Origin of the sequence: Methylorubrum aminovorans (assembly GCF_022179725.1) — a bacterium.
GTDB lineage: Bacteria > Pseudomonadota > Alphaproteobacteria > Rhizobiales > Beijerinckiaceae > Methylobacterium > Methylobacterium aminovorans.
Map to the genome: position 1 here is coordinate 1 of NZ_BPRC01000016.1, position 114,450 is coordinate 114,450.

101 protein-coding genes and 1 tRNA gene are annotated in these 114,450 nt (G+C 67.1%); 43 read left to right on the plus strand and 59 right to left on the minus strand.

What is annotated here, in order from left to right; genetic code table 11:
- Positions 1–225: 225 nt before the first annotated feature.
- The gene (locus MFF24_RS18995) at positions 226–1,332 is read right to left on the minus strand and encodes an adenylate/guanylate cyclase domain-containing protein (protein ID WP_238226420.1); all 1,107 of its coding nucleotides are present in this window, start codon (positions 1,330–1,332) and stop codon (positions 226–228) included.
- 1,128 nt (positions 1,333–2,460) lie between these two features.
- Here MFF24_RS18995 and MFF24_RS19000 point away from each other — a divergent pair.
- Genes MFF24_RS19000 through MFF24_RS19010 form a run of 3 tightly spaced genes read left to right on the plus strand, consistent with a single transcriptional unit; the run spans position 2,461 to position 6,861 of the window.
- Positions 2,461–5,265 (plus strand): hypothetical protein, encoded by a 2,805-nt coding sequence (locus MFF24_RS19000; RefSeq protein ID WP_238226423.1) that lies wholly within the window; start codon positions 2,461–2,463, stop codon positions 5,263–5,265.
- Positions 5,237–5,704 carry a DNA-binding transcriptional response regulator gene (locus tag MFF24_RS19005; protein ID WP_238226425.1) on the plus strand — a complete coding sequence of 156 codons (468 nt, stop codon included), beginning with the start codon at positions 5,237–5,239 and terminating at the stop codon, positions 5,702–5,704. Before MFF24_RS19000 ends, MFF24_RS19005 begins: the two co-directional genes overlap by 29 nt.
- A complete protein-coding gene (locus tag MFF24_RS19010; protein WP_238226427.1) occupies positions 5,701–6,861 on the plus strand; it encodes a phosphorylase family protein in 1,161 nt (386 codons plus the stop codon). Before MFF24_RS19005 ends, MFF24_RS19010 begins: the two co-directional genes overlap by 4 nt.
- 187 nt (positions 6,862–7,048) lie before the next feature.
- On the opposite strand, the gene MFF24_RS19015 is transcribed toward MFF24_RS19010, so the two are convergent.
- Both MFF24_RS19015 and MFF24_RS19020 read right to left on the minus strand, forming a co-directional pair.
- Positions 7,049–7,939, minus strand: a complete 891-nt coding sequence (locus MFF24_RS19015) for a DUF3102 domain-containing protein (RefSeq protein WP_238226429.1) — start codon at positions 7,937–7,939, stop codon at positions 7,049–7,051.
- Positions 7,940–8,101: 162 nt separating this feature from the next.
- On the minus strand, positions 8,102–8,401 hold the full coding sequence (locus MFF24_RS19020) for a hypothetical protein (RefSeq protein WP_238226431.1): 300 nt from the start codon (positions 8,399–8,401) through the stop codon (positions 8,102–8,104).
- Between the two features lie 198 nt (positions 8,402–8,599).
- Between MFF24_RS19020 and MFF24_RS19025 the strand changes: the two genes are divergently transcribed.
- Positions 8,600–9,235 carry a glutathione S-transferase N-terminal domain-containing protein gene (locus MFF24_RS19025; RefSeq protein ID WP_238226433.1) on the plus strand — a complete coding sequence of 212 codons (636 nt, stop codon included), beginning with the start codon at positions 8,600–8,602 and terminating at the stop codon, positions 9,233–9,235.
- 1,010 nt (positions 9,236–10,245) lie between these two features.
- On the opposite strand, the gene tolB is transcribed toward MFF24_RS19025, so the two are convergent.
- The 8 genes from tolB to ruvB all read right to left on the minus strand — a co-directional run bounded on the left by tolB (position 10,246) and on the right by ruvB (position 18,179).
- Complete coding sequence (gene tolB, locus MFF24_RS19030) at positions 10,246–11,586, minus strand: Tol-Pal system beta propeller repeat protein TolB (RefSeq protein ID WP_238226435.1); 1,341 nt, start codon at positions 11,584–11,586, stop codon at positions 10,246–10,248.
- 74 nt (positions 11,587–11,660) lie between these two features.
- Complete coding sequence (gene tolA / locus MFF24_RS19035) at positions 11,661–13,043, minus strand: cell envelope integrity protein TolA (protein ID WP_238226437.1); 1,383 nt, start codon at positions 13,041–13,043, stop codon at positions 11,661–11,663.
- A gap of 15 nt (positions 13,044–13,058) precedes the next feature.
- On the minus strand, positions 13,059–13,508 hold the full coding sequence (locus MFF24_RS19040; RefSeq protein WP_012456993.1) for an ExbD/TolR family protein: 450 nt from the start codon (positions 13,506–13,508) through the stop codon (positions 13,059–13,061).
- Positions 13,509–13,552: 44 nt separating this feature from the next.
- The gene (tolQ, locus tag MFF24_RS19045) at positions 13,553–14,269 is read right to left on the minus strand and encodes a protein TolQ (RefSeq protein WP_108942626.1); all 717 of its coding nucleotides are present in this window, start codon (positions 14,267–14,269) and stop codon (positions 13,553–13,555) included.
- 299 nt (positions 14,270–14,568) lie between these two features.
- Entirely contained in the window at positions 14,569–15,000 is a 432-nt protein-coding gene (gene ybgC / locus MFF24_RS19050; protein ID WP_238226439.1) for a tol-pal system-associated acyl-CoA thioesterase, read from the minus strand.
- 133 nt (positions 15,001–15,133) lie between these two features.
- Positions 15,134–15,850, minus strand: a complete 717-nt coding sequence (locus MFF24_RS19055) for a DUF4142 domain-containing protein (RefSeq protein WP_238226441.1) — start codon at positions 15,848–15,850, stop codon at positions 15,134–15,136.
- Between the two features lie 240 nt (positions 15,851–16,090).
- Positions 16,091–17,116, minus strand: a complete 1,026-nt coding sequence (locus MFF24_RS19060) for a metallophosphoesterase (protein ID WP_238226443.1) — start codon at positions 17,114–17,116, stop codon at positions 16,091–16,093.
- On the minus strand, positions 17,109–18,179 hold the full coding sequence (gene ruvB, locus MFF24_RS19065) for a Holliday junction branch migration DNA helicase RuvB (protein ID WP_133088898.1): 1,071 nt from the start codon (positions 18,177–18,179) through the stop codon (positions 17,109–17,111). Before ruvB ends, MFF24_RS19060 begins: the two co-directional genes overlap by 8 nt.
- A gap of 182 nt (positions 18,180–18,361) precedes the next feature.
- On the opposite strand from ruvB, the gene MFF24_RS19070 reads away from it, so the two are divergent.
- Positions 18,362–20,155 carry a L,D-transpeptidase family protein gene (locus MFF24_RS19070; RefSeq protein ID WP_238226448.1) on the plus strand — a complete coding sequence of 598 codons (1,794 nt, stop codon included), beginning with the start codon at positions 18,362–18,364 and terminating at the stop codon, positions 20,153–20,155.
- Between the two features lie 162 nt (positions 20,156–20,317).
- Positions 20,318–20,845: a Dps family protein gene (locus tag MFF24_RS19075; protein WP_108942631.1), complete on the plus strand. Its 528-nt coding sequence runs from the start codon at positions 20,318–20,320 to the stop codon at positions 20,843–20,845.
- Between the two features lie 314 nt (positions 20,846–21,159).
- Here MFF24_RS19075 and MFF24_RS19080 read toward each other — a convergent pair whose 3' ends face one another.
- The gene (locus MFF24_RS19080; protein ID WP_238226451.1) at positions 21,160–23,862 is read right to left on the minus strand and encodes a bifunctional acetate--CoA ligase family protein/GNAT family N-acetyltransferase; all 2,703 of its coding nucleotides are present in this window, start codon (positions 23,860–23,862) and stop codon (positions 21,160–21,162) included.
- Positions 23,863–24,213: 351 nt separating this feature from the next.
- Here MFF24_RS19080 and MFF24_RS19085 point away from each other — a divergent pair, with 351 nt between their 5' ends.
- From MFF24_RS19085 to MFF24_RS19095, 3 genes are all read left to right on the plus strand, one after another.
- Positions 24,214–24,864 (plus strand): class II aldolase/adducin family protein, encoded by a 651-nt coding sequence (locus tag MFF24_RS19085; RefSeq protein ID WP_238226453.1) that lies wholly within the window; start codon positions 24,214–24,216, stop codon positions 24,862–24,864.
- Between the two features lie 725 nt (positions 24,865–25,589).
- A complete protein-coding gene (locus tag MFF24_RS19090; RefSeq protein WP_238226580.1) occupies positions 25,590–26,099 on the plus strand; it encodes a Ros/MucR family transcriptional regulator in 510 nt (169 codons plus the stop codon).
- Positions 26,100–26,297: 198 nt separating this feature from the next.
- Entirely contained in the window at positions 26,298–27,080 is a 783-nt protein-coding gene (locus MFF24_RS19095; protein ID WP_238226455.1) for a restriction endonuclease, read from the plus strand.
- 117 nt (positions 27,081–27,197) lie between these two features.
- Here the strand turns inward: MFF24_RS19095 and MFF24_RS19100 are convergent, their stop codons facing one another.
- On the minus strand, positions 27,198–28,490 hold the full coding sequence (locus MFF24_RS19100; RefSeq protein ID WP_238226457.1) for a PepSY-associated TM helix domain-containing protein: 1,293 nt from the start codon (positions 28,488–28,490) through the stop codon (positions 27,198–27,200).
- A gap of 447 nt (positions 28,491–28,937) precedes the next feature.
- Here MFF24_RS19100 and MFF24_RS19105 point away from each other — a divergent pair, with 447 nt between their 5' ends.
- Positions 28,938–31,118 (plus strand): transglycosylase domain-containing protein, encoded by a 2,181-nt coding sequence (locus tag MFF24_RS19105; RefSeq protein WP_238226459.1) that lies wholly within the window; start codon positions 28,938–28,940, stop codon positions 31,116–31,118.
- 286 nt (positions 31,119–31,404) lie between these two features.
- A complete protein-coding gene (locus MFF24_RS19110) occupies positions 31,405–32,472 on the plus strand; it encodes an adenylate/guanylate cyclase domain-containing protein (protein WP_166061153.1) in 1,068 nt (355 codons plus the stop codon).
- Between the two features lie 57 nt (positions 32,473–32,529).
- Here MFF24_RS19110 and MFF24_RS19115 read toward each other — a convergent pair whose 3' ends face one another.
- On the minus strand, positions 32,530–32,928 hold the full coding sequence (locus MFF24_RS19115) for an MAPEG family protein (protein WP_238226461.1): 399 nt from the start codon (positions 32,926–32,928) through the stop codon (positions 32,530–32,532).
- A gap of 301 nt (positions 32,929–33,229) precedes the next feature.
- On the opposite strand from MFF24_RS19115, the gene MFF24_RS19120 reads away from it, so the two are divergent.
- Positions 33,230–34,135 (plus strand): ParA family protein, encoded by a 906-nt coding sequence (locus MFF24_RS19120; RefSeq protein ID WP_166061155.1) that lies wholly within the window; start codon positions 33,230–33,232, stop codon positions 34,133–34,135.
- Positions 34,125–34,658 (plus strand): hypothetical protein, encoded by a 534-nt coding sequence (locus tag MFF24_RS19125; RefSeq protein WP_238226463.1) that lies wholly within the window; start codon positions 34,125–34,127, stop codon positions 34,656–34,658. The genes MFF24_RS19120 and MFF24_RS19125 overlap by 11 nt, the downstream gene beginning before the upstream one ends.
- A gap of 210 nt (positions 34,659–34,868) precedes the next feature.
- On the opposite strand, the gene MFF24_RS19130 is transcribed toward MFF24_RS19125, so the two are convergent.
- The 3 genes from MFF24_RS19130 to groES form a co-directional block, all read right to left on the minus strand.
- The gene (locus tag MFF24_RS19130; protein ID WP_238226466.1) at positions 34,869–35,147 is read right to left on the minus strand and encodes a hypothetical protein; all 279 of its coding nucleotides are present in this window, start codon (positions 35,145–35,147) and stop codon (positions 34,869–34,871) included.
- 223 nt (positions 35,148–35,370) lie between these two features.
- Positions 35,371–37,014, minus strand: coding sequence for a chaperonin GroEL (groL, locus tag MFF24_RS19135; RefSeq protein WP_108942640.1), 1,644 nt, complete (start codon positions 37,012–37,014; stop codon positions 35,371–35,373).
- 84 nt (positions 37,015–37,098) lie between these two features.
- Positions 37,099–37,389, minus strand: coding sequence for a co-chaperone GroES (gene groES / locus MFF24_RS19140; RefSeq protein ID WP_108943123.1), 291 nt, complete (start codon positions 37,387–37,389; stop codon positions 37,099–37,101).
- Between the two features lie 214 nt (positions 37,390–37,603).
- On the opposite strand from groES, the gene MFF24_RS19145 reads away from it, so the two are divergent.
- Positions 37,604–38,608: a magnesium transporter CorA family protein gene (locus MFF24_RS19145; protein WP_238226468.1), complete on the plus strand. Its 1,005-nt coding sequence runs from the start codon at positions 37,604–37,606 to the stop codon at positions 38,606–38,608.
- Positions 38,609–38,833: 225 nt separating this feature from the next.
- Here the strand turns inward: MFF24_RS19145 and MFF24_RS19150 are convergent, their stop codons facing one another.
- On the minus strand, positions 38,834–39,475 hold the full coding sequence (locus MFF24_RS19150) for a MarC family protein (RefSeq protein ID WP_238226470.1): 642 nt from the start codon (positions 39,473–39,475) through the stop codon (positions 38,834–38,836).
- 204 nt (positions 39,476–39,679) lie between these two features.
- On the opposite strand from MFF24_RS19150, the gene MFF24_RS19155 reads away from it, so the two are divergent.
- Together MFF24_RS19155 and glcE are read left to right on the plus strand one after the other, a co-directional pair.
- Positions 39,680–41,155 carry a lipopolysaccharide biosynthesis protein gene (locus MFF24_RS19155; protein ID WP_238226472.1) on the plus strand — a complete coding sequence of 492 codons (1,476 nt, stop codon included), beginning with the start codon at positions 39,680–39,682 and terminating at the stop codon, positions 41,153–41,155.
- A 99-nt stretch (positions 41,156–41,254) separates the two neighbouring features.
- Positions 41,255–42,445 carry a glycolate oxidase subunit GlcE gene (gene glcE / locus MFF24_RS19160; protein ID WP_238226474.1) on the plus strand — a complete coding sequence of 397 codons (1,191 nt, stop codon included), beginning with the start codon at positions 41,255–41,257 and terminating at the stop codon, positions 42,443–42,445.
- A 12-nt stretch (positions 42,446–42,457) separates the two neighbouring features.
- On the opposite strand, the gene MFF24_RS19165 is transcribed toward glcE, so the two are convergent.
- Positions 42,458–44,101, minus strand: coding sequence for an inorganic phosphate transporter (locus MFF24_RS19165; RefSeq protein ID WP_238226476.1), 1,644 nt, complete (start codon positions 44,099–44,101; stop codon positions 42,458–42,460).
- Positions 44,102–44,436: 335 nt separating this feature from the next.
- On the opposite strand from MFF24_RS19165, the gene MFF24_RS19170 reads away from it, so the two are divergent.
- The 4 genes from MFF24_RS19170 to glpD all read left to right on the plus strand — a co-directional run bounded on the left by MFF24_RS19170 (position 44,437) and on the right by glpD (position 46,747).
- On the plus strand, positions 44,437–44,646 hold the full coding sequence (locus MFF24_RS19170; RefSeq protein WP_238226478.1) for a hypothetical protein: 210 nt from the start codon (positions 44,437–44,439) through the stop codon (positions 44,644–44,646).
- 105 nt (positions 44,647–44,751) lie between these two features.
- The gene (locus MFF24_RS19175) at positions 44,752–44,937 is read left to right on the plus strand and encodes a hypothetical protein (RefSeq protein WP_108942647.1); all 186 of its coding nucleotides are present in this window, start codon (positions 44,752–44,754) and stop codon (positions 44,935–44,937) included.
- A gap of 8 nt (positions 44,938–44,945) precedes the next feature.
- A complete protein-coding gene (locus tag MFF24_RS19180; RefSeq protein ID WP_238226480.1) occupies positions 44,946–45,254 on the plus strand; it encodes a hypothetical protein in 309 nt (102 codons plus the stop codon).
- The gene (glpD, locus tag MFF24_RS19185; RefSeq protein ID WP_238226482.1) at positions 45,251–46,747 is read left to right on the plus strand and encodes a glycerol-3-phosphate dehydrogenase; all 1,497 of its coding nucleotides are present in this window, start codon (positions 45,251–45,253) and stop codon (positions 46,745–46,747) included. Before MFF24_RS19180 ends, glpD begins: the two co-directional genes overlap by 4 nt.
- A gap of 2 nt (positions 46,748–46,749) precedes the next feature.
- Here glpD and MFF24_RS19190 read toward each other — a convergent pair whose 3' ends face one another.
- The 3 genes from MFF24_RS19190 to MFF24_RS19200 form a co-directional block, all read right to left on the minus strand.
- Complete coding sequence (locus MFF24_RS19190; protein ID WP_238226484.1) at positions 46,750–48,183, minus strand: mannose-1-phosphate guanylyltransferase/mannose-6-phosphate isomerase; 1,434 nt, start codon at positions 48,181–48,183, stop codon at positions 46,750–46,752.
- A gap of 204 nt (positions 48,184–48,387) precedes the next feature.
- Positions 48,388–50,553: a methylmalonyl-CoA mutase gene (scpA, locus tag MFF24_RS19195; RefSeq protein ID WP_238226486.1), complete on the minus strand. Its 2,166-nt coding sequence runs from the start codon at positions 50,551–50,553 to the stop codon at positions 48,388–48,390.
- Positions 50,554–50,667: 114 nt separating this feature from the next.
- A complete protein-coding gene (locus MFF24_RS19200) occupies positions 50,668–51,180 on the minus strand; it encodes a hypothetical protein (protein WP_238226488.1) in 513 nt (170 codons plus the stop codon).
- A 131-nt stretch (positions 51,181–51,311) separates the two neighbouring features.
- Between MFF24_RS19200 and MFF24_RS19205 the strand changes: the two genes are divergently transcribed.
- A complete protein-coding gene (locus tag MFF24_RS19205; protein ID WP_238226489.1) occupies positions 51,312–52,235 on the plus strand; it encodes a DUF817 domain-containing protein in 924 nt (307 codons plus the stop codon).
- 8 nt (positions 52,236–52,243) lie between these two features.
- Here the strand turns inward: MFF24_RS19205 and MFF24_RS19210 are convergent, their stop codons facing one another.
- Positions 52,244–52,459 (minus strand): hypothetical protein, encoded by a 216-nt coding sequence (locus tag MFF24_RS19210; RefSeq protein ID WP_108942654.1) that lies wholly within the window; start codon positions 52,457–52,459, stop codon positions 52,244–52,246.
- A gap of 561 nt (positions 52,460–53,020) precedes the next feature.
- Between MFF24_RS19210 and MFF24_RS19215 the strand changes: the two genes are divergently transcribed.
- Together MFF24_RS19215 and MFF24_RS19220 are read left to right on the plus strand one after the other, a co-directional pair.
- Positions 53,021–54,169, plus strand: a complete 1,149-nt coding sequence (locus tag MFF24_RS19215) for a S1C family serine protease (protein WP_166061168.1) — start codon at positions 53,021–53,023, stop codon at positions 54,167–54,169.
- Between the two features lie 69 nt (positions 54,170–54,238).
- The gene (locus MFF24_RS19220) at positions 54,239–54,934 is read left to right on the plus strand and encodes a J domain-containing protein (RefSeq protein WP_108942655.1); all 696 of its coding nucleotides are present in this window, start codon (positions 54,239–54,241) and stop codon (positions 54,932–54,934) included.
- A 127-nt stretch (positions 54,935–55,061) separates the two neighbouring features.
- On the opposite strand, the gene MFF24_RS19225 is transcribed toward MFF24_RS19220, so the two are convergent.
- A complete protein-coding gene (locus MFF24_RS19225; RefSeq protein WP_238226491.1) occupies positions 55,062–56,546 on the minus strand; it encodes a D-alanyl-D-alanine carboxypeptidase in 1,485 nt (494 codons plus the stop codon).
- 447 nt (positions 56,547–56,993) lie between these two features.
- On the opposite strand from MFF24_RS19225, the gene clpS reads away from it, so the two are divergent.
- The 3 genes from clpS to MFF24_RS19240 all read left to right on the plus strand — a co-directional run bounded on the left by clpS (position 56,994) and on the right by MFF24_RS19240 (position 60,318).
- A complete protein-coding gene (clpS, locus tag MFF24_RS19230; RefSeq protein ID WP_238226582.1) occupies positions 56,994–57,389 on the plus strand; it encodes an ATP-dependent Clp protease adapter ClpS in 396 nt (131 codons plus the stop codon).
- Between the two features lie 22 nt (positions 57,390–57,411).
- Positions 57,412–59,910: an ATP-dependent Clp protease ATP-binding subunit ClpA gene (gene clpA, locus MFF24_RS19235; protein WP_108942657.1), complete on the plus strand. Its 2,499-nt coding sequence runs from the start codon at positions 57,412–57,414 to the stop codon at positions 59,908–59,910.
- 135 nt (positions 59,911–60,045) lie between these two features.
- Entirely contained in the window at positions 60,046–60,318 is a 273-nt protein-coding gene (locus MFF24_RS19240; RefSeq protein ID WP_133088872.1) for a hypothetical protein, read from the plus strand.
- A gap of 17 nt (positions 60,319–60,335) precedes the next feature.
- Here MFF24_RS19240 and hemA read toward each other — a convergent pair whose 3' ends face one another.
- From hemA to bchF, 14 genes are read right to left on the minus strand one after another with little or no spacing between them, the layout of a single operon-like run.
- A complete protein-coding gene (gene hemA, locus MFF24_RS19245; protein ID WP_238226493.1) occupies positions 60,336–61,553 on the minus strand; it encodes a 5-aminolevulinate synthase in 1,218 nt (405 codons plus the stop codon).
- 55 nt (positions 61,554–61,608) lie between these two features.
- Positions 61,609–62,418, minus strand: coding sequence for a putative photosynthetic complex assembly protein PuhE (gene puhE / locus MFF24_RS19250; RefSeq protein WP_238226496.1), 810 nt, complete (start codon positions 62,416–62,418; stop codon positions 61,609–61,611).
- Between the two features lies 1 nt (position 62,419).
- Positions 62,420–63,514 carry a magnesium-protoporphyrin IX monomethyl ester (oxidative) cyclase gene (acsF, locus tag MFF24_RS19255; RefSeq protein ID WP_238226498.1) on the minus strand — a complete coding sequence of 365 codons (1,095 nt, stop codon included), beginning with the start codon at positions 63,512–63,514 and terminating at the stop codon, positions 62,420–62,422.
- Positions 63,511–63,807, minus strand: a complete 297-nt coding sequence (locus MFF24_RS19260) for an O2-dependent cyclase accessory protein (RefSeq protein WP_238226584.1) — start codon at positions 63,805–63,807, stop codon at positions 63,511–63,513. Before MFF24_RS19260 ends, acsF begins: the two co-directional genes overlap by 4 nt.
- Positions 63,808–63,824: 17 nt before the next feature.
- On the minus strand, positions 63,825–64,295 hold the full coding sequence (gene puhC, locus MFF24_RS19265; protein ID WP_238226500.1) for a photosynthetic complex assembly protein PuhC: 471 nt from the start codon (positions 64,293–64,295) through the stop codon (positions 63,825–63,827).
- Positions 64,296–64,310: 15 nt separating this feature from the next.
- Positions 64,311–64,994: a photosynthetic complex putative assembly protein PuhB gene (puhB, locus tag MFF24_RS19270; RefSeq protein ID WP_238226502.1), complete on the minus strand. Its 684-nt coding sequence runs from the start codon at positions 64,992–64,994 to the stop codon at positions 64,311–64,313.
- Positions 64,995–65,005: 11 nt separating this feature from the next.
- Positions 65,006–65,779 carry a photosynthetic reaction center subunit H gene (gene puhA / locus MFF24_RS19275; protein WP_238226504.1) on the minus strand — a complete coding sequence of 258 codons (774 nt, stop codon included), beginning with the start codon at positions 65,777–65,779 and terminating at the stop codon, positions 65,006–65,008.
- A 13-nt stretch (positions 65,780–65,792) separates the two neighbouring features.
- Complete coding sequence (locus MFF24_RS19280; RefSeq protein ID WP_238226507.1) at positions 65,793–67,238, minus strand: BCD family MFS transporter; 1,446 nt, start codon at positions 67,236–67,238, stop codon at positions 65,793–65,795.
- Positions 67,235–67,966: a magnesium protoporphyrin IX methyltransferase gene (gene bchM / locus MFF24_RS19285; protein ID WP_238226508.1), complete on the minus strand. Its 732-nt coding sequence runs from the start codon at positions 67,964–67,966 to the stop codon at positions 67,235–67,237. The genes MFF24_RS19280 and bchM overlap by 4 nt, the downstream gene beginning before the upstream one ends.
- The gene (gene bchL / locus MFF24_RS19290; RefSeq protein ID WP_238226509.1) at positions 67,966–68,859 is read right to left on the minus strand and encodes a ferredoxin:protochlorophyllide reductase (ATP-dependent) iron-sulfur ATP-binding protein; all 894 of its coding nucleotides are present in this window, start codon (positions 68,857–68,859) and stop codon (positions 67,966–67,968) included. Before bchL ends, bchM begins: the two co-directional genes overlap by 1 nt.
- The gene (locus tag MFF24_RS19295) at positions 68,856–72,572 is read right to left on the minus strand and encodes a magnesium chelatase subunit H (protein ID WP_238226511.1); all 3,717 of its coding nucleotides are present in this window, start codon (positions 72,570–72,572) and stop codon (positions 68,856–68,858) included. Before MFF24_RS19295 ends, bchL begins: the two co-directional genes overlap by 4 nt.
- Positions 72,547–74,142 carry a ferredoxin:protochlorophyllide reductase (ATP-dependent) subunit B gene (gene bchB / locus MFF24_RS19300; RefSeq protein WP_238226512.1) on the minus strand — a complete coding sequence of 532 codons (1,596 nt, stop codon included), beginning with the start codon at positions 74,140–74,142 and terminating at the stop codon, positions 72,547–72,549. The genes MFF24_RS19295 and bchB overlap by 26 nt, the downstream gene beginning before the upstream one ends.
- A 5-nt stretch (positions 74,143–74,147) precedes the next feature.
- Positions 74,148–75,416, minus strand: coding sequence for a ferredoxin:protochlorophyllide reductase (ATP-dependent) subunit N (locus tag MFF24_RS19305; RefSeq protein WP_238226514.1), 1,269 nt, complete (start codon positions 75,414–75,416; stop codon positions 74,148–74,150).
- Positions 75,413–75,916, minus strand: a complete 504-nt coding sequence (bchF, locus tag MFF24_RS19310; RefSeq protein WP_238226516.1) for a 2-vinyl bacteriochlorophyllide hydratase — start codon at positions 75,914–75,916, stop codon at positions 75,413–75,415. The genes MFF24_RS19305 and bchF overlap by 4 nt, the downstream gene beginning before the upstream one ends.
- Before the next feature lie 262 nt (positions 75,917–76,178).
- Here bchF and MFF24_RS19315 point away from each other — a divergent pair, with 262 nt between their 5' ends.
- The 11 genes from MFF24_RS19315 (at position 76,179) to MFF24_RS19365 (ending at position 87,239) form a co-directional block, all read left to right on the plus strand.
- Positions 76,179–77,057, plus strand: a complete 879-nt coding sequence (locus tag MFF24_RS19315) for a cobalamin B12-binding domain-containing protein (protein WP_308445607.1) — start codon at positions 76,179–76,181, stop codon at positions 77,055–77,057.
- 45 nt (positions 77,058–77,102) lie between these two features.
- The gene (ppsR, locus tag MFF24_RS19320; protein WP_238226520.1) at positions 77,103–78,545 is read left to right on the plus strand and encodes a transcriptional regulator PpsR; all 1,443 of its coding nucleotides are present in this window, start codon (positions 77,103–77,105) and stop codon (positions 78,543–78,545) included.
- Between the two features lie 123 nt (positions 78,546–78,668).
- The gene (gene chlG, locus MFF24_RS19325) at positions 78,669–79,556 is read left to right on the plus strand and encodes a chlorophyll synthase ChlG (protein ID WP_238226522.1); all 888 of its coding nucleotides are present in this window, start codon (positions 78,669–78,671) and stop codon (positions 79,554–79,556) included.
- A complete protein-coding gene (locus MFF24_RS19330) occupies positions 79,553–80,920 on the plus strand; it encodes a BCD family MFS transporter (RefSeq protein WP_238226524.1) in 1,368 nt (455 codons plus the stop codon). Before chlG ends, MFF24_RS19330 begins: the two co-directional genes overlap by 4 nt.
- Before the next feature lie 4 nt (positions 80,921–80,924).
- Complete coding sequence (locus tag MFF24_RS19335; protein WP_238226526.1) at positions 80,925–82,118, plus strand: geranylgeranyl diphosphate reductase; 1,194 nt, start codon at positions 80,925–80,927, stop codon at positions 82,116–82,118.
- Positions 82,115–82,612, plus strand: a complete 498-nt coding sequence (locus MFF24_RS19340) for a TspO/MBR family protein (protein WP_238226528.1) — start codon at positions 82,115–82,117, stop codon at positions 82,610–82,612. The genes MFF24_RS19335 and MFF24_RS19340 overlap by 4 nt, the downstream gene beginning before the upstream one ends.
- Before the next feature lie 3 nt (positions 82,613–82,615).
- On the plus strand, positions 82,616–82,978 hold the full coding sequence (locus MFF24_RS19345) for a hypothetical protein (protein ID WP_238226530.1): 363 nt from the start codon (positions 82,616–82,618) through the stop codon (positions 82,976–82,978).
- A 42-nt stretch (positions 82,979–83,020) separates the two neighbouring features.
- Positions 83,021–84,616 carry a c-type cytochrome gene (locus tag MFF24_RS19350; RefSeq protein ID WP_238226531.1) on the plus strand — a complete coding sequence of 532 codons (1,596 nt, stop codon included), beginning with the start codon at positions 83,021–83,023 and terminating at the stop codon, positions 84,614–84,616.
- Positions 84,617–84,731: 115 nt separating this feature from the next.
- Positions 84,732–85,724 carry a phosphogluconate dehydrogenase (NAD(+)-dependent, decarboxylating) gene (gnd, locus tag MFF24_RS19355; protein ID WP_238226533.1) on the plus strand — a complete coding sequence of 331 codons (993 nt, stop codon included), beginning with the start codon at positions 84,732–84,734 and terminating at the stop codon, positions 85,722–85,724.
- A complete protein-coding gene (gene pgl / locus MFF24_RS19360) occupies positions 85,721–86,452 on the plus strand; it encodes a 6-phosphogluconolactonase (RefSeq protein WP_238226535.1) in 732 nt (243 codons plus the stop codon). Before gnd ends, pgl begins: the two co-directional genes overlap by 4 nt.
- Positions 86,453–86,678: 226 nt before the next feature.
- Entirely contained in the window at positions 86,679–87,239 is a 561-nt protein-coding gene (locus MFF24_RS19365) for a hypothetical protein (RefSeq protein WP_238226537.1), read from the plus strand.
- A gap of 453 nt (positions 87,240–87,692) precedes the next feature.
- On the opposite strand, the gene MFF24_RS19370 is transcribed toward MFF24_RS19365, so the two are convergent.
- Positions 87,693–89,465 carry a glucan ABC transporter ATP-binding protein/ permease gene (locus tag MFF24_RS19370; protein ID WP_238226539.1) on the minus strand — a complete coding sequence of 591 codons (1,773 nt, stop codon included), beginning with the start codon at positions 89,463–89,465 and terminating at the stop codon, positions 87,693–87,695.
- Between the two features lie 269 nt (positions 89,466–89,734).
- On the opposite strand from MFF24_RS19370, the gene MFF24_RS19375 reads away from it, so the two are divergent.
- Entirely contained in the window at positions 89,735–90,508 is a 774-nt protein-coding gene (locus MFF24_RS19375) for a motility protein A (protein WP_108942683.1), read from the plus strand.
- Positions 90,509–90,522: 14 nt separating this feature from the next.
- Positions 90,523–91,356, plus strand: coding sequence for an OmpA/MotB family protein (locus MFF24_RS19380; RefSeq protein ID WP_133088847.1), 834 nt, complete (start codon positions 90,523–90,525; stop codon positions 91,354–91,356).
- An 18-nt stretch (positions 91,357–91,374) separates the two neighbouring features.
- Here the strand turns inward: MFF24_RS19380 and MFF24_RS19385 are convergent, their stop codons facing one another.
- Together MFF24_RS19385 and MFF24_RS19390 are read right to left on the minus strand one after the other, a co-directional pair.
- Positions 91,375–91,881: a CAP domain-containing protein gene (locus MFF24_RS19385; protein ID WP_108942685.1), complete on the minus strand. Its 507-nt coding sequence runs from the start codon at positions 91,879–91,881 to the stop codon at positions 91,375–91,377.
- Positions 91,882–91,994: 113 nt separating this feature from the next.
- Positions 91,995–94,736 (minus strand): DUF3772 domain-containing protein, encoded by a 2,742-nt coding sequence (locus MFF24_RS19390; RefSeq protein WP_238226541.1) that lies wholly within the window; start codon positions 94,734–94,736, stop codon positions 91,995–91,997.
- A gap of 742 nt (positions 94,737–95,478) precedes the next feature.
- On the opposite strand from MFF24_RS19390, the gene MFF24_RS19395 reads away from it, so the two are divergent.
- Positions 95,479–96,027, plus strand: a complete 549-nt coding sequence (locus tag MFF24_RS19395) for an HNH endonuclease (RefSeq protein WP_012457067.1) — start codon at positions 95,479–95,481, stop codon at positions 96,025–96,027.
- A gap of 58 nt (positions 96,028–96,085) precedes the next feature.
- Here MFF24_RS19395 and MFF24_RS19400 read toward each other — a convergent pair whose 3' ends face one another.
- The 11 genes from MFF24_RS19400 to MFF24_RS19450 form a co-directional block, all read right to left on the minus strand.
- Positions 96,086–96,343 (minus strand): hypothetical protein, encoded by a 258-nt coding sequence (locus MFF24_RS19400; RefSeq protein WP_166061196.1) that lies wholly within the window; start codon positions 96,341–96,343, stop codon positions 96,086–96,088.
- Between the two features lie 25 nt (positions 96,344–96,368).
- Entirely contained in the window at positions 96,369–97,295 is a 927-nt protein-coding gene (locus MFF24_RS19405; RefSeq protein WP_238226543.1) for an outer membrane protein, read from the minus strand.
- A gap of 294 nt (positions 97,296–97,589) precedes the next feature.
- Entirely contained in the window at positions 97,590–98,453 is an 864-nt protein-coding gene (locus tag MFF24_RS19410; protein ID WP_238226546.1) for an outer membrane protein, read from the minus strand.
- A 176-nt stretch (positions 98,454–98,629) separates the two neighbouring features.
- Positions 98,630–99,496: an outer membrane protein gene (locus tag MFF24_RS19415; RefSeq protein WP_238226548.1), complete on the minus strand. Its 867-nt coding sequence runs from the start codon at positions 99,494–99,496 to the stop codon at positions 98,630–98,632.
- 386 nt (positions 99,497–99,882) lie between these two features.
- On the minus strand, positions 99,883–101,223 hold the full coding sequence (gene glmM, locus MFF24_RS19420; RefSeq protein WP_238226550.1) for a phosphoglucosamine mutase: 1,341 nt from the start codon (positions 101,221–101,223) through the stop codon (positions 99,883–99,885).
- Positions 101,224–101,371: 148 nt separating this feature from the next.
- Positions 101,372–102,121, minus strand: a complete 750-nt coding sequence (locus MFF24_RS19425) for a sulfite exporter TauE/SafE family protein (RefSeq protein WP_108942691.1) — start codon at positions 102,119–102,121, stop codon at positions 101,372–101,374.
- A 104-nt stretch (positions 102,122–102,225) separates the two neighbouring features.
- A complete protein-coding gene (gene ftsH / locus MFF24_RS19430; RefSeq protein ID WP_108942692.1) occupies positions 102,226–104,154 on the minus strand; it encodes an ATP-dependent zinc metalloprotease FtsH in 1,929 nt (642 codons plus the stop codon).
- A 137-nt stretch (positions 104,155–104,291) separates the two neighbouring features.
- Positions 104,292–105,323 carry a tRNA lysidine(34) synthetase TilS gene (gene tilS, locus MFF24_RS19435; RefSeq protein ID WP_238226551.1) on the minus strand — a complete coding sequence of 344 codons (1,032 nt, stop codon included), beginning with the start codon at positions 105,321–105,323 and terminating at the stop codon, positions 104,292–104,294.
- Between the two features lie 55 nt (positions 105,324–105,378).
- Positions 105,379–106,404, minus strand: coding sequence for a tol-pal system protein YbgF (gene ybgF / locus MFF24_RS19440; protein ID WP_238226553.1), 1,026 nt, complete (start codon positions 106,402–106,404; stop codon positions 105,379–105,381).
- A gap of 140 nt (positions 106,405–106,544) precedes the next feature.
- Positions 106,545–107,057, minus strand: coding sequence for a peptidoglycan-associated lipoprotein Pal (gene pal / locus MFF24_RS19445; RefSeq protein ID WP_108942695.1), 513 nt, complete (start codon positions 107,055–107,057; stop codon positions 106,545–106,547).
- 355 nt (positions 107,058–107,412) lie between these two features.
- The gene (locus tag MFF24_RS19450; RefSeq protein WP_238226554.1) at positions 107,413–107,772 is read right to left on the minus strand and encodes an Hpt domain-containing protein; all 360 of its coding nucleotides are present in this window, start codon (positions 107,770–107,772) and stop codon (positions 107,413–107,415) included.
- A gap of 104 nt (positions 107,773–107,876) precedes the next feature.
- Between MFF24_RS19450 and MFF24_RS19455 the strand changes: the two genes are divergently transcribed.
- Entirely contained in the window at positions 107,877–108,272 is a 396-nt protein-coding gene (locus tag MFF24_RS19455; protein WP_238226556.1) for a response regulator, read from the plus strand.
- 20 nt (positions 108,273–108,292) lie between these two features.
- On the opposite strand, the gene MFF24_RS19460 is transcribed toward MFF24_RS19455, so the two are convergent.
- Complete coding sequence (locus tag MFF24_RS19460) at positions 108,293–109,309, minus strand: WcbI family polysaccharide biosynthesis putative acetyltransferase (RefSeq protein ID WP_238226558.1); 1,017 nt, start codon at positions 109,307–109,309, stop codon at positions 108,293–108,295.
- 48 nt (positions 109,310–109,357) lie between these two features.
- On the opposite strand from MFF24_RS19460, the gene MFF24_RS19465 reads away from it, so the two are divergent.
- Positions 109,358–110,416, plus strand: a complete 1,059-nt coding sequence (locus MFF24_RS19465; RefSeq protein WP_238226560.1) for a GSCFA domain-containing protein — start codon at positions 109,358–109,360, stop codon at positions 110,414–110,416.
- Between the two features lie 47 nt (positions 110,417–110,463).
- Here MFF24_RS19465 and hemC read toward each other — a convergent pair whose 3' ends face one another.
- Positions 110,464–111,393 (minus strand): hydroxymethylbilane synthase, encoded by a 930-nt coding sequence (hemC, locus tag MFF24_RS19470; protein WP_238226563.1) that lies wholly within the window; start codon positions 111,391–111,393, stop codon positions 110,464–110,466.
- Between the two features lie 222 nt (positions 111,394–111,615).
- Between hemC and MFF24_RS19475 the strand changes: the two genes are divergently transcribed.
- Positions 111,616–111,691 (plus strand) — tRNA-Lys (locus MFF24_RS19475).
- A 57-nt stretch (positions 111,692–111,748) separates the two neighbouring features.
- On the opposite strand, the gene MFF24_RS19480 is transcribed toward MFF24_RS19475, so the two are convergent.
- The 5 genes from MFF24_RS19480 to MFF24_RS19500 all read right to left on the minus strand — a co-directional run bounded on the left by MFF24_RS19480 (position 111,749) and on the right by MFF24_RS19500 (position 114,434).
- The gene (locus MFF24_RS19480; protein WP_238226565.1) at positions 111,749–112,957 is read right to left on the minus strand and encodes a site-specific integrase; all 1,209 of its coding nucleotides are present in this window, start codon (positions 112,955–112,957) and stop codon (positions 111,749–111,751) included.
- Positions 112,957–113,217 carry a hypothetical protein gene (locus MFF24_RS19485; RefSeq protein ID WP_238226567.1) on the minus strand — a complete coding sequence of 87 codons (261 nt, stop codon included), beginning with the start codon at positions 113,215–113,217 and terminating at the stop codon, positions 112,957–112,959. The genes MFF24_RS19480 and MFF24_RS19485 overlap by 1 nt, the downstream gene beginning before the upstream one ends.
- A 97-nt stretch (positions 113,218–113,314) precedes the next feature.
- On the minus strand, positions 113,315–113,590 hold the full coding sequence (locus MFF24_RS19490; protein ID WP_238226568.1) for a hypothetical protein: 276 nt from the start codon (positions 113,588–113,590) through the stop codon (positions 113,315–113,317).
- On the minus strand, positions 113,587–114,015 hold the full coding sequence (locus MFF24_RS19495) for a hypothetical protein (protein ID WP_238226570.1): 429 nt from the start codon (positions 114,013–114,015) through the stop codon (positions 113,587–113,589). Before MFF24_RS19495 ends, MFF24_RS19490 begins: the two co-directional genes overlap by 4 nt.
- Entirely contained in the window at positions 114,012–114,434 is a 423-nt protein-coding gene (locus MFF24_RS19500) for a hypothetical protein (RefSeq protein WP_238226572.1), read from the minus strand. The genes MFF24_RS19495 and MFF24_RS19500 overlap by 4 nt, the downstream gene beginning before the upstream one ends.
- Positions 114,435–114,450: the final 16 nt, after the last annotated feature.

Consider the following 114,450-nt stretch of genomic DNA (forward strand, 5'->3'; position numbering starts at 1 on the left):
GATCAACGGCTCCAACTCACCCCACTGTGCGTCTGACAGCATCACGTCTCCTCATTCGAAACCGAGAAAACGCCAAAATTCGCAATCCGTTCAGGCGACGACAGGCCCTAGAAGCGGACGCTCCTCATACGCCCATGTCAGGCGAAGCGAAGATCATCAGGGCATCTCTACAGCAGTCGTTTGTCGGCCGCCGGTCTAGGGATCGTTCTGGGTGTCTAAGAGTATCTAGCCTGCGCGCGCTACCAGACCCAGCACCGCCGACACGCACTCGGCTTCGGTTTCCGCAGAACTGTTGGATTGTTCGGCTGTCTTCCGCACGCGCTGCTCCGCGAGCGCGTGTACAACCATCGCTTCGCTACGACCGCGCAGGCAATGCGGGCCGAGCGCCTCGGCTTCGATCCCATCGGGCAGTGCTGGCAGCCGTGCAAGGACCGCGTCTGAGATGAGCACCGGTTTTCCGGTTTCGCGACAGAGCCCTTCAAGTCGGGCGGTCGCGTTCATGACGTCGCCGAAATACGCGATCTTGTGGCGGTCGACGCCAACTTCCGCAGTCACGACGCTGCCCCCATGCAGGGCGGCCCGCAGTTCGGGCACGAAGCCGAATTGGCTGACCCACGTCTCCCGATTGCTGCGGAGCGTCTCCCGGATCGCGAAGATGCAGGCGACGCACCGGAACTTCTCGACGCCTCTCGCGAACGGCCAGGAGATGATAACCTGATCGCCCACGTAGTCGTCGACCTGGCCGCGATGCCGGCGAACCGGTTCGGCGATGACCGAGAAAACGGCCTTCAGCAGTTCCTGGGCGGCAAGGTCGCCGTGCCGTTCCGCGTAAGTCGTCGAACCGATCAGATCGAGGAACAGAAAGACGCGCTCTTCGCTGACCGGCCGATGGTAGCGGCCGACGATGAGGCTTGCAAACGTCTCGCTTCCGATGAGGTCGCGGACTCGCAGGGCGGACACCAAGAGAGCTGAGACGACCAGCGCGTAGGGGATGGTGGAAATCTTGGGCGTAACCGCTTCCAGGAAGGACTTGTCCGTGAGGCCGAGCGTCCAGACGACCGAGCCGGTGAGCGCCAAGCCCAAGAGGATCACCAGGAGCAGGCTGGCTTCGGCGGCAGCAAGGTAGGCTAGTGTCGGCAGACGCCGGAGACGCTTGCCGTATCCGGAGAAGAAGACGCCGCGTTCGTACGCGATGGTCAGCAGGCCGATGCAGGTGCCGTAGAAGATGCCGACCGGGCTCGGTCCGCCGTTCAGGAGATAGCCATGCAACGCGCCGAACAGGGCGCTGATGCCGGCGATGGTGATCCAGAAGCCTGCCCTGCCGTACGGCATCGTCTTCTCCGATGAGGCGGGTCACCCAGCAAAGGATGCCCGATCACGGCATCAGCGTGGTCGGCTATTCCTGCCAGGATCGGCGGCACCGGTCTCGTGCGTTTAGGCACCAGGGTCTGCATTGGGTTGGAAGCTGCCCCCGGAAGACAGCTTCGCCGTTTCTTATCTCCGGCCTTCAGCCGTCGGAGGACGTGGATAAAGTCGGTATGGATCTCACCGAGGCCATTTGCCCTGGCATATGAGCGGCGCTCGTCAGGAGGCTCAATCCGAGTGCTGTGACGATTAGAGCAGCAGAAACGGAAGCGATGTGAAGCGACATAGTTGCACCTGTGGAGCTAGGCGCGGTCTCTGACCATCAGGGGCCGTGACGAGGATCAAACCAGAATATGGGTCGGCGGCCCCAAGCCTAAGGTGCGGATCAGCACCCTTCCCTATCGAGCCCTTCTGCTGCGTGTTATCGGCAGGCCAACGCATCCAAGCACAAACGCTGTAAAGCGACCTGAGGCGACGAATGAGGCGCTGCACTGATTCCGGCTGCGCTTCGTACCATCGATCGCACATGGCAAAGGCAGAGATCCGCCCTGGCACTATTTCAAGATCGGGGTGGCAACGGTCGATCCTGTGCTGGTCACCGCCTCACAAAGGACATTGATCGGCCGCTTCAATCTTAAGGGTTCTTCAAACCTTATGGTTGTGCTCGACGCAGGCAACGAATAGTGCAGACGCCCGACTGTTATACCAGCGCCAGTTTGGAGCGCGAGCTCCACATTGAAACAACGAAGTTCGAGTTTCGCGTGCCGTTCTACACAGCGAAAATGGCTATGTCGCCGCTTGGGCCTGAGCGCTACGTACCGCTCAACGTTCGTTGAGAGAGACGTGACAGTCCCATATCAACTTGACCCTCATATTCGGGGGGGTCATTCTGATTGCATGCACACTCCGAAACGAGCGTTCCAAGCCAAACGTATCAGGGCGTACCGCAGCCTGGTTCGATTGACGCACCCGCGATCCAGAAACGTTTTCAGGGGCATCCTTACATCACATAAGGAGGCTTCTTCGCCTCGTGCACACGTCGAAAGTATCAGAAGTGAAGTTGACGCTTCCGATTTGGCAGTTGCGACTGAGATCATGATTGGGGCGAACGGACTATATCCTGCTGACTATGTGCCTCAAGACTATCAGTCTCTTCAGAATATACACTGGTTGTCAACAATAAATACTGAAAAAGAAGTAGCTTTTGTCTGTGGCCATCTTAATGGCTGGAAAGACAAGAGCTTGAAAATCCTCCATGAAATGAAGATGCTTACGACTTTAGAATCGATAGCGCCTCTTCAACAGCTGAACCTTATTAAGAGTTTCTGGAAAAATTGGGGAATATCGGACTTCCTCAACAGAAAGCTCGTATATTATATGAATCTTGCGGAGGTTGATAAGGAAATTGTTTCTGAGTATCACGCTTTTACGAAAATATTGCGCCTAGAAGATGCCCCGGAGCCGTATTTTTCGGCAATGGAATTGATGAGCGAGCGCTATCCATATTTTCAAAGCATAAGAACATGGGTAAGTATTCTTGCAAAATATAAGACCAACGATTTTCGGCAGCACAACGCTTTACATAATGCGCTGCCGGTGCCTTTAAGCACGCGAGATATCGCATCATTTCTACGCAAATCTCATTCAATGTCGCTAACTGATGAGTTGTGCGCCATAAAGATCGTGATTTCTCTTGCGGATGAATGGCCAGAAATAGTTCATTTGATTGAGAGTTTGTTGGACGCGGACTTATTGGCTGAGATTCAAAGGCTCGAAAGCTCAGATTACTCACACACACAATTAACAGATGGATTTCCGGATGAGGACCCGGCATTTTTGATATATCGCAGAGCGCTAGCTTTTCTCGAGCAGTCTTCTCTCGTCAAACACAGGTTTGCAATTGACGTCAATATTGGATGGCGCTTGCTACCCAGCCGTTACGGTTTATTGCCAGTAAAAAGATTAAAGCCCGATCAGCGTCACGCTCTACGTTCCAATTTGCTTACTGAAGAGCCGGTTGGTTTTGACGTTCAGATGTGGCCTGAAGACGGCAGAATTCGTCTCTTCACGAGAACGATAATATTTCTCAACTTTATCGCTGAGTATCCTGCGCACGCCTCGTTTAATGAAGACGAGATTAGGTTCATATTTGAAAATACGACATCGCTCCAGTTTCTAATGACCGAGTCTGAACTTGATCGCATTTACAGTATTGCGACCGACGAAGGAAAGATAATCATATCAACGCTTGCTCTAGCAATCTATAAGCAGAAAGAGCATGACGACGATATCGACTTCAAATTTCGCTACACCCTGCAGGAGACTATTTTAGCTGATTTCAATGGCAGCGTTATCGAGTTCATCCAATGGCTTTCCAACAAGACGCCGAATATCGCGAAATTTTTAGTTAACACACTCGATCGACAGACGATACAAAAGCTTTATATGATTGTTGAGTCGGCTGAACAAGCAGACTCAATTCGTCAGGATATGTTGCGTCATCTAGGGGAGCAGTTGTATTCACTCGAATACCTGATAGAGGCCGATAGAATTTGGGCCCACAATCAGGTTTCAAAACTCAAAACCGAAATAGATGACAGCCGTGTATACGTTGATAGCAACGCGATAAAAAAGTGGATACGCGAAAACCCGAACGCCTATCTCAAAGAATATCGAAGGTTAGTTGAGCACTCAATCGAATCATTGACGCGTGCTGCAATTATTATATCGGACAGCTCGATATCGGTTGTCCACGCTGAAGTGTCGGTAATCGCTTCTTTCGACTACATCTTAGCTAAGGCAACCGAAACAGTTTTCGTGCAATTTTGTACAAACCATCTTTTCGGAATAGACTCCTATCTTGGGCGGCGAATCCGGCATAATACTTTGCATGGGATGATGTTGAACGGTGTTGACTCACTTGTAGATAGCTATCCAGCATTATATTCAGATGCGGCGTACATGGAAATACATAGTGTTTGGTTGGCCTCTTACAAGAAGACGATTGACCGCCTCCGTCTCGATTTATTGCAGTTTCATAGCGATACGAAGAAATACGGCTTGTTCAAGTCCAGTTTCGATTTGAAAAGTCAGTCAGCTCTCAACGGCATCGTAGAGTTGAGGAAGTCTATTGCATTTTCAGGAATATTGGACAATTTCGAAGATGCGATACTGAAATTTTGCTGGGATCAATTTGAGCCCCAACTGAAGCAGGTTCAAAGATTCATCTCAAACGACGTCCGATCGGCCGAAATCGCGAAAATCGATGGCATTCTCGGAAGCGACGGCTCTCCGGAAGCCCGCAAATTCGTTGCCGCACTCCGCGAGAGTGTACACGACCGCTTCGTGACTCTTGCAAGCTGGTTTCAAGTACCGGAGGATCGAACATTTTCTGCTTCAGTTCGACAGATTAGCGATCTTATCACCTTGGAGTGCGAGCAATCATTGGGACGATCATTGCAGCCAGTCGATTGGACTGGTGAACATATAGAGCTCACAATCAAAGGGTCGTCTGTCCATAGACTGTACGATTGTCTTTACGTTTTGATCCATAATGCATATAAATACGGAAAGAAGTCTAGTAGAGTTCGCGCCGATCTTTCTCAGCTGAGCGATTTGCTCAATGTGCAGTTGAGTATAACGATTACGTCTGATTTTGCTAGTTCCAGCGACAGAGAAGTGCAAATAAAAAGAATATCTGAACTTGTAGATTATTCAACAAATATATCATCCGCTATGGTCAAGGAAGGTTATTCGGGTATCAGAAAGCTTCTTTATCTTACATCAAGTGGGCAGCTTCAGCATACTGTTGCCTATAGGCATGATGAGGCGACTCTTTCAATCGGCTTCAAGACCGTAGTTGAGATCGAAGATGTCCAAACGGAAAATTCTACTTGTTGAAGACGAGGAACATAAAATCAATGACTTGTCGAGGAGGATATCTGCATCGACGCTATCTAATGCAGAGCTTACAGTTGCCAAGAGCGTACGAGATGCCATCCGTGACGTAATGCAATTCAAGTATGATATAGTTATTTTGGATATGGCACTCCCAACATTTACAAAGGAAAAGAAAAGTGGGGAAACCGGAGGGCTCGCTCAAGCGTCAGGTGGGATCGAAGTAATACGCATGATGCAGAAAATAAAGCAAGCTGCAAGCATAATCATTGTTACTCAATATCCTGACATATTTATTTCTGGTCAGTTGATTAAGCTGAAGAAAATCAAAGACACTCTGCGACAAAGATATGAAGTTGATGTTGCTGGTGTCGTGCTGTACTCATACGAGTCGCAAGAGTGGATGAGTTCGTTCGACAACCTCTTGGAGAAATCGCAATGAGGGTGCTCGTCTTTGAAGATAGAGACGACAAGTTTGGTACTATCGAGCAAGGATTGATTAGTATCGGCGTTGATCCACGGAGTATCAGACGGGCGAAAAGCCTGGCATCTGGAGTTCGCGAGCTCCGATCCAAGTTCGATTTATATATTATCGACCTATGGTTACCAATGGTCGATAACGGTGAGGACGTTGATGTTACAAGAGAGGTCGTAGCTCTCCTTGATCAGGGCCGCGATTTGCAGTCACCTGTTGTTGCTATAACGTCCTTTGCTGCTGAGGCTGAGAAACATTCTTCATTTTTGGCTAGCAAGGGCGTCCATATATACGATTTTAATAGTGCGGATATTTGGCAGCAAGCTCTCAGTGTCTTTCTTCAACAAGCCAATGATAGGCATCGCTATGATTTTATTATATTCACAGCTCTCGATGAAGAAAGAAAAGCCTTTGCGCATGTTGAAGGTGTGGAGACCAAGAGCGTCACACGCGCAGGGATGAGTTTTTGGGATTTCGAATTGAATGGAAAAAAAGGTTCTATTGTGCTTTTCCCGCGTATGGGATTGGTCAGCGCGTCAATTTGCACTGCTAGAGTATTGGAGAATTACGCCCCTAAGATAGTTTGTATGTCAGGTATTTGCGCTGGCGTAGGTAAGGAGACTTTTCTGGGCCAATTGTTGATAACAGAGCTATGCTGGGAATACCAGTCCGGCAAATGGTTTGATGATTTTTTTTCAGCCGAGCCTTACCAGATTGAGATTGCAGAGTCGCTTAGAACTCATTTCGCTCAGTACATCGAAGACACAAACTTGCCGAGGCGGTTAGAGGCAGGCTTTGAGCATGGATCGCGGCCAGGCAGAGTACACCAGCCGAGACTTGCCATGTTCGCCAGTGGTTCGGCTGTAATTGCAAGTGAGAAACGTTTAAATCATGTGCGGGAGCAGCAGCGCAAGGTTTCTGGTATTGATATGGAAATTTATGGATTTCATCGTGCTGCCCGTATGTGCAATGATAAGCTTATCGTATTCAGTGCCAAGTCCGTGGTCGATAAAGCAGATGAGCAAAAAGACGACAATCTTCATGCTTATGGCTGCTTTACATCAGCAAAATTCTGCTTGGAGATGATAAATAATCTGTTTGCAAGCGGGTTTGCAAATGAATGACGAGCGGTCTGCTGCTACCTGTTATATCGCTGCTAGGCAGCCATCGCCGCTCTACAGTGAGTCACTTGGGTGGTACACAGATACTCAGCACGACGCTCTAAGTGCCTGATGTAGTCAATGATATCAGTGACTTAGTATGTCGGAGGACGATTCCGTCCCTTAGCACCGATCCCCCTCGGGCCGCGCGCTACAATTCAAGCTGCAGCTGACGCGGAGGTAACGGTCGAGGGTTGTCCTCAGTTGCTCCATGGATTGGAGTCGTAGTTGCGCGACTAGCATGTGAGCACCGTTCGTCATCCACGGCTGCCTGAACGGCAGCGCGAAGGCATAGAGTAAAGGTGTCCGGGTCCAACCGATCCAGCAAGGCGAGGGCATCGTGTCGGGTGCCGGGAGTCAACTCGCCGGCAACACGTGCGAACAAGGGTTCTGTGTTTTCCGCCTGAGGTCGATCAGGCTGCGCGTCGCAAACGGGAGAGCCGCCACGTTCCAATCCGTCCGACTCGGTTTCGACGGCGGGAACACTCGCAGCGGCAATCGCAGCTTCACGATCACGCCGTGGTGCTGGCTGATCCTCGTTATCTCGAGCATCGCGCTTCGGACACGCTGCGGTGATGCGCTGCCTAATTTCGGTCGGCGTCATCGTCTCACCACGATCGATGGCGGCAACGATGTTTTCGCGAACTTGCGCTGGCACTGAAGGCGCGGTCAGCGCGTAGAGACCATCCCGCGTCAAACGCGTCAGGCTGACGCGTCCGGGGCGACTATCGACGAACTCTGCAGCTCTCATGAACCTCTGCACGGTGCGAGGTTGCATCCCAAGTTGGGAGTGAGCCCAAGGAAGAAAACGCCCGTGGTCAATGCGATCGCGCATTCTCAAAAGCGTGCGGCCGATCTCAATGAACGCGGTCTTCGCCGCCACCGTTTGGATGCGAATCTGCTCAGCCGCTGCGCGTGCTTCGTTGGCGACGTCCTCCGGCAAATCACCGTAATTGAAGGTTTCTGCGGCTTCGAAGGCATGCCCGAAGTCCGAGTGTGCCTCATACGCAGGAGCGGAGCGAGATAGGATCTGAGTGAGCATGTCTTTGGGCCTCGTGGCCCTTTATCTGGTTGTTTCTGGCTTTCCCACAAGATCTCGCGGAGTCTGAAAGTTCCGAGGCTGGACGATTATTTCGTCTTTTCGCGAAACTGTACACGAATACTACACGTCCGGTATACATTGCGTGCGATCTTTAGGCGTAACTCATTGTTGCGCCTTGCTTTTTAGGCGCTTGACGCACTTGCTGTAATATTGCGGCCATTTCGGTCCCTGGGCCGCCTTCTCGGTGGCCGAGAGCGCGCGCCATTCGGCACCGCACTTCTTCTGCCGCTCGCGCGCGGCGGATTGGGCCACGCTCGGCTCCTTCGCCGTCTGCTCCTTCGCCGTCTGCTCCTTCGTCGTCTCCTTGGCGCTCGGCGCGCTCCACGCCTCCCTGGCCATCGCGGTCTGAGCCAGGAGGAGCGGCGCAACCAACGCGGCGGCGGCGAGGAGACGAGAGAGCATCAGGCAACTCCGGTGAGACGGATTCGGCAGCGTCGCCGTAGGCCACATCACAGCCGCATCGGCGGCCAAAGAGCAAGCTCTCTCTGCAACTTGCGCACGATTGCAGACAAGCTTGGCCCTCGGCTTGAGCCTTCGGGCCGTTCCGCGCTACCTCCATAGCTGAGGATGGGCGCGGGCCCGCTTTCCCGGGATGCCAGCATGGCGGTCACGACGGCGCAGCCGATCGATCTCTACACCTGGAGCACGCCGAACGGGTGGAAGATCCCGATCATGCTCGAAGAGTGCGGGCTGCCCTACCGCGTCGTTCCGGTGAATATCGGCAAGGGCGAGCAGATGGCGCCCGACTTCCTGGCGATCTCGCCCAACAACAAGATCCCGGCCATCGTCGATCCGGACGGCCCCGGCGGCGCGCCGATCTCGGTGTTCGAGTCGGGCGCGATCCTGCAATATCTCGGGCGCAAGACCGGCTGCCTCTATCCGAGCGACGAGCGCGCCCGCACGGCGGTGGACGAGTGGCTGTTCTGGCAGGTCGGCGGGCTTGGCCCGATGCTGGGTCAGGCCCACCATTTCCGCATCTACGCGCAGGACAAGATCCCCTACGCCATCGAGCGGTTCACGGAGGAGGCCAAGCGCCTCTACGGTGTCCTCGACCGGCGGCTCGCGGCGCATGAATATCTCGCCGACACGTACTCGATCGCCGACATTGCCGCTCTGACCTGGGCCAAGTTTCACGGCAAGCAGGGTATCGAACTCGACGGACACCCGAACGTGCGGCGCTGGCTCGAGACGCTCCTCGCCCGTCCGGCGGTGCAGCGCGGCCTCGCCGCGATCTGATCCGACTTTGCCGGGACCGGGACGGGGCCTGCTGCGGGCCGGCGCGCTGCCGGGGGACAAGGTGCCGACCCGCGCGCCTGCCCCGGGGCCGGGGGATCAGCAGCGACGACGAGCCTCTCTGTTTTTCCTGACAAATGATGCTGCTTTGTGTCGGGCCCCTGCCCTACCGTTGCTCGGGGCATCAGCGAGATCCGCCTCTAGGAGGCGCCTCGACGCGCTGCAGTTTCGGCAGGGCCTGTCTCTTGCCGGGTGCGCTGGGGACTTTTGCTGCCGCCCGACGTAAGCCGTTGCCGGCGAACGATTTTGCCGTTCAAGCATTCGTGCGGGCAAAAAACAGTCGGCTTGGCAGCAGATTTCCGCTTGACGACCTCCCAATACGGACGCAGTCTCTCTGCGTGCTTCGCATTCGCAAGCACATCGGCCAAGAAACCGCTGGTCCGCGCACGGTTTGTTGGCGAAAGCTGGAGGAGACAGGGATGACTCCACCGCAGCGTCAAGCCGCAACGATAGCCTGAGAACCCGTTCGGTCTCGGACTTAGCGGCCCGCCACGAACACCGGACGGAAGCGGATCCCCAGGGGCGCAGAAGCGGCCTATACGGCGCGACTTCGAACACGCATCAGCCCCACCTTTGGACCGCTTCCGCCGCGGTTTCTACTGCAAGCGGGAAGACTTTCACCGTGCCGGCCGTCGGGGCCCGCGCGGATTTCGCCATGGGTGACAGGGCGATCGCGCTGGCGAAGAGGGGTCGGAGCCTACCGACCGACCCGTTGCGGCTTTCACGACGCTTCTCATGCTGCAGCCGCTGCCGCGAAGTACGCCGCGACGCTTCCCCCGAGCGATCGACACCACGGGATCACCGTTCAGGCGTGCTTCGAGGCCGAGCTTGCGCCCGACACCTCAACATGAGCGGGGCGAACCTTCCGAACCAGCCCGATCAAAAGAGGCCTCAGCGGACGCGCATTCGTGGTCGCCGGCGTCATTCGTCGAGGTCGGTCGCGGCGGGTCGGATTACTTCCCTGACAGAAGCGGCGACCAGGTCGGGTCCGAGGCGAAGGATGGGGTCGGCACCGGCTGCTCCACCTTGCCGGTGATGTCGACCATGTAGAGCTTGCCGCCGCCCTGCCCGCCCGGATCGCGGAAGAACATCACGTACTGGCCGTTCGGCGCGAAGGTCGGGCTCTCGTTGTGGAAGCCCTCCGTCAGCACCCGCTCGCCCGAGCCGTCGGGCTTCATCACGCAGATGGCAAAGCCGCCCTTGCGCTGCCGGGTGAAGGCGATGAGGTCGCCGCGGGGCGACCAGGCCGGCTGCGAGGCCGAGCCCTCGCCGAACGAGAGACGGCGCGGGTTCGAGCCGTCGGCGCCCATCACGTAGATCTGCTGCGAGCCGCCGCGGTCGGATTCGAACACGATCTGGCTGCCGTCGGGCGAATAGCTCGGCGAGGTATCGATCGCGAGCCCTTGGGTCACCGGCGTCTGGGCCTTGGAGGCGAGATCGACGGTGACGATGTCGGCGTTGCCGCCCTGCTGCACGCTCATCACGAGGCGGCGCCCGTCCGGCGAGAAGCGCGGGCTCGCGCTCATGGAGGCGAAGTTGCCCACCGTCTGGCGCTTGCCGGTTTCCAGGTCGATCATCTGCACCTTCGGCTGCTGGCCCGGCGCCTGGGTCATGAAGGCGATCTCCTGTCCCGCGGGCGAGTAGCGCGGGGCCACCACCGAAACGTCGCCGCCGCCGGTCAGCGCGCGAACGTTGGCGCCGTCCTGATCCATCACCATCAGGCGCTTGCGGCGGTTCTCCTTCGGACCGGATTCATCGACATAGGCGACGCGGCTGTCGAACCAGGGCCCGAGGCCGGTGACCTTGGTATAGACCGCGTCCGATACGAGGTGGCCGGTGCGGCGGGCGTTGGCAACGTCGGTGCCGTATTGCTGGCCCGTGATCTGCTGCCCCGAGGCCACGTCCCACAGGCGGAAGGCGACGGTGAGCCGGCCCGAGGCGTCGCGCCCGACCCGGCCGGTCACCAGCGCCTGCACGCCCGCGCCCTTCCAGGCCTCAAAATTCGGCGCCGCGTCGAAGCTCGGATTCTCGGGGAAGCGCCCCTTCTCCAGCGGCGTGAAGTAGCCGGAGCGGCGCAGGTTGTTGGTGATGACGCTGGCCACCAGCGTGCCGAGGCTGGCATCGCCCGCGAAGTCGGCGATCGCGATCGGCATCGGCTGGAAGGCGCCGCTGCCGATGCGGAGCTGGAGCTGCGCCTGAGCCGGCGTCGCGGCGGGGAGCGCCAGGGCGAGGACGCCGAGCGCGGCCGCGAGCGCCGGCAGGAGGGTGCGCCGGGTGAAGGCTGTTCCAGGCATGGGACAAGTCCAGGTCGTTCAGGGAGTGCGGAAGGGGAAGGCCGCGATGACGCGGTGTGATCGGCGCAGGCGGATCACACGGGCGAGAACTCGAACTCGGCGTTGATGGCCTTCCAGTCGTTGTAATACGGCGCGTACTGGGTCGGGATCTTGTAGGGGGCGCAACGCCGCACCGCCCGGAGGGCCGCCTGGGCGATCGACTGATCGACCGAGTTGTTTCCGGCGCGCATCACCCGCGGCTCGGCCGTTAGCGAACCGTCCGGGTTGAGGCGGATGTCGAGCATCGGCAGCACCACGCCCTGCGTCGCGCCCGGAGGCGCCGAGTAGCACCGCTCGATCTGCTGCTGCAGCATGCCGACCAGGGCGTCGCGCAACGAGGGCGAGAGCTTTTGCGCGGTGCCGGTCGACGTGCCGAGCGAAGCCGTACGCTGCACTTCGCGGCCGGTGGAGCCGGTCGAATGCGAGGCCGTGCGGGTATGGGTCTCGCGGCTGTCGCCGGTGCTGGTCCTGTTGGCGAGTTCGGCCTGCTGGCGCGCCTTGGCCTCGGCATCCGCCTTCGCTTTGGCCTCAGCCATCGCCTTCGCCTTGGCTTTCGCGGCGGCCTCGGCTTTAGCTTTCGCCTCGGCTTCCGCCTTGGCCTTGGCCTCGGCGACCTGCTTGCGATGCTCGCCCTCCGCCGCGGCTTTCGCCGCCGCTTCAGCCTTCGCTTCGGCTTCCGCCTTGGCCTGCGCCTCTGCCTCCGCCTTGGCCTTGGCGTCCGCTTTCGCCTTAGCCTCCGCGCGCGCCTTGGCCTTCGCCTCGGCGGCCTTCTCCGCAGCCTTGGCGGCGGCCTCGGCCTCGGCCTCCGCCTGCTCACGCTCGACCAGCTTCTGCAGTTCCTCGCGCTTCTCGGCCTCCGCCTTCGCGGCGGCGGCCTTGGCTTCAGCTGCCTTCGCTGCCTCGGCCTTGGCCGCGGAATCCGCTTTCGCCTTGGCTTCGGCCTTGGCCTTTGCCTCGGCCGCTTTCGCCGCAGCGGCCTTCTCCGCCTCGGCTTTCGCAGCTTCCGCCTTCGCGGCGGCGGCCTCGGCCTCTTCCTTCACCGGGTCGGCGGTGTCGGCGCGCAGCGGCATCGCATCGACGGCCGCGAGCTTGGTCTCGGCGGTGCGGGTGGGCGCGGCCGGCGCATCCGTTTTCGCGTTCTCGGGCTCGCGCTCCTCGATCTTTTCGGAGACACGGTCGGCCCGGTTTGGATTCTTCTCCGGCTTCTCCGCATTGCGCTCGCCGCGGGTCATCTCCGAGAATTGCTGCTCGGTCAGCACCTCGACCGGCACGCCCTCCTGGGCGTCGGGCAATGCCGGGGCGGCAACCGCGAACAGCGCGAGGCCCAGCACGGCCGCATGCGCCCCGGCGGAGATCCAGACGCCCGGCTCACGGTTCCTGAGAGACTCTGGGAGAGAATTGGGCCAGCGCAGAGCCACGTGTGTCTCGCTCCGCTAATTCGATTCCGGCTCGGTGACGAGGGCGACCTTCTTGAAGCCGCCGCCGGTCACGATCGCCATCACCTGGGCCACGCGCCCGTAATCGACGCGTTTGTCGCCGCGCACGAACACGCGCTCCTCGGTGCCGGTCTTGGCCGTCTGCATGAGCTGGGGCACGATGTCGTCGTCCTTCAGCTCGACCTCGCCGAGATAGACCTCGCCGGTGCGGCGGATCGACAGCGTGATCGGCTTGACGTCGGAGTTGAGCGGGCTCGCCTTGGATTGCGGCAGGTCGAGGGGAACGCCCACCGTCATCATCGGGGCGGCCACCATGAACACGATGAGGAGCACCAGCACGACGTCGATGAACGGCGTCATGTTGATCTCGTTGATGGCGCCGTGCCCGCGCCGTCCGCGGCGGCGGCGCTTGCCGCCGCCCTGCGCCGCGCCGTGCGTCATGCCCATCGAACTTTGCCCATGATCTCGGCTCCCGCTTCAGCAACGACCAATCAGGCGGCGACCGAGAGGCGCTCGTCGATCTGGCGCGATAGGATAGCCGAGAACTCGTCGGCGAACCCTTCGAGCCGCGACTGCGACTTGGCGACGGAGGCCTGAAGCTTGTTGTAGGCGAGCACCGCGGGAATCGCCGCGAACAGGCCGATGGCGGTGGCGAACAGTGCTTCCGCGATGCCCGGTGCGACGACGGCGAGCGAGGTGTTCTTCGAGGCCGCGATCGAGGTGAAGGCGGTCATGATGCCCCAGACCGTGCCGAACAGGCCGATATACGGGCCGGCCGAGCCGATCGAGGCGAGGAATAGCAGGCGCGAGTCGAGCCGTTCGACCTCGCGCTGAATCGTGACGTCGAGCACCTTGTCGATGCGCTGCGATAGCGAGTGAATCTGCCGGCCCGAGCCCTCGAAGGAGCGCTTCCACTCCCGCATGGCGGCGACGAACAGGGCGCCGAGCCCGGTCGGCTGACGGTCGTTGAAGGAGCGGTAGAGCTCTTCCAGCGAGCGGCCGGACCAGAACGCCTCCTCGAAGGCATCCATCTCGGCTTCCACGCGGCGGAACAGCAGCGTTTTGTCGACGATGATCGACCAGCACCAGACCGAGGCGCCGAGCAGGCCCACCATCACGATCTTCACGACGAAGTGGGCCTGCCAGAACAGGCCGAACAGGCTCATGTCTGCGACGGGCGCGGCCTGCATGGCATCGGCTGGGGTCATCGAACGATCCTCGCGTCGTCAGGGCCGCGCTGGGGCGCACCGGACTGCCGACTGATCCTTTGAGCGATGAGACCTGAGATCACTCGCGAATCTGTCGAAAGTAAGGGTCGGAGGCATCGCCGGCCCAACCCGTGCTGCGGCGCGGTGCGACCCTTCCCGAACACGAGTCTAAGCCCGCGACAGGGTTAAGAAACCGTTGCCAGGAGCCGCTGCCCAACGTTCGCGTAACGACCGAGCCCTGCCGCGGCACGGATCACGAGACCCGAACCGGTGGCATCGTCCAAGGCAGCTGCTCGCTATCAGGCCGAAGCCGAGACTGGCGGTGTCAGCGCCCGGCGCAAGGTATCCGGCAGGCGGATCGCCCGCCCGCTTCGGACGCAGGCCACGACGACTTCGGCGCGCACCAGCACGTCCTCGCCCCGGCGCACTTCCTGGGCGAGATGCATGGAGGCGCCGCGCAATTCGCTCGACCGCGTGTGGACCTCGATCAGGTCGTCCATGCGGGCGGGCTTGAGGAAGTCGAGGGTCATCTTCCGTACGACGAAGACGAGGCCCGTCCCGTCCGCGTGCAGGTCCGACTGGTCGCCCGCGAGACCGCGCAGCAACTCGGTGCGCCCGCGCTCCATGAAGCGCAGATAGCTCGCGTGGTAGACGAAGCCCGAGAAATCGGTGTCCTCGTAATAGACGCGCAGCGGGAGGCGGTGCGCGTCAGCGCCTGTCGTCGGATCCATGGGCATCCGGATATGGAGAGGGTGCCAGTTCTTACCGGCTCCCGCCCGAGGTGGCGAGGGGTGGACGATCCCTGAAACGGCGAGGGCCGCCCCTCTGGAGGGCGGCCCTGCCGGTGTAACCTGTTCGGATCGATCAGCCGCCGATGCGGCCGGCGAGCGTCGCGGAATGGGCGTGCTCGTCGGCGATGTAGGGCAGCGCTTGGTTGGCGAAGGTGCGGCCGGCGGCGCTGTCGCCGTTGCGGGCGTAGCTGCTGTAGAGCGCCAGCGTGCGTGCGTCCGAACGGGCCTGCCCGTTGATGTAGGTGCGGTCAAACTCGCGGGCGGAGCGAGTCGAGCGCAGGCGTTCGAGGCGCTGCTGGCCGTTCGGGCTGAGGGCGACGCGGCGGCCGGGTTCGCCGGGGCTGTTGTCGATCAGGCCGACGCCGCCGAGCACACCGCCGACGATGCCGGTGCCGATGTTGGCGGCCAGCGTCACCGGGGCGAGCACGACGCCGATCGGGTTGTCGAGGCGAGTCGGGATGCCTTGGCTGTCGGAAACGATGCGGCCCGATGCGGTGAGCGAGGTGCCCTCAGGCAGCAGCGCCTTGGTGGTGGCCTCACGCTCGACCAGCACGCGGTTGGCGTAGTTGCGCACCCGCGGGTTGCGAGAACGTTCGAGGGCGATGCGGCTCGCCTCGATGCTCGCCGCGTCCGAGCGCAGGGCCTCGGCGCGGAACTCCCGCGTGTCGGTCGCGGCAGCGCCGATCGGCGCATCGGCACCGATCCGCAGCGGCAGGGCATCCTGGGCAAAAGCAGGCGTGGCGAGGGCGGCGACGGACAGGCCGAGGGCGGCCAAGACGGTCGACTTCATGGCGGATGCTTCCTTGAAGCTCGTGCTGGGAGTGTCGTTGGGGCCGGCGCTCCTCAAGGAGCGGGGTCGCGGCCTCAACTTGTGCGGTGCATGCATGTTCCGGCAGCGCACCATCCTGTGATCACAGGTCCCAGGCTGCGACGTTTGAGCCTCCCGTCGAGGGAATGGGGTTGAAAAACCACTGGCGAAACAACGCCGAGCGGCTGCTTCTGCAGCCGAAACACCAACGGCGTGGACTTGTTAAGCGGGGTGTTTTCCTGCTTCGCCCTTCGGGCCGATATGCTTCGAATGCAAATCTCGAGCGGCCAGCTTCCGGTCGTCGCCGAGATCGATCACGACGATCTCGGGCGGGATCCCGAAGCGCACCGGGGCGATGCTCATGCCGAGGCCGCCCGAGACGATCAGATCCGCCTGCTCGCGGACGTGGCCGTAAGCGAAGCGGTTCTTGTAGCGAGAGGGCACCACCGGCGCGTAGCCGAACACGCGCACCTGCCCGCCATGGGTGTGGCCCGAGAGCGTGAGGGCGATCCGCGGCGGCACCTGCGGGAAGATGTCGGGCTCGTGCGCCAGCAGGATCGCGGGCGCGCCCTCTGGGATCTGGGCGAGCGTCCCCGGCAGGTCATCGACGCCGATCCGGGAATGGCCGCGCTTCTTTCGGCTCGGCAGAAAGGCGAGCTGGTCGCCGAGGCCTGCGAGCCAGACCTCGTGCCCTCGCACCGAGAGCGGCACCGCCTCGTTCTGAAGCACGCGGATGCCGTTGCGCCGCAGGGCCTCGCCCGCGATCGTCGGCCCGCTGCCGCGCGCCTGGGCCGAGCGGTCCTCCCACCAGTCGTGATTGCCGAGAATCGCGTAGGCACCGAGCGGCGCTTTCAGCCGTCCCAGGACCGGCCCCCACTCGGCGGCATCGACGTACCGGGTCACGAGGTTCATGCCGGACACGTAATCGCCGAGCAGCACCGTCACGTCGCCGCTCAGGGCGTTCGCGGCGGTGACGATCCCCTCGATGCGTCCGGCGGACATCCACGGCTCGCAGGCATGGATGTCGGACAGCGCGACGATCCGCAGGCTCAGGCCCTCCGGCCAGGGGCCGAGCGGCCGGAGCCGGTAGCGGGTGACGGTGAGGCGCATCGGCTCGATGCCGACGGCGTAGGCGCCCGTGCCGGCGCCGGTCAGCGCCGTCGCGCCGAGGCCGATCAGCACCGTGCGGCGGGTGACGGAGACGGGCGACATCTTGCGCGAGGTCGTGCGATCGACCGCCTCAGGCATCCGGGTCGTCGCTGCCGCCGAACAGGCCGAACTGGGTGCTCGGATCGCGCCGGGGCTCGGCGAAGCCCATGTGCCGGAAGGCGTGCGGCGTCAGGACCCGGCCGCGCGGGGTGCGCTGCACGAAGCCCTTCTGGATCAGGTAGGGCTCGATGATGTCCTCGATCGCGTCACGCGGCTCGGAGAGCGCGGCGGCGATGGTCTCGATCCCGACCGGGCCGCCGCCGAACGAGGCGGCGATCAGGGTGAGATACTTGCGGTCCATCACGTCGAGGCCGACGGGATCGACGTCGAGCATCTGCAGCGCCCGGTCGGCGATGGCGCGGCTCACCGTCTGCGCGTCCTCGACGATGGCGAAGTCGCGCACCCGTCGCAGAAGGCGACCGGCGATGCGCGGCGTGCCGCGGGCCCGCTTGGCGATCTCGTTGGCGCCCTCCTCCGACATGCCGAGGCCGAGCACCCGCGCGCCGCGCCGGACGATGAGTTCGAGCTCGTCGATCTCGTAGAATTCGAGCCGGATCGGGATGCCGAAGCGGTCGCGCAAGGGCGTAGTGAGGAGACCCGCGCGGGTGGTGGCGCCGACGAGGGTGAATTTCGGCAGCTCGATCTTCACCGAGCGGGCGGCCGGCCCTTCGCCGATGATGAGGTCGAGCTGATAATCCTCCATCGCCGGGTAGAGGATCTCCTCCACCGCCGGGTTGAGGCGGTGGATCTCGTCGATGAACAGGACGTCGCGCTCCTCCAGATTGGTGAGCTGCGCGGCCAAGTCGCCTGCCTTGGCGATGACCGGACCGGAGGTCGAGCGGAAGTTCACCCCGAGTTCGCGGGCGACGATCTGGGCGAGCGTCGTCTTGCCCAGGCCCGGCGGGCCGACGAAGAGGACGTGGTCGAGGGCCTGGCCGGTCTTCTTGGCCGCCTCGATGAAGATGTTCATGTTGGCGCGCGCCGCCCGCTGGCCGATGAACTCGCCGAGGCTCAAGGGGCGGATCGACTGATCGACGTCGTCCGCCCTGCGCTCGGGGTTCAACAGGGTCTTGCCGGGCTTCGAGGGTCTGTCTTCGCTCACGGGGGTCTCGCGGGGCGGCGTCTGTCCTCGCGTTTTGCACATCCCGCGCGCCGGGGCCACCGCGGTTGATCGGCTCCGGAGAGCGGGGGCGACGTGCCGCGGCACACGCCACGCGGGAGGGTGTCAGCGAGTTGGTAACCAACACCGCCGATGATCGCCGCGTGCTCCCGTCGAGAACCGCGATGCCGAACGTTTCCCTCGCCCCGCGCGGGCCCCGCCGTGCCCGGCTCCTGGGCGGGACCGGCGCGGCGTTGGCCCTTCTGCTCTCCGCCCCGCTCCGGGCCGAGCCGACCCCCGCGCCCGAACCGCAGCCCGATTCTCGCATCAACCTGCGGATCGAGCCGAAGGCCGAGAAGGCGGCCGAGCCGAAGCGCGAACTGAGGGCCGATCCCAAGGCGGAGCCGCGCGCGGAGAAGGCGGAGAAGGCGGACGCCAAACCCGACCCCAAAGCCGATCCGAAGCTGGAGCGCCCGACCGCCGATACGGTGGCCGTTCCGACCGAGGCGCCATCGGCGAAGAAGGCCTCGCGCGAATTGCCGCCGGTCGTCTACGCCCGCGTCTCCGAGGATCCGCTGCCGACCTACACGGCGCAGACCTTCATGGACACGATGCGCGCCGCCGAGCGCTATCAGGTCTATGCAGAGGCCGGCGGCTGGAAGACCCTGCCCGCCGACTTCGCCCCGAAGCCCGGCGACAGCCACCTGGCCATTCCCTCGCTTCGCCATCACCTGACGCTGACCGGCGACCTCCCCGCCGACGCGCCGCCTTCCGACCGCTTCGATCCGCCGCTGGTGGCCGCCGTGAAGGCGTTCCAGGCCCGGCACGGCCTGCCGGATGCCGGCATCCTCGGCCGCCTGACGCTGAACGCCCTCAACGTGCCGGCCGATGTGCGCCAGCGGCAGCTGCGCGCCTCGGCGCAGCGGCTCATGGGCTCGAATTTCGGCTTCGGCGAGCGCTACGTCACCGTGAACATCCCCTCCGCCACCGTCGAGGCGGTGGAGAACGGCACCGTCACACGCCGCTTCGTCGCGGTGGTCGGCTCGCCCGACAAGCAGACGCCCGCGGTCGAGACCCGCATCACCGACGTCAATCTCAACCCGACCTGGACCGTGCCCGTCTCGGTGATCCGGAACGAGATCATCCCGACGATGCGCAAGAACCCTGGCTATCTCGCCAAGAACCGCATCCGCATTCTCGGGCCCGGCGGCGTGGAGGTCGATCCGGCCACGATCGATTGGAACACGCAGAAGGCCGTGAACTACACGCTGCGCCAGGATTCCGGCCTCGACAACTCGCTCGGGCAGATCCGCATCGACATGCCGAACCGGCACGCGATCTACATGCACGACACCCCCTCGAAGTCGCTGTTCGCGGGATCGGTCCGCTTCCACTCGCACGGCTGCGTTCGCGTGGGTCAAGTGAAGGAGTTCGCTGCTTGGCTGCTCCAGGGCACCGAGGGGCCGAACGGCGCCGGTTCGACCTGGGGGCCGATCGAGATCGAGACCGCCATCGCCGGCGGCGAGCGGCGCGACGTCAAGCTCGTGAAGCCGACGCCGGTCGCCTTCGTCTATCTCACCGGCTACGCGACCCCGGACGGCCGCGTGCATTTCCGCGACGACATCTACGGCCTCGACACGCCGCCGGCCCCGGCGGCCGCAACGCCTCCGGCACAGGACGTCACCACCACGGGCGCCATCACGCCGCGCGCACCGCTGCCACGCTCGCCGGCCGCGAGCGTAGCGCCGGCTCCGCCACCGGCCGCAGTACAGGGCCTGTCCGCCAAGCCGGCCTCCGCCAAGCCCGCTCCGTCGAGGCCGGCGGCGGCCAGGGACGTTCCCACGGCTCCCGCGCCCGCCACGCTGCCGCCGGCCACCGCCCAGCAGAAGCCGCAGGCCCGCAGAACCGCGCCGCCGGTGCGCAGTCCGGACGGCGAACCGGCCCTCCTGCCGCCCGGCCTCGTCGGCGGGCGCGGTTGAAGCGGATGCAATGGAGGGCGCTTCGCCCTTTCGGCATCCCATCCACAGCAGCGCAGGCATGCGGGGCGGAACAAAGCCTCCCGCTTCCTCATTCTGCCGATCGAGTGCCGGCGCGGTTGTCGCCGGCTGAAATTCGGTTGCAGAATGTCAGGAACACCCCCCATGGCCAAGGCTAAGCTGCGCGTCGCCAGCGATCGGCTCAACACCCCGACCGACCTCGATCCGAACGACGTCAAGAAGATCTCCGAGGGGCTGACCGTCCTCCTGTCGGACCTCTTCGCCCTGTACATCAAGACCAAGAATTTCCACTGGCACGTCAGCGGACCGAACTTCCGCGACTACCACCTGCTGCTGGACGAGCAGTCCGAGCAGATCTTCAGCATCATCGACGCGGTGGGTGAGCGCGCCCGCAAGATCGGCGGCACCACCCTGCGCTCGCTCGGCCAAGCCGACCAGATGAAGCGCGTGCCCGACAACAACGCGGATTACGTGAGCCCGCTCGAGATGCTCAAGGAGCTGCGCGACGACAACAAGGCGCTGACCGCCAACATGCGCGAGCTGCACGCCGTCACCGACGAGGCCAATGACGTCTCGACCACGAGCCTTCTTGAGGAGTGGATCGACCAGTCGGAGGAGCGCACGTGGTTCCTGTACGAGTCGACCCGCGAGGCGACCGAGAGCGGCCACTGATCCATCGTCCGGCGTTTGATACGGTTTCCGCTTCATTCAAGCGGGGATCGGATCAGCAAGCCTGCGCGGTGCTTCAGTCAAGCCAAATCCGCCATCCCGAAGGGATCAACCGGATTTGATACGATTGCCGGTATGCCGCCGGCCCGCGAGGGCCGGCGGCTTTTTTCGATGGGAGCAGAGTCGGCGCGTTGCGGTTTTGGTGGCTCCCGGTCGATCGGTTCGGGCTTCGCTCCACTCCGACATCGCTTCGCTGACGCTCGCGTCGGCAGGAAAAGAACCGAAGCGGTCACACCGAGGGGCCGGAGAGGCCTCGGCTATCCCCCGACCTTCAAGATCGCCGTCACCAAACTCGGATCGTCCGGCATCGGCCTCTCCTCGAAGCCGAGGTGGCGGCAGACCGCGCGCATCGCACGGTTCTCGGCGAGCACGCTCCCCTCGACGCAGCCGATGCCTTCGGCCCGTGCCCAGTCGATCATCATCCGCATCAGCGCAACGCCGAGGCCGGTCCCCTTGATGTCGGAGCGCACGAGGATGGCGAATTCGCCGGTATCGTGATTGGCATTGGCGTGCAGGCGCACCGCGCCGAGCATCCGCCGACCCTCCTCCGCCGCCTCGTCGATGGCGACGAAGGCGATCGCGCGGGAATAGTCGAGCTGCGTCAGCCGCGCGAGGAAGACGTGGCTGAAGTCGCGCACCGGGGCGAAGAAGCGCAGGCGCACGTCCTCCGGGTCCACCTGCGCGAAGAAGCTGCGGAACATGTCCTCGTCGTCGGGCCGCACCGGCCGGACATGCACAGACCGCTCCCCGACGGTCAGCCGTCGCTCCCAGTCGGACGGATAGGGGCGGATCGCGAACCGCGGATGCCAGTTGCCGCGGCGGCGCTCCGAGGGGGGCGGCTCCGGCGCGATGCGCACGCGCGCATCGAGGGCAACGGCGCCGTCGGCATCCGCGAGCAAGGGGTTGATGTCGAGCTCGCGCACCGCCGGCAGGTCGGCGGCGAGCTGGGCGAGCTTCACCAGCAGCAGCGCGATGGCCTGTAGGTCAGCCGCCGGGACGTCGCGATAGGCTTCGAGCCGCCGGGCGACGCGGGTGCGGCCGATCAGCTCGCTCGCGAGCGCGAGGTCGAGGGGCGGCAGCGCGAGCGCGCGGTCGTCGATCACCTCCACCGCCGTGCCGCCGCGGCCGAACACGACCACGGGGCCGAAGACCGGATCTTCGGCCAGACCCGCGATCAACTCCCGTCCCTGCGGTCGCCGCATCATCGGCTGCACGGCGAAACCCGCCACCCGGGCGTCGGGCCGCAATTCCCGGACCCGCGCGATCATCGCGTGTGCCGCCTCGCGCACATCGGCTTCCGAGGTAAGGCCGAGGCGCACGCCACCGACCTCCGACTTGTGCACCACGTCCGGCGAGACGAGCTTGAGCACCACCGTGCTGCCGCCGGCGATCAGCGGCCACGCGGCCGCCGCGGCCCCGTCGGGATCGGGGGCGAGCGTCACCGGCACCGAGACGATCCGGTAGGCGGTCAGCAACTCGGTCACCGCGTGCGGGTCGAGCCAGGTGCGACCCTCGGCCAGAGCTCCCTCCACGATCCGGCGCGCGGCGGCGACGTCCGGCGAGAAGTCGCGCGGCAGGGCGTCCGGCGTGCGCATCAGGTCGTTCTGGGCCTCGCGGTAGCGCACGAGATGCAGGAAACCCTCGACCGCGTCGGCATCGGTGGCGAAGAGCGGGATATTGGCGTCGGCGTAGATCGACCGGATCGCCTCGTCCTCGCCGATCGACACGGCGAAGACCGGCTTGCGGCGCCCGGCCTTGCGGGCCTTGGAGACTGTTCCGGCCACGGTCTGTGCCACATCGCGGCTGCCCGCCCGCGCGGTCGGCACATGGACCGCGACGATGGCGTCGCTGTCGCGGCCCGCCAGCAGCGGTTCGAGGGCGCGGACGTAATCCTCCGGCACTGCGTCGATGCCGAGATCGAGGGGGTTCGCGTGCCGTCCGTGCCGCACGGATGCGAGGGATTCGAGCGTCGCCTCCGCCGGCGTCGCCAGCGTGCCGCCGCGATCGGTGAGATGATCGGCGGCGAGCGCCCCGATGCCGCGCCCGTTGGAGACGATCATCAGCCGGTTGCCAGGGAAAGGCCGCTGGCGCCCCAAGGTCTCCACGGCGGAGAACATGGCGTCGAGGCCGTCCACGGCGAGCAGTCCCGCCCGGCGGAAAGCGGCCTCGTAGACGGCGCCGGGTCGGGCGAGCGCACCCGTATGGGTCTCCGGCTGGCGGCCCGGCGCCTCGTGGCGGCCGGTGCGCAGCACCACCACCGGCTTGGCACGGGCCGCCGCCCGCGCGGCCGTCAGGAATTTCCGCGCATCCGCGACATGGTGCAGGGACAGGATGATCGCACGGGTGTGATAGTCCTCGGCGAAGTAATCGAGGCAGTCGGCGATATCGACATCGGCCGAGCGCCCCAGCGTCATCACCGCCGAGAAGCCGACGCCGTGCCGCCAGCCCCACTCGGCGATGGCCGAGGCGACGGTGCCGGATTGCGAGATGAGGGCGAGGTCCCCTGGCTTCGGCGGCCGTGCGAGCAAACTCGCGTTCAGGCCGCGCTCGGGCACGCTCAGTCCGATGCTGTCGGGGCCGATCAGCCGCAGGCCGTGCTGCCGCGCCGCCGCCTGGGCCGCGCCGACGGGAGCCGCTTCGCCGTGGCCGAGATGGGCTGACAGGATCACCGCCGCGGCGGCGCCGATCCGGCCGGCCTCCTCGACGATCGCCGGCACCGCGTCCGGGGGCGTCGCGACCATGACGAGATCGGGCGGCTCGGGCATGTCGGCGAGGCGGGGGCTGCACGGCAGCCCGTCGACGCTGGCCTCGCGCGGATGGACGGGAACGATCTCGCCGGTGAACCCGCCGGCGCGCAGGCCGTCGATGATCGCCCGGCCGACGGAGCCGGGCCGGTCGCCCGCCCCCACCACGGCGATGCGGCGCGGCGCGAGCAGAGCCTCGAATCGATAGGTGCTCATGGGCCGCCTATAGCATCCCGAGGCGAAAGACCGAGTGTCAAACGGTTGATAACGGACTCAACCGGCCTTGCGGGCAGCCGTCGGCGATGAATCGCGCGCGGCGAGAGTACAAAGATCGCGGACTGCTCGAACACCATCGGCCAGTGCTCGCACTCGGCGAGCAGGCGGGCGGCGGCGAACGTCGGGTGCTGCATTCGGGCGACCTTTGGAGGGTGATCCATCCCTGTTTCGCCGGCTGGCTCCTGGGACTAGTGTCGCGTCGCGGTCTGCCCTGACCTGTTGTTCCAACCGCGCCAGACCGAGCCCATTCGGGGCTTTCGTCAGGTTCGCTTTTGATCCGAGGAGTTGTCCGTGCCGTCTTTCGCGACCCGCCAAGCGATGGTCGAGGCGATGCGCCGGATGCTCGATCTCGGCCTCAGTCAGGGGACCTCGGGCAATCTCTCGGTTCGATCCGGTGCGGGCATGCTCGTCACCCCGTCCGGGATTCCCGCCGAGCAGCTCAGTCCCGACGACCTTGTCGAGATGGATTTCGACGGGCGCTGGAACCATCCGCTCGCCCCCTCCTCCGAATGGCGGTTCCATCGCGACCTCCTCGCGGCGCGGCCCGAAATCGGCGCTGTGGTCCATGCGCATCCACCCTACGCCACAGGCTTTGCGATCTGCGGTCGTGAGATCCCGGCGGTGCATTACATGATCGCCATGGCAGGCGGACCGACGATCCGGTGCGCCCCCTACGCGCCCTACGGCACGCAACCACTTTCGGACTTTGCCCTCGAAGCCCTCGAAGGCCGCAGTGCCTGTCTGCTCGCCAATCACGGAATGATTGCCACCGGGCCCAACCTGTCGAAGGCCATGTGGCTTGCCGTCGAAGTCGAGGCCCTGTGCCGCCAATATGCCATCGCGCTGCAGGTCGGCACGCCCCTGATCCTGTCCGATGCCGAAATCGCGGAGACGGTGGAGCGTTTCCGCTCCTACGGCCCCCGAGAGAAAACGAGCCACTGAGATAGGCCGGCGCCATTGGCCGGCCGTGGTCCGGCTGCATGCAATGGTAGCGCTGATGATTATCGTTCTAATCTGTTGAACGACAAAAGGCTCGATTGCTTCACCGACGATCTAAGATCAGGCATCTGAGGGGGAGACGATTCCCCCTTTGCTTCGGCGGCGTACGGAGCGAGACGCAGTAATGGAGATGGTATAGAAGTATAATTTCGAATCATAGACAGTTGTGAAATACAGTTCTGCCCACGCTCAAGTTTTTTGCTAATCGTTCTCATGGCGCTGGAATTCAAAGAAAATACAGATACATAGCGATTTTTGCTCGCCGCAGGTGAGGTTCCGAACCTGCCGTTTCGGAGAACCTTGAGCCGAAATTCTTTTCGCTCCGAGATTGCCGACGGCATTGCAATGCAGCTATCGCGGGAGAGATGGCTTGCCCAATTCTTCCGGCCAATCTGCGCACTTTTCCTGTCTTGAAATGCCGAGTTGCATCAGATTTTGCGACGGTATTGTGGAGTTTTCAATACGACTTTTGGCGAAACTCGGCATTTAGCCTGGACAAAAGTTCAATTGATTCTCGCAAGTTCGTGAAATCCGTCTTGCGGCGGAACCGATCAAAGGTTAAGTCCTGCGTCATTCAGCGCAGTCGCTCCGTGCTCCGCAATGATCGCGTCGTCCCTGCGGCGCGTCTTGGTGACGGTGGCTTGCACATATCGGAAGGGATATTGATGATGTCGCTTGAGGAAGAATCCGCTGGCGATTACGTGACCCTGGCTGTCGATATCGTCTCAGCCTATGTGGGGAACAACTCGCTGGCCGTTGGTGAATTGCCCGGACTGATCACTTCGGTTCACGGTGCTCTTGCGCAATTGTCGGGCAAGGCTGCCGAGCCTGAGCAACCAGCCTTGACGCCAGCCGTGCCAATCCGCCGCTCGATCCAGCAAGATTTCCTCATCTGTCTTGAGGATGGAAAGAAATTCAAGTCACTCAAGCGGCATCTGCGGACGCGCTACAATCTCTCGCCCGACGAGTATCGCGCGCGATGGAACCTGCCCGACGACTACCCGATGGTCGCCCCGAGCTACGCCGCCACCCGTTCGGAGCTCGCCAGGACCATGGGGCTCGGCCAGCAGCGTCGGAAGTGGCCTGCGAAGGCTGCGCCCGAGGCTGCCCCGGAGCCGGCTCAGGACGTCTCCGCGCCGCGCCGCCGCGGCCGTGCCCGTGCGGAAGATGCCGCCTGAGCGCAGCCGTGACAGGAGCGGGATCGCGACGGCGATTAAGCGGTCGCGTCCGATCGCGGCGGCTTATCCACACGCGATGCGCCGTCCCCTCCTCGAAGATCCTCGAACGCGGTGGCGACGTTAGAAGTCAGGCAACGCGTTGAGCGGAACAGTTCCCGCGGAAACCGGGCCGGGGCTCGGCCTCTCGCGGGAACTGTGATGTCCGGCCGGTCGCCCACTGCCACGCGCCTGTTCTGGACGGTCGTCCTCGGAGGATGTGCCGTGCTCCGCTACGGGGCGCCCGCTTTCGCCGCCACGGCGGCGGCCTGTTTCGCGATCCTGCTTCATCGCCTCGATCGCCCGCGCCGGTTCCGCTCGCTCGTGCGCCGCATCGCCCGGCGTCACGCCGCGACGCTGGCGCTGAGACGCCGGCAGGAATGTTTCGTCGATGCCTACGGCAACACCATCGAGGATGGGTGGCTGCGCGAGCGCGCCTACTTCGTAGAGCGCACCGTTCTCCCGATCATCGAGGAGCGCGGTTTCGCCGATTACGTCGAGCCGCATTTCGACGCGATGGAGGCGATCGTGGAGCGAGTCGCCTGCGCGCACCCGCTGCCCGACGAGATCGACACGCCGGAGGACGGGGTCGCCTATGAGCGATACTGCGCCGAACGTCTCGGCGAGGCGGGCTGGGACGCCCGGCCGACTGGGGCGAGCGGCGATCAGGGTTGTGATGTCATCGCCGAGAAGGCGGGCGTGCGCCTCGTCGTGCAGTGCAAGCGCTACACCCGTCCGGTCGGCAACGCGGCGGTTCAGGAGGTTGCGGCGGCGGCCCTGCACTGGTCCGGCGACATGGCGGCGGTCGTCTCGAATGCCGGCTTCACGCCCGCCGCCCGCAAGCTCGCCGGCACGACCGGCGTCATACTCCTGCACCACGACGACCTCTCGACGCTGGCGCCGACCCGCCGGGCCGGCCGCCGCGTGATGACGGCGGGACGCTGAGGCGAGAGCGTCGTCCCGAAAAATGGCAGCCGGCTTTCGGGAAAAGACGATGCAAAAACAATCATCTCGGGCCTTGTCCCGAACGGTGGTCGCCATTCGGAACAAGGCCCGAAAAGGTTACTCCGCCGGCACCGGCCGGCCGGAGGGCGGCGCCACGGCCTTGCGGCGCACGGAGAGCCGCGCGGCGCGCTTGCGCCACCAGATCACCACGCCGGTCACCGAGAGCATCGCCACGACGAGCCCCATCAGCGAGATCATGATGCGCCCCGGAAGGCCGAGGATGCGGCCGGAATGGACCGGGAACTGCGCCTGCACGAAAATGTCCGCGGCGGTGCCGACCCAGGGCTGGCGGTCGCCGATCACCCGGCCATCCGCCCCGTCGAAGTAGATCGCCGCCGGCCCGACGCCCGCGGCGCCGTGATCGTCGCCGGGCTCGAAGTAGCGCGCGGTGTAGAAGCCCTGCATCGGCGTGTACGCCAGCGCGCCGACGGGTTCCTTCCAGCCACGGCGCTGGCCTTCGGCCTGCGCCGCCTCCAGAACCTGAGCGTAACTCACCCCCGGCTCGATCGGTTTGAGGGCTGAGACGAAGGGGCGGGTGTTCGACGGATCAGGTGTCACCTGCGAGACGCTCGACATCAGCGGCAGGAACACTTCCCGGTAAAGGTTGAGCGAGAACGCCGTAAAGGCGAGCAGGAACAGCAGCGCGAAGGTCCAGAGGCTGAAGGCGCGGTGCAGGTCGAAGCTCACCCGGTAGGCGCTGCCCGACGTCTTCACCTTCCAGGCCGGCTTCCAGCGCGACCACCAGCCCCGGCCGAGCTGCCGCTCGACGGACGCGGGACGCGCCGGGTTGGCGGGCTTGCGCACCGGCAGCGTCAGGTAGAAGCCGACGAAGGAATCGAGGGTCCACACCACGGCGACGATGCCGAGAAGCCAGATGCCCCAGCGTTCCTCGCCCCACATCTCCGGCAGGTGCAGGGAGAAGTGCAGCTTGTACAGGAACGAGATCAGGGTCTCGCGGGTGATCGGCCAGACCTGCCCCCATTCCCGGCGGCCGAGTTCGGCCCCCGTCACCGGGTCGAGGAAGACCTGATTGTAGCCGAGCGCGTAAAGCTTGTTCGTCGCGGCATCGACCCGTGGCGCCACGAACAGCGACAGCGACTCGCCGGGCTCGGCCGCCAGCGGGACATAGCCGACGCTGGCATGCGGCTCGCGGGCCTCGAATTGGCGCACGAGATCGAGGGCGGGGATCGCCGCACCGCGGCTCTCGACCGTGTGGAGATGCGGGTTGAGCCAGTCGTCGAGTTCGTGATCCCAGGAGATCACCGCGCCCGTGAGCCCTGCCACGAGCAGGAAGGCGGCGATCGTCAGACCCGCCCACCGGTGCAGCAGAACGAAAACGGAGCGCGCCATCAAACCCTCGAGCCTGGATCAGGGACGGCTCCGTGCCGTCTGAGAAGAAAGGCTTCCGGTCCCTCGACGAGCCCGTCCCGGTCCGGTTCAGTCCAGCTCTTCGCCCAGGCGCTGCACGACAAGCGCTGCGAGAGCGGGACCGTCGATAACGGCAGTCGCGCCGCGGCGCCAGTCCCCGGCGGCCCTTAAGGATCGCGCGCGAGAGGATCACGCGTGAAGATCCGGTGAAGGTGGGCGGCGTGCATTCCGGGTGGTTTAACAACCCTTAAACCCGCCGCATTTACGCTCTCTGACGCAAGGGGCGGACCGCCGTGCCGCAGGGCCGGCCGGCACGTTCGACGGGATCGATCCGGCGGACTACGGACGCGCGGATTCCGAGCAGGGGAGCACAGTCGCGGCAGGCTCAAGATCCCGTGCGGGATCGGCAGCCGCAGACGCATGGAACGCATGGCGCAGTCTCGCGGACGCAAACCACGCAGCGAACCCACTTTCGATATCCCGGAAGGGAGCGATCCGGGCCGCCTCGACGTGCGCCTGTCGCGCAACGACCGGTCTGCGGGCGGACAGCGCGCCTCGACCGGACGCGCGGCCCCGGCACCGAAGGCGCGTGTGCGCAAGGCGTCCGGCGGCGGTGGCCGGCGCCCGCCGCGGCGGCGCTCCTGGCTCGGTCGGCTGGTCTATGCCGGTTTCGTGCTCGGCATCTGGGCGGCGATCGGTCTCGCCGGCCTCATCGCCTACCACGCCTCGCAACTGCCGCCGATCGATCAGCTCGCCGTGCCGAAGCGTCCGCCCAATATCGCGATCCTGGCCAGCGACGGCAGCCTGTTCGCCAATCGCGGCGAGACCGGCGGCCGCGTCGTTTCGATCAAGGAATTGCCGCCCTACCTGCCCCGCGCCTTCGTCGCGATCGAGGACCGGCGTTTCTACGACCATTTCGGCATCGATCCCGTGGGCATCGCCCGCGCGATCACGCAGAACCTGACCCGGCGCGGGGTGGCGCAGGGCGGCTCGACCCTGACCCAGCAGCTCGCCAAGAACCTGTTCCTGACGCCCGAGCGCTCCGCCTCGCGAAAGATCCAGGAGGCGATCCTGGCCCTGTGGCTTGAGCACAAATACACCAAGGACGAGATCCTCGAACTCTACCTGAATCGGGTCTACTTCGGCGCCGGCGCCTACGGCGTCGAGGCGGCGGCCCAGCGCTATTTCGGCAAGCCCGCCAAGAACGTGACGCTGGCCGAGGCCGCCATGCTCGGCGGCCTGGTCCAGGCGCCCTCGCGGCTCGCGCCCAATCGCAACCTGAAGGCGGCGCAGGCTCGCGCCGCCCAGGTGCTCGCGGCCATGGAGGAGCTGGGATTTGCCAAGAGCGCCGACGCGAAGGTGGCGCTGGCCCAGCCGGCGCGCCCGGCCTCGACTCGCGGCGGCGGTTCGCCGAACTACGTCGCCGACCTCGTGATGGACGTGCTCGACGACTTCCTGCCGAAGTTCGACGAGGACATCGTCGTCGCCACCACCGTCGATGCGAGCATGCAGACGGCGGGCGAGAAGGCGCTCACCGACGAACTGAACGCCAAGGGCACCCGCTACAACGTCGCCCAGGGCGCGCTCGTCTCGATGCGTCCGGACGGAGCGATCCGCGCGCTCGTCGGCGGGCGCGACTACGCGCAGAGCCAGTTCAACCGGGCCACCACCGCCCGGCGCCAGCCGGGCTCGGCCTTCAAGCCCTTCGTCTACCTCGCCGCGGTCGAGCGCGGTCTGACCCCGGACACGGTCCGCGACGACGCTCCCGTGCGCATCGGCAACTGGGCGCCGGAGAACTACTCCCACAACTATCGCGGCCCGGTTTCCTTGCGCGAGGCGCTGGCGCTCTCGCTCAACACGGTGGCGGTGAAGCTCGGACAGGAGGTCGGCCCGAAGGCGGTGGTGCAGACGGCGCAGCGGCTGGGTATCTCCTCGCCGCTACAAGCCAACGGCTCGATCGCGCTCGGCACCTCCGAGGTGACGCCGCTCGAACTGGTGGGCGCCTACTGCGCGTTTGCCAACGGCGGCACCGGCGTGATCCCTTACGTCATCGCCAGCATCAAGAGCGCCAACGGCAAGGTGCTGTACAAGCGCGGCGAGGGCGGACTCGGCCGCGTCATCGACCCGAACGCCGTCGGCATGATGAATGCCATGATGCACGACGTCTTCACCATGGGCACGGCGAAGAAGGCCGACATTCCCGGCTGGGAGCTGGCCGGCAAGACCGGCACCAGCCAGGAATTCCGGGACGCTTGGTTCGTCGGCTACTCCGCCACCCTGGTGACGGGCGTTTGGCTCGGCAACGACGATGGCGAGCCGACCAAGCGGGCCTCCGGCGGCAGCCTGCCGGTGGAGATCTGGAAGGCCTACATGACCACGGCGCTCAAGGGCGAGAAGCCGGTCGGCCTGCCGGGCATGAACCGCTGGCGCGCGCCGAGGCCCGAGGCGGCGCCCGAGCGCGAGTCCGGCCCCGGCGGCCTGATCGGCGCGCTGCTCGGCGAACCGGAGCAGACCGCCTCCGCCCTCCCCCCACGGCCGGTCGGTCGCGAGCGGGGCCCGAGCCGGGACGACCGCAACTTCCTCGAGAAGCTGTTCGGGGTCGGCGAGTAGGCTCGGCTCACATCGCCTGACGGTGAGGATAATTCCTCCCACCGGGTCGTCCTCGGCAAAATTTCTGACCGGGCCCGGACCCTGCATGCGGCCGTGCGCCACATTCGCGCCACGTTGCAGGCATGAGCCTTCGACAGCCTGGACAGAGTCAGGGTTTCTCCTGAACCTCCTGATCGGCGACGGAAGGAGCCCCCGTGTCGACCCGCCTGCCCGACCGTTGCACGCATGGCCCCGAGGCCGCCGCGCACGAGTCGGGCTCCTCCGACGGCCGCCGGAGCCCGAACTGATGCTGCCGCACCATCGCTGGTTCTGGCTCCTCATCCTCCTCGCCTCGGGCGGGGCGGGGCTGCTCTACAACGTCATCTTCGCCGGCGGCGCCTCGCCGCTGGCCGGCTTCACCTACGGCCTCTGCGTCGGCATCTCGGCGCTGGCCTTCGACCGGGGCGTGCTGCTCGCCGGCGTCCAGTCGCGCATCCGCCGCCTGCCCGCAGGCCTCTACGTCGTGGCGGCGGAACTCTCCTACGTGGCGATGATCATCGTCGGCAATGCGCTCGGCGGCTTCGTCGTCTGGCTGCTTGGCCTCACCGGTGACAGCTTGAGCGAGGCGGTGCGCACGACGCCGCGGGTGCTGGCCTACGCGCTCGCCGTCTCGGCGCTGCTCGTCTTCGTGATCCGCATGCGCGACCTGATCGGCGGCGAGGTCTTCATCAACTTCCTCGTCGGGCGCTATCACCGCCCGGTGGAGGAGGAGCGGATCTTCCTGTTCCTCGACGTCGTCGGCTCCACCGCCTTCGCCGAGACCCATGGCGACTTGCGGGCGCAGGAATATCTCAGCGCCGTCTTCGCCACCCTCGCCGAGCCGGTGCGGCGGTTCTACGGTTCGACGGACGATTACATCGGCGACCTCGCCATGATCACCTGGCCGATGGAGCGCGGCCTGAAGGATGCGCGCTGCGTGGAGTGCCTGTTCGCGGTGCGCGAGCGGATCGAGGCCGAGGCGGAGGCGTGGGAGGCGCGCTTCGGCACAGTCCCGCGGCTGCGGGCGGGCCTGCATGGCGGCCGAGTCATCACGGCGGAAGTGGGCGTGGATCGGCACAAGATCGCCTATTTCGGCGATGCCGTGAACGTGGTCGCCCGCGTCGAGGCCCTGTGCCGGCCGCTCGGCGTCGACACGCTGATTTCCGAGGATCTGCTGAAGCGGCTGCCGCGGCTGCCCGAAGGCGTCGTCGTCAGACCGCTCGGCACGCATTCCCTGCGCGGGCGCGGACAACCCCTCTCCGTCGCGACCCTCGAACGCGCCGGGTCGGCGCCGCTCTCGAAGGAGACGGCGCCGCGGATCGCCGCCGCGCCGTAGGGCATCGTCCCGAAAGCCAGCAACGCCTCTTCGTAACGATGCCCCGGCGCCGATCGATCAGCCGGCGCGCAGGAGCAGCAGAAGCGCGGCGACCGTCATGACGGCGACCGTCGCGAGGATGCCGCCGCCGCGGCAGGCGAATTGGCGCGGCGAGTTCGTCGGTGCGAACATGCCGATCGGGTGCAGGATGCGCGCGATCACCAGCACGATCAGCAGGCCCCGGACCCAGGCAGGAGAACCGCCGCCCGCCTCGTAGAGCGCGATCAGCAGCAGCGTCAGCGGCACGTATTCCTGGAAGTTGCCGTGCGAGCGGATGCGGCGCTGGAGGGCATCCTGACCGCCATCGCCGAGCAGGACGTTGCCGCTGACACGGCCGCCGATCACCCAGGCGGATAGGCCGGCATAGATCAGGCCCAGGATCGCGGCATAGAAGGCCGTGGTGGTCGGAAAGATCACAGTGCAGAACCTCGGATTGGAAGTGCGGCCCGCCGGGCGGCGGATGTCGTTGGCGCTTCGCAAAATAGGATGATGCGCGCCGCGTTCCGCCCGCACCCACGATCACGATGGCGTATCCTTGCCGCGAGGGTCGCGCATCGGCCCCCGGCGGGCGACCGTTGATCGGCGAATGGCAGGATAACATTCAGCACTCTGCCGAAAGCCGTTGCCGGTCACGGCAACGCTCGATGCGCTAGATTGTGGTTGAACGGCTCGCCTTCCGGGTTGAGCGGATCCTGACACGGGGATCGTTTGTGAGGGGATGTCGGTGGGCGGCAAGCTGATCGCGGTGGCGAACATGAAGGGCGGGGTCGGCAAGACCACCACCGTGGTCATGCTTGCCGAGGCGCTGGCGGCCGACGGGGCGCGGGTGCTGGTGGTCGATCTCGATCCGCAGGCAAGCGTCTCGGTCTGCCTCGCGGGCGACAGGCTGCTCGGCGAGATGATCGTCCGCGGGCGCACGCTGGAGGCCTATCTCGCCCTCAAGCTCATCACCCGCCATAAGCCGGACCTTTCCGCCCGGATCCAGCCCGGCGTCAGCCTGACCGTTCACAAGAACGCGCCGCTCTCGCTCTCGCTTTTGCCGTCCGGCCCGCATCTGCGGCTCGTCGAGCGGGAAATCCTCTACGAATTGACCGAGCGGAAATTCTCGATGCACGCCATCGACGAGCGGCTGTGGACGGTCTTCCAGGAAGATTTCGTGCCGCTGGCCGCGCGCTACGACTACATCTTCTTCGATTGCGCGCCGGGCATCTCTCCCATGACCGAGGTGGCGGTGCGGGCTGCCGACCTCGTGCTCGTCACCTCGATTCCCGACTTTCTCTCGACCTACGGTCTCAACGCCTTCGTCGAGACGATCTGGCGGCGCTCCGGCCGGCAGGCGAGCCATATCGCCCCGCGGAGCGAGCCGCACGTGCTCGTCACCCGCTTCCAGGCTCAGGTGCGCCAGCATCAGCGGACCCTGGCCCGGCTCCAGACCGAGGCGGGCTCCGAGGATGCCGGCTTCCGCCTGCTCGAAACCCGCATCCCGCAGGCGGCGGCGCTCGCCGACGCGCTGGTGCCGGCCGACGGCGCGCCGCCGACCTTCTCCGCCAAGTATGGCGCCCATGTCTCCAACGTGCTGATTCCGCTCGTCGCGGAAGTGAAGGAACTCCTCCATGGCCCTTGATGTCGATGGCTACGCCGTGTTGCAGGCGATGGCCTCCGCGCCGGAAGCCTTTCCCGACATCCGCACCGAAATCCCCAAGGTCGCCCGCACCCTGGTCGTGAAGCAGCTCAAGGCGCGGAGCTTGCGCGTGGCGTCGCTGCGCATGATCCGCGAGATCCTGGGCAGTGAGAGCTTCGCCCTGATCGCCGACGGTATGTCCGAGCCGGAGGTGAAGGGGCTCGTGACCCGCCTCGACCCCCACCACCCCTCGCTGAAGACCGCGACGCCGGGTTGGCACCGCCACCGCCTCGCCGCCCTGGCCGCGGGCGACGCTCCGTTCCGCAAGGGCGAGATCCGGCCCGAGGATGCGGTGACCAAGGCCCGTACCGTCGAGGCGCCCCCGGAACGCGCGCTGGCCAGCCGCCCCTTCGCCGCGGTGTGGGATGGCAAGGACCACGACGCGCCGACCGTGAAGGAAGGCCGGGAGAAGAAGGATAAGGACAAGGATCGGAAGGAGCGGAAGGGCAAAAAGAAGAAGGGCTGAATCAACCTTCGTCCCGTTCGGCTTCACGCCGGGTCCTGGGCTTTCCTGATATCGGTTCGACAGGTGGGACATCGTCTGCCGCCCCTGCAAGCGGTGGCGAAGCGATCCGGTGGCGCGACCTTTGCGGCACTACGGCACCCTGGATCGCTTCGACTCCGCCGCGCGATGACGGAGGCGGGCAATACCCCACGCGGGCAAACCGAATCGATGTTACGGCTCGTCGCTGAACAGGACGGCGAAGCGCGCTTCGAGGGCGGCGAGCCGGCCCTGGCCCTCCAGCACGGCGACCCGGTGCTGGCGGGTCACGTCGAGGAGACCATCGGCCATTTCGGCCTCACCGCACAGGCGGGCCCGATCGGAGATCTGCGAGAGCTGATCGGCCATCAGGCCATCGATCCGTATCCCCTCCGCCAGCGCCTGAATCAGACCCAGCATTTCCTCGCGGATGTGCGCGTGCGGTGTCGAGGAGGTGGGGATACGGTCCGTCACGGTGCTCGCGAAAATCAGGCCGACAACGTCAGAGGGCTGCCGAGACGAAGCTGCCGAGACCTGGCCGCTGCGGCCACTGCATAGGATAGACTCGGCGTGCTTTTCCTGCGGGGCCGTCGCTTTGCCCCAGCGGTTGCATTCGAGTCTGCCCGGGGTCTGCCAACGAAGAAGGGGCCGCCTTTCGGCGACCCCTTCCTCCATTCTTCGATGGTGGACGTGGACCTTAGAAGTCCATGCCGCCCATGCCGCCGCCGCCCGGCATCGCCGGGGCGCCGCTGTCCTTCTTCGGCGCGTCGGCGACCATGGCTTCCGTGGTCACCAGCAGGCCGGCCACCGAAGCGGCGTCCTGAAGGGCGGTGCGCACGACCTTGGCCGGGTCGACGATGCCGGCCTGGATCATGTCGACGTACTCTTCGGTCTGCGCGTTGAAGCCGAAGGTCTCGGAGCCGGTGTTGTCGGTGATCTTGCCGACGACGATCGAACCCTCGACGCCCGCGTTCTGGGCGATCTGGCGCAGCGGGGCCTCGAGCGCCTTGAGCACGATCTTGATGCCGGCCTGGACGTCCGGGATGTCGGACTTCAGCTCGGCGACCGCCTTCTTGGCGCGCAGCAGAGCCGTGCCGCCGCCGGGGACGATGCCCTCTTCCACCGCAGCGCGGGTGGCGTTGAGCGCGTCGTCCACGCGATCCTTCTTCTCCTTGACCTCGACCTCGGTCGCGCCGCCGACGCGGATCACCGCGACGCCGCCCGCGAGCTTGGCCAGACGCTCCTGGAGCTTCTCACGGTCGTAGTCCGAGGTGGTCTCCTCGATCTGCGCCTTGATCTGCCCGACGCGGGCCTCGATGTCGGCCTTCTCGCCGAGACCGTCGATGATCGTGGTGTTCTCCTTCTCGATGCGGACGCGCTTGGCGCGGCCGAGCATCGGCAGGGCGACGTTCTCGAGCTTGATGCCGAGATCCTCGGAGATGGTCTGGCCCTTGGTGAGGATCGCGATGTCCTCGAGCATCGCCTTGCGGCGATCACCGAAGCCCGGAGCCTTCACGGCCGCGACCTTCAGGCCGCCGCGCAGCTTGTTCACGACGAGCGTGGCGAGCGCCTCGCCCTCGATGTCCTCGGCAATGATGAGCAGCGGCTTGCCGGTCTGCACCACGGCCTCAAGGACCGGGAGCATCGGCTGGAGCGAGGAGAGCTTCTTCTCGTGGATGAGGATGTAGGGGTCCTCGAGCTCGGCGACCATCTTCTCCGCGTTCGTGACGAAGTATGGGGAGAGGTAGCCGCGGTCGAACTGCATGCCCTCGACGACGTCGAGCTCGGTCTCGGCGGTCTTGGCCTCCTCGACGGTGATGACGCCCTCGTTGCCCACCTTCTGCATGGCGTGGGCGATCATCTCGCCGATCTCCTTGTCGCCATTGGCGGAGATCGTGCCGACCTGAGCGACCTCCTCCGAGGAGGCGACCTTCTTGGCGCGGGCGGTGATGTCCTTCACCGCGGCGGCCGTGGCGAGGTCGATGCCGCGCTTCAGGTCCATCGGGTTGATGCCGGCGGCGACGTACTTAGCGCCCTCGCGGACAATGGCCTGGGCCAGCACGGTCGCGGTGGTGGTGCCGTCACCGGCGATGTCGTTGGTCTTCGAGGCCACTTCGCGCACCATCTGGGCGCCCATGTTCTCGAAGCGGTCGGAGAGCTCGATCTCCTTGGCGACCGTCACACCGTCCTTGGTGATCCGGGGCGCGCCGAAGCTCTTCTCGATGACGACGTTGCGGCCCTTGGGGCCGAGGGTGACCTTGACGGCATCCGCGAGGATGTCGACGCCGCGCAGCATCTTGTCGCGAGCGTCGGCGGAGAAACGAACGTCTTTCGCTGCCATGTGAGTACCTGCCTCAGATGAGAGTGTCGGAATGCCCTGAAGCCAGCGAGAGCGGCCTCGAAGGGCGATGAAGTGGGCGTGGCCTTAGACGGCGACGACGCCCATGATGTCGGATTCCTTCATGATGAGGAGATCCTGGCCGTCGATCTTGACCTCGGTGCCGGACCACTTGCCGAACAGCACGCGGTCACCGACCTTCACGTCAAGGGCGTTGACGCGGCCCTGGTCATCACGGGCACCCGGGCCGACGGCGACGATCTCGCCCTCCTGCGGCTTCTCCTTGGCGGTATCCGGAATGATGATGCCGCCCTTCGTCTTCTCTTCGCTCTCGATGCGACGGACGACGACGCGGTCGTGCAGCGGACGGAACTTCATGAGCTGCCCTCTTGCTTCGAATTGGCGATTGGTCTTCATGCGGCCGGAAGCGACCGCGCTCCACCTGATTGTTAGCACTCGAAACAGGTGAGTGCTAACGACGGTCGCGAGATAGGCTCGGGCCGTTTTCGAGTCAAGGCGCAGCTTCTTCCCGGCTGCGGCGTTTCCGCACGAATTTCTCGTGCATCCCGCACGACACGGACGATTCTTCCCGATGATGAGCCTGCACGGAGCGACCGGTGCCGTCGAACACGGCGGCGCGGACGGCGGCGCAAGCCTGCCCGACCATGCGCTCTGGATCGACTTGAACGACCCGACCGCGGAAGAGGCGGCACGGGTCGAGAAGAAGACCGGCATCCGCATTCCGTCGCGCGCCGCGCTCAGCGAGGTGGAATCGTCGAGCCGCCTGCGGCGCAACCGGGACGGCCTCTCGCTCTCGACGCCGATGGTGACGTTCGACCGCTCGGATTTCAGCCTGAAGCCGCTCGGCTTCCTGCTCACCGCCGATCACCTCGTCACCGTACGCTTCCACGAAATGCGGGCCTTCGCGGCGGTGCGCAAACGTGTGGATGACGGGGACGGCGACGGTACCACCAGCACGCGGATGTTCCTGCTCGTGGTCGAGGAACTGGTCGATAATCTCGCCGACCTTCTGGAGGAGATGTCGGGCGATCTCGACAGCCTCTCCACCCGCATCTTCGACTTCGATAGCGGCGCACGGCCAGGCGCGCGGAAGGGCGACACCACGGCCCCGAAGCGCCGCGACCTCGCGCTGCGCCGCCTGCTCCGCTCGGTCGGGCGCCACGGCAAGTCGCTGGCCAAGGTCCGCGCCAGCCTGCTCGGGCTCGCGCGGATCATCGCCTTCACCAAGGGCGAGTGCCAGCAGCTCCTCGGCGAGGACGAGCTGCCCCGCTTCGACACGCTGGCGGGCGATATCGCTTCGATCGACGAGTTCGAGACGCGGCTCTCCGAGACCGTCCAATTCCTGCTCGATGCGACCCTCGGGCTCATCAACATCGAGCAGAACAACGCCTTCCGCGTCCTCACCGTCGTATCGGTGGTCGGCGTGCCGCCGACTCTCGTCGCCTCCATGTACGGCATGAACTTCAAGCATATGCCGGAACTCGATTGGGCCTACGGCTACCCTTACGGCCTTGCCCTGATCGCGATCTCGGCGGTCGTCCCGCTGCTCTACTTTAAGGCGAAGGGCTGGCTTTAGAGTGCCTCACAAAACTCCCGATCACCGGCCGTTCTCGCTCTGAAGACAGCGCAGCGGGAGTGTGAGAGACACATAGCGCCGCGTGGCGAGGCGCGCGCGTTTCGGGGGCATTCCGCGCCTCATACCAAATCCGATTGATCCCCTTGGGATGGAGGATTTGGCCCTCGCTCGAGCGCCGCGCGGGCTGGCTGATCCGCTCCACGCTCTGATCAAGCGGAGACCGGTTCAGTGGCTGAGGCCGGGGAAGAGGTTCCGCAGGCTCGTCACGATCATCTCCATCGCGACGGCGGCGAGGATCATGCCCATCAGGCGGCGCGTGATCGCGGTTGCGGTTGCGGAGAGGTGGCGGCCCAGCCACGGGGCGGAGAGCAGCGCGACTGTCAGGAGAGCGAGGAAGGCGCCGACGCCGATCGCGAGTTCCGGCCATTTGTCCTTTGCTTCGGCGGCGTGGCCGTAGACGATGAGCGTGGCGATCGTTCCCGGACCTACGAGCAGTGGAATCGTCAGCGGATAGATTGCGACGCTCTCCGCATCGGCCGTGTCCTTCTTCTCCTTGGGTGTGCGGCCGTGCGTCTGGCTCGATGAACCCTGCAGCATCGAGAGCGCGATCGTCAGGACGATGAGTCCGCCCGCCAGACGGAAGTCGTCGACGCTGAGACCGAAGGCATCCAGGACAGCCTGTCCGCCCATGATCGAGATGAGGCACCCGATCGTGGTCCCAAGAGCGGCGGTGGCGGCCACTCGCCGCCGGACGGCGTCGGAGGCGCCCTCGGTGAGGGAGAGGAACACAGGCACGTTCGCGATCGGGTTCATGATGGCGAACAGGGCGGAGAACACCTTCGTGACGAAGGGCAGGTCGATCGACATCGCGAGCCTTGAGTTCGAGCGCCACGGGCTCATAGCACGGCTCGAAGCTCGTCTCGGCCCGCGACGGCGAGCCGGGACGCGGACCCGTACTGCAACGGCGGTGACGCGGCCGCCCCACAATTCAGGCTTTGTTGGCGGCTAGCTGCGAGTCTCGCCTGTGAACGACACTTGGCTCCAGGCTGAGCGAGCACCGCACCCCGTCCCATGGCCGTCATCGCCGCCTTCATCCTCAATGCCGGGCTGAACTTCGTCCTCGGCATCGCCATCGCCCGGATGCTGGGACCGGCGGATTTCGGCCGCTTCGCCCTGGCGACGGCCGGAGCGGTGGTGCTCAACACGCTCCTGTTCGAGTGGCTGCGGCTCTCGGCGACGCGGTTCTACTCGGCGCGGGTGCGCGAGACCGAGCCGTGGATCCGCCGGGGGCTCGATCGGGCCTACGGGGCCATCGCTCTGGCGTTGTTCGCCGCTGCCGCGCTCTGCGCCGGGCTCGGGATCGCCGTCGATCCGACCCCTGAAGGCCGGCTGGTGATGACCGCCGGCACCATGGTCGCGGCGATCGGCATCGGTTTGTTCGACTACCACGCGGCCCTCGCCCGCGCCCGCTTCATCGGCGGCGCCTATCTCCGGCTCGTGGTGTGGAAGAACGTCCTCGCCTTCATCCTGATGGCCGGTACAGCCTGGCTGTTTCCCCAACCGATCTGGGTGCTGATCGCGGGCGGCGCGAGCCAGTTCCTCGCGGTGCTGCCGATGCGCAAGATTCTCGGCGACAAGCTTCTCGGTGACGGGCTCCTCGGACACGCACCCGCATCGCCCCACGGCCAGATGCGACGGACCCTGCGCCTGTTCGCCGCCTACGGCCTGCCCCTGATCGCGGCCAACGCCGTCTACCAGATCATGCCCTTCCTCAACCGGGCCGCCATCGCCGGAACAGCGGGATTCGCCGAGGCGGGCTACTTCGCGCTCGCCGCCGATCTCGGCTCGCGGGCCTTCTCGACGCTCGGGGCGGCCCTCGACCTGCTCCTGTTCCAGATCGCCGTGCAGGCCGAGGAGCATCACGGCCGCGAGGCCGCCGAGACCCAGGTCTCACGCAACATCGCCATCGTGGTGGCGCTGCTCCTTCCCTGCGCGGCGGGCTACTGGGCGGTGACCCCGGCACTCCAGGCGTTGATCGTGCCGGAGGAGTTCCGCGGGCCGTTCGCGGATTACACCGACCTGCTGATCCCGGGCCTGTTCTGCCTCTCGATCATAAATTTCGCCCTCAATCCGATTTTCCAGATCCGGCGCCGGACGAGCCCGGTCGTCGCCGCCGCCCTGGTCGGGTTGGCCGTCAACGGTGTCGGCCTCCTCCTGCTGCCGCGGTGGATCGGACCGCAGGGCGTTGCCGTCGCGCAAACCCTAGGGCTTGTCGCGGCGGTCGTCGTGCTCGGCCTGCGGGCCCTGACGGGAAACGAACGCCTGCCTCTGCCGGGACGCGACCTCGCCCTGACCGTGGGCGCCTGCCTCGCCATGGTTCTGGCGGTGCTGCCGTTCCGCAGCCTGGAGCCGACGCTGGCCCTGCCGACCTGTATCGGCGCCGGGGTCTTGGTCTACGGCGCGCTGGTCTGGTTCCTCGACATCGCGGGGCTGCGCACGGTGGTGCGGGAGCGCTTTCCGAAACGGCTTCCCGCGCCCGTTCGTTGAGGCGGGCACCAAGGCCGGCTTGCCAGGCTCATCCAATCGGGGTTTGAGTCCGGACGCGCTTTTAAAAACGCCCAAAAGAAATCCCACGGGACGGAAACGATGACCTCATACGCGCCGGCCAGCGAGCAGGAGGCGGCCGCCATTGTCGCGCAGGCGGCCGGCCGCTCGGAACCGCTGCGGCTCATCGGGGGCGGCACCAAGGCGGCGTTCGGACGTCCGCCCCAGGACGAGGCGACGCTTTCCGCGACCGGGCTCACCGGCATCACCCTCTACGAACCGGCCGAGATGGTGGTCGCTGCCCGGGCCGGCACGCCGCTCGCCGAGGTGGAGGCCCTGCTGGCCGAGCGCGGCCAGATGTTGCCCTTCGAGCCGATGGATCACCGCCCGCTCCTCGGCTCCACCGGCGAGCCGACCTTCGGCGCGGTGGCGGCAGCCAACAATTCCGGGCCGCGGCGCATCAATGCGGGCGCGGCCCGCGACAGCCTGATCGGCGTGCGCTTCGTCAACGGACGTGGCCAGCCGATCAAGTCCGGGGGGCGGGTGATGAAGAACGTCACCGGCCTCGACCTCGTGAAGCTGATGGCCGGCTCCTGGGGCACCCTCGGCCTGCTGACCGAGGTCACCTTCAAGGTGCTGCCGGTGCAGGAGCAGGTCACGACCCTGGTCCTGCCAAGCCTCGACGACGCGACGGCGGTCGAAGCGCTCGCCGCCGCCCTCGGCTCGCCGTTCGAGCTCACGGGTGCCGCCCATCTGCCCGGCGGTGTCGGCGGCGGCGAGGCGCGCACCCTGATGCGCGTCGAGGGGTTTTCGAAGTCGGTGGATTATCGCCTCGGCGAGCTGCGCCGGCTGCTACGCCGCTACGGCGCGGCGCATACCGTCGCGGACGAGGCCAGCACCGCGCTCTGGCGTGCCGTGCGCGATGCGACGCCGCTGGCCGAGCCGCGGGAGGCCGCGATCTGGCGGATCTCCACCGCGCCGACCCGCGGACCGGCGGTCACCGCCGCGATCGGGGCCGAGCGCGCCGCGCGCTGGTTCTACGATTGGGGCGGCGGCCTGATCTGGCTCGCCACCGATCCTGCGGACGATGCCGGTGCCGCCGTGATCCGCGCCGCCGTGAAGGCGGCCGGGAGCGGCCACGCGACGCTGGTGCGCGCATCCGAGACCCTACGCGCGGCGGTCCCCGTTTTCGAGCCGCTGCCCGAGCCGCTGATGCGGATCACCGCCGGCATCAAGGCCGCGCACGATCCGGCCGGCATCTTCAATCCCGGCCGGATGTATGCCGGCGTCTGACCGAACGCCGCGTCAGAACACGAATCGCAACCCGGCGTAGAGGAGCCCGGCCAGGGTGATCGCCGCCGGGAGGGTGAGCAGCCACGCGATGGCGAGGTTGCGCACCGTGGCCCATTGCAGGCCGGACCCGTTGGCCGCCATGGTGCCGGCCACGCCGCTCGACAGGATGTGGGTGGTCGAGACCGGCAGGCCGTAGGCCTCGGCGAGGCCGATGGTGCCCGCCGCGGTGATCTCGGCGGAAGCACCCTGGGCATAGGTCAGGTGCTTCTTGCCGATGCGGCTGCCGACGGTGACGACGATGCGCTTCCAGCCGACCATCGTGCCGAGGCCGAGCGCCAAGGCGACCGACAACTTCACCCAGGTCGGGATGTAGCGCGTGCCGTCGTTGAGGCTCGTCTCGTAGGTCTTCAGCGTCTCCGCCTCGTCAGCGACGAACAGGCCCTCGCGCTTCTTCAGGCTGTGGATGGCGTCGGAGGCGAGATACATGTCGTTGCGCAGGTTCGGCGTCGCCTCCGCCGGCACGTGTCGGAGCGCTCCGTACGCCTTCACCTGCGTGGCGATGTCGTTCGAAAGGGCGGCGAGCGCCGCGTAAACCTCGGGCCGATCGAGATCCTTCTTGCCCGCGGCTTCGGTGATCTGCGCCCGCGCCTCGGCCGGGCTCGGCAGCGGGGCCTGCTCCGCCCGCTTCTGAAAGACCGTCCGGGCGCGCTCGGAGACCTGAACGAAGGCGGGCGTCGATGCTTCCGACATCGTCCGGTTGAGCGCGTAGGCCGTGGGCGCGGCGCCGATCAGGATCAGCATGATCAGGCCCATGCCCTTCTGCCCGTCATTGCCGCCATGGGCGAAAGAGACGCCGCCGCAGGTCAGGATCAGCAGGGCGCGGATCCAGAGCGGGGGCGGCGCGTCGGCCTCGGGCTCCCGGTAGAGGGCGCGGTTGCGGATCAGAAAGCGCATCGCCAGCAGCAGCAGGGCCGCCATGACGAAGCCGACGACCGGGCTGAACAGCAGGGCGCGCAGCACGCTCCACGCCTGATCCCACTGCACCCCGGACGTGTCCGACCCCTCGGGAGCGAGGAGCTGGTTGGCGAGGCCGACGCCGAGGACCGAGCCGATCAGCGCGTGCGAGGAGGAATTCGGCAGGCCGAGCGCCCAGGTGCCCAGGTTCCAGATGATGGCCGCGATGAGCAGCGCGAAGATCATCGCGTAGCCCGCGCTCGAACCCGCCTTGAGCACCAGTTCGACGGGGAGCAGCGTCACCACGCTGTAGGCGACGGCGCCGGTTGAGACGACGACACCGAGGAAGTTCAGCACACCCGAATAGACCACCGCGACGGCGGGGGGCAGGCTGTGCGTGTAGATCACCGTCGCGACCGCGTTGGCGGTGTCGTGAAACCCGTTCACGAACTCGAAGCCGAGTGCGATGAGCAGCGCGAGGCCGAGCAGCGCGAAGGCGCCGATCGCCAGCGGCGGCTGGCCGGCCGCCTGCATGTCGGTGATCAGGTTGAACAGCGCGTAGCCGATGCCGCCGACGAGCACGAGAAAGAACAGGCCGATACCCGCCGGATGCGTGCGCCCGCCGAGATTGGGACCGCGGGCGGATGGTCCGGCGCGCTCGGCGGCCGAACCGTCGCTCGCCAGGCTGAGAGCGTCTGACATCTGAACCTCGGAGAACTTCGACGGCTGCGATCGGTAGAAATCGGCATCGAGACAGGCCGATCCTCGCCCACCGGCCCGTTGCCTCGGAGGGGCAAGGCAGCACCTGCCACCGCACCAGACCCACCACCGAGCTTACAAATGTTAGTGAGCTGTGCGGTTCCGTGAATTTTTGATGACACCTGCAGACGGCCGCGTCTGATCAATGTCTCGAAGCTTTGAATTGTCGTCTCTCATTCCCTGTCAGAATTGGCTCGAAGATAAATTGGCGCTCGTTCTGGCCACCGTGACGCGGAGCGGACGCGACGCGCAGGCCGGATCGTCGTAGAAGGTCCGCCATGTTGACGCTCGCGCTCTCGCTGGCCCTGCTTGTCGTGCTGGTCCTCATCATCGTCCGGCGGCGGAACCTCACCATCCTGATGAGTGTCGGCAGCCTGATCGCCGCGCTGCTCGCCATGCTCTGGCTTCAGGATCTCGGGCTCCTGCCCGGCTCGCAGGGTCCGCTGACCCATACCCGGCCGCAGACCGTGGACGACCTGCGCCGTTGATGAGGCATCGATGCGAGGCTTGGCCAGGGAACTCTCCCCGCCTTCACGCGTCTGCCGCGAGGAGCCCGGCTTTTCCGCCGTGACCCGACGGATTGGAGCCCGCCCTTGCGCAACCTTCTCCTGCTGTTGATCCTGATCGCCGGCGGTTTCGTCCTGACGGCGATGTACGTCGCGCCGAAGCAGCCAGAGCTGCGCGGCTGGTACCAGACCAATGCCTGCCCACATCTCGACCAAATCAGCCCGAAGATCTGTGAGCCGATCCGTGCCGCGAGGGGCACGGACGCGATCTGAGGCCTCGCTTGCGCCGGGCCTTCGATTGGATCTTCCGCGATCGGCGCACCGGCGCGGTCGTGATCGGCCAATGGCCGAATGCGCCCCTGTGGATCTTCGCTGCGGCCTCGGCCCTGGAATGGCTGCTTGAGGCGGTGATGCCCGGCCTGCCGGCTCCGGTCTTCGCGGGACTTCGGGTCGTCGCGCTTCTGAGCCTCACCGTCTGGGCGATCGATGAGATTGCCCGCGGGGTCAATCCGTGGCGGCGCTGCCTCGGGGCCGCCGTGCTCATCGGGGTCGTGGTCAGCCTCGGCTTCGGTGGTCTGGGCCGCTCGTGAGCGACCCTTTCGATCTCCTCGTTATCGGCGGCGGCATCAACGGCGTCGGCATCGCCCGCGACGCCGCCGGGCGCGGGCTTCGCGTCCTGCTGTGCGAGCGGGGCGACTTGGCAGAGCACACCTCGTCCGCCTCGACCAAGCTGATCCATGGCGGCCTGCGCTACCTCGAGCAGTACGAGTTCCGGCTCGTGCGCGAGGCGTTGGCCGAGCGCGAGCGCCTGATGCGGCTCGCCCCGCACATCATCTGGCCGCTGCGTTTCGTCCTGCCGCACGATGCCGGCTTGCGCCCGGTCTGGATGCTGCGGGTCGGGCTGTTCCTCTACGACCACCTCGCCCGCCTCAGAGCGCTGCCGCGCTCTCAGGCGCTGCGCCTCGGCCGCGACGGCGTCGGTGCGCCGCTCCAGAAGCGGCTGACGCGGGGCTTCGCCTATTCCGATTGCTGGGTCGAGGACAGCCGCCTCGTCGTGCTGAACGCGGTCGACGCCGCCGAGCACGGCGCGGAGATCCGCACTCGCACCACCGTGGAATCCGCCCGGCGCGAGGCTGGCGCCTGGACCGTCACCCTCTACGATGCCGAACGGCGGCAGCGGGAGAGCGTGCGGGCCCGCATCGTCGTCAACGCCGCCGGTCCGTGGGTCGGCGAGACCCTGCTGCGCACGCTCGCGCTCGAGGCCCGGCCGAAGGTGCGGCTCGTCAAGGGCAGCCACATCGTGGTGCGGCGGCTCTACGCTGGCGATCAGGCCTACATCCTGCAACAGCCCGACCGGCGCATCGTCTTCGCCATCCCCTACGAGCGCGACTTCACCCTGATCGGCACCACCGACGTGGCGCACGAGGGTGAGCCCGGCCCGGTTCGCATCTCGGCCGAGGAGACGCGCTATCTCTGCGCCTGCATCAATCGCTCGTTCGAGCGGTCGATCGGCCCGGACGACGTGGTCTGGAGTTTTTCGGGGCTCCGGCCGCTCTACGACGATGCCGCCGCGAACGCCTCGGCGGTGACCCGCGACTACGTGCTGGATCTCGACCATGAGGGGCCGCCGGTGCTCTCCGTGTTCGGGGGCAAGATCACCACCTACCGGCGGCTCGCCGAGCACGCGCTGGAGAAGCTGAAGCCGCACCTGCCGGGCATGAAGCCTGTCTGGACCGGCGCCGCGCCGCTGCCCGGCGGCGATATGCCCGGCGCGGATTTCGAAGCGTTTGCGAGTACGCTCGCAGCCGAGTACCCGTTCCTGCCCGAGGCGACGGTCCGGCGGCTCGGCCGCGCCTACGGTACCCGCGCCGCCCTGCTGCTCGGCGATGCGCGCGCCCCGTCCGATCTCGGCGAGATCTTCGGCGGCGATCTCAGCGCCCGCGAGGTCGACTACCTGGTGCGGCACGAATGGGCGCGCGCGTCCGACGACATCCTCTGGCGCCGCTCGAAGCTCGGCCTGCACATGGATCGGGAGGGGGTCGCGCGGCTCGGGCGCTACCTCGCCGCCGCGTCCGGTTGCTGATCTCAGCGGCCGTAGACGTCCTCAAGGCGGATGATGTCGTCCTCGCCCGTATAGGAGCCGACCTGCACCTCGATCAGTTCGAGCGGAATTTTTCCGGGATTGGTCAGGCGGTGCATCGAGCCGATCGGCAGGTAGACCGCCTCGTTCTCGTGGACGAGGATGATTGAATCGTTGAGCGTCACCTCGGCGGTGCCCTTCACCACCACCCAATGCTCGGCCCGGTGGAAGTGCTTCTGCAGCGAGAGCCGGCCGCCCGGCGTCACCATGATCCGCTTCACCTGAAAGCGCTCGCCGATGTCGATGCGCTGGTACCAGCCCCAGGGACGATAGATCCGGCGATGGGCGTCCGCCTCCGGATGCGCCTTCTCGCGCAGGACCGTGACGAGATCCTTGACCTTGCCCGACTGGGTCTTGGATGCGACCAGCACCGCATCGGGGGTCGCGACCACCACCACGTCGTCGAGCCCGACCACGGTGGTGAGCCCGTCCCCCTCGCTATGGACGAGGCTGCCTGTCGTCTCCACCAGCTCGACGCGCCCGCGTACGGCATTTCCCTGCGGGTCGCGCTCCAGCACCTGCCAGACGGCGTCCCAGGTGCCGACATCCGACCACGCGAAGGAGACCGCGAGCACGCCCGCGCGGGTGGTGCGCTCCATGACTGCGTAGTCGATCGAGGTTTTCGGCGCCCGCGCGAAGGACTCGGCCTGGAGCCGCACGAAGTCGAGATCGGTGGCGGCATTGGCGAGCGCGCCGCGGGCGGCCTCCAGCACCTGCGGCGCGTACGCCTCCAGCTCGGTGATCATCACGTCGGCACGGAACAGGAAGTAGCCCGAGTTCCACAGGGCACCCTCCCCGATCAGGCGCTCGGCGCCGGCCGCGTCGGGTTTCTCGACGAAGCGCTCGACCCGGAAGAGGCCCGGCGCGTCTGTAAGTGCGCCGCCGGTGCGGATGTAGCCGTACTCGGTCGCGGGCCGGGTCGGGGTGATGCCGAGCGTCATGATCTGGCCGAGCCGGGCGCCGCGGGCGGCTTCCTGCGCGGCCTGCGCGAAGGCAGCGGCGTCCTCGATCACGTGATCGGCAGCCATCACCAGAACCACCGTCTCCGGCCCGCGCTGCGCACCGTGGAGCGCGGCCACCGCCACGGCGGCCGCGGAATCGCGCCGCTCGGGTTCGAGCAGGATGTCGGCGGCGACCCCACTCTGCGCGAGCTGCTCGGCGACGATGAAGCGGGACTCGGCGGACGCGATCACCGTCGGTTTGGCGAACACGTGCCCGTCGGCAACGCGGCGAACGGTCGCCTGGAAGGTCGAGGTTGCGGGATCGACGAGCGGCGTGAACTGCTTCGGCATGCTCTCGCGCGAGGCCGGCCATAGCCGCGTGCCCGAGCCGCCGCACAGGATTACGGGCAGGATTGTTTCGTGGTCCGCCTCGGCCATGGCTCAGCCCCGTTGCGTATCAAGAGGCGCCAGCCGGTCAGAACAGTCCGGGAGCGGCAGGCGCGAAAGTAAGCTCCGTCCTCTTAGCCGATCTACCCGCAGGACACCACGAGGCGGGCCGACATGCCTGCGATTCAGGTAAATCCGGCGAAGGCCGATTGAGGAACGGCGGAGGCAGGTGCCTCCGCCTGGGGTTGGGAAGGGCTATTCAGCCGCCTGCCGCTCGCCGTAGCCGAGGCGCCCGTTGAGTTCGCCGAGAAGCTTTACCGCCGCTTCCGCGATCACGGTGCCCGGCGGGAAGATCGCCGAGGCGCCAGCGGCGTAGAGCGCATCGTAATCGCCCGGCGGGATCACGCCGCCGACTACGATCATCACGTCGTCGCGGCCCTCCTGCTTCAGCGCGGCCTTCAGTTCCGGCACCAGCGTCAGGTGGCCCGCCGCCAGCGAGGAGACGCCGACGATGTGCACGTCGTTCTCCACAGCCTGACGTGCCGCCTCGTCCGGCGTGGCGAAGAGCGGCCCGATATCGACGTCGAAGCCGAGGTCGGCGAACGCCGAGGCGATCACCTTCTGGCCGCGGTCGTGCCCGTCCTGGCCCATCTTGGCGACCAGGATGCGCGGGCGGCGCCCGTCATTCTCTTCGAAGGCCTCGACGAGGCCGCGGACCTTCTCCACCACCGGCGACATGCCGCCCACCTCTCGCTTGTAGACGCCCGAGATCGAGCGGATCTCCGCGCGGTGTCGGCCCCAAGCCTTCTCCAGCGCCTCCGAGATCTCGCCGACCGTGGCCTTGGCCCGCGCCGCGTTCACCGCCAGTTCGAGCAGGTTGCCTTCGCCGTCCGCGGCCTTCGTCAGCGCCGCCAGCGCCGCATCGACCTCGGCTTGATTGCGCTCGGCGCGCAGGCGCTTGAGCTTGTCGATCTGCTTGGCGCGCACGTCGGCGTTGTCGACCCGCAAGAGATCGATCTTCATCTCGTCGTCGGGCTTGTACTTGTTGATGCCGACGATCGTCTGGCGCCCGGAATCGATTCGCGCCTGAGCACGCGCCGCCGCCTCCTCAATACGCAGCTTCGGGATGCCGGCCTCGATGGCCTTTGCCATGCCGCCGAGCGCCTCGACCTCACGGATATGCTCCCAGGCCCGCGCGGCGATGTCGTGGGTCAGGCGCTCGACATAGTAGGAGCCGCCCCACGGATCGATGATCCGCGTCGTGCCGCTCTCCTGCTGCAGGAAGAGCTGCGTGTTGCGGGCGATGCGGGCCGAGAAGTCGGTCGGCAGCGCCAGCGCCTCGTCGAGCGCGTTGGTGTGGAGCGACTGTGTGCCGCCTTGGGTCGCCGCCATCGCCTCGATGCAGGTGCGGGTGACGTTGTTGAACACGTCCTGCGCCGTCAGCGACCAGCCACTGGTCTGCGAGTGGGTGCGCAGGGGAAGCGACTTGTCGCTCTTCGGCTCGAACTCCTTGACGAGCTTGGCCCAGATCAGGCGCGCGGCCCGCATCTTGGCGATCTCCATGAAGAAGTTCATCCCGATCGCCCAGAAGAACGACAGGCGCGGCGCGAACTGGTCGATGGTGAGGCCTGCCGCGAGGCCAGCCTTGATGTACTCGACGCCGTCAGCGAGCGTGTAGGCGAGCTCCAGATCCTGCGTCGCCCCGGCCTCCTGCATGTGGTAGCCGGAGATCGAGATCGAATTGAACTTCGGCATGTTCTTCGAGGTGTAACCGAAGATGTCCGAGATGATCCGCATCGATCCCTTGGGGGGATAGATGTAGGTGTTGCGGACCATGAACTCTTTCAGAATGTCGTTCTGGATCGTGCCGGCAAGCTTCTCGGGCGGCACGCCCTGCTCCTCGGCCGCGACGATGTAGAGGGCGAGCACGGGCAGCACCGCGCCGTTCATCGTCATCGACACCGTCATCTCGTCGAGTGGGATGCCGGAGAACAGGGTGCGCATGTCGTAGATCGAGTCGATCGCGACACCCGCCATGCCGACATCGCCCGAGACGCGCGGGTGATCCGAATCGTAGCCGCGGTGGGTGGCGAGATCGAAGGCGACCGAGAGGCCCTTCTGGCCGGCCGCAAGGTTGCGCCGGTAGAAGGCGTTCGAATCCTCCGCCGTGGAGAATCCGGCATATTGCCGGATCGTCCAGGGCTGGGTGACATACATCGCCGGATAAGGACCGCGCAGGTAGGGCGGCAGGCCGGGAAACGAGTCGATGCCCTCGCAGCCCTCGCGATCCTCAGGACCGTAGAACCCCTTCACCGGAATGCCCTCGGGCGTCATCCACGGCTCGGAGGCCGGCGGAGGCGGCGCCTTGAAGCCGTCGGCCGCGAAGGCCACTGAGGTGAAATCGGGGATCCGGGAGATCATGACGCGGGTTTCCTGGCCTCAGCCTCGGAGTCCGAAGCTGTCGTGGTTTCTTGAAGATTTTTTTGAGCATTATAGGCGTGCCGTCAAAGGCGGCTACTGTCAAAAAGGCTGGCGTCAGCGGCTCCGCTTCCGCGCGTTCGCCCTCCCCGCCGTCGCCGTGGCGTAACGTCCCCTGGCATCCCAGCGGACGCTCGGGGCCGCACCGGAGGGGGCGGCGAGCCAGGATCGCCGTTGAGCGATCAGGTGCTTCAGGCGCCGCGCTCGCGCCTCCTTTCGTCCGCACTCGCAGGGCCAATCGCAGTCGAAGCTGTGCGGACCGCCCTCACCGCTGAACAAGCTGAGCAGCGCCAGCACGATCCCGACCAAGCCGATGATGCCGATGACCAGCGTCGGCCATGCCAGCCCGAGGCCGACGGCCAAGGCGATCGCGGCCTTTCCGGCCAGCGTCCCGACGAGCTTCAGCTTGACCAGCGCGCCGAAGGTCGCCGCCGCTCCGGCCGTGCCGCGCAGCGCCCGCAGAATCCGTCGGCGGACCCGCTTTCGTCCCGCGAGTCCTTCCAGTCGGCGCAGTTCGCGCTCCATGCGGTGGCGCGCCCGCGCACGATCCTCCACGGTTTCCGCCTGCACGCCCCCTCCCCCTTACTTCTTACGCCGAATGTGCTTCGACGCGCCGATGAACGTCAAACCGACGCTTTCCTCCGATCCGCTCGGCACGCGATTCGGGCAATGAACGGGGCTGAGCGGGTAGGATGCGTTTCGTGCGAAGGAAGACACCGAGCGCGGCGCGCAATTGGCCGTTCCTGGCCGGCTTCGTCGAGACCGAGCGTCGGCTCGGCGCTCGGGCGCAGGCGCATGGACACTTCGCCGCCTTCGCCTACGAATTTCTGAGATTCGGAGTGAAGCAGGGCTGGGCCTGCCTGTTCGGCGGCCTGATCTGCGTGCTGCTGATCGGCACGCACTTGTTCTACCCGGCCTCCGCACCGCTCTCGCGCTACGACTTCCTCACCGTCGCGGCCGTGCTGATCCAGGTGGCGCTTCTGGCGCTCGGCATGGAGACTTGGGAGGAGGCCAAGGTCATTGCGCTCTATCACATCGTCGGGACGGCGATGGAGATCTTCAAGACCAGCGTCGGTTCGTGGATCTATCCGGAGGCGAGCTGGCTCCGGATCATGGGCGTGCCGCTGTTCACCGGCTTCATGTATGCCAGCATCGGCTCCTACATCGCCCGTGTCTGGCGCCTGTTCGACTTCCGCTTCACGCGGCACCCACCGTTGATGTTCACGCTGCCGCTGGCCGGCGCGATCTACGTCAACTTCTTCAGCCACCACTACATGGCGGATTTACGCGCGCTGCTGTTCATTGCAACCGGTCTGCTGTTCGGCGCCACGATCGTGCATTTCAAGGTCTGGCACGTGCATCGTCAGATGCCGCTGCTGCTCGGCTTCGTCCTCGTGTCGCTCTTCATCTGGTTCGCCGAGAATATCGGCACGGCGAGCCGTGTCTGGCTCTACCCGAACCAGGCGGCCGGCTGGTCGCCAGTCTCGGCGGCCAAGCTCGGCTCGTGGTTCCTGCTGATGATCGTGTCCTACGTACTGGTCACGCTGGTGAACCGGCCGGAGCCTTGCTCCGAGGCGGAACCCGCGCGGCCCGCCGATCCGGCGCAACCGCGACCCGCGCGCTGAGGCGGCGATCAGTTGACGTAGGTGCGGATCCAGTTCGGGGAGAGGATCTCGCCCTCTTCCGTGATGATCCAGGGCTGCTTCGAGGGATCGCCCAGGGCACCCTTGGCGGCGGCGAGCGCCTCGCGCAGGGTGCCGTAGCGCTCGGGCTGAGCCAGCGGAGAGGAGGCCGGCAGCGTGCGCCAGATGGTGAGGTCGGCAGGACGTTCGAGAGCTTCGGTTTCCATCTCTGGTTCTTCCTGTGCGAACCGTATCCGTCCGTTAAAGGACGCCGCGACGACTGAGACCGTCGGGACGGTGTGTTCAAAGTTTCAAGGGCGATCGGAGCATCTCTTGGGCGGCTTTGCGATCAATTCGAGTGCTCGACGGCCAATCGGTCACCGTTTCGTCGCAGTTCCTCACCTGACCTTTGCCTCGGTTTTGCCAAGAATTAGTCCAGGCCCGCCCACGGACGCCTTCATCAGTAAGAAGACACTGCGTACGAAACAGTATGCAATTGGTTACTCTCGAGTGTGAGGCTTGGCCGTGCGGTGTCGCACCCAGCCTGCCTGTGCGGGAAAGCGGGGATTTGTTGACTGGAGGCCACACCGGACACAGCTAAGTCTCATTTCTCGAGGTTCCGCGATCGCCGTCGCCATCGACTGCATATCCGGGAGTGTGGTCGAGCGAGTCTGAACGCTGCCCGTACCGCCGAAGCGGGGCGCGCGGTGGATCGACCGCGCGGGCCGGTCGAGGCAAAGGCTTGGGCCATGCTCGGGCGGGATCGCGGTCAAGGGTTGGGGTTGTCGGTGCCGGATCGTTTCTTGCGAATCGCCTTGGGCGTGACTCTGGGGCTGCTGATCGCCTTCGTGGCGCAGCCCTACATCCTCGCCTTCCTCTACTCGGCGGACGCGCCGCGCTCGGTGACCGCGCGCGGTGACCTATCGGCGGCGGAGAAGACGACGGTCGATCTCTTCGCCCGCGCCGCGCCCTCCGTCGTCCACGTCTTCGCCCAGGCGGCGGCGCAAGGGCGTGCGCTGATGGAGCCGGATGACGAGTTCGGCCAGGGAGAGCAGCAGCAGCAAGGCTCCGGCACGCAGACCGGCACGGGCTTCGTCTGGGACGCCGCCGGCCATGTCGTGACCAACAACCACGTGGTCGAGGCCGCGACCAAGGGCGGCGGCTCGATTTCCGTACGGCTCGCCTCCGGCGAGGTGGTGGGCGCGCGGGTCGTCGGCACCGCACCGAGCTACGATCTCGCCGTGCTCCAGCTCGGCCGCGTGGCCAAGATGCCCCCACCGCTCGCTGTGGGAACGTCGGCCGACCTCAAGGTCGGGCAATCCGCCTTCGCCATCGGCAACCCGTTCGGCCTCGACCACACCCTGACGACCGGCGTCATCAGCGCGCTCCAACGTCGCCTGCCGACGCAGGAGGGCCGTGAATTGTCCGGCGTGATCCAGACCGATGCGGCGATCAATCCCGGCAATTCCGGTGGACCCTTGCTCGACTCCGCGGGCCGTCTCATCGGCGTCAACACCGCGATCTTCTCGCCCTCCGGGGCCAGCGCCGGCATCGGCTTCGCGGTGCCGGTCGATGTGGTGAACCGGGTGGTGCCCGACCTGATCAAGAACGGCCGTGTGCGCAATCCCGGCATCGGCATTATCGCCGGCCAGGAGGCGACAGCCGCTCGCCTCGGTATTGATGGCGTTGTGGTGCTGCGGGTGCTCCCCGGCTCGCCGGCGGCGCAGGCGGGCTTGCGCGGTGTCGATCCCCGCAGCGGCACCATCGGCGACGTCATCGTCGGCGCCAACGGTCGCCCCGTCCACCGCCTGTCGGACCTCACCGCCGTCGTCGAGGAGGCGGGGCTCGACCGCCCGGTCACGCTGCTGGTGGAGCGCGACGGCCGGGTGCGGACCGTTCGGCTGAACACGGCGGATGTGGCGCAGACGCGGCTATGATGAGGGGCACCAAGCCCCTGCATCGGATGAGCGCTTTACCCGCGGGCCGAACCGGCCGATGAGCGAGGCATGCTCCTCGCCCTCGGCCTTCTGGCGCTCATCGGATTCTGGTGGCTCGGCCGCCGCAACGGGCGCCTGCCCTTCGGCCTGACGCCCCGGCTGCTCGCCGGCTACACCCTGCTGGCCGCGGCCTTCGTGCTGTCGCTGCGCGGCAGCTTCGTCCTCGCACTCCTGCTTGGCGCGGGCGGAATCTGGCTGACGGAGGGCGAGGCTGGCGTCATCCGTCGGGTCCGCGCGTGGCGTGGCTATCGCGAGCCGCAGCCGGTGCGCTCCGCCTCGCTCGAACTTGAGTTCGCCTTCGACGGCGCGCCGCTGGACGGGACCCTGTTCGTCGGCCCCTTCGCCGGGCGCCGCCTCTCGGCGGTGCCGACGGAGGCGCTGATCGAGCTGACGATCCTTTTGCGCCCGCACGATCCCGAGGGCACGCGCCTGCTAGAGGCGTATCTCGACCGCCGGCAGTCCGGCTGGCGTGTAGACGCTGATAGCGACCGAGACTCGCGGCCGGGCGGCCCGGCGAAGCCAGGGACGATGACGGAGGAGGAGGCCTATCAGGTCTTGGGGCTTGAGCGCGGGGCGTCCCTGGAGGAGGTCCGCGCGACTCATCGGGCGCTGATGAAGCGGCTGCATCCCGACCAGGGCGGCAGCGTCGAGCGGGCGGCGCGCGTGAACGCGGCGCGTGACAGGCTGGTGAACCGACATCGCTAAAACTCCACGCGCGTTGTCAGGGTCGATATGACGAGGAGAATCCGGCCACCTTGCTGCGGCTCTTGTCCTCGGGCGACCGCCGGCCGAACGCGCCGGCCGCCGCACCGAGGAGGCGTGTTGGATCCGATCAGCTCCGGGTGGCGAAGCAGTTGAAGCCGTTCTTCTTCAGCGCGGCGCAGGCATCCTGCGCGGTGCTCTGCTCGGAGAAGCCCGAGAAGCGGGCGCGGTAGAGTGTGGTGCCGCCGTGCGTCACGCGCACGGTGTAGGGGGCGGCCTTGGACAGCATGCCGGTCCGGCTGCGGGCGTCGGCGAGGATCGACTTCGCCTTGTCCTCATCGTCCATGGCGCCGAGCTGGATCACCCAGGGGCTCGGCGTGACGGGCTTGGCGCTGTCGCCGCGGGCGTCCTTCGGCGGGCCCTCGGCGCGGGAGGCGACGCCCTCCACGGCGGGCAGGCGGGCGGTGGTCTTGCCGCCGGCGCTCGGGAACGGCGCTTGGCTCGCCGGCCCGGCATAGGCCTGGGCGGCGTTCGGCAGCGCCTGGAGGCCGGCGCGGCGCGAACCCGGCGTCGTCGTGGACGGACGGATGTCAAGGGGCGCGGTGCTGGTGGAACTCGTGGTCTCGATGCCGTCGTCGTCCGCCGAGGCGAGGACGGTACGGGTGCGGGACTCGGCCTCGGCGACGACCGCCGGGCGGCCGCGCTCGGCCACCTCGACGACGGGCGCCGTCTGGCGGGCGCCGGCATAGGCACGGGGCAGGTTGGCGCGCACGAGATCCGCCATGATCCGGTCGCGGCTCGCGCCCGACTTGCCGCCGAGCACGATCGCCACAATCTGGCGGTCGCCGAGCTTGGCCGCGGTCATCAGGTTGAAGCCGGAATCGCGGGTGTAGCCGGTCTTGATGCCGTCCACGCCCTCGACGGTACCGAGCAGGCGGTTGTGGTTGCCGATGACCCGACCGCGGAAGGCGAAGGAGCGGGTCTGGAAGTAGCGATACTGGCGCGGGAAACGATCCTGAATGGCGCGGGCCAGGATGGAGAGGTCGTGCGCCGTGGTGATCTGATCCGGGTCTGGCAGGCCCGAGGCGTTGGCGAAGTTGGTGCGGCTCATGCCGAGCGCCTTGGCCTTGCGGGTCATCATGTCGGCAAATCGCGGCTCGGAGCCGGCGATGTTCTCGCCGATGGCGCAGGCCACGTCATTGGCCGACTTGGTCACCAGCGCCTTGATCGCCTCCTCGACCGTGATGGTCGAGCCGGGGCGCAGGCCGAGCTTCGACGGCGCCTGGGCGGCGGCTTTGGCCGAGATGGAGAGCGGCGAATCGAGGTCGTAGCGGCCCCGCTCCATCTGCTCGAAGAGCATGTAGAGGGTCATCACCTTGGTGATCGAGGCCGGGTGGCGCAGCGCGTCCTCGTTGACCGCGTGGAGCGTCCGGCCCGACTTTACGTCGACGACCATGGCTGCGTAGGGCGGGTTGTAGCCGCTCACCGCCTTGCGGGCGTGGCCCCGGCGCTTGGCCTCCGCGGGATCGGCCACCGCGACGAGAAAACTCGTCGCCAGGAGCAGCACGGCGACAGCGCGGGACCCCGTGGTGGGCCGGCCTTCTACGCGACGCATCTCGAAACCTTCGCCTCGACAGTCGGGCATTCCGGCCCGGCTGGCACCCTTCACGGACACCGCCACCGGGTCCGCAATCTCTGCCGAGGACGGTAGGATGAACGCGGTTACGCGGCCGTTAATGCGACCGCATCCAAGTTCGAGATCGCCCTTTTGCCACAGGGGTTAAGCCAATCTTGACGGGGCAGCGGCGCCCGCCCCGTGCCAATGATTTAGCTCCTCGCGATCGGGCACCGGCGACCGCTGCGGCGCGTTTCACGCGCGTGTGCGGGAACGCGGGTGCGAGCGGCGTCGAAGGAGAGGCCGGAGGATATGGCGCGGCCGGACAGTTTCACGCACCTCTCTGGCGCAGTCGCCGATCGGCCTATAGATTGCCTGGTGAGCACCGCGCCCCTCCACCGGGATGCCGGTGCCGAAGGCTGCCAGACCAAGGTCGCTTCGATTCAGATGTCTTCTAAGCTGATCCAGAACGAAGTGCAGGAGGCGGGTCGGGGACGGGTGCCGGTGCGTGCGGCTTCGACCCCGCGCAACTCGGGCGACGATGATCGTTCGGGCACCGCGATCATCACCCGGACCAAGCCGCGCGCGAAGCGACCGAGCCTGTACCGCGTGCTGCTGCTCAACGACGACTACACGCCGATGGAATTTGTCGTGCACGTCGTGGAGCGCTTCTTCAACAAGAGCCACGAAGACGCCTACCAGATCATGATGCACGTCCACCACAATGGCGTGGGGGAGTGTGGCGTGTTCACCTACGAAGTTGCGGAAACGAAAGTGACGCAGGTGATGGATTTCGCCCGCAAGCACCAACATCCGCTTCAGTGCGTTATGGAAAAGAAATAGGCATCCAGCGAAGGCCAGAGCATTGCCAAGCTTCTCACGCAGCCTCGAGCAAGCCCTCCACCGCGCCCTGGCCCTGGCCGGAGAGCGCCGCCACGAATACGCGACTCTCGAACATCTCCTGCTCGCGCTCGTCGATGACCAGGATGCCGCCGCCGTGATGCGGGCCTGCAACGTCGAGATCGACGTGCTGCGCCGCAATCTCGTCGAGTATGTCGACACCGAACTCTCGAACCTGACGGGCGACGGGCGCCAGGACGCCAAGCCGACCGCCGGCTTCCAGCGCGTCATCCAGCGCGCGGTGATCCACGTCCAGTCCTCGGGCCGCGAGGAGGTGACCGGCGCCAACGTGCTCGTGGCGATCTTCGCCGAGCGCGAGAGCCACGCCGCCTACTTCCTGCAAGAGCAGGACATGACCCGCTACGACGCGGTGAACTACATCAGCCACGGCATCGCCAAGCGCCCAGGGGCCTCCGAGGCCAAGCCCGTGCGCGGTGCCGAGGAGGAGAGTGCCTCCGAGCGTCCCGGCGGCGAGGACAACGAGGCGCGGCCCAAGAAGAAGGGCGACGCGCTGGAGGCCTACTGCGTCAACCTCAACAAGAAGGCGCGCGACGGCAAGATCGATCCGCTGATCGGTCGCCATTCCGAGGTCGAGCGCACGATTCAGGTGCTCTGCCGCCGACAGAAGAATAACCCGCTGCTGGTGGGCGACCCCGGCGTCGGCAAGACGGCGATCGCCGAGGGCCTTGCGCGCAAGATCATCCAGCACGAGGTGCCGGAGGTTCTGGCTGATGCCACCGTGTTCTCCCTCGACATGGGCACGCTGCTCGCCGGCACCCGCTACCGCGGCGACTTCGAGGAGCGCCTCAAGCAGGTGATGAAGGAGATCGAGGCGCACCCGAACGCCATCATGTTCATCGACGAGATCCACACCGTGATCGGTGCGGGCGCCACCTCGGGCGGTGCGATGGATGCCTCGAACCTGTTGAAGCCGGCGCTCGCCTCCGGCTCGCTGCGCTGCATCGGCTCGACCACCTACAAGGAGTACCGCCAGTACTTCGAGAAGGACCGCGCCCTGGTGCGCCGCTTCCAGAAGATCGACGTCAACGAGCCGTCGATCCCGGACACGATCGAGATCCTCAAGGGCCTGAAGCCGTATTTCGAGGAATTCCACAAGCTGAAATACACGACCGACGCCGTGAAGGCGGCGGTGGAACTGTCGGCCCGCTACATCAACGACCGCAAGCTGCCGGATAAGGCGATCGACGTCATCGATGAGACCGGCGCCTCGCAGATGCTGGTGCCGGAGGCGCGCCGCAAGCGCACCATCGGCGTCAAGGAGATCGAGACCACCATCGCCACGATGGCGCGGATCCCGCCCAAAACCGTGTCGAAGGACGACGCGGTGGTGCTCAAGAACCTGACCGAGAACCTGAAGCGGGTCGTCTACGGCCAGACCAACGCTATCGAGGCGCTGACCTCGGCGATCAAGCTGGCGCGTGCGGGCCTGCGCGATCCCGACAAGCCGATCGGCTCCTACCTGTTCGCCGGCCCGACCGGCGTCGGCAAGACCGAAGCCGCCAAGCAACTCGCGGCCTCGCTCGGCGTCGAGATGCTGCGGTTCGACATGTCGGAATACATGGAGCGCCACACGGTCTCGCGGCTGATCGGTGCACCGCCCGGCTATGTCGGCTTCGACCAGGGCGGCCTCTTGACCGACGGAATCGATCAGCACCCGCACTGCGTGTTGCTGCTCGACGAGATCGAGAAGGCGCATCCGGACCTGTTCAACATCCTTCTGCAGGTGATGGACCACGGCAAGCTGACCGATCACAACGGCAAGCAGGTCGATTTCCGCAACGTCATCATCATCATGACGTCGAATGCGGGTGCCTCGGATCTGGCGAAGTCGGCCTACGGCTTCACTCAGTCGAAGCGCACGGGTGACGACGTGGAGGCGATCAATCGGCTGTTCGCGCCGGAATTCCGCAACCGCCTTGATGCGATCATCTCGTTCGGCCACCTGCCGAAGGAAGTCGTGGCCAAGGTCGTCGACAAGTTCGTGCTCCAGCTCGAAGCGCAGCTTGCCGACCGCAACGTCACGATCGAACTCTCGGACGAGGCCCGCGACTGGCTCGTGGAGAACGGTTACGACGACGCGATGGGTGCCCGCCCCATGGCTCGCCTGATCCAGTCCACGATCAAGACGCCGCTCGCTGACGAGGTGCTGTTCGGCCGCCTCAAGGACGGTGGCGCCGTCAAGGTCGTGCTGAAGAAGCCCGAGGGCGAGGACGGCAAGGGCGAGACCGCAAAGGGCAAGGGCGAACTCGGCTTCGAGTTCCCTGCCGGGCCGGTCACGCCGAAGCCGGAAACGGACGTCGCCAACGCGGCCAAGCGCAAGCGCTCAAAGCCGCGCTCGGCCCCGCGGAAGAAGACGACCAAGCGCGACGGTGGACCGTCCGGAGGCGGTTCTTCCGGCGGCGGCTCCGTCCGTACCGTACCGAAAGTGCCGCTCAAGGTCTGAGGGCACAGGGTCGCTCACGCGCAACCGTGAGCGATCTTCGAGGCCGGCGCGGGTTGCGTTCCTGCGCCGGCTCCCGGATATGGGCGGCGCCGTTCTCTGTCAGAGAGAGCGACTTCGGCCAGCAATGGGGGTCACATGACGAGCGACGCGCAGGAGGGGCCCCTCACGCCTGTCGCGCCACAGCCGGCTCCGGCGCGGCCGAATCCGCTGACGTCGCGCGAGAGACGCCGCCGCCGCCGCAAGGCCCGTCACCGCGGCGAGGAGATCCTCGGCTGGATTCTGGTGCCGGTGATCCTGTTCGGCGTGTTCTGGGGCGTCAACGCGGTGCTTGAGGCCATGGGCACCAGCCCCGGTGTGGTGTGGGATCAGCTCATGCAGGTGAAGGCCGCGCTCGAGAAGAAGATGTAGCGCGGCACGCTGATCCTCTACTCAGCGGCTGCCTTGCTCAGCCCGATCCGCCGCCAGATCGTGCTCAGCGCATCCACGAGATGATCGATATCGGCGTCGGAATGCAGCGGCGAGGGCGTGATGCGGAGGCGCTCCGTCCCGCGCGGCACGGTCGGATAGTTGATCGGCTGCACGTAGATGCCGAAATCGTCGAGCAGGGTGTCGCTGATCGCCTTGCACAGCACGGGGTCGCAGACCATCACCGGCACGATGTGGCTGCGGTTGGACAGCGTCGGGATGCCGGCCGCGTCCAGCGCCTGCCGTACCCGCGCCACCCGCTCCTGATGCCGCGCCCGCTCGACACTGCTCGTCTTGAGGTGGCGGATGCTGGCCACGCCGCCGGCCGCGACCGCGGGCGGCAGCGAGGTCGTGAAGATGAAGCCTGAGGCGAAGCTGCGCACAAAGTCGCAGAGTTGGGTCGAGCCGGTGATGTAGCCGCCATGGACGGCGAAGGCCTTGCCCAGCGTCCCCTCGATCACGTCGAGCCGGTGGGCGAGACCCATCCGCTCCGAGATGCCGCCGCCCCGCGCCCCGTAGAGGCCGACCGCGTGGACCTCGTCGAGATAGGTGAGCGCGCCGTGCGCCTCGGCGACGTCGCAGATCTCATCGATCGGGGCGATGTCGCCGTCCATGGAATAGACCGACTCGAAGGCGACGAGCTTGGCCCGGCCGGGCTCGATCAGAGCGAGCTTGCGGTTCAAGTCCTCCGGGTCGTTGTGGCGGAAGATCTGACGCTCGGCCCGGCTCGAACGGATGCCCTCGATCATCGAGGCGTGATTGCCCTCGTCGGAAAAGACGACGCAGCCCGGAAGCTTCGAGGCCAGGGTGCCGAGCGCCGCCCAATTCGAGACGTACCCGGAGGAGAAGATCAGCGCCGCCTCCTTGTCGTGGAGGTCGGCGAGTTCCTGCTCCAAGAGCACGTGGTAGTGGTTGGTGCCGGAAATGTTTCGGGTGCCGCCCGCTCCGGCCCCGCATCGGTCGATCGCCTCGTGCATCGCCCGCAGCACCGAGGGGTGCTGGCCCATGCCGAGATAGTCGTTGGAGCACCAGACAGTGACCTCGCGCTCACCGCCGGGGCTGTGATGCGTCGCGTAGGGAAACCGCCCCGCCTGCCGCTCCAGATCGGTGAAGACGCGGTAGCGCCCCTCCCGGTGGAGCCCGGTGATCGCATTGCCGAAGAACGCTTCGTAATCCATGCCGTCCTCCCCGAAGAAGATGATGCCGGTGGGCGGATCTCGTGTCCGCCTCTCCTCATTCGCGATGCACCGCCCGGGTTTCGGGCAATTCGGCCGCCGTGGGTGCGGCACGGCCGGGAAGGCTCCAGTTCCAGAGTGCCGCCGAGGGTAGCGGCAGCATCAGGAACCAGTGCTCCAGCGTGGCCAGCGCCGCGAGCGTCGCGAGCAGGGCAAAGCCTGTCACCGTGTGCGGCGCGGCCGCTTCCTCGAGCGCAAAGCGGGCGAGAAGGACCGTCGCGGCGGTGCCCAGCGTCACCGAGAACGGAAACAGCGGGTTCATCGGCCGCCGGCTCAGGTAACAGGCGAGGTAGCCCAGATGCGGCGGCAGGAACTCGGCGTGAAGGTTGCGCACGCCGAGGAAGAGGTTGAGCCGCGCCGAGGCGTTCATCAGCGCGAGCAGGCCGTAGGTCCAGAGCGCCACCCGGTTTCCCTCCCCCCAGGTGAGGCAGAGGATGGCGAGCCCGCCGATCAGGATCGCGAATTCGTGCCACAGGCTGGTGGCGAGCGCCGCGAAGAAGCGGTCGATTCCGCGCAGGTTCGGCGCGCAGGCAGCGGGCTTCGGGCCGGAGACGAAGCCCATGTAGTAGCTCATCTCCTGCCAGCCCCAGACGACCACCGCGGCGGTGAGGCCGAGATAGGCACCTGTCTCCGTGTCGTCGTCCGCGACCGCGCGGATGGTCCAGAGCGCGCCGGCCAGCACGGCGCTCGCCGCGATCATGCTGCGGGCATGCGTCCGCCGCGGCAGGTGCTGAAGCACCAGCACCAGCCCGGTGGCCGACCACCACAGCAGGACGGCGTAGAGCGCCGGAGCGGCGTAGACGCCCATGCTACCAGACCGGATCGAGGCGGATGTCGGCGGGCATGGCATTCTGCTTGACCGGCAACAGGTAGAGCCGGGCGAAGGTCACCGCCGCGACCACGGTCTGAGCACCGTGCTTCAGCTTGCCCGACAGGCCTCCTTCCGCCTTGGCGGCGGCGATCTTGTCGGCGCAGACCAAGAGCCGGTCGAGTCCCGCCTTGAAGCGCGGATCGTCGAGGTCGAGGGTGATCGGGAAGGTCTGCTTCGAGATCTCGGAGGTGATCCGGAACACCTTGAAGTCGTAGTCGGTCGGATCGACCCCGAGCGCCTTGTGAAAGGCCGGGCGGCAATGGTCGCGGACATACATCGTCGCGAACACGGCCAGCAGGAAGAAGCGGATCCAGTAGCGGTTGACCCCCGTCGTCAGCCGCGGGTTGGCGCGCATGAGCAGCGCGAACGCCTCGCCGTGGCGGAACTCGTCGTTGCACCACTTCTCGAACCACTTGAAGATCGGGTGGATGCGCCGCTCCGGATGTCGCTCCAGCTCGCGATAGATGGTGATGTAGCGGGCGTAGCCGATCTTCTCGGAGAGGTAGGTCGCGTAGAAGATGAACTTCGGCTTGAAGAAGGTGTACTTCTTCGCCTTCGTCAGGAAGCCGAGATCGACGCCGACGCCGAAATCTTTCAGCGTGTCGTTGATGAAGCCGGCATGCCGCGCCTCGTCGCGGCTCATGAAGCCGAACAGTTCCTTGATGTCCTTGTTCTTGGCCCGCTTGCGCATCTCCGCGTAGAGGACGCAGCCCGAGAACTCGGCGGTGATCGAGGACACGAGGAAGTCGAGGAACTCCTTGCGCAGCTCTGGGTCCATCTCGGCGAGGTCGCAATCGAACTCCTCGTTGCGCACGAAGTGCCGCTTGTTCGGGTCCGAGCGCAGCTCCTCGATCAGGATGTCCCACTCGCGGCGCACCGGCTCGACATCGGTTCGGTCGAGCTCGTCGAAATCCGTGGTGTAGAAGCGCGGGCTCAGGAACGTCGTCTGCTGCGCGCTCTTGGTCGATTCGTTGAGCGGCTGGCGCGGGAACGGCACTCCCGTATCGGCTTGGGGCTGGACGTTGGCGTTCACAGCTTCCTCCGTTCGGAAAAGCTCACCTCGTAGAGCTCGGTCAACTCGAGATGGGCGATCAGCTTGGTCCAGGCCCGCTCCAGCCGGCCTGCGCGGGTGACGGTGGCGGTGCGGCGTACGGTGATGCGCTCGCCGTAGGGCACCTCGGTCGGCGCATCGTGAACCTGGACCTCGTCACCGGGCTCGATCTCGAACCCGCCATCGAGCGTCACATGCGCGTGCAGGCTCTCCGGCGTCTGCTCGATCTCGATGGTGCAGGGCACCTCGACGACCGTCTTGCCGATCCAGGCCATGACCGCCCCCTCTCCCATCACCGCAGCTCCGTGCCGGGCAGCAGGCGGGCGAAGGCCTTCGCGTTCGAAGGGCCGAAGGCCAGCAGCTGCACTTGCCGCCCGGTGGCCCCATCCTCCAACGACAACGTGCCGTTGTCGAATCGCGTGAGGGTGAACGGCGGTTCGCGGCTTAGGCCCTCCCGCTGCCGGGCCTGGGCGAGTCCGCGCAGGGTTCCGCGGATGAAGCCGTCCTGCCCAGGCTCGATCCGGGCGACCAGCGTTCCGCGCTCGGCGTTGCGCAGATCGATGGCGCCGTCCGGTTGGTCCTCGGCGTGGAAGGCCAGGGTTTGGATCGGGCGGGCTGGGCGCTCCTCCGGCACCCGCTCCTGGCCGCGCCCGAGGGCCACCGCGAGCAGCGACACTCCGAGCAGGGCCGCGACGGCCAGCAGCGCCGGCCGCTGAGACGGTGGCTTCTCCGGCTGTCGGCGGAAGTTGAGCTCGACGGGCATCGATCCCTCCCCTGGCTACCGGGCACCGGCGGCGACGAGACCGCCCCGCGTGACACTTGCCCGATCGGCTGCCGCGACGGATTCCCCCGTGCGGGTTGGGTCTACGGCAACACCGCCGGCCTGGGCTGCGAGCGCGGGCGCGAGCAGGGCTGCCACGCTCCGGGCATCGGGGACCGAGCGCAGCATCGGCTCCGGGCGGCTCACACGCCAGGGGCGGGCATGCGGCCACAGATGCAGGTAGGCGACCCGCTCGCCCGGCGGCAATTGCAGGGGGATATCGCCGCTGCCGTCCGAGAACAGTCGCAGATCCGCCGACTCGATTTGGGCCAGCGGCAGGTTGAGGGTGATCGGCAGGGCGATGCCGACATGAAGGACCATGCGCCGGTCGGTGAGCGTGTAGACCGTGGTGCGGTGGACGAGCCAGGCGAGGAAGGTCAGCAGCCCGAGAGCCACGAGACCGATCAGCAGGGTCGTGCCGGCCACGGTGAGCGCGCGCGCCGGCCCCGCGGTCGCGGCGGCGCCGACCGCCAGCACCGTGGCAGTGCCGGCGAACCACGCCATCACGAGCCGAGCATGGAAGGCGCGCAGCAACACACCGGGCAAAGTCGGGGCGCCGCGCCACAGGATGCGCTCCCCCGGCGGCAGCGGACCGGGCAGGCCGCGCAACGTTCCCTCGGGCAGGAAATCCGACTCGCTCATAGGATCGGCCCTCAGAGAATGGGTTCTTGGCGGGCGGGCGAGGCGTAGAGGGTACCGGCGCCGAAATACGCCATGATCCGTTCCTCCTCGAGCAGGGTGACGGAGTCCGGATCCTTGATGTCGGGGATGTCGGCGAATTGCGCCGCCAGCAGCGCTTCGGTTTTCACCGTGCGGGAGAAGCGGCCGGTGGTGCAGAAGGTCACCGGCATCAGCACCCGGCGCCCGCCCGCCCCGAGTTCCACCTCGTAGTAGCGCACGAAGGATTCGCCGCGATCGACCCAGAGATCGACGACGGTGCCTGCGACCTGTCGGTCGGCGCCGAAGACCGGCATGCCGATCGGGTTCGGTCCGTCCTCGTGGACCACGAAGGCTTCGGCGACGCGCAACGGAACGATGCGGTACTGCGAGTCCCAGGTCCGGTCGTGCTCGTCATGGCGCGGCACCCAGGAGCCGGGGCCGACGCCGGCCTGCAGCGAGGTGTCGGTGCGGAAGTAGGGGGCGCCGGGGAAGACCTCGCGGCGGGCGCTCGGCACGTTCGCATCGTAGGCGACGTTGGTCTGCGGCGCATACATCGTGTGGCCGCTCGACAGGTGGAATGCCTTCGGCGTGGGAATCAGGATCGGATCCGGGCTCTTCAGGCGGCCTGCGGCCTCGTTCTCGAGCGGGTAACCCTCGCGCCGATCCTCGCGGCGCAGGTAGAAGACGAGGCCCGCAAAGAAGATCCAGAACGCGTAGAGCGTGACCTGAGCGACGTCGATGTAACCGGTGATCTCGCCTCTGGGCATGGCAGGCCTCCGATCAGGTGGGACGATTGACGAGGGGGTCGAACGAACCGGCGCGCCGCTCGTCCGCATGGCTGGAACGGGGGGCATCCGCGCGCACCAGCGGGCCGAGCGCCACCAGCGTCGCGAACAGCAGCGCGATTTCGACGTGGTAGACGATGAGGTAGCCGATCGCCGGCTCGTTCATCCCCTCGCCGAGGGCACCCGACTGCGCCACCGCGGCGCCGAGATCGCGCAGGATGCCGCTGGCGGCGATGGCGAGGCCCGCGGCGGTGGCCTGAGCCGCGCCCCAGGCGCCCAGCGCGAGGCCGGTATCCTCCGGCCCGGCCTTGGCCATGGAGGCGGTGAGCGTGCCATGGGCGAACAACCCGCCGCCGATGCCGATCAGGGTGACGCCGGCGGCAAACAGCCGGGCCGAGGCAAGGGGGGCTGCAAAGATCACTGCCGAGAAGGCGGCGATGCCGATCACCGCGCCCGTCGCCGCGACCCGGTAGGGATCGCCGCCGCGGTTGAGCCAGCGTGCCGCCGCGATCAGACCGAGCCCGCCGCCGGCCGCGAGCATCGCGGTGAGCGCCGTGGTCTGCGCCACGGTGAGGCCGAGAATCTGGCCGCCATAGGGTTCGAGCAGGATGTCCTGCATCGAGAACGCTGCGGTGCCGAGCGCGATCGCTGCGAGCCGCCGCCTTGCAGTGCCCTCCCCGGCATAGCCGCGCCAGGATTGGGAGAAGCTCGGCCGTGCGGCTGCTCGGTCGGTGCGGCGAGGATCGCGCGGCTCCTGCTTCCACAGGGCGACGCCGTTGAGCACGATCGTGATCAGCGCCGCGCCCTGGATCACCTGGATCAGGCGGACGGCCGAAAAGTTCGCCAGCGCTAGCCCGAACAGCACGGCGCTGCCCATCATGCCGGCGAGCAGCATGGCGCACAGCAGCGCCACCACCTTAGGGCGGGCATGCGCAGGGGCGAGGTCGGTGGCGAGTGCCAGCCCGACGGTCTGCGTGGTGTGAAGACCCGCGCCGACCAGCAGGAAGGCGAGCGCGGCCGCGACATGGCCGACCCAGAGCGGGCCGGTGGTGTCGCCCGACAGGATCAGCAGGGCGAACGGCATAATCGCCAGCCCGCCGAATTGCAGCAGCGTGCCGAACCAGATGTAGGGCACCCGCCGCCAGCCGAGCACCGAGCGGTGCGTGTCCGAGCGGAAGCCGACCAGCGCCCGCAGGGGGGCGAACAGCAGCGGCAGCGACAGCATCACGGCAACGATCCAGGCCGGCACCGCAAGCTCGACGATCATCACCCGGTTGAGCGTTCCGATCAGTAGCACGGCGGCCATGCCGACCGTGACCTGGAACAGCGCGAGCCGCATCAGCCGCCCGAGCGGCAACTCCTTCGTCGCCGCGTCGGCGAACGGAAGGATCGCCGGGCCGAGGCGGAGCAGCGCCTGGGTGATGGCGAGGCCAGATTTCATCGAGCCGCTCCACTCTCGGTCGCGGGCGACGCCGTCTTGCGCAGCTCGATCGCGTTCGAGAGGTAGAACCCGCTGTTGACTCTATGCGTCCGCGCGACGGCGAAACGCGCCAGGGCCCGCTCCCCGCCAATGCGCCGCCGCAGGCCGCTCTCGGTGATCGGCACGATGGCGGGGGCTCGGTCGGCCTTCGGGAACAGCTTGCCGGCGGTGTGCATGATCGTCAGCAGCACGGTCCGCGGGGCGACGGTGAACAGCAGGCTGCCGTCGGTGCGCAGGGAGAGTTCGGCGAGCGCCCGGACGATGTCCGGCGCCTGATAATGGATCAGCGAATCCATCGCGACGACGTGGTCGAAGCGGCCGAGCCAGGGGTCGAGCATGTCACCGACCCGGAACGTGACCGAGCCGGGGCCGGGGATCGTGGGCAGGCGCTCGCGAGCGAGCCCGATCAGCGTCGGCGAGACGTCGATCGCGGTCACTTCCGCCCCTCGGCGCGCGGCCTCGACCGCGAGCGCTCCGGTGCCGCAGCCGGCATCGAGCAGGCGCAGGCCGGTCAAATCCGCGGGCAGCCAGCCGAGCAGGTTGGCCCGCATGGTGTCGCGTCCGGCCCGCACCGTCGCGCGGATCTTCGAGACCGGCGCGTCGGAAGTGAGGCGCGACCACGCCTCGACCGCGGTGCGGTCGAAGTAGGTCTCCAACTGAGAACGGCGGGTGAGGTAGGGCGTGCTCATCAGTCGAATCCGAGAAATTCGAACAGGTCGCGGTCCTTCATCGGCGCGGCCTCGCAGGGGTCGGCCCCGGCCCAGAGCGTCTCGGCGAGCCGCATGTACTCGTCGGTGACGGCCTTCAGCTCGGGCGACGGGTCCATCTCGAACAAAGTCGATTTCTTCAGGCGCGAGCGCCGCACCACGTCGAGGTCGGGGAAATGCGCCAGACGGCGCAGGCCCACGGCCGCGTTGAAGCGGTCGATCTCGTCGGTCCCCGCCGAGCGGTTGGCGATGACGCCGCCGAGGCGCACCCCGTAGTTCTTCGACTTGGAGTGGATCGCTGCGACGATCCGGTTCATCGCGAAGATCGAATCGAAGTCGTTGGCGGTGACGATCAGCGCCCGGTCGGCGTGCTGGAGCGGCGAGGCGAAGCCGCCGCAGACCACGTCGCCGAGGACATCGAACACGACGACGTCGGTATCCTCCAGGAGGTGATGCTCCTTGAGGAGCTTCACCGTCTGCCCGACGACGTAGCCGCCGCAGCCGGTACCGGCGGGCGGGCCGCCGGCCTCGACGCATTTCACGCCGTTATAGCCCTCGACCACGAAGTCTTCCGGCCGCAACTCCTCGGAGTGGAAGTTCACCGATTCGAGCGCGTCGATCACGGTCGGCGCGAGGCGCTTCGTGAGCGTGAAGGTCGAGTCGTGCTTCGGGTCGCAGCCGATCTGCAGCACGCGCTTGCCGAGCTTCGAAAAGGCCACCGAGAGGTTCGAAGAGGTGGTGGACTTGCCGATCCCGCCCTTGCCGTAGACCGCGAAGACCTTGGCGGTCTCGATCCGGTCGTCCGGATCGAGCGCGACCTGAAGGCTGCCCTCCTCGCGGCGGATCGGGACCGGATTGCGGATGGCGATGTTCATGCCGCGACTCCTGCGGTGAGGCCGGGTGTGACGCCCTCCAGCCGGTCTTCCAGTTCCTCCTCGGCGCGGTCGAGCGCGTCGCGCATCGCCGGGTCGGGAGTCCAGAAGCCGCGGCGGTGAGCCTCGATCAGGCGGCTCGCGACCTTGGCGCAGGCCGTGGGGTTCAGCGTCGCCATGCGGTCGCGCATCGCGTCGTCGAGCACGAAGGTCTCGGTGATGCGCTCGTAGATCCAGGGCTGCACCGCGCCGGCGGTGGCGGACCAGCCGACGGTGTTGGTCAGCGTCGCCTCGATCTGGCGCACGCCCTCGTAGCCGTGGCCGAGCAGGCCCTCGTACCATTTCGGGTTGAGCATGCGGGTGCGGGTCTCCAGCGCCACCTGCTCGTCGAGGGAGCGCACGCGCCCCTCCCCGCGGGTCTGGTCGCTGATGTAGATCGGCACCGCCTCGCCGCGGGCGCGGGCGACTGCCCGGCCCATGCCGCCGAGCCCGTCGAAGTAGTGATCGACGGATGTGACGCCGAGTTCGACCGAATCGAGGTTCTGGTAGGCGAGATCGACCCGCGCGAGCACCGCCTTCATCAGGTCGCGTCGCGGCTCGGGGCGGCCGGTGCGGCCGTAGGCGAAGCTCTTCCTTCGTGAGAACGTCTCGCAGAGTTCGTCCTGGTCGTCCCAGCGGCCGGATTCGACGAGATGGTTGACGTTGGCGCCGTAGGCCCCCTCCGCATTGGAGAAGACCCGCAGGGCCGCCGTCTCGAAGTCGCAGCCCTGCTCGGCCTGGATCGCCAGCGCGTGCTTGCGCACGAAGTTTCTCTCGATCGGCTCTTCCGCGCTCGCCGCCATGAAGCTCGCTTCCGCGAGCAGTTTCGTCTGCAGGGGTAGGAGATCGCGAAAGATGCCGGAGAGCGTGACCACCGCGTCGATGCGCGGGCGGCCGAGGCTTTCGAGCGGGATCAGCTCGGCTCCGGCCAGCCGGCCGTAACCGTCGAAGCGGGGTGCCGCGCCGATCAGGGCCAGCGCCTGGGCGATGGGGCCGCCCTCGCTCTTCAGGTTGTCGGTGCCCCACAGGACCAGGGCGACGCTCTCCGGCAGGGGCCGCCCTTCCGCGAGGTGGCGCTCCAGCACCCGCGCCACCTGCTTGGCGCCGTCGGCCAGCGCGAAGGCTGTCGGCAAGCGGTAGGGGTCGAAGCCGTGCAGGTTGCGCCCCGTGGGCAGGATGCCGGGATTGCGCAGCAGGTCGCCGCCCGCGACCGGGGCGACGAAGCGTCCGTCCAGCGCCCGCATCAGCGCGGGCAGCTCGCTGTCGCGGGCGAGGTCGGCATCGATCCGGGCGAGATCGGCGAAGGCGGCCCGGTGGGTCTCGTCGGCGGGAAGGCCGGCGGCAGCCAACGCCTCGTTGAGAGACGCGCCCTCGATCAGGAGCTCGATTCCGGCGCGGGCTGGCTTGAGGCTGTGCGAGGCCTCCGCCAGGGCGAGGAGCAGGTCGACACGTTCCTCGCCGGCCATCCCCTGGCCGATCACGTGCAGGCCGTGCGGGATCAGCGTCTGCTCGAGTTCGAACAAAGCGGCGGCGAGCGCGGCGACGCGGGGACCGGGATTGCCCTCCCAGGCGGGCTCGGCCGGCACGAGATCGACGGCCGCGCCCTGCGCCTGGATGATCGCGGCGAGCGCCGTCCGCTCGGCCGTCGCTTCCGGCTCCAGACCGCGCCAGCGCTCGACCGAGGCTTTGAGATCGCACAGGCCGCGATAGAGCCCGGCGGCGGCGAGGCTCGGCGTGAGGTAGCTCACGAGCGTCGCGGCGGAGCGGCGCTTGGCGAGCGTGCCCTCGGACGGGTTGTTGGCGGCGTAGAGGTAGATGTTCGGCAGCGCGCCGATCAGCCGCTCGGGCCAGCACGCTTCCGACAATCCGGCCTGCTTGCCCGGCATGAATTCGAGCGCGCCGTGGGTGCCGAAATGCAGCACCGCGTCGGCGGAGAAATCCTCGCGCAGCCAGCGGTAGAAGGCGCTGAAGGCGTGGGTCGGGGCGAAGCCCTGCTCGAACAGCAGCCGCATCGGGTCGCCCTCATAGCCGAAGGCGGGCTGCACACCGACGAAGACGTTGCCGAACTGCGCGCCGAGCACGAGGATGTCGGCGCCGTTGCTCTGGTGGCGGCCGGGCGCCGGGCCCCACTGCGCCTCGATTTCGGGCAGGTAGGTCTCGCGGCGGACGTGATCCTCGGCCGAGACGCGGGCATGGACGTTGGCCGGCGTGCCGTAGCGGGCGGCATTGCCGCCGAGGATCGTCTCGCGCAGCGCATCAACGCTGTCGGGCACCGCGACGTCGTAGCCCTCGGCCTCGAGGCCGCGCAGGGTGTTCAGCAGCGAGGCGTAGACCGAGAGGAAGGCGGCCGAGCCGGTGGCGCCGGCATTGGGCGGGAAGTTGAACAGGATCACGGCCAAGCGCCGCTCACGCTTCGGCCGTCGCCGCAGGGACACGAGCCGATCGATCCGGGCAGCGAGCCGCTCCGCACGCTCGGGATGCACGCGCATGTCGCGGGCGTTGCCGGGGCCGGAAGCCGAGGAACGCCCGCCGAACACCATCGGCGCGGTGGCGCCGTCGAGTTCGGGGATCGCGACCATCATCGTCGCCTCGACCGGCGATAGGCCGCGCGAGCCCGCCTCCCATTGCTCGATCGTCTGGAATTCGAGCGCGTGAGCGGCGAGATAGGGCACGTCGAGCCGCGCCAGCGTCGCCTCGGCCGCCGCCGCGTCGTTGTAGGCCGGGCCGCCGACCAGCGAGAACCCGGTGAGCGAGACCAGCGCGTCGATCGCCGGACGGCCGTTCACGGTGAAGTAGGCGTCCACCGCCGGGCGATTGTCGAGGCCGGCGGCAAAGGCCGGCACCACCGAGAGCCCCTTGGCTTCCAGGGCGGCGATGACGCCGTCGTAATGCGCCGTGTTTCCGGCCAGCACGTAGGAGCGCATCAAGAGCAGGCCGACGCGGCTGCGGGCGCCCGGCACGGTCGGCAGCGCGGCCAGGCTCTCGCCGACCCGGCCCGGCATGCGCGGATGGTAGAGGCCGGTCTCCGGATAGTGCTGCGGCGCGGGGGCGGCGGCGATCTCGCGCCACACGGCGCGGGGGCCGGCGGCGTAGCGCTGCACGAGGAAGCGCACGAGGCTCGCCACGTTCTCGTCCGAGCCCGCGAGCCAGTATTGCAGGGTGAGGAAGTAGGCGCGCACATCCTGCGCCGAACCGGGGATGAAGCGCAGGATCTTCGGCAGCTTGCGCACTAGCGCCATCTGCCTTGCCGCGTTGCCCTCCGCGCCCGGCTTGCCGCGCAGCCGCTTCAGGAAGTCGAGGGCCGAGCGCTTGGTCCCGCTCATGTCGAAGCGGTTGAGCTTGGTCGTGCGCACGATCTCGGAGGCCGAGAGGCAGCCGATCATCGCATCGCAGCTCTCACGGCGCGCCAGGATCGCCGGCAGGATCGCCCGAACGTGCTCGTCGAGGAACAGCATCGCCGAGACGACGATGTCCGCTCGCGCGATCTCCGCCTCGCAGGCGCGGAGCGCGCCCTTGTCCGTCTCCCATTCGGCGGCGGCATGGAAGCTCAAGGCGAGCCCCGGCATCTCGGCCGCGAGCCGCAGGCGCGCCCGTTCCACCGCGCTCGCCAAGTGATTGTCGAGCGTGACGATGGCGACGCGGATGGTGGGCCTATCGGCCGAAATGCGCCTTGGCATCGTAGAGGGTCTCGAGGGTGATGAGCGGGAGCTGCCGCTCGCGGGCGAAGCGCTCGGTGTTGGCGCGGGCCTTTCCGCGCACGAAGAACGGGATCTTCTTCAGCTCCTTCTCGGCATCGGGCGCCCACGGCGCGGTGCGAACCGCGTCGGCACCCTGGATTGGGATGGGGGATGGAACGGGCGCCGACGCGAGGGGAGGAGTCGTCGGCGCCCGTTCCACGGCGTCCGCCGTCCCGTTCGGCCCGCGGCCGAGATGAGACGGGGCGGCGCCATCGTGGAATTCGGGATCTTCGCGGAACATCCCGAGGAGATGTTCCTCCAGCCCCATCATCAGGGGGTGCACGAGGGTGTCGAACAGGACGTTGGCGCCCTCGAAGCCCATCTGCGGCGAGTGGCGGGCGGGAAAGTCCTGGACGTGGATCGGCGCCGAGATCACCGCGCAGGGAATGCCGATCCGCTTGGCGATGTGGCGCTCCATCTGCGTGCCGAGCACGAGTTCGGGGGCCGCCGCCTGGATCGCCGCCTCGACGTCGAGGTAGTCGTCGGTGATCGTCGCCTCGATGCCGTGAAGCGCCGCCTCCGCTCGAACCTCGCGGGCGAACTCGCGGGTATAGGTGCCGAGACCGACGAGCTTGAACCCGAGCTCGTGCGCGGCGACGCGGGCCAGAGCGAGGGCGTGCGTGGCGTCGCCGAACACGAAGACCCGCTTACCGGTGAGGTAAGTCGAATCGACCGACCGGCTGTACCAGGGCAGACGCGAGGGTGCGTCGGCGAGGACGGAAGCGGGATCGACGCCGGCGAGGGCCGCCACCGCTTCCACGAAGCGGGTCGTCGCGCCGACGCCGATCGGCACCACATCGACGAAGGGCTGCTGGAACGTCTTTTCAAGGTACTGCGCGGCGCTGCGCGCGACCTCGGGGTAGAGCACGACGTTGAAGTCGGCTTCACCCAGCCTGACGAGATCGGCGGGCGTAGCGCCCAGCGGCGCGACCACGTTCACCGCGATCCCGAGGTCGTCGAGGAGGCGCCGGATCTCGATCAGGTCGTCGCGATGGCGGAAGCCGAGAGCAGTGGGGCCGAGGATGTTGCAGGCGGGGCGCCGCCCTTCGCGGGGCGCACGCTCGGCCGACATCCCAGCCAGGGCGCGGACCAACCGGTAGAAGGTCTCCGAGGCCCCCCAGTTCTCCTTCTTCTGGTAGGCCGGCAGTTCCAGCGGGATCACCGGGATCGGCAGGGCGAGCGCCTTGGCCAGCCCGCCCGGATCGTCCTGGATCAGCTCGGCGGTGCAGGAGGCGCCGACGATCATCGCCTGCGGCTGAAAGCGCGCGTAGGCGGCGGCGACCGCGTCCTTGAAGATCGCGGCGGTGTCGCGGCCGAGATCCTGGGCCTGGAAGGTGGTGTAGGTGACCGGTGGGCGCTTGGCGCGCCGCTCGATCATCGTGAAGAGCAGGTCGGCGTAGGTGTCGCCCTGGGGGGCATGCAGCACGTAGTGCAGCCCCTCCATCGCGGTGGCGACCCGCATGGCGCCGATATGCGGCGGTCCCTCATAGGTCCAGACGGTGAGCTGCATGGCCGCTACACCTCCAGCCGGGCGCGCCGGTCGAGCGGGCGCGCGAACAATTCGGCGAGGTCGCCCGCCTGCTCGTAGCCTTGGATCGGCGTGAACAGCAGTTCGATCGACCACTTCGTGGTCAGCCCCTCCGCCTCCAGCGGGTTGGCGAGGCCGAGGCCGCATACGGTCAGGTCCGGTTGCGCGAGCCGGCAGCGGTCGAGCCCGTTGTCGAGGCTCTGGCCCTCCACCACAGCGGTGTTGTGGGGGAGCCATTCGAGCTCGGCGGCGAGGTGAGCACGATGGAGGTAGGGCGTGCCGACCTCGATCAGCGCGGCGCCCATCTCCCGCGACAGGAAGCGGGCGAGCGGCACTTCCAGCTGCGAATCGGGGAAGAAGAACACCCGCTTGCCGGCGAGCTTCTCGGTGTACGGGGCGAGCGCCTGACGCGAGCGGCGCAGACCCGGCGCCGTCACCGCCTCGAACCGGGCGGGATCGACACCGAAGGCCTCGGCTGCCGCGCGAAGCCACGCGGTCGTCCCCTCGGCCCCCAGCGGGAACGGGGCGGCGATGCGCCGGACCCCGCGCTCTTCCAGGGCCCGCGCGGTATCCGCGAGGAAAGGCTGGGCCAGGAGGAAGCGCGTGCCGCGCCCGACCGGGGGCATCTGGCCGGCCCGCCGCGCCGGCAGGAAGCGGGCCATGACGCCGAGATCGGAGAACAGCCGGGCGAACTGATCCTCGACCACGTCGGCCAGCGTACCGACGACGAGGAGTTCGTCCGTCATCGCCGCCTCCGGCAGTTCCGGCACGAGGGAGGCGAGACAGGCATCCTCGCCCTGGGTGAAGGTCGTCTCGATGCCGGAACCCGAATAGTTCAGCACCCGCACGTCCGGAGCGAGGCGCCGCGACAGCCGCAGGGCCGCCCGCGAGAGGTCGAGCTTGATCACCTCGGACGGGCAGGAGCCGACGAGGAACAGCAGCCGGATATCGGGCCGCCGCTCGATCAGCCGCGTCACCACCCGGTCGAGTTCGTCGTTCATGTCAGCCAGCCCGGCCAGATCGCGCTCGTCGATGATGGCGGTGGCAAAACGCGGCTCGGCGAAGATCATCACGCCCGCCGCCGACTGGATCAGGTGGGCGCAGGTGCGCGAGCCGACGACGAGGAAGAACGCGTCCTGGATCTTCCGGTGGAGCCAGACGATGCCGGTGAGGCCGCAGAACACCGCCCGCTGGCCGTGCTCGGCGCGGACCGCGACGCCGCACCCGGTAGAGGGAAGAGGCGCGTGGGCGTTCACCGGGCGGTCTCCCCTGCGAAAGCGAGGGAGACCGGGGCTTCGAGCCGGGCCGCTCGGAGCTTCAGGAGGAACTGGCCGGCATTGATGAGGTATGTGGCGTAGGCGGCGAGCGCGAGGACCAACAATCCCTGCGTATCGAGCAGGCGTAAGCCGAATGCCGCGAGGTAGGCCGTGTGCAGCCCCAGCACGAGCATGCTGAACACGTCCTCCCAGAAGAAGGCCGGCGCGAACAGGTAGCGGCCGAACACGACCTTCTCCCAGATCGAGCCCGTCACCATGATGGCGTAGAGGACGAGGGTCTTGGCGACGACGGAGGCGTTGGCGATCTCCGCCCCCTCCCCCGTCGCGAGCGTGCGCAGCACGAGCGCGAGGCTGGCTAGGAAAACGAGGAATTGCAGCGGAGCCAGCACACCCTGCACCAGAGTCCAAGCCGAGGCGTCGCGCCGCTGACGCTCTGCCGGCGTGTAGAGCGGTCTATGTCGGCCCTGGCGTTGACGCATGGCGTCCGCCCTCGCTCGCGTTGTCGGCCCTGCGCCGCAGAACCTCGGATGGGAGTGAGGGTAGGCTTCGTCACTTGAAAGTGTCAATCCAAGTTGACGCTTGTTCGATATTACATGTTTTGGCCGCCGCGTTCGCCCGAGGGATTGCCAATGGCGGCGGGAAGCGTATCGTTAGCCTACACGCGTCCGTTGCTTTGGGCGTCGCGCGATGCATTAAAATGCGCATTGCCCCGCCGAGCTGCTTCCTCAGAGGGAGACGCCTATGGGTGAGTGGAGGCATCTCGGCGGGCACTTCGAACTCCCTGTGGGAGTGTCGGACTGCAGCGTCTTGGCGGAGCCCGAGATAGGCTCGACCACAGCATTTCAGCCGGATGATTCGGGGATGCGCCGTCAGCTGGCGAGCATCGTCGAGGCCGAGATCCTGCCCCGGCTCATGCTGGTCCACCGGAATCAGGTCCGCCCCCAGGCCCCCACTTCCGGTCGCCATCCGGCACCCGATGAGGTCGAGCGCCTTTGCGCGTTGCTGCTCGCGCGCACCGACACCGATCTCGCTCATCACCTGCTGCAGTTCCTCGACGCGGGGCTGTCGCTCGAGAGCGTGTTGGTCGAGTTGCTCGCGCCCATGGCCCGGCATCTCGGCCGCCTCTGGGAAGAGGACGCCTGCGATTTCGTCGACGTGTCCCTGGCGCTCGGTCGGCTTCAGGCGGCGGCACACGATCTATGCGCGCAGTTCGAGGACGAGACCAGCGGCCCTTCCGGACGCAGCGTCCTGTTGCTTCCGTGCCCCGGCGAGACGCATGTCTTCGCGCTCTCGCTCATGGCAAGCATCTTCCGGGAATCGGGTTGGGACGTGACGACCTGCGTCGGATCGGATTGCAATGAGCTGATCCGATCGGAATGGTTCGACGTCGTCGGACTGACGCTGTCGTGCGATGTCTTCCTGCCCAGCCTTCCGGCGCTGATCCACAGCCTGCGCGAGGCCTCCCGCAATTCGAGGCTCAAGGTGCTGGTCGGCGGTCCTTACTTTGTCCGGAATCCGAACCACGTACGCCTCGTTGGCGCCGACGGAACTGCGGAAGATGGGCGGCTTGCCCCCCTGATCGCAGAAAGCTTGCTTGAAATGCGGACCCGACCCTGTTGATAAGGACGGCTTCTGCGCCCTCACGAAGTATTGACCTTGAGCAGCTTGGCGAGCCCTTCTCCCTGGCGCCCTTCCCCGGCGCTGCAACAGGCGGCCGGTCTCCTCGACGGGGAGACTGCCGGGTTGCTGATCGCCGCAACCTCCGATCTGTCCCTCGTGGTCGATGATCGCGGGATCATCCGCGATACCTCATCCGGCCGGTCCGATTTCGAAGGTCAGGGCATCGACACCTGGCTCGGCAAGCCGTGGATCGACACGGTCACCGTCGAAAGTCGGCCGAAGATCGATGCGCTGCTGCGTGACGCCGCGCCCGGCACCATGACCCGTTGGCGGCAGGTCAACCATCCCTCGCCCACCGGCACGGACCTGCCGATTCGCTACGCCACACTGCGCCCGAACAAGGACGGCCCGATCATCGTGATCGGCCAGGACCTCCGGGCGACGGCGGCGCTCCAGCGGCGTCTGGCCGAAACCCAGCAGGCTCTGGAGCGCGATTACGACCGCCTTCGCTCCGCCGAGACGCGCTACAAGCTGCTGTTCCAGCTCTCCGGCGAGCCGGTGCTGGTGGTCGATGCGGGCACCCGGCGCGTCACCGAGATCAACCCGGCAGCCATGCGGTTGCTCGGTCGTCCGCAGAAGCGCGTGATCGGCCAGGACGCGGCCGATCTGTTCGATGCCGGCAGCCTGCGGGACTTGCAGGCCCTGTTTGCCGGTCTGCGCGTCACCGGGCAGGCGGCGGATCTCGTCGTGCCGTTGACCGGCGGACGGGGTGACGTCCGCGTCTCCGCCTCCCTGTTCCGTGGCGAGGGGACGACCTCCGTTCTGGTGCGCCTCGCGCCGCTGGCGCCGGTGAGGCCGGAGCGTGTTGCGGTCGGCGGCGCGCTCGACGTGATCCAGCGCATGCCCGAAGGCTTCGTCGTCACCGATGCCGCGCGCCGCATCCTCACCGCCAACGGCGCCTTCCTCGATCTGACCCAGCACGCCACCGAGGAGCAGGTGCGCGGACGGACGCTGGATAGCTGGCTCGGCCGCGAGGAGACCGATGCACTCGCGCTGTTCGCGATGCTGCGCGATCACGGCTCGGTGCGTCATTTCCCGACCGTGGTGCGGGGCCAGTACGGATCTTTGGAAGAGGTCGAGGTCGCCGCTGTCGCCACCTCCCACGCCGAGCAGCCGTGTTTCGGCTTCACCCTCCGCGCGACGCCCCGGCGTGCCGCACCCGTCCATCTGGCCGGCACAACGCACGACCTGCCACGCTCCGTCGAACAGATGACCGAGTTGGTCGGCCGCGTCTCGATGAAGGCGCTCGTGCGCGAGACGACCGACCTCATCGAAAAGCTGTGCATCGAGGCGGCACTGCGGATCACCCGCGACAACCGCGCCTCGGCCGCGGAGATGCTCGGCCTCAGCCGGCAGGGTCTTTATGCGAAGATGCGGCGCTATGGCATCGGCGATCTCGACGCCAGCGACCCTGAGTTGACGCCCTGAACGGCAATGCAGGGATTTTGAATTATAATTCATATTTATTGAACTCTTTGGATGAGCAATTTAGTTCGGCCCAAGTGTAAAGCCTGATTGACACATCCTGTCCGACGCCGGTAGCGTTCGGGTATGGCAACGCCCGCACCGAGTGCCGTCGTCGAGCTGCTCAAGCCGATCACATGGTTCGCACCGATGTGGGCCTTCGGCTGCGGAGTCATCTCGTCCGGCCATGCGCCCACAGGACAATGGCTGGTCATCGCGGCGGGGGTGGTGCTGGCCGGACCGCTGGTCTGCGCCACGAGCCAGGCCGCCAACGATTGGTTCGACCGCCACGTCGATGCCATCAACGAGCCGAATCGTCCGATTCCGTCCGGCCGCATTCCCGGCCGCTGGGGGCTCTATCTGGCGGCCGGTTGGACGATCCTGTCGCTGATCGTCGCTGCGATGCTCGGCCCCTGGATCCTCGGCGCCGCTCTGTTCGGCCTCGTCCTGGCCTGGATCTACTCCGCGCCGCCGCTTCGGCTGAAGCGCAACGGCTGGTGGGGAAACTCCGCGGTGGCTCTCTGCTACGAGGGGCTGCCCTGGTTCACCGGCGCGGCGGTGATGGCCGCTTCGATGCCCGACGAGCGGGTGCTCCTCGTCGCCCTGCTCTACTCCGTCGGCGCCCACGGCATCATGACCCTCAACGACTTCAAGTCTGTCGAAGGCGACCGGGCGATGGGCCTGCGCTCACTGCCGGTGCAACTCGGCTCCGATCGTGCGGCGCGCTTCGCCTGCCTCGTCATGGCCCTGCCGCAGGTGGCGGTGATGGTGCTGCTCTTCGCCTGGGAGCGCCCCTGGCACGCCGCTTTGGTCGCGGCCCTCCTCGCCGGGCAACTCGCCCTGATGGCGCACTTCCTGAAATCGCCTCGCGCCCGCGCCGCTTGGTACAATGGCACCGGCACGACGCTCTACGTCCTCGGCATGCTGGCCTCGGCTTTCGCCCTGCGCCCGCTCGTGCAAGGGCTGGCACCATGAGCCGCGCCGCCCTCGCTTTCCCCCGATCCTTCTCCTGGCTTCAGATCGTCCGGCTCGGTCTGGTTCAGACCGCGCTCGGCGCGGTCGTGGTTCTCATGACCTCCACGATCAACCGAGTCATGGTGGTGGAACTGGCCCTGCCGGCGATCGTGCCCGGCGGCCTCGTCGCCCTGCACTACGCCACCCAGGTGCTGCGGCCCCGCTGGGGCTACGGCTCGGATGTCGGCGGACGGCGTACGCCGTGGATCGTCGGCGGCATGGCCGCGCTCTGCCTCGGCGGATTCGGCGCCGCGGCGGCGACGGCACTGGCCGAAACCCACGTCGCCGCCGGGCTGGCACTCGCGGTCCTGTCGTTCCTGCTCGTCGGCATGGGCGCAGGCGCGGCCGGCACCTCGCTCCTCGTCCTGCTCGCGACCGGGGTGGAAGCCGGGCGCCGGGGTGCGGCGGCGACCATCGTCTGGGTGATGATGATCGCCGGATTTGCCGTGACCGCGCCGCTCGCGGGTCACTTCCTCGATCCGTTCTCCGGCGGGCGGCTCATGGCGGTCTCCGGCACCGTCTCGCTGATCGCTTTCGCGGTCGCCGTCCTCGCGGTCTCCGGCATCGAGCCGCGGCGGGAAGCCTCGCCGGCGGCGAAGGTCGAGAAGAAGCCGCCGTTCCGCGCCGTGCTGGCGCAGGTGCTGGCCGAGCCCGCTGCGCGGCGCTTCACCCTGTTCATCTTCGTCTCGATGCTCGCCTACAGCGCGCAGGAACTGATCCTCGAACCCTATGCCGGCCTCGTCTTCGCGATGACGCCGGGGGCGACGACCAAGCTCGCGGGTCTCCAGCACGGCGGCGTGCTCGCCGGCATGCTGTTCGTGGCCGGCGTCACCGTCTTCGTCGGTGGCCCCATTCTCGGTTCGCTCAAGCTCTGGACGGCGGTGGGCTGCGCGTTGTCCGCTGCCGCGCTCGGGGCCATCGCGTTCGGCGGACCGGTCGGGCCGGATTTTCCGCTGCGGGCGGCAGTGGCGGGGCTCGGCTTCGGCAACGGCGTCTATGCCGTGGCGGCGATCGGCTCGATGATGGCGCTCGCCGGACGCGGCGGCGAGGCCGAGCGCGGCACCCGCATGGGCGTCTGGGGCGCGGCCCAGGGCGTGGCCTTCGGCGCCGGCGGCTTCCTCGGCACGCTGGCGGTCGACCTCGCCCGCCTCGTCGCCTCGGAACCCGTCTATGCCTATGCCGCGGTCTTCGCGCTCGAAGCCGTCCTGTTCCTCGTCGCCCTGGCGATCAGCCTGCGCGTCGAGCACGTCACCGTCGGTCGTCGGCAGAATCCATTGACCGAGACGGCCTCCTTTCAGCTCAATCCCGGCTTCGAGGCGAGGTAGCGCCATGGCACACCACGACGCTTGCGAGATCTTCGACGTCGTGGTGGTGGGCGGAGGCCCGGCGGGGGCGACCGCGGCCGCGGATCTCGCGACCGCCGGGCACCGGGTGCTGCTCCTCGACAAGGCGGGGCGGATCAAGCCCTGCGGCGGCGCGATCCCGCCGCGCCTGATCCGCGATTTCGCGATCCCCGATGCGCTTCTCGTCGCCCGCATCCGCAGCGCCCGGATGGTCGCGCCGAGCGCGCGCCACGTCGACATGCCGGTCGGCGAGGGTTTCGTCGGCATGGTCGATCGCGAGCATTTCGACCCGTTTCTGCGCGAGCGCGCCGTTCAGGCCGGCGTGGAACTGCGCGACGGCCTGTTCGAGCGCATTGCCCGAGAGGAGCCGGGCCTCGCCACGATCCACTATCGAAACGGCAAGGCAGGCGAGGAGAGCCGGGTCCGGGCGCGGCTCGTCATCGGTGCCGACGGGGCGACCTCCGCGGTCGGACGGGCCGAAATTCCGGGGCACGCCCGGATGCGGCAGGTCTTTGCCTATCACGAAATCGTCCGACGCCCCGCCGACGCCGCGCATGACGGGGCGCGCTGCGACGTCTATTATCAGGGCCGTCTCTCACCCGACTTCTACGCCTGGATCTTCCCGCACGGCGAGACCGTCAGCGTCGGCACCGGCAGTGCCCGCAAGGGCTTCTCGCTACGCGGCGCGATCCGCGATCTGCGCGCGGGCACCGGTCTCGACGCCTGCGAGACGATCCGCCGGGAAGGCGCGCCGATTCCTCTCAAACCGCTGAGGCGCTGGGACAACGGGCGCGACGTGCTGCTGGCGGGCGATGCCGCGGGCGTCGTCGCCCCGGCCTCCGGTGAGGGCATCTATTACGCGATGCTCGGCGGGCGCCTCGCAGCGGAGGCGGCCGGGGCCTTCCTCGTCACGGGCGATGTTCGAGCCCTGACCGAGGCGCGCAAGCGCTTCATGCGGCTGCACGGACGCGTCTTCTGGATCCTCGGGATGATGCAGTGGGTCTGGTATCGCAGCGATGCCCTGCGCGAGCGCTTCGTGGCGATCTGCAAGGATCGGGACGTCCAGCAGCTCACCTGGGACGCCTACATGAACAAGGAGCTGGTGCGCGCCAAGCCCGCCGCGCATGCGCGGATTTTCTTCAAGGATCTCGCCCACCTGTTCCGCTGGGTCTCGCCGTGAACGGCATGCTCGCCGGCGGCTGGGGCCCGCCCGTCGTCGCCGGCCTCATCGCCCTGGCGATCGCCGTGGCGGGCGGGGTCGCGACCCGGACCGATGCTTGGTACCGCCGCCTGCGGGTTCCCGGCTGGAAACCGTCGGACTGGGCCTTCGGTCCGGTCTGGACCGTGATCTTCGCCCTCACCACCGCCTCGGCGGTCATCGCCTGGAACGCCGATCCCGAACCGGCGGCGCGCGCGCGGCTCGTCGCCGTCTTCGCCGTCAACGGTGGGCTCAACATCGCCTGGAGCGTGATCTTCTTCCGTTTGCGGCGGCCCGATTGGGCCCTCGCCGAGGTGCTGCTGCTCTGGCTCTCCATCCTCGCGGTGGTGCTCGCCGTCGGCCAAGTCTCGATTCCTGCGGCTCTGCTCAACCTGCCCTATCTCGCCTGGGTAAGCGTGGCCGCGGGGCTGAATCTCTCCATCGTCCGGCTCAATCCGCGCTTCGGGAGTACGTGAGCGATGGCCGAGCTCCTCGCCTCGCTCTTCGTCTCCGGTCGCATCGTCGATGGCATCCTCGTGCTGGTCGCGCTCGAGGCGCTGGTGCTGCTCGGGGTGCGAGCGCGCTGGGGGCGCGGCCCGGCGCCGATGGCGCTCTTGAGCAATCTCGCCTCCGGGGCCGCACTGATGCTCGCCCTCAGAGCCGCCCTCACCGGAGCCGCGTGGCCCGCCATCGCGGCTTGGCTGTTCGTCGCTCTTGCAGCGCACCTCGCCGAACTGGTGATCCGCTTTCGGGAAGGTCCCAGCGCCGCGCAGGACTGTGACAAAGCGGCCTGGAACAACCGGAGGTGGCGAACGTTCGGTGCGCGTCCACCGATGACTTAGAACAATTCTTGCCGGGGCTCTTCAACGTCGGAGATCGGGTTCATGACACGTCCCAACCCTCTGGGCTCCGGATGGCTCGCCGTCGCCGCACTCCTGTCGATCGGCACAGCTCGCGCACAGGACGCCGATACGGACCTGATCAAGCGCGGCGAGTATCTGGCGACGGCGGGAGACTGCGTCGCCTGCCACACCAAGCCCGGCGGCAAGTTCTTGGCCGGCAACTACAAGCTCGACACGCCGATCGGCGCGATCAAGACGCCGAACCTCACGCCGGACGACGAGACCGGCATCGGCAAGTGGAGCTACGAGACCTTCGAGAAGGCGTTCCGCCATGGTATCGGCGACGAGGGCGAGTATCTCTACCCGGCCTTTCCGTTCGCCTGGTACACCAAGGTGTCCGATGAGGACACGAAGGCGATCTTCGCCTACCTGAAGTCGCTACCGCCGGTGAGGGAGAAGCGGGAGGAGAACGAGATCCCCTTCCCCTTCAACGTCCGCACCGCGCTGATCACGTGGCGCACCGCCTTCTTCACCGAAGGTCGTTTCGAGCCCGACCCGAAGGCCAGCGCCGAGGTCAACCGCGGCGGTTACCTCGTCGAGGGTCTTGGCCATTGCGGGATGTGCCACAACGAGCGCAAGCTCGTCGGCAATTCGAGCCTCGCCGGGCGGTTCGGCGGCGGTGTCATCGACGGCTGGTACGCGCCCAACATCACGCCGGATGGGCACCAGGGCATCGGTGCCTGGAGCGACGCGGAAGTCGTCAGCTATCTCAAGACCGGTACGGCTCCGGGCAACCGCCCGGGCGTGGCGGCGGGGCCCATGCGCCAGACCATCGAGGAATCCCTCTCCAAGATGACCGACGCCGACCTCAAGGCGATGGTTGCCTATCTGCGCACGGTTCCGGCCAAGCAGACCTACAAGGAAAAAGATCTCCAGGCCTTCAACCAGCCCGGAGCGCCGGGGGCCGACACCTACCTGACCTACTGCTCCTCCTGCCACAGGCCGGACGGCAAGGGCGTCGAGGGCGCGATTCCGGCCCTGGCCGGCAACACCTCGGTCCAGTCGGCCGGTCCGGAGACGGTCATCAACGTGATCGTCGGCGGATTGGCCGCCCAGAGCGGCTATGCACCGATGCCGGCCATCGGCCAGGAAATGACCGACCAGCAGATCAAGGACGTCACCGACTATATTCGCAATTCCTGGGGCAACAAGGCGCCGGTCGTCTCCGAGACCGGGGTCGTCGCCAACGCCCGGCAGAAGATCAGGACGATGATGGCCGGCAACGCGCCCTGCTCGACCATCGAGGACGAAAAGCTGAAGAGCAGTATCGAGCAGGCCACGGGTGGCGACGGATTGAAGGGGCTGAAGCCGAACGACTTCGTTCCGGTCCTCGCCCGCGTGGCGCCGCAGGTGAAGGCCGCCGCGCCCGAGGCCGGCGACGATGCGGTGGTCAACGGGCTGCTCTCCGCCTTCTGCAAGGCGAACCGCACCGAGAAGGACGCCGAACCCCTGCCCTGGTCCGCGACGATCGGCTCGTTCGGCAACGTCGCCTACAGCCAGATCAAGAACCCGGAGAAGCGGGTGGATGCCCTGTCCGGAAAGGTGCCGGCCTCGGGGGTGACGCCGCCCAAGCCTTGATTCCGGAATTTCAGCCCTACCATTGCCGGGAGCAATCGCCGCTCGAAACCACGGGGTCTGTGACCGGGAGGTTCCAAGCGGCGGACCCTGACGACCCCGATGGGAGCGCGACCGGATGCAACTCGGCATGATCGGCCTCGGCCGGATGGGCGGAAACATCGTCCGCCGCCTCCTGCGTGACGGGCACACGGCCGTGGTCTACGACCGCGATCCGAAGGCGGTCGAGGCCCTGGCGGCCGAGGGCGCGACGGCTGCATCGAGCCTTGAGGATCTTGCCGCGAAGCTGGAAGCGCCCCGCACCGCCTGGGTGATGCTTCCGGCAGGCCAGATTACCGAGGAGACGGTCCGCGCACTCGGCGGTCTCCTGAGCGCCGACGACTGCATCATCGACGGCGGCAACTCGTTCTATCAGGACGACGTGCGCCGGGCTCGCGATCTCGATGCCAAGGGCATCCACTACGTCGATGTCGGCACCTCCGGCGGCGTGTGGGGGCTGGAGCGCGGCTACTGCATGATGATCGGCGGCCACAAGGCGGCCGTCGACCGCCTTGACCCGATCTTCCGCACGCTGGCGCCGGGCCTCGGCGAGATCCCGCGAACCCCCGGCCGCGACGGCCGCGATCCGCGGGCCGAGCAGGGCTACATCCATGCGGGACCGAACGGCGCCGGCCACTTCGTGAAGATGATCCACAACGGCATCGAGTACGGCCTGATGCAGGCCTATGCCGAGGGCTTCGACATCCTGCGCCACGCCAACGCCCCCGATATCCCGGAGGAGCGGCGCTTCGATCTCAATCTCGGCGACATCGCCGAGGTCTGGCGGCGCGGCAGCGTGGTCTCGTCCTGGCTCCTCGATCTCACCGCCGCCGCTCTGGCCGGGGACGAGCGCCTGGAAGGATTTTCGGGTTATGTCGAGGATTCCGGCGAGGGCCGCTGGACCATCAACGCGGCGATCGAGGAGGCCGTGCCCGCCACCGTCCTGTCCAGCGCCCTCTACCGCCGCTTCCGCTCCCGCGAGGACGAGAGCTACGCCGACAAGCTGCTCTCGGCGATGCGTCAGGGCTTCGGCGGCCACAAGGAGCCGCCGCGCCGCGGACCCGCGCCATGATCCCGCTTCCCCCGAACACCGAGTTGATGGCGGATGCGGAGGCGACCGCCCGCGCCGCCGCCGATCACCTGCTGTCGATCACCGAGCGCGCCGAGGGGGACCGCGTCACGATCTGCCTGTCCGGCGGCTCGACCCCGAAGCGGCTCTACGCGCTGCTGGCCTCCCCCGGCTTTGTCGAAAGGGTGCCGTGGGCGCGCATCCACTGGTTCTTCGGCGACGACCGGGTCGTGCCGTGGGACGATCCCTTGAGCAACGTCCGCATGGTGCGCGAGGCCTTCGGCCACGCGGCGCCGGTGCCAGCGACGCACCTGTACTTCATCCCCTCAGACAAGGGCGCCGAGGCGGGCGCTCGCGCCTACGAGCGGACGCTGCAGGAATTCTACGGCAGCGACCGGCTCGATCCGAATCGGCCGCTGTTCGATCTCGTTCTGCTCGGCCTCGGCAGCGACGGGCACACCGCTTCGCTGTTTCCGGGCAAGCCCGCCCTGGCCGAGCGCTCGGCCTGGGTCGCGCCGGTGCCGGAGGCGGGGATGGAGCCGTTCGTGCCACGCATCACCCTGACCTTTCCGGCCCTGGCCTCGTCGCGCTCCGTGCTCTTCCTCGTCAATGGCGCGGGCAAGCGCGAGGCGCTGCGGCGGCTCGCCGGGGGCGAGGATCTGCCGGCACGCCACGTCGAGAGTGCGGGGCAGGTGACGTGGTACATCGATCGCGAGGCCGCCGAGGCCTGACTTTCGATAACCTGTTGCAAGAGCGGCGCCCCGAAAAAGGCTCACCGGCTTTCGGGAAAGGCAATGAAGGCAAGAGGAAAGGGCATCGTGCCGGGTCCGGCATTCGGCACGATGCTGGCGCGCTTGAACGCGCCTCGCCTGTCCAGGCGGGTGCATCCGCCTCACTTTCGACGCCGGTCTTACCCGTTTATGAACGGCCGACCCTTGTCGAAACTGGAGTACCCCTATGGGAGCAGCCGAAGGCGCCACCGCGTTGGATGCTTGGCCGCGGGTCCGTCAGTCGCGCTTCGCTCTGCGGCGCAACCGCCTTCGTCCCGGCCCGCTGAAGCCCGTTGGCGGACATCGCCGCCGGCCGGCCTGGGCCGTGTGCATCGGACTGCTCGGCCTCTCGCTCGTCACGACCTGGGCGCTCGCGGCGCAACTCCGCACGAGTGTCGCGGCTGTGGAGCAACCCGCAATCGCGGCTGAGCCCGTCCAGGAGGCCGCCCAGACCGTCCGTATCGTTGGTACGGTGCCAGCGCCCCAGACGGCACCGCCCGGCGAAGCACCACCTGCCATTGAGGCGCCGCCGACCTCTCCCGTCGCCGGTCTGTCGGCCGAGCCTCAGCCGGCCGGTTCCATCATGGCCGCGCCGGCCGCGGCGACTCCGAAGCGGGAGCCCGCGCCGTCGGTCGATCTCGGAGCCCTGCCGGTTCTGACGCTCGACGAGACGGCCTTCGACACCGTTCAGGCGCCGGCCACCGAGAACACGCCTGATGTCGCGGCGAGGTCTGTGGGAAGGCCGTAATCCGCTCCGCAGAAGAGCTGCGCACTCGGCTTCGGTTGCGTGATGTCGGATCCGGTTCGCCAACAGAGTGGCGATGCCGGAACTTGTTCAAGGCTCGCCCTGGGCCGCTTTCGCTCATTGCATTGCTAGCGCCTCGACCGTGATCGCGGGACCGCGCAGCGAAACCCGTCTAGCGACGCGCAATTCCATTTCAGGTTGATCGCTTCGGCTGTCTCATCCGACGCCGTCATCGCGAGGCGAAGCTGAAGCGATCCAGGGCGCGACCGGTCCGGCGAGTGCGGAGCCCCGGATTGCTCGCGCATCGCCCCGTGATGACGAGAGGAAACACCGAAGCCATCAAGCGGAGACCGTGCAGAATGGCGACCGCCCGAACCTGGGTGCCTGCTTCGCCGTTCGGCGCCCGGGAATGACAGTGGTGGGGGCTGATCCGCTTGCGATCAGCCCGACACCGTCTCAGGCCGCGAGCGGCATGTCGTCCTCGGCCTCGGCCGCCATGAACTGGGCCCGAGCGAGCGCCGCGAAGCGCTGGTTGAGAGCGACCAGCTCGTCGAAATTGCCGGCCTCGACGATCTTGCCGTTCTCGAACACGAGGATGCGGTCAGCGTTGCGGATCGTGGCGAGGCGGTGGGCGATCACGAAGGTGGTGCGCCCTTCCATCACCGTCTCCAGCGCCTGCTGCAGCTTGCGCTCGGTCGCGGCATCGAGCGCGCTCGTGGCCTCGTCGAGGATCAGCATCGGCGGGTTCTTCAGAAGCGCCCGCGCAATCGAGAGGCGCTGGCGCTCGCCGCCGGAGAGCGACCGGCCGCGCTCGCCGATGATCGTGTCGAGCCCGTCGGGCTGGCGGGCCATGAACTCGCTGGCCTGGGCACGCTCCAGCGCGTCGAGCATCTCGGCATCGGACGCATCGGGGCGGCCGACCTGGAGGTTTTCACGGATCGAGCGGTTGAACAGCATCGGCTCCTGGAACACGACGCCGATGTTGTGGCGCAGGCTGGAGAGGCCGATGTCGCGGATGTCGATGCCGTCGATGCGGATGGCGCCGGCGTCCGGATCGAAGGTCCGGTGCAGCAGGCCTAGTGTCGTGGACTTGCCCGAGCCCGTGGTGCCGACGAGCGCCACAGTCTCGCCGGGCTGAGCCGTAAAGGACACGCCGTCGAGCGCGTTGCGGCGGCCGTCGTAGGAGAAGGCGACCTCGTCGAAGGCCACTTCGCCCTCGAAGCGGGCGACCTGCTTGGCCTGCGGCCGGTCGCGGACGGTCGGGACGGTGTCGACCACCTCGAAGAACTCGCGCATCTTCGGCGCCTGCATGAACACCCCGTTCACGAAAGTGACGACGTGGTCGAGCTTGGTCACCAGCATGGTGGCAAGGCTCATGAAGGCGACGATCTCGCCGACGGTGGCCGCACCCTTCTGGTGCAGGGCGATGCCGGTGATGAAGATTGCGGTCATGGTCAGGGTGCCGGAGGCGCGGGTGGCAACGTTCGCCAGCGCCCACCACGACAGAACCGGGATCTGCACCCGGAGCAGGTCGTGGATGATGTTGCGCATCGCCTCCTTCTCGGCGCGGGCGCGGGTGAAGGACTGGATCACCGCGACGTTGCCGAGCGCGTCCGAGGCGTGGGCGGCCAGACCCGACTGGAACTGCTCGACCTCGCCCTGGAGCGTCTCGGTGCGGCGCATGACGTAGCTCGCTAGCGCCGTGAAGACGAGTACCAGCACCACGAGAATCGCGCCGAGCCGCCAGTTCACGAACAGCGTCAGCGGCAGCAGCACGCCGACGGAGAGCAGGGCGGCGAAGTGCTCGCGGAAGAAATTCAGCCAGACCCAGGCCATGGCGTTCGTGCCTTCCAGCATCGCCTTCAGCACGCGGCCCGAATGGTTGGACGAATGGAAGGCGATGGGCAGTTCGAGCACGTGCTCGAAGAAGTTCGCCATGGTGGAGAGTCGGTTGCGGTGGGCCAGACGGTCGGAATGCAGGGCGATCGCCACCCCTGCACCGATGGTGAACAGGCCGAACACCACCCAGGCCACGATCCACGGCAACAGAGTCGTTGCGGGTGTGTCCTTGGAAAGATGGGTGAGGCCGTCGATGATACGGCCCATGATTAGCGGTTCGGCGAACGCTGCCACCGCGAGCGCGACATTGGCCACGATCAAACCGCCGGCCAGCCGCTTCTCCGCTCCGAGCAGGCCGAGCACTCGCGCATAGAGGCGAATCATCGACATCGTGCTTTCGCTCCCCGCCCCGTCCGGCTGCCGCCGTGGGGACCACGCCATTGGAACCGGAACACTCCGGTGCCGGCCGACCGTTGGCTTGCGATTCTCTGCGCAGGCGCACTCGGTCAATCGGCACGGGAACTTATGCCGCTCCGCCCCTGAACGGCACATGACGGGGAAAGGCCGGTTCGTCCAATCCCCTTTACCGTTCCTTCAGCCTGTTTTTTTACATCTTGGGGACGGCTGGCAGGATCGGCCGGGCTTCGGGCGTCGGCGTCATGGATCTCGCAACCGGTATCGGGCTGCTCGGCGGCGTCGGCGTGGTGTTCACGCTGATCATGATCGATGGCGGCAATTTCGCCGCCTATTTCGACAAGCACGCCGTGATCGTGATCTTCGGCGGTGCCATCGCCGCGACGATGATTCGCTTCCCGTTCTCGACCATGCTGCACGGTCTGCCGATGGGCCTGCGCTACGCCTTCACCATGCGCTCGGTGAAACCGCACGATCTGATCGAGGAGATTACCAAGATCGCCGACGTCGTGCGCAAGTCGGGCCCGATCGCGCTCGAAAGCATGGAGATCTCCGATCCGTTCCTGGCTCAGGGCGCGCGCTACATCGCCGACGGCTACGATCGCGACTTCATCCGCGACACGATGGAGCGCGACCGCGACAACTTCCTGATGCATCTGGATGAGGGCTCGAAGATCTACCGCGCCTTCGGTGACTGCGCCCCGGCCTGGGGCATGATCGGCACCATCCTCGGCATGGTGACGATGTTCGCCAACATGTCCGACCCCTCGAAGCTCGGGCCTGCTATGGCGACCGCGCTGCTCGCGACGCTCTACGGCGCACTGATCGCCAACATGGTCGCCCTGCCGATCGCCGACAAGCTGCACGTGAAGCTCGAGGAGGAGGACGTGTCGCGGTCTCTCATCATCGACGGCATCCTGCTGATCCGCGACCAGAAGAGCCCCTCGCTGGTGCGCGAGATGCTGATCGCCTACCTGCCCGCCAACCACCGCGAAGAACTCGCCGCGGAAGCGGCGTAACGGGGGCTTGAGCGGTGGCCAAGAAGAAGCGCGGCGGCGCCCATGGCGGTCACGGCTGGTTCGTGACCTTCGCCGACTTGATGGCGCTCCTGATGAGCTTCTTCGTCATGATCGCTGCCTACTCGACCCAGGACCAGAAGAAACTCCAGGTCGTCGCCGGCTCGATGCGCGACGCCTTCGGCGTGAACAAGGAATCGAAATTCGCCGGCATCCTGGAAAGCGAAGGGATCCCGACGGCGGACAAGTTCAAGCACCTGCGCGATGTGCCGCCTGAGCGCGCCACCGATCGCACGACGCCGCCGCAGATCGATAGCGGCCTCGACGACGGCATTCCCGACCGCGGCTATCCCGATGCATTCGGGCAGGCCGCCGCCTCCCTGCGGCAGGCGATGCAGGACATGCCGGAAGTGGCAGAGCTGTCGAAGAACGTGATCATCGCGCCGAACCGCAAGGGGCTCGACGTGTCGATCGTCGATCAAGACGGCCGCTCCATGTTCCCGGAAGGATCGAGCCGCCCCAACGATCGCACCCGCCGTCTGCTGGAGCGCTTGGCGCCAACGCTGATGAAGCTGCCGAACCGTATTGCGATCACCGGCTTCACCGCGACCGCCCGCCCCGGCACCCGCGACACCGCACCGCCCTGGGAGCTGTCGGCCAATCGCGCGCTGAGCGTGCGCGACGTTCTGGCCAATGCGGGTCTGCCCGACGACCGCTTCGCCTCGGTGACGGGCAAGGCGGATACGGAGCCGATGTTTCCCGACAATCCCTATCTCGCGGCCAACCGCCGGGTAACGGTGACGCTCCTCTCCGAGCCGCCGCCGACGCCGAACGGCAAGACGCTACCCTGATTGCCGCTGCCCTGACGGCTATTTGGCGACCAACAGCGCCCAGTAGACCTTGTACTTGGAGCCCGGCGCGTAGGCTGTGGCGATGCCCATGCGCTTGGCTTCCGGCGCGAGCATGACCGCCCGGTGCGGAGGGCTGTCGCGCCACCCTGAAAAGGCTTCCGCGAGGGTGTGGTAGCCCGCCGAGAGGTTGGCATCGGCGCCGTCGTAGCCGAGCCGCGTTACCGCTGCGCGCACGGTCTGGCTCTTGCTCGGCCGATCAGAGGCCGCCATGGCGGCGGCCTCGGTCTCGGCCAGCCGCTGCAGTTCGGGATCGACGACGAGCGGCGCGATCCCGTTGTTGCGGCGATAGGCGGAGATCATGTCCCGCGCCGCCACCGTGTCGACGGCGGTACTGCCGGTGGTGAGCGGCAGATACATGGTCGGCACGCCGCTCGCCTCGGGCGTCATCCGTCCCGCGCAACCCTGGAGCAGGGTCACGAGGGCGAGCACCGCCGGCGCGGCGAGAAAGGTTTGGCGTCCGAGCACGAAAGCAGTTTTCCCGTGAGCAGACGTTGAGGTGGGCCCTGCTCGCGGGAAACTCAAGTGTATCGCTGCCGCCGGCCCCGATTTCCCCAGGGGTCGGTTCGGCTTGCGCCGTTCTACCCGTGGCGCCGCAGGTTTCCGTCCGGCGACGCGCTTCCTGACCGTCGGGCCGGTTCGCGCGGGTCGGTCGACGACGCTTCGTCGGCTCCGGCCGAGACCTTCTCCTCGCTCTCCGATCGGGCGGCCGCCGGGGGAGCGATGACGTGCGCCGCCGGGCTGCCGACCGCGTGCGCGATCTGACCGAGCGCGTCGCGCACCGGTTCCAGGCCCTGCACGGTGATGAAGCTGGAAGCCGGGCCCATCGGCGGGATGAATTCGGCGTCGGCGAGCGCCTTGAACACCGAGAAATTCAGGTCGCTCTGCACCTTCTGGCTCAGATTGACGTCGACCACCATGGCGATCAGCTCGAACTCCAGGAAGGGATCGCCGATCTTCTTGAACACCACCCGCGGCGCCGGCTCCTTGAGTACGTCCGGATGCGCCTTGGCGCAGGCGACCATCATCTCGGCCGCCTCGACCGGATCCTTGCTGCGCAGCACGCTGACCGAGATGATGACCCGACCGGTCCGGTCGCCGCGCACGCGGTTCTTGACGATGCCGGAGATCAGGTTCGAGTTGGGCACGATCACCGCCGAGCGGTCGAAGGTCTGGATCTCAGTGGAGCGCACCGAGATCCGCTTCACGATGCCCTCGCTGTCGCCGATCAGCACCTGATCGCCGACGCGGATCGGGCGCTCCCAGAGCAGCAGCAGGCCCGAGACGAAGTTGTTGACGATTGATTGGAGGCCGAAACCGATACCGACGGAGAGGGCACCGGCAACGATGGTCAGCTTCTCGAGACTGAGTCCCAGATAGGAGAAGGCCAACGCCAGAGCGAGGAGGAAGCCGACATAGCCGGCGACCGTCGAGATCGAGTTGCGCAGGCCCGCATCGAGGTCGGTCGCCGGCAGGTAGGTGTTCTCGAGCCAGCGCTGGATACCACGGGTGATGAACACCCCGACCACCAAGATGCTGACGCCGAAGGCGATCGCCGAGAGCGAGATCGTGACATCGCCGACCTTGAAGCCGAAGAACGCCGTGCGGACCGACGAGAAGATGTCGGTTGAGTCGAGCCCCCAAGGGGCCAACGCCAGGAGCGCGGCGACCGCGATCAGCAGGACGCGGGCGAAGCCCGTCGTCAGCACCGCGATCTGGTTGAGCGAGCGCTTGCGCAGGCCGGTATTCGCCTGGAGCGTCGTGGCGATGCGGGTGTCCTCGCACAGAGAGCCGCCGATCAGGACGTCGGCGCTGACGACCAGCAGCCAGAGCAGCACGAGGATGCTGGCGGTCCAGATCAGCTGATCGACGAGGAAGGCCGAGAAGGCGACGTAGCCGACCAGCGGCGCGACCGCGATCACGGCGACCGCGACCCAGCCGAGCAGCCGCAGCGGCCCACCGATGTTGGAGGAGGTCTCGGTCCCGACATAGGGGCCGAAGCACTCCTCCTCCTTCTCCGCCGTATCGGCGAAACGGTGGAGGCCGATGGCGAGCAGCAACGCCGCCGTTATCGCGCCGATGCCGCGGGTGGCAATCGAGATCGGCAGTGCTGCGTAGATCGCCGAATTGAGGGCCTCGGTCGATTTCGAGACCGTGATGACGACGGCGATGCTGACGGCGAGTGCGGTGATGCGCCACGCGGCGGCATCCGAGACCGGTGCCGGACGCCAGGCCGGCTTGTTGACCGCGAGCAGGGCGTCGGCCATCGCCTCGACGAAGGCGATGAAGGCGATGCCACCCAGAATGGTACTGGCGACCGGCAGGAAGCGGGCCGGCAGCAGCTCGGTTACGTCGAGGGCGTAGTAGACCGCATAGCTTCCCGCCAGGGCCGGCAAGGTCCCGAGCAGGAGCACGCGCCATGCGCCGAGAAGCTTGGCGCGCCTGGAGGGCGCGGTGACGTTGATGTCCCGGCGTCCCAGGGCCGGCGCGATGTTGCGGCGCCCGAAATACAGGGCAACAGACAGGCCGAGGGCGAGCCCGAGAATCAGCAGGTTCCAAAGGCTGCCGTTTCGGCGGAACAGGGAGACGGTGTCATCGAAGCCGCTTTTCAGCGAGCTGATGTCCCGCGGAATGTCCGCACCGACCCGCATCCAGAGATCGGGGGTCAGCAGCGACGAGCTGCGCTCGAACAGGCCGCGGGTGAAGGCCGCGCGGCGGCGGTTCGAAATCTGATCGACGATCTGGTCGCTCTGCACCAGCAGCGATTTGGCCAGACGCTGCGTGCCGTCGATGTCATTGACCGCTTGCTCGCGCTCTGCGCGCTCGCGGGCGACCTCTTCGCTCTCCTCGCCCTCCTTTGGCTTCGGCCCGATCTGCGTGAGACGCTCGCGGGCGGCGTCCAAGCGGGGGCCCAGCAGATCGATCACGGATCGCAGCCGGTCGGCGAGCGGGTCGAGCCCGTCGCGCGCGCGGATCAGGTCGCCCGCGCCGACATTCGGACCGGTGATCGCCTTCTCTCGCGCTTCGAGATCGTCCTTGATGGTATCGAGCCGGTCCCGCAGGGTTTGTAGCGCCTCCGACACCGGGGCCTTGGGCGCTGCCGGCTTGGTAGCCGGCGCGGCCTGTTCGTTGGCCGGAGCCGGCTGCCCGTTCGCCGGTGGCGGTGCGGCGTTCTGCTGTTTCGCAGCCGGTGCCTGAGCGGCCGGCGGACTCCCCTGCCCCGACGCCGCGTTCGGCAGGACGGCAGTCGCGGCCAGGGTCGCGATCAGGGCCGTGCCGAGAATCCTGTGGCGGAAACGGCTGAGAAGGGAGCGTCGTAGCATCGTCATCCTTCGCGGGAGGAGCGGGTCGCGTCGGGTCCACGGGGCCTGAGCAGCCGGGCCGCCAGGGGTGCGAATGCCCATGCAACGACCGCCCGAGGCGAACCGGATCGAGAGTTTCTGTCTTGTTGCCCCTGAGCTAGGGCCTCAGCCCGGCTTGCCGAGGGGATGCGCAGCGAAACTTTTTGCAACGCACAATAGTCGGCCGCGCGGTTTCTTCCGGCGGTGTCTGCCCGCGCAATGGGGCAAAAGCGTGCGGCCAAGGAAGGCGAAAGCCGATTTGCAAGGAAAATTGGCGGCCGCGACGCCAGGGACCGCTCGCTCGCCTTCACAAGCTTGTCACGCTGATATTACACTAAGCCGCGATGGACTTGGCCATATCCTCACGCAGCGAGGAGGCGGCGCTGATCGTCCGCCCTGCCACGCTTCGGTTCGAACCGGCAAGACTCGCCGGTCGGGGGAGCTGTCGGCGTCGAGGTCCAACCAGCTTCCTTTATTTCGGCCGACCGGTCGGAGCGCGTCGCGCTCCGGCTGCGGCTTTGGTGCGAGAGAGCGCGACGGATCGGAGACCCGTGGCCGTGCCTGGGCGCCATGCTCTTCGGCACGGTTCCGCGGTGTCTCAGAGGGTGCCCCTCGGGGTGCCTCTTGGGCTCCGGCTGTTGCGGGTGCGGCATGGCCCTTCGGACCTCCAGCGTCCAAGGCCGAGGCGCCCGTGGGGCGCCGTCACGAGCAGTGAGTGGCGTCGATGATCGATCTGCAAACCCTGGTGCTCAACGCGGATTACCGGCCGCTCTCCTACAATCCGCTCTCGTTGTGGTCGTGGAAGGACGCCTTCACGGCCTTGTTTCTCGACCGTGTCACCCTGGTCGCGAACTACGACATCGAGGCCCATAGCCCGAGCCGGTCGCTCAAGGTGCCGAGCGTGGTCGCCCTCAAGAGCTATGTGGCGCTGGCCCGCAGCCCGGCCTTCACGCGCTACAACATCTATCTGCGCGACACCTTCACCTGCCAATATTGCGGCCTGCGTCTGCCTTCCGGCGGTCTGACCTTCGACCACGTCGTGCCCCGCTCCCGCGGCGGCCTCTCCACCTGGGAAAACGTCGTGGCAGCCTGTTCGCCGTGCAATCTGCGCAAGGCCAACCGCACGCCGGACGAGGCGGAGATGCCGCTTCTCAACGAACCGCACCGGCCGACGCGCCACGAGCTGCATCGCCGCCAGCCGGAATTCGACCACCGCCAGTACCATCACACCTGGCTCGACTATCTCTATTGGGACAGCGAACTCGACAGCTAAACCATCGTCCCGAACGGTGATCGACAGCTTGCGGAATCTGGCGATGCTCCGTCCGGTCTCAGCGGAGCGGCTGCGGCGGCTCGTTGAACATCGGCTGGTTGGTCGGCCGCGGCAGGTAGGCCCGGACCACAAATCGTTCGACTGGCGGTGGCGCACGGAAGCGCGGGCGCGGATCGCGGTAGGGGATCTCGGGCGGGAGGGCCGTCACTGCCGGGCCGGGTGGTCGCGCGCGCCTGTCGACTTCGCCGGCCTCTGCCTGCGGAAGCGTCGCGAAACCAGCCAGGGTCGCGGCTGCGAGCGGAAGCAGGTGACGCATGGACAGGCCCCCGTGTTCGATCGCCTCAGAACTTGATGGCGGCACCACCGCGAACGGTATTGATGTTCACCTTGTGCCCATCGAAATCGTCAAAGAGCACGTATTGATACTCGCCGCGCAGGAGAAAATTCGACGTAATCGCGTACTCGATACCGCCACCCAGCGCGACGCCAGCGACCGCTTTGCTTTTGGGCTTCGCAGGGAGTTGATAGAAGCCATCGGGGACTGACTTGTTCGGATCTTGAGGCGCGCCTGGATCGAAGGCAGTGTTTCCGTTCGCGTATCCGTGGTGGGTGACCGGAGTACCGGACCTCGGATTGGCCTGATAGGCTGCAGCCGCGGTCGCGTCGTAGCCGTAATTTTGAACTTCCGGTTGGTCCAGAATGGTGGCGCGGCCGATCGCCAGACCTGCCGTGACGAATGGCAGGAAGCTCCCAAAGGCGTAGCCAGCTCGGCCGCGGATGGTGCCGTAATCCTCAAGTTCGGTCTTCGAGAATCCGCGCAGATTCACGATCTCGAACATGTTGGCTTTTGTCGTGTAAAAGCGACTGATTTCGTTATAAGAAATCCCGGACTTATTGAAGCTTGTATAATCCACCTCGAGGCCGAATACGGCGTCATCAAATTGGACGTTGTAGCCGGCATAGGCGCCATAGGTTGTGCTATGGACCCGCCGGGATGAAAAAGTCAGCAGGGAAGAAACGCCAAATTCGGCTTCGATGTCGCGAGCACGAAAGTATTCGCGATATGGATTGCCGAAAACGTTCGTGAACCCCATAGACGCAGTCGAATAGCCTCCATGTCCGCCGACATAGAAGCCGCTCCAGTCGATCAGCGGAGCCGGCGCGAGGTAGTCATCGTCGGCGCCGCGCAGCACGCCGTAGTCGAGATCGGCAGCGAGAGCGGGCGAAATCAGAACGGAAGCCAGAACAGCCAGGGTCGCGATGCGCATCGTCGTCGTCCTCACGCACCGGGCCGTCGCGGCTCCGGGCTGACCCTTTCGTACTAACTCGGTAACCTTAATATTTTGTACCAAACCAACATTGGATGACGTCCCGAGATGACGGGTGTGCCGGTCCGGTCCACGGAACGCCTATGATCGGTTCCTACGGGATCGTGCAGGGGGACATCCCGAAGGCCCGCCGGCGCCGTGTGGCCCGCGGTTTCCCGCGAGGGCTCGAAACGGCAGCGGCGCCCGGATCTGACCCCGGACGCCGCCTGTCGATGAGAAGCAGGATTGGTCGGCTCAGTTGCCGAAGTCCCGCGCTGCGGATGGGAGGAAGCCGTCGGCGAAGCGATAGCGCATGCCGACCCTGAACTCGTTGGCTGCCAGATCCTTCACGCGGGTCAGGCCGCCATACTCGTCGAGCCCGCTGCGAATCTTGCCGAGATTGATGTAGCGATAGGCGGCATCGAGGCTGAAGCCGGCACCGATATCGTAGGAGACACCGGCGGTCAGGGCCCAGGCGAAGGTCGTGACCGAGTGGTTGGCGCGGAAGGCGGCGTCGCGCGAGCCGGTGCCGGCGGCCCCGTCGCAGCCATCGATCAGGCAGGTCGTCTGCGTGTAGTTGCGGCTCATGCGCTTGTCGGCGAAGCCGACGCCGGCGCCGACATAGGGCGTGAAGCCGTACCACGTCCCGATATCGGCATAGACGTTGACGAGGCCCGTCAGCACATCGACCTTGCCGGCCTCAAGGTTGTAGCCGGTCTGGAACACCGAGCGCGAGGAATAGCCGCGGAAGGACGAGGCGCCGCGCTGGTCGATCGTAGCATCGACGCGGAGCCAGGGATTGATCTGGTAGCCGATACCGCCGCCGTAGCCGGCTTCCGAGCTCAGCCGCAATCCGACCAGCGGCGGCATGCCGGGGTCGCTCGGATCGGGAATGGCGTCGTCGCGCGGATGCTCGTACCAGCTCTGGGTAAAGTCGCCCCGAAGATACCAGCCGCTGCCGATGGCCACCGGTTCGACAACGGGCGGCGGCGGCGGAGGCGGGGGGAGCAGGTCCGCGGCCGAGGCGCTTCCGGAAAGCGCGCAAGTGCCGGTCAGGACCCCGAGGAGCGTGCCGGTCGCGAGCGTGGCCGCCAGCGCCAGACGATGCGATGCAATCATGGGAAGCCTCGTCGGAGGGGGCGGCAGGAGGGATCCGCGCCTCGATTGTCCGGGATTCTCGCTGACAAAAGTTATGATTGGCTTAACCTTAACCAGCGGCGGAGCCTCAAAGCTGAAAACAAGTACGGCGCGGGAAGCTTCCGCGCCGTACAAGTGTCGATTGAAAGTCGCTGTAATCAGTATTTGCGAACCAGCGGCGGGGGCGGCGCGTAGTCGACTGCGGCGACTGCGACCGGTGCACCGAACATGTAGCGAAGGCCGACCTTGACGTCGTGCGCCTCGAGCTCCTTCACCCGGTAGACCGTTTTCGGGCAATCCGGGGTGCAGGTGACGACGCCGGTCGTGGCCTCGCCCATGTTGAGGTAGCGGTAAGCGGCCTCAAAGCGGACGTTCTGCGTTACGGCGTAGCCGAGACCGGCGTGGAGCGCCCAGGCAAAGTTGGTCCGCTCGCTGTGACGGCCGATCCCGTAGCCGCCCTCGTAGGCGCCGAAGCCTTTGTCGGTTACGCCGCCGAAGCTGTGATGGGCAACGCCGACGCCGGCGCCGATGAACGGCGTCACACCGTACCAGGTCCCGAGATCCACGTAGCCGTTGGCGAGGCCGACGATGGAATCGAACTTGCCGCTGGTGACGTTGTAGCCGCCGGTATTGCCGAAGGTCTTGTCCTCGGCGACGAACGTCCACTTGCTGCCGAAGCGGTACTCGCCGGTCGCGTCGACGCGGAGCCAGGGATTGATCTGGTAGCCGATACCGCCGCCGACGAAGTACTGGTTCGACACCTTGTCCTGAATGACGGCGTAGTCGTACGGCTTCGGCGGATGCGAAACGTCTTCGGCGATGCTCTTGCGCAGGTCGAGCGAGCCGTAACCGCCATCGACGCGCAGGTACCAGCCACCGGCGAACACTTCCGGTTCGGGCAGCGGCGCGGGCATCGGGGGCGGCGGCGGCAGCAGGTCGGCAGCCTGTGCCAAGCAGGGCACCCCAACGCCCGCGAGGAGCGTGAGAGAGCGCGCCAGTGCGGGAATTCTGGAGCGGCGGCGCATTAAGATATCCTTCACCCGTCGAGCGCGCCGAAAGGTCAGGCCGGCTCGAGATGCGAGTGCAAGGATGGTCTATGAAGGTTAAGCCGCGCTTAACGTAAAAAATTAGTCTTGTCGATCCGTTTCATGGACCGTCATAAACGTTAGAAACTCAGTACCATCCTCGATTGTGCCGCCCGGCGGCTCACCGCCGCTCGGAACGGCTCCGCCTTGCGACGGGGCCGCCCTGATCGGTCTCTGTCGGGAGAGCAGCCCGTCGTCCGGTCGAGGAATGCCCCCTCGAACGTCGTCCGCCCGTTCTGCTCGGTTTCGTTGTCCCGGGTCACCGCTTCGCTGATGCGTGCGATGACGGACTGGGATCACCCCGATGCGATCGAACGGAAACGAGGTCAGGCCGCGGCGCGGGACACGGCGTCGACCACCTCGTCCACCACCTCGGCGACGAGGTCGCGGTCGTCGCCCTCGGCCATCACGCGGATGACGGGTTCCGTGCCCGAGGGACGGATCACGAGGCGCCCGGATTGGCCAAGACGGTCCTTGGCGTGGGCGATGGCCGTAACCACCGAATCCGCGCGCAGCGGCTCGCCGGAGCGAAAGCGGACGTTCTTGAGGATCTGCGGAAGCGGCTCGAAGCAGTGGCAGACTTCGCTCACCGGCAGGTTGCGGCGCTTGACGACGCTGAGGAGTTGTAGGGCGGCCACCAAGCCGTCGCCCGTGGTGGCGTAGTCCGACATGATGATGTGGCCGGATTGCTCGCCACCGAGATTGTAGCCGTGCTCGCGCATGTGTTCGAGTACGTAGCGGTCGCCGACGGCCGTGCGGGCGAGCGTCAGGCCGAGCCCGTTGATGAAGCGTTCGAGGCCGAGATTCGACATGATGGTGGCGACGAGGCCCGGCTGTGTAAGCCGCTCGTCCTCTTTCCACGAGCGGGCCACGGCCGCCATGAGCTGGTCACCATCGACCTTCTGGCCCTTCTCGTCGACGATGAGCACCCGGTCGGCGTCACCGTCGAGGGCGATGCCGACATCGGCGCGCAGCTCGCGCACCTTCTGTACGAGGCTTTCCGGCGCGGTCGAGCCGACATCCTGGTTGATATTGAAGCCGTCCGGCTCGACGCCGATGGCGATCACCTCGGCGCCCAGCTCCCAGAGCGTTTCCGGGGCGACGCGGTAGGCTGCACCGTTGGCGCAGTCCACCACAACGCGCAGGCCGTCGAGGGTGACGTGGCGGGGCAGGGTGCGCTTGGCGAACTCAATGTAGCGGGCATGCACGCTCTCGATCCGCTTGGCCCGGCCGAGGTCGCGCGAACCGGCGAGGCGGCGGCGCATGTCGCCGTCGATCAGACTCTCGATCTCAAGCTCAAGCTCGTCGTTGAGCTTGAACCCGTCGGGCCCGAACAGCTTGATGCCGTTGTCCTCGAACGGGTTGTGCGAGGCCGAGATCATCACGCCGATATCGGCACGCATGGAGCGGGTCAGCATCGCGACGGCGGGGGTCGGCATCGGGCCCAGCAAGAGCACGTCCATGCCGACGGAGGTGAAGCCGGCCACCAGCGCGGTCTCGATCATATAGCCCGAGAGCCGGGTATCCTTGCCGATCACGACGCGATGGCGGTGGTCGCCGCGCTGGAAAATTAGGCCCGCAGCCTGTCCGACCTTGAGGGCGAGTTCCGGCGTGATGACGCCGTTGGCCCGGCCGCGGATGCCGTCGGTTCCGAAGTGTTTGCGCAACGTCGCTTCTCCGCGCTCGGCGTGGCTCGCAGACGGCCACCTTACCAGATCATGCCCCCGGCCGGCGGAGCGGATCGCGGGCGTGGTGAATCGGTTGCTCCGCGACAAAGGCGGTCGAAATGGGGCGGTCGAGCCGGTTCGACCGGCGTCATCGAAGAAGGTGTGGGACCGACGCGACGAGCAGGGCGATGCCCGAAGCGGTGAGGAGCCCGAGGACGAGCCTGCGGAATGCCGCTTCACTCAATCCGACATAGATGCGGGCGCCGACGACCGCGGGAACGAGCATGGCCGGGAGCACCAGCCCGATCATCGGCAGCATGGTGCGGGTGATGAGCCCTGAGGCGACGTAGACCAGCAGGGTGACGGCGAGCATCGACAAATTGAAGTTCTGGATCACGGCGCGCTGGACGTCCCGCTCGTAGCCGCGGAGCGTGCACCAGAGCGTCGGCAGCGTACCCGTGAACCCGCCGAGACCGCCGAGGAAGCCGCCACCGAGGCCGATGGCCGCGTCGGCAACCCGGCCGCCGACGGTGATGCGAGGCAGATCCTTCGAGAGAAACATCGCCGGGCACCACAGGACGAGCACGGCCCCGAGGATGGCCTTGAACCAGTGCATGTCCAGATGCGGCAGCAGGAAGGCCCCGAGCGGAACACCGGCGAGGCCGCCGATGACGAAAGGGGCCAGCAGGCCGATTGCAAAGCCTCTGCGCACAGTGATGGCAGCCACGACTTGACCTGCCAATGCACCGGTGACCGCCAGCGCCGCCGCAAGCTGCGGATCGATCACCCACACCCAGATCGACATGGCCACGAGGCCGAAGGCGAAGCCGGACAGGCCCTGGACAAAGCCGGCGATCGCCGCACCGAGGGCGACGATCACGATGACCGAACTCGGCATGGCCGGCCGTTCCGTCCAATCAACTCACGAGGGGCAAGGTGCGGGGTCGCGGACATGAAAAGGGGCGCCTCGCGGCGCCCCCTCCCCTGACTGACTTCGGATTATCAGCCCTGCGGCTGCGGGCTCGGTTCCAGCCCGCCGTCGCTGCCGCGGGGACGGCCGCGTCCGGTCGAGGGCACCGGGGAGCCGCGGGCCGGAGTCGGCGGCACGTCGCCCGAGTCGCGCACCGGCGGCTCGCCCTGGAGCAGCTTGCGGATCTCCTCGCCCGAGAGGGTCTCGTATTCGAGCAGGCCCTGCGCCAGCGCCTCGAGGTCGTCCTTGTGCTCGGAGAGGATGCGGCGGGCCTCTTCCAAGCCGGCTTCGACGAGTCGGCGCACCTCGGCGTCGATCTTCTGGGCGGTTGCCTCCGAGACTGTCTGCTGACGGCCCATCGACATGCCGAGGAAGACCTCGTCGTTGTTGTCGCCATAGGCGACCGTGCCGAGTTCCGGCGAGAAGCCCCAGCGGGTGACCATCATCTTGGCCAGCCGCGTCGCCTGCTCGATGTCGGACTGGGCCCCCGAGGTCACCTTGTCCTTGCCGAAGATCATCTCCTCGGCGATGCGCCCGCCCATCATGATCGCCAGACGCGAGGTCATCTGCTCGAACGACATCGACAGCTTGTCGCGCTCGGGCAACTGCATGACCATGCCCAACGCACGGCCGCGGGGAATGATCGTCGCCTTGTGGACCGGATCGGTGGCCGGGACGTTCAGGGCGACGATGGCGTGGCCACCTTCGTGGTAGGCGGTGAGACGCTTCTCGTCCTCGGTCATGACGAGGGTGCGCCGCTCGGCGCCCATCATCACCTTGTCCTTGGCGTCCTCGAACTCGTGCATCGTCACGATGCGCTTTCCGCGACGCGCGGCGAGGAGAGCGGATTCGTTGACGAGGTTCATCAGGTCGGCGCCGGAGAAGCCGGGGGTGCCGCGGGCGATGGTCTTGAGATCGACATCGGGCGCCAGCGGGACCTTGCGGACGTGGACGCGCAGGATGCGCTCGCGGCCGGTCACGTCCGGGTTCGGCACCATGATCTGGCGGTCGAAGCGGCCGGGACGCAGCAGCGCCGGGTCGAGCACGTCGGGACGGTTGGTCGCCGCGATGATGATGACGCCTTCGTTGGCCTCGAAGCCGTCCATCTCCACGAGGAGCTGGTTCAGCGTCTGCTCGCGCTCGTCGTTGCCGCCGCCGAGACCGGCGCCGCGGTGACGGCCGACCGCGTCGATCTCGTCGATGAAGATGATGCAGGGCGCGTTTTTCTTCGCCTGCTCGAACATGTCACGCACGCGGCTCGCGCCGACGCCGACGAACATCTCGACGAAGTCGGAGCCCGAGATCGTGAAGAAGGGCACGTTGGCCTCACCCGCAACCGCGCGGGCGATCAGGGTCTTACCCGTGCCGGGCGGGCCGACGAGCAGCACGCCGCGCGGGATGCGGCCGCCGAGGCGCTGGAACTTCTGCGGGTCGCGCAGGAATTCGACGATCTCCTGCAGATCCTCCTTGGCCTCCTCGACACCGGCGACATCCTCGAAGGAGACGCGGCCATGCGCCTCGTTCAGGAGCTTGGCCTTCGACTTGCCGAAGCCCATGGCGCGGCCGGCGCCGGATTGCATCTGGCGCGAGAGGAAGATCCAGGCGCCGATGAACACCAGGATCGGCAGCCAGCTCACGAGAAGCTGGATGAACCAGGGCGTGTTGTCGGAGGGCGGACGCGCGGTGATCTGCACGCCCTTGGCTTGCAGCTTCGAGACGAGGCTCGGATCGTTCGGCAGGTAGCTCGAGAAGTTGCCGCCGCCCACATAGGTGCCGCTGACGTCCTGACCCGAGATCGTGACGGACTGGATCTTGCCGGCATCGGCGTCGTTCAGGAGCTGGCTGTAGGCGATCTCGCTGCCGCCGCCGCGGTGACCCGGGTTCTGGAACAGGGTCACAAGGGCGAGCACCAGCAGGAAGATGACGACCCACAGGGCGAAATTGCGGAAATTCGGGTTCATCGATCGGTCCTGGGAGGCGTGCGAGCGTCGTCCCGCAAAGTCGCGGCATACCCCACGCGCTCGAAGCCAATGTAGGCGGCGCCCCCTCGCTTGCCAAGTAAATCGGAGGCGCCTGCGGCGAGGGAGACCGCGTAGCGTTAGCGGCGGACCCCGCCTGCCCTGCGCGGGGGCGCGGCGGTGAGACGAATGATCCCCTTGTCGTCCGCCTCGATCAGGGCGCCCCGAAGGGTGCGGCGCAACGCCCTCCCCTCTGCGAGCGCCGGCAACAGCGCGTCGAGAACGAGGGACTCGAGCCGCTCGAGGCGCTTCGGGACCGCTGTTTCGTGGTCCGGCGTAACCCGATCGAGCGCGGCATCGACCACACGCAGCACGATCGCCTCCGGTTCACGGCGCAGGCGATGGCCATCAAGGCGAAGTGTCTCCTCTTCCCCGCCGGCGATCTCCGACAGCACCGCGTCGGCGCGCTGCCCGAGCGCGGCATCGTCTCGCGCGGCGCGGACGGCAAGCCGGCCAAGGCGGGCCGCGTTCAGGCCCTCCTCCACCAGAAGCGGTAGGAGGGTGCGTAGCCGCGCTCGGGCAAAGCGCACGTCGGCATTGGATGGATCGCGCAGGAATGGAAGACGATGGGCCTCGCAATAGGCCACGAGGTCGACCTTCGGAATATCGATGAACGGCCGCGCCAGCCGGATGTTCGGTGCGAGCGCCCGCTCGCGTCGCATGCCGGCGAGGCCGGAGGGACCGCTACCGGCCATGAGCCGCATCAGAACGGTCTCGGCCTGATCGTCGAGCGTGTGGGCGGTGAGAACGAGACCGGCGCCGATTCGCGCAGCGTGGCCGGCGAGGAGTCGGTACCGGGCCTCGCGAGCGGCGGCCTGGATACCGCTGGCGCGGCGCGGCGCATCCCAGGTCAGGATCGTGTGGCCGAGGCCGAGTTCTGCCGCAAGGCGCCCGACTCCGGCCGCCTCCTCGCCCGACCCCGCGCGCAGGGCGTGATCGACGGTGGCGACATGGACGCGCGCACCGCCCGAGCGGGCCGCGTGCATCAGCGCGGTGGAATCGGGCCCGCCCGACACGGCGAGCAGCAGCGGCGACGTCGCCGTGTCGAGGAACGGGACGAGGGCGCGGGCGAGCCGTTCGTCCAGGGACGCTCTCGCTTCCGGTTGCTGCATCGTCTTCTTCCGAAAGCCGATGGCTCTACTCAGAACGAGGCTTCCGCCGCGTCGCTCAGGCGGTGCAGCGTGCGCGCTTCTGCTCCCGCTCGACGCTCTGGCGCACGCCGGCGCCCGCCCCCGGAAACTTCCGTTCGACCTCGGCCAGCGTGGCGCAGGCCTGCGCCTTGGCGCCCAGGGCGTGCAGTGAGGCACCGAGCTTCAGCATCGCCTCGGGGGCGACGGGCGAGTTCGCGTAATCGGTCGAGACCTTCAGGAATTGCTCGGCGGCCTCGCGTGAGCGGTTGCGCTGGAGATAGCTCTCGCCGAGCCAGTAGGTCGCCTTCGGCACCAGCCGGTCGCGCGGATGCGACTGGATGAACTGCCGCAGGCTCATCTCGGCCTGCTCGTACTGGCGCTCGCGGATTAGGGCATAGGCCGCCTCGAAATCGGCCTGCGCGTCGCCGCTGCCGGTGGCGGCGATGCTCGCACTGGCGCCGGGCGCGTCGACCGGTCCGATCGAGCCGGTGCGCGCGGGCGGAGGAGAGAGATCGACCGGCCCGCCGAAGCCGGGCGGCGGCAGATCCATGTCGTCGGCTGCCCCAGCATCCGCCTCCGCCACCGTCGGAGGAACGGCGCGGCGCAGGGGCGTCTCGGCCTCGGCGATGGCGCCGGTCGGCAGCGGCAGCGAGGGCTGTGTCGTCCCGAGCGGCTTCGGCGCACCCGGCGCGCTCGGGTTCTGCTCAGGGTCGAAGGCGTCGCTGCGCTTGCCCGGCCGCGCTTCGCCGGGATTGGTTCCGTAGGGGGCGGCCGAGGGCGGCGAGGCGGCGGGAGCCGGTGCCTTGCGGGCCGGGGCGGCGGTGCTCCCCTTCCCTTCCTGGAAGCGGAATTCGACATCCTCCTGGAACTTCCGAAGCTGTTCCTTGAGCTGCCGATTCTCGTACTGAAGCGTTTCGATCTGTCCCGAGAGTTGACGGGAGACGTTCTCCAGACGGTTGAGGCGTACCACGAGTTCGGAGGCGTCCTGCGCCTGCGCGGCGCAAAGGGCGGCCGAAGAAATTGAGAGGCCGAGTCCGAGAGTCAGGAGGGGGCGGCGGAACATGGCGGCTGGCACCGATCGGTCTTCTGGCTCGCGGCCATCGTGGTGCGACCCTCGAAAATCCCGTCTCCGGGCGTTCGGCGAGGCACGCTCACCCGTTAGCAGAAGGCCCGGTCGGCCGCAAAACCGGGCCTGGCCCCGTGTCAGGACCCGGCGCCGCCGTCGAGGACGCTGACGGAGCGGCGGTTCTGCGACCAGCAGGAGATGTCGTTGCACACCGCCACCGGACGCTCCTTGCCGTAGGAGACGGTCCGCATCCGCGAGGCCGAGATGCCGCGGGAAGCGAGGTAATCCTGAACCGTCTGCGCGCGGCGTGCGCCCAGCGAGTAATTGTACTCGCGCGTGCCGCGCTCGTCGGCATGACCCTCGATGAGGAAGCTGTAGCGGGGATAGCGCTGGAGCCACGACGCCTGCTTGTCGAGGGTGGCGGTGGCGGTCGGCGTCAGATCCGTCGAGTCCGATTCGAAGAACACCCGGTCACCGACATTCACGACGAAGTCCTGAGCGCTGCCGGGGCGCGCCACGCCACCCGCACCGCCTGCGCCGAAGCCGGAGGCGTCGGCGAGATCGCTGTCCTTGCTGCAGGCGCCGAGCCCGAGCGCGGCGCAGAGCGCCAGCGTCAGGGAAAGCCCACGAAAGCGCGCGGGTGTCGACATCGTCTGTCTCCTCACGGCCGAGCCGTGCCGGTTGTCTTATCCGGTGCTGTCTCGATCGCCTGACGATCGGGACCGGCCCCGAGTTGCTGCTGGGATGAGACCTCGATCACCGCACGCGGATTAGCGCCGGCTGTGAGCCTTCTCGTTCCAGATGGTGTAGTCGCCGATGGTTAAGTGACTCTCACGGATGCGTTCGTGCCGCTGTCTGCCCGCGAGACGGGGAGAGCCGTGACGGGTTCAAGCTCGACCGCACCGCGATGCCAGTGTTCAGCCGAGAAATGGGGCGCGCCGTGGGCGCGGGGCTCAGGATCGTTGCATTACCCGACGATGTTGCGACGCAGCAACAGTCGGTGGCTCAAGCAGCGCGCAGGATTGCGATCGCCTTCCGCGCGTGGCGAGCGGCGTGAACCGCGGTCCCGAGAGGCGTCGTAATCTCGGCGCCGCTGAGGCAGGCCTGCTCCAAGGCGGCACAGGCCTCCGACAAGTCGTGGAAGGAAAGGCCGCCACTCGAGGATACGAGGTTGTGCGCGTCCTGAGCCAGCCGCGACGGTTCGTTGGCCGGCGGATCGAGGCGCGCCGCAATTTCCCGATCGAGCACTTCGAGCAGTTCCATCAGGCGGGAACGGCCGAACAGTGCCTCCAGCTCGGACAGGGTATCAGCGTCGAAGACGGCTGCCCGGGCGGGATCGGGTTGCGGCGCGGCGGGCGGGATCATTCCATTGCTCAGCTTTGCGAAAGATTGCTATGCGGCCGTCGAGTTAACGAAGCATTAACTGTTCAACCCCGTGATGAAGTCCATCCCGAAATTGGATAGGGGCCATGTCGTCAGTCACGACCGTGCTCATCGTCGAGGACAATTACCTGTTGTTGGAGATGCTGACGCGGCTTTGCGAGCGGGAAGGCATGCGCGTGCTGGCCGCCTCCAGCGGCGAGGCCGCGCTGACGGCTTTGCGGGACGGGGGCGAATCGATCGACTGGCTGTTCACCGACATCGGTCTGCCGGGCCTCGTCGACGGCTGGGCGGTCGCGAGCGCTTATCGTGAGCGTCATCCGCAGCGGCCGATCGTGTATACCTCCTCGGCGGCGCAGATCGAGGGCCGGACGGTTCGCGGCAGCCTCTATCTCCGCAAACCGTTCGAAACGCGGGCGATTGTGGAACTCGCCAGTATCATGGCCGCACGTCCCGACGAGGGTCGGAGCGGCATCGACAGCTGACGGCCGGGCTCTGCGGCGTGTTACGCCGCCGCGGCGAACAGCGCGCGGATGTCCGGCTCCGTCTCCCATGTGTCGAGGCGCACACACGTCAGATCCTCCGGCCGGTGCCGGGCGTAGAGAGCGAAGCTCTCGGCGACGAAGTCGGGCAGATCGAGCAGACGCGGCGCGGCACGGCGACCGTCACCCTTGAACAGGGTCGAGCCCGGCACGCCGTAGCGCTCGGCAATTCCGGGCAGAACCGGCCAGACCGGCTCGGCCGCGAGCGTGTCGGGGGCGTAGGCGGCAATCGGGAGATCGAGCGGGTCGCAGCCCGCCTCGCGTGCGAGGCGCCGGCTGAGGTCGCCGAGCACGTGAAGCCGGGGATGGTTGATGACGTGCATGAACACGCCGTCACGGCTCCACCGAGCAAATTCCCGATCGAGGCCGAACCCGACATCGCGCGCCGTACGCAGCAGGTAGTCCGCGCTCGACGGCCACAGATCGAAGTAGCCCAGACGATCGAAGACGGTGCTGTTGTAGAGCCGCAGGGTCGCCTCGACGGACAGGCCCCGACGGAAGCCCTGGAGCGCGATCGCCGAGTGATACGGCCCGATCGGCGAGGCGACGAGCCGCGACAGCCGCAGGCTCGCCTCGTCCCCGACGTGAACGAGATCGGGATGGAAGCCGGAGAACAGGATCGTCGGGAACAGCCGCAGGCCGGGTACGCGCTCGGCGAGGTCGTGAACGTTGCCACCGGCAACGAAGCCGACCGGGAAGAACTGCGAGAAGACATGGTCGGCGTCCGCCAGATGGCGCGCGAGCCGGTCGATATGTCCGAAGCGGCGGCCGAGCCCCGCGACCAGAAGCGTCTCCACCGCGGCGCCCGGCAGCAGCAGGCGCAGGACCTGCGCGATCCCGGAGGCTTGGCAATTGCCGATCACCGCGATGCGGGGGCGGCCCGATGAAGGCCGCCACGGTCTCGCCCAGGATCGCGGGGAGAAGGAGCGCAAAGCGGCGGCCTGGACAGCCGGCTTGAAAAGGGCGGGGAGCGGGGCCAAGCGGCGCGCGGCCTCTCGCGGGCGGGCGTGCAGGAGTCGGATCAGGCGATGAACCCTTACCGCGATCTACCGGCCGAGCGGTTCTGGCGCAAGGCGGTGGCGGGTGTGCCGCCCTTCGCCATCGATCCGGGCCCGCGCGACAGCTTCCGCATCGCGCGCACCGACCGGGTCGCGACCGCCGGCTCCTGTTTTGCGCAGCGCGTCTCGCAGGCGCTCGCACGCGGCGGCTTCCGCTACCACGTCACGGAAGCCGCGCCGGAGGGGATGGGAGCGGCCGAAGCGTCGGCGCGCCAGTACGGCACCTTCTCCGCGCGCTACGGCAATCTCTACGGCCCCCGCCAGTTCGTGCAGTTGTTCGACCGGGCCTTCGGCGCCTTCGAGCCGGAATTGAAGGCGTGGCGGCGGGAGGACGGGCGCTTCGTCGATCCGTTCCGCCCGACCATCGAGCCCGATGGGTTCGGTGACGAGGCGGCGGTGATCGAAGCCCGCGACCACCATCTCGCCCAGGTGCGCGCGCTCTTCGAGAGCCTCGACGTGCTGGTCGTGACGCTCGGCCTCACCGAGGGCTGGCGCTGCCGGGCCGATGGCGCGGCGCTCTCGCTCGCGCCGGGTGTCGCCGGCGGGCGGTTCGATCCGGAAGAGGTCGCCTTCGTCAATGCGAGCACTGCGGAGGTGATCGCCGACGTCTCCGGTTTCCTCGACCGCCTCTGGAGCGTGAACGCGGCGGCGCGCGTCATCCTGACGGTCTCGCCGGTGCCGTTGATCGCGACCTATCGCGACCAGCATGTGCTCGTCGCCAACGCCCACTCGAAGGCGGTGCTGCGCGCCGCGGCCGGCGAGGTGTGCGAGCGCGGCGACCCGCGCCTCGCCTACTTCCCCTCCTACGAGATCATCACCAGCCACACCCATGGCGGGCGCTACTACGAGGAGGACCAGCGCGGCATCGCCGAGGCCGGCGTCGCTCACGTGATGCGCAGCTTCATGGCGAGTTTCTCGCCCGGGTCGGTCCAGAGGCGGGAGCCGCCGTCCCGTGTCAGCGAGGCGGAGTTCGCCGGCACGGCGGGCGTCGTCTGCGACGAGGAGACGATCGAGCGCAGCCTCGCCTGACAGAGGCCTGGATACGCCCTCTCGACCGGATCCGGTCCGAGACGGCGCTATTTAAGATGGGCGAAGTAGACGTCGCCGGCGGCCCGCTTCAGTTCGGCGCCGGCATCGCGACCGATCGCGTCCGCCTCCGCGGCCAAGCCTTCACGGTGGACAGCCCAATGGCGGCTGCCATCCGGCAGGAAGAGCAGGCCGTCGAGGGTGATGCGATCGCCCTCCACCTGCGCGAGCGCGGCGATGGGCGTGCGGCAGGAGCCGTCGAGCTCGGCCAGCAGCCCGCGCTCCGCATCGAGCGCCGTTGTGGTGGTGACACAGGCCACCGGCGCCAACAAAGCCCGAATGGCGTCGTCCCCGGACCGGCACTCAATGCCGAGAGCCCCCTGCGCCACGGCCGGCAGCATCTCCTCCACAGGGAGGACGCTGCGGGCGACATCCGTCATTTTAAGCCGCTGGAGGCCGGCGAGCGCCAGCAGCGTGGCGTCGCATTCGCCGGCTTCGAGCTTGCTCATGCGGGTGTTGGCATTGCCGCGCAGGGGCACGATCGTGAGGTCGGGCCGGTGCATCAGCACCTGAGCGCCCCGCCGCAGCGATGACGTCCCGACGCGGGCACCGGACGGCAGGTCGGCCAAGCCGTTGGCCGCGCCCGCGCTGAGGAAGGCGTCACGCGGGTCGTCCCGCTCCAGGATGCAGGCGATCGTCAGCCCGTCGGGCAGCCAGGTCTCCACATCCTTCATGGAGTGGACGGCGACATCGATCGTGTCGGCGAAGAGCGCCTGTTCGAGTTCCTTGGTGAACAATCCCTTGCCGCCGATCTCGGAGAGCGGCCGGTCGAGCACCCGGTCGGCCACCGTCGAGACGACGACGATCTCTGTCTCCAGCCCCGGATTGGCAGCGACGATCCGATCGCGGACCATGCCGGTCTGGGCGAGCGCCATCGGGCTGCCGCGGGTTCCGATTCTTAAGGAGCGCGAGAGAGTCATCCTCGCGCTGTAGCCGAGACAGCGACGCCCGTCACGCGTCGGCACGCCTGCGGGTCTGACGGCGTGTCGAAGAGCCTATCGAAATGCTTGCCGAGGGCACCGCTCCAACGCTTTGTCGGAAAACTTTTCGATGGGGGCTGGACAGGCCGCCCGCCCGTTGCTAATTCGCCGCCACCGCACGGGACTGGTGGCCCGGCGGTCCGGCTTCTTCGAAGAGGCCTGGGGCGCATAGCTCAGTTGGTAGAGCAGCTGACTCTTAATCAGCGGGTCCTAGGTTCGAACCCTAGTGCGCCCACCAATCATTCCAAGCACTTAGCCACAACTTGGAACGCCGTTTCGACACGGCGTCAGCGGCTCATTTCGACAAACCCTCTCGCTTCGTTCTCGCCTCCAGCCGCTTGCGCGCGCCTTCGCGCCGCTGCGCGGCCGTCGTCTGGGCGTAGCGGAGCAGCGCGGCCGTGGTCAGGTGGCCGCTGAGCGCGCGGAGCTGCGCGTCGGTCAGGCCGGCCTCGGCGCCCTCGACGTTGCCGCCGTGGCGCAAGCCCATGAACTTCACCTCCGCGTCGATCCCAGCCGCCTCGCGGATCTCCGCGACCTGATGCCGGAAGTAGTCGGGCTGCCAGGGCAGATGCACCTTGCGCCGGCGGTCGAGCTGATCGCGCGTGACGATCAGCGTGCCGCGACGCGGCAGCGCGTCGAGGCGCGCCGTCATCTCCGGCCAGAGCGACGTGCCGTCCGTGTCGAATAGCGGCACCTCGACCAGCTCTCCGGTCTTGTGATGGAACACGCGCACGATGCCCGGCGCGTCCGCCGGCCGGTAGTGCGTCCAGGCCAGCCGGGTCAGAATGTCCTCCTGTCGCTGAAGCCAGAAGAACGCGATCATCGCCGCCGTGCCGATTGACCCCTCCCCGGCCTTGTCGGCGGCGGCGACGAAGCGGACGAGCTCGGCGTGCGTCACCGGCCGCGTTGCCTTCGCCTTGTACGCGAGGCCCATCTTGGCGAACGGGTTGTCGAGCGGGATCTCGCGCGGCCGATCGCGGCGGGCGACGTTCCATGCCCGCTTGCAGACAGTCATCGCCAGGATGGCGGTGCGCACCCGTGCCGTGCCGTCAGCCTTGGTCTTAAGCCGGTCATAGAGCCGATCGGCGACGCCGGGCTGAATGCTGGCGAGCGCGAGCGAACCGAAGCGCCGCCCGTCCTTCATCTTGTAGTCGGCGACGAGGGCGAGCGCCGCGTCGTAGCTCTTGCGCGTGCGCGTAGGCCGATCCGTGAACTTCGGCGAGGATCGGTAGATGCCAGTCAGCCAATCGAACGTGCCGACCTTCGCTGCCGCGTCGACGATGGGCGCGGTCGAGCGCGTGCGCCACGCGTCGAACTGCGGGTTCAGGATCTCGTCGCAGCGGCGCTTGGCCTCGCCGTAGTCGGCCCCGAGCGATTCGAACGTGAGCGGGCAACCGCCCTTAGTCGCCCAGGTGGGCGGGCCCCAATAGTAGGCGACGGTACCCGCCTTGAGGCGGCGGGCCACCATCAGCTTGGGCCAGCCGACCGGCTTCGTGCGCGGCATCAGATCAGCTCCGCCACATCCTCGGCGACGACTGCCGTCTCGAAGGCGAGTCCGTGCCGGCGGGCGATGTCCGAATCGAGCTTCGCCCGGTGCCACTTCGGCAAGCATCCCTGCTGCCGCCGAGGCCGGCAATAGATGCCGCGCTCGACCTTCGACAGGAACGCCTCAACACTCGGCTCGTCGCAGTAGGCCGCGGCGGTCTCGGCGCGCATTTCGAGCGGCCAAGATCCCGGCGGGTACGACACGGCGCGCACCGTCATGCGCGGCTCCTGATGAGCCGTAGGGCAACGATGATGATGGCAGTGGCCGTGCCGGCGCTGAGCGCCGCGAGGAGGCCGTAGAGCAGGTCGACGGCGGTCATGCTCCGCCTCCGCCGATGTCCGGTTCGAGACCGAGATCGAAGAACCGCGTCACGAGCAGCAGGAGCAGCGAGGCCGGCTCGGCGCGGCGGTAGCGGCGCTGCGCCCAGGCCAGTACGAGACCGGGCGCCCATCGATCACCGGCACCGTGCGAGCCGATGCGGGCGCCATGCTCGACGACGAGGCGCACCGCGTCGTCGGATAGCAGAGCGTCGAGGCGTTCCGCCGGCCATGGCCGGCCGTCGATGTCGACGTAGGCGGCGCGGCCGATCACGGGTCGCCTCCCTGATTGTGGAAGGCGGCCATCACGTAGTGGAAGCCCTCGACCTGCCCGAGGCCTTCGGTCAGGGCCTTCAGCGCAGCCATGCCGCCGGCGACGTAGTCGCGATTTACCTGGGCAGGCGTCGTCGTGATGCCGTGCCCGCCCTCTCGCGCGGCGCTGACAAGCCCCTGTGCCACGTAATGCGGGGCGATCAGCACCGGCTCGCCGTCGACCTCGACCGTGCGACAGTTCGAGCCGAAGTTCTTGAGCATCTTCGCCCGCAGCTCGCGGCGGAGCGGGCGCGGCAGCGCGAGCGCGGCGAGTAGGTCGTCGTGCGCGTGCCAAGGCATATCCGGGGCGGGGCCGGGGCCGCGGAAGAACCGGAACGGCTTGCCGGCGACGATGGCGATATGGACGGGTTTTGCCGCGGCGATCATGCGGCGCCCCTGTCGGCTTCTGCGAACGCAACCGGCTCCAATTCCGCGGCGCGGGCCCGCACCTCGGTGAATACCTCGGGCGTCAGCAGCTGCTCGGCCGCGTTGATGAAGGCCTTGCGGCGGATGTCGCGGCGGTTTGGCCCTAGGCCTGCCGGCGGGTGAACCGCCGCCTGCCGCTCGGAGCGCCGCAGGTCACCGATCCGCTGCTGGAGAGCGGGGCGCTGACGACGCTTCTTCTTCAGCGCCATCTCTGCCCGTTCGCGCCATTCCGGGTTGGGGTCCTGACAATCGCAGGCGAGATCATCCTCAATGCGCAAGATCGCACCGTCGAGGTCGTCGAGGATCGCCTGTCCCTCAGCTGCGGTCGTGATGTCGCCAATGCTGACGGTCTCTCCCGAGGAGAGGAAGACGAGGTTCACGTCGCGAATCGAGCGA

Bases quoted from the DNA above. Each gene is read 5' to 3' on its own strand.
- MFF24_RS18995 (WP_238226420.1), bottom strand. From the start codon at position 1,332: ATGCCGTACGGCAGGGCAGGCTTCTGGATCACCATCGCCGGCATCAGC.
- MFF24_RS19000 (WP_238226423.1), top strand. From the start codon at position 2,461: ATGATTGGGGCGAACGGACTATATCCTGCTGACTATGTGCCTCAAGAC.
- MFF24_RS19005 (WP_238226425.1), top strand. From the start codon at position 5,237: ATGTCCAAACGGAAAATTCTACTTGTTGAAGACGAGGAACATAAAATC.
- MFF24_RS19010 (WP_238226427.1), top strand. From the start codon at position 5,701: ATGAGGGTGCTCGTCTTTGAAGATAGAGACGACAAGTTTGGTACTATC.
- MFF24_RS19015 (WP_238226429.1), bottom strand. From the start codon at position 7,939: ATGCTCACTCAGATCCTATCTCGCTCCGCTCCTGCGTATGAGGCACAC.
- MFF24_RS19020 (WP_238226431.1), bottom strand. From the start codon at position 8,401: ATGCTCTCTCGTCTCCTCGCCGCCGCCGCGTTGGTTGCGCCGCTCCTC.
- MFF24_RS19025 (WP_238226433.1), top strand. From the start codon at position 8,600: ATGGCGGTCACGACGGCGCAGCCGATCGATCTCTACACCTGGAGCACG.
- tolB (WP_238226435.1), bottom strand. From the start codon at position 11,586: ATGCCTGGAACAGCCTTCACCCGGCGCACCCTCCTGCCGGCGCTCGCG.
- MFF24_RS19040 (WP_012456993.1), bottom strand. From the start codon at position 13,508: ATGGGCATGACGCACGGCGCGGCGCAGGGCGGCGGCAAGCGCCGCCGC.
- tolQ (WP_108942626.1), bottom strand. From the start codon at position 14,269: ATGACCCCAGCCGATGCCATGCAGGCCGCGCCCGTCGCAGACATGAGC.
- ybgC (WP_238226439.1), bottom strand. From the start codon at position 15,000: ATGGATCCGACGACAGGCGCTGACGCGCACCGCCTCCCGCTGCGCGTC.
- MFF24_RS19055 (WP_238226441.1), bottom strand. From the start codon at position 15,850: ATGAAGTCGACCGTCTTGGCCGCCCTCGGCCTGTCCGTCGCCGCCCTC.
- MFF24_RS19060 (WP_238226443.1), bottom strand. From the start codon at position 17,116: ATGCCTGAGGCGGTCGATCGCACGACCTCGCGCAAGATGTCGCCCGTC.
- MFF24_RS19070 (WP_238226448.1), top strand. From the start codon at position 18,362: ATGCCGAACGTTTCCCTCGCCCCGCGCGGGCCCCGCCGTGCCCGGCTC.
- MFF24_RS19075 (WP_108942631.1), top strand. From the start codon at position 20,318: ATGGCCAAGGCTAAGCTGCGCGTCGCCAGCGATCGGCTCAACACCCCG.
- MFF24_RS19080 (WP_238226451.1), bottom strand. From the start codon at position 23,862: ATGAGCACCTATCGATTCGAGGCTCTGCTCGCGCCGCGCCGCATCGCC.
- MFF24_RS19090 (WP_238226580.1), top strand. From the start codon at position 25,590: ATGTCGCTTGAGGAAGAATCCGCTGGCGATTACGTGACCCTGGCTGTC.
- MFF24_RS19095 (WP_238226455.1), top strand. From the start codon at position 26,298: ATGTCCGGCCGGTCGCCCACTGCCACGCGCCTGTTCTGGACGGTCGTC.
- MFF24_RS19100 (WP_238226457.1), bottom strand. From the start codon at position 28,490: ATGGCGCGCTCCGTTTTCGTTCTGCTGCACCGGTGGGCGGGTCTGACG.
- MFF24_RS19105 (WP_238226459.1), top strand. From the start codon at position 28,938: ATGGCGCAGTCTCGCGGACGCAAACCACGCAGCGAACCCACTTTCGAT.
- MFF24_RS19110 (WP_166061153.1), top strand. From the start codon at position 31,405: ATGCTGCCGCACCATCGCTGGTTCTGGCTCCTCATCCTCCTCGCCTCG.
- MFF24_RS19120 (WP_166061155.1), top strand. From the start codon at position 33,230: ATGTCGGTGGGCGGCAAGCTGATCGCGGTGGCGAACATGAAGGGCGGG.
- MFF24_RS19125 (WP_238226463.1), top strand. From the start codon at position 34,125: ATGGCCCTTGATGTCGATGGCTACGCCGTGTTGCAGGCGATGGCCTCC.
- groL (WP_108942640.1), bottom strand. From the start codon at position 37,014: ATGGCAGCGAAAGACGTTCGTTTCTCCGCCGACGCTCGCGACAAGATG.
- groES (WP_108943123.1), bottom strand. From the start codon at position 37,389: ATGAAGTTCCGTCCGCTGCACGACCGCGTCGTCGTCCGTCGCATCGAG.
- MFF24_RS19145 (WP_238226468.1), top strand. From the start codon at position 37,604: ATGATGAGCCTGCACGGAGCGACCGGTGCCGTCGAACACGGCGGCGCG.
- MFF24_RS19150 (WP_238226470.1), bottom strand. From the start codon at position 39,475: ATGTCGATCGACCTGCCCTTCGTCACGAAGGTGTTCTCCGCCCTGTTC.
- MFF24_RS19155 (WP_238226472.1), top strand. From the start codon at position 39,680: ATGGCCGTCATCGCCGCCTTCATCCTCAATGCCGGGCTGAACTTCGTC.
- glcE (WP_238226474.1), top strand. From the start codon at position 41,255: ATGACCTCATACGCGCCGGCCAGCGAGCAGGAGGCGGCCGCCATTGTC.
- MFF24_RS19165 (WP_238226476.1), bottom strand. From the start codon at position 44,101: ATGTCAGACGCTCTCAGCCTGGCGAGCGACGGTTCGGCCGCCGAGCGC.
- MFF24_RS19170 (WP_238226478.1), top strand. From the start codon at position 44,437: ATGTTGACGCTCGCGCTCTCGCTGGCCCTGCTTGTCGTGCTGGTCCTC.
- MFF24_RS19190 (WP_238226484.1), bottom strand. From the start codon at position 48,183: ATGGCCGAGGCGGACCACGAAACAATCCTGCCCGTAATCCTGTGCGGC.
- scpA (WP_238226486.1), bottom strand. From the start codon at position 50,553: ATGATCTCCCGGATCCCCGATTTCACCTCAGTGGCCTTCGCGGCCGAC.
- MFF24_RS19210 (WP_108942654.1), bottom strand. From the start codon at position 52,459: ATGGAAACCGAAGCTCTCGAACGTCCTGCCGACCTCACCATCTGGCGC.
- MFF24_RS19220 (WP_108942655.1), top strand. From the start codon at position 54,239: ATGCTCCTCGCCCTCGGCCTTCTGGCGCTCATCGGATTCTGGTGGCTC.
- MFF24_RS19225 (WP_238226491.1), bottom strand. From the start codon at position 56,546: ATGCGTCGCGTAGAAGGCCGGCCCACCACGGGGTCCCGCGCTGTCGCC.
- clpS (WP_238226582.1), top strand. From the start codon at position 56,994: ATGTCTTCTAAGCTGATCCAGAACGAAGTGCAGGAGGCGGGTCGGGGA.
- MFF24_RS19240 (WP_133088872.1), top strand. From the start codon at position 60,046: ATGACGAGCGACGCGCAGGAGGGGCCCCTCACGCCTGTCGCGCCACAG.
- hemA (WP_238226493.1), bottom strand. From the start codon at position 61,553: ATGGATTACGAAGCGTTCTTCGGCAATGCGATCACCGGGCTCCACCGG.
- puhE (WP_238226496.1), bottom strand. From the start codon at position 62,418: ATGGGCGTCTACGCCGCTCCGGCGCTCTACGCCGTCCTGCTGTGGTGG.
- MFF24_RS19260 (WP_238226584.1), bottom strand. From the start codon at position 63,807: ATGGCCTGGATCGGCAAGACGGTCGTCGAGGTGCCCTGCACCATCGAG.
- puhC (WP_238226500.1), bottom strand. From the start codon at position 64,295: ATGCCCGTCGAGCTCAACTTCCGCCGACAGCCGGAGAAGCCACCGTCT.
- puhB (WP_238226502.1), bottom strand. From the start codon at position 64,994: ATGAGCGAGTCGGATTTCCTGCCCGAGGGAACGTTGCGCGGCCTGCCC.
- puhA (WP_238226504.1), bottom strand. From the start codon at position 65,779: ATGCCCAGAGGCGAGATCACCGGTTACATCGACGTCGCTCAGGTCACG.
- MFF24_RS19280 (WP_238226507.1), bottom strand. From the start codon at position 67,238: ATGAAATCTGGCCTCGCCATCACCCAGGCGCTGCTCCGCCTCGGCCCG.
- bchM (WP_238226508.1), bottom strand. From the start codon at position 67,966: ATGAGCACGCCCTACCTCACCCGCCGTTCTCAGTTGGAGACCTACTTC.
- bchL (WP_238226509.1), bottom strand. From the start codon at position 68,859: ATGAACATCGCCATCCGCAATCCGGTCCCGATCCGCCGCGAGGAGGGC.
- MFF24_RS19295 (WP_238226511.1), bottom strand. From the start codon at position 72,572: ATGCCAAGGCGCATTTCGGCCGATAGGCCCACCATCCGCGTCGCCATC.
- bchB (WP_238226512.1), bottom strand. From the start codon at position 74,142: ATGCAGCTCACCGTCTGGACCTATGAGGGACCGCCGCATATCGGCGCC.
- bchF (WP_238226516.1), bottom strand. From the start codon at position 75,916: ATGCGTCAACGCCAGGGCCGACATAGACCGCTCTACACGCCGGCAGAG.
- MFF24_RS19315 (WP_308445607.1), top strand. From the start codon at position 76,179: ATGGGTGAGTGGAGGCATCTCGGCGGGCACTTCGAACTCCCTGTGGGA.
- chlG (WP_238226522.1), top strand. From the start codon at position 78,669: ATGGCAACGCCCGCACCGAGTGCCGTCGTCGAGCTGCTCAAGCCGATC.
- MFF24_RS19330 (WP_238226524.1), top strand. From the start codon at position 79,553: ATGAGCCGCGCCGCCCTCGCTTTCCCCCGATCCTTCTCCTGGCTTCAG.
- MFF24_RS19335 (WP_238226526.1), top strand. From the start codon at position 80,925: ATGGCACACCACGACGCTTGCGAGATCTTCGACGTCGTGGTGGTGGGC.
- MFF24_RS19345 (WP_238226530.1), top strand. From the start codon at position 82,616: ATGGCCGAGCTCCTCGCCTCGCTCTTCGTCTCCGGTCGCATCGTCGAT.
- MFF24_RS19350 (WP_238226531.1), top strand. From the start codon at position 83,021: ATGACACGTCCCAACCCTCTGGGCTCCGGATGGCTCGCCGTCGCCGCA.
- gnd (WP_238226533.1), top strand. From the start codon at position 84,732: ATGCAACTCGGCATGATCGGCCTCGGCCGGATGGGCGGAAACATCGTC.
- pgl (WP_238226535.1), top strand. From the start codon at position 85,721: ATGATCCCGCTTCCCCCGAACACCGAGTTGATGGCGGATGCGGAGGCG.
- MFF24_RS19365 (WP_238226537.1), top strand. From the start codon at position 86,679: ATGGGAGCAGCCGAAGGCGCCACCGCGTTGGATGCTTGGCCGCGGGTC.
- MFF24_RS19370 (WP_238226539.1), bottom strand. From the start codon at position 89,465: ATGTCGATGATTCGCCTCTATGCGCGAGTGCTCGGCCTGCTCGGAGCG.
- MFF24_RS19375 (WP_108942683.1), top strand. From the start codon at position 89,735: ATGGATCTCGCAACCGGTATCGGGCTGCTCGGCGGCGTCGGCGTGGTG.
- MFF24_RS19390 (WP_238226541.1), bottom strand. From the start codon at position 94,736: ATGCTACGACGCTCCCTTCTCAGCCGTTTCCGCCACAGGATTCTCGGC.
- MFF24_RS19395 (WP_012457067.1), top strand. From the start codon at position 95,479: ATGATCGATCTGCAAACCCTGGTGCTCAACGCGGATTACCGGCCGCTC.
- MFF24_RS19400 (WP_166061196.1), bottom strand. From the start codon at position 96,343: ATGCGTCACCTGCTTCCGCTCGCAGCCGCGACCCTGGCTGGTTTCGCG.
- MFF24_RS19405 (WP_238226543.1), bottom strand. From the start codon at position 97,295: ATGCGCATCGCGACCCTGGCTGTTCTGGCTTCCGTTCTGATTTCGCCC.
- MFF24_RS19410 (WP_238226546.1), bottom strand. From the start codon at position 98,453: ATGATTGCATCGCATCGTCTGGCGCTGGCGGCCACGCTCGCGACCGGC.
- MFF24_RS19415 (WP_238226548.1), bottom strand. From the start codon at position 99,496: ATGCGCCGCCGCTCCAGAATTCCCGCACTGGCGCGCTCTCTCACGCTC.
- MFF24_RS19425 (WP_108942691.1), bottom strand. From the start codon at position 102,121: ATGCCGAGTTCGGTCATCGTGATCGTCGCCCTCGGTGCGGCGATCGCC.
- ftsH (WP_108942692.1), bottom strand. From the start codon at position 104,154: ATGAACCCGAATTTCCGCAATTTCGCCCTGTGGGTCGTCATCTTCCTG.
- tilS (WP_238226551.1), bottom strand. From the start codon at position 105,323: ATGCAGCAACCGGAAGCGAGAGCGTCCCTGGACGAACGGCTCGCCCGC.
- ybgF (WP_238226553.1), bottom strand. From the start codon at position 106,404: ATGTTCCGCCGCCCCCTCCTGACTCTCGGACTCGGCCTCTCAATTTCT.
- pal (WP_108942695.1), bottom strand. From the start codon at position 107,057: ATGTCGACACCCGCGCGCTTTCGTGGGCTTTCCCTGACGCTGGCGCTC.
- MFF24_RS19450 (WP_238226554.1), bottom strand. From the start codon at position 107,772: ATGATCCCGCCCGCCGCGCCGCAACCCGATCCCGCCCGGGCAGCCGTC.
- MFF24_RS19455 (WP_238226556.1), top strand. From the start codon at position 107,877: ATGTCGTCAGTCACGACCGTGCTCATCGTCGAGGACAATTACCTGTTG.
- MFF24_RS19465 (WP_238226560.1), top strand. From the start codon at position 109,358: ATGAACCCTTACCGCGATCTACCGGCCGAGCGGTTCTGGCGCAAGGCG.
- hemC (WP_238226563.1), bottom strand. From the start codon at position 111,393: ATGACTCTCTCGCGCTCCTTAAGAATCGGAACCCGCGGCAGCCCGATG.
- MFF24_RS19480 (WP_238226565.1), bottom strand. From the start codon at position 112,957: ATGCCGCGCACGAAGCCGGTCGGCTGGCCCAAGCTGATGGTGGCCCGC.
- MFF24_RS19485 (WP_238226567.1), bottom strand. From the start codon at position 113,217: ATGACGGTGCGCGCCGTGTCGTACCCGCCGGGATCTTGGCCGCTCGAA.
- MFF24_RS19495 (WP_238226570.1), bottom strand. From the start codon at position 114,015: ATGATCGCCGCGGCAAAACCCGTCCATATCGCCATCGTCGCCGGCAAG.